The sequence below is a fragment of the Billgrantia antri genome (genome assembly GCF_019430905.1).
In the GTDB taxonomy this organism is placed as follows: Bacteria; Pseudomonadota; Gammaproteobacteria; order Pseudomonadales; family Halomonadaceae; genus Halomonas; species Halomonas antri.
Window position 1 is genome coordinate 286,859 of the sequence record NZ_JAHYCA010000005.1, and the last position, 98,709, is coordinate 385,567.

At 64.5% G+C, this 98,709-nt stretch carries 87 protein-coding genes, 1 pseudogene and 2 riboswitches (1 of these 90 running past the window's edge); of the genes and pseudogenes, 38 read left to right on the plus strand and 50 right to left on the minus strand.

Annotation, left to right across the window (positions count from 1 at the left end; all coding sequences use genetic code 11):
• Positions 1-25: the 5' end (the start) of an NUDIX hydrolase gene (locus KPL81_RS14915; protein ID WP_209477309.1), read on the minus strand. It extends 533 nt beyond the left edge of the window; only the first 25 of its 558 coding nucleotides appear in the window; its start codon is at positions 23-25; its stop codon lies off the left edge, out of view.
• A gap of 70 nt (positions 26-95) precedes the next feature.
• On the opposite strand from KPL81_RS14915, the gene KPL81_RS14920 reads away from it, so the two are divergent.
• The 4 genes from KPL81_RS14920 to KPL81_RS20855 are packed head-to-tail and all read left to right on the plus strand — an operon-like array spanning position 96 to position 3,656.
• The gene (locus tag KPL81_RS14920; RefSeq protein ID WP_219792846.1) at positions 96-740 is read left to right on the plus strand and encodes a CoA pyrophosphatase; all 645 of its coding nucleotides are present in this window, start codon (positions 96-98) and stop codon (positions 738-740) included.
• 29 nt (positions 741-769) lie between these two features.
• Positions 770-1,429: a 2OG-Fe(II) oxygenase gene (locus tag KPL81_RS14925; protein WP_209477306.1), complete on the plus strand. Its 660-nt coding sequence runs from the start codon at positions 770-772 to the stop codon at positions 1,427-1,429.
• On the plus strand, positions 1,429-3,030 hold the full coding sequence (locus KPL81_RS14930; protein ID WP_219792847.1) for a PAS domain-containing sensor histidine kinase: 1,602 nt from the start codon (positions 1,429-1,431) through the stop codon (positions 3,028-3,030). The genes KPL81_RS14925 and KPL81_RS14930 overlap by 1 nt, the downstream gene beginning before the upstream one ends.
• Positions 3,027-3,656 carry a response regulator transcription factor gene (locus KPL81_RS20855; RefSeq protein ID WP_219792848.1) on the plus strand — a complete coding sequence of 210 codons (630 nt, stop codon included), beginning with the start codon at positions 3,027-3,029 and terminating at the stop codon, positions 3,654-3,656. The genes KPL81_RS14930 and KPL81_RS20855 overlap by 4 nt, the downstream gene beginning before the upstream one ends.
• Before the next feature lie 70 nt (positions 3,657-3,726).
• On the opposite strand, the gene KPL81_RS14940 is transcribed toward KPL81_RS20855, so the two are convergent.
• The 5 genes from KPL81_RS14940 to KPL81_RS14960 form a co-directional block, all read right to left on the minus strand.
• Entirely contained in the window at positions 3,727-4,062 is a 336-nt protein-coding gene (locus tag KPL81_RS14940; protein ID WP_209477288.1) for a copper-binding protein, read from the minus strand.
• 13 nt (positions 4,063-4,075) lie between these two features.
• The gene (locus tag KPL81_RS14945) at positions 4,076-7,222 is read right to left on the minus strand and encodes an efflux RND transporter permease subunit (RefSeq protein ID WP_219792849.1); all 3,147 of its coding nucleotides are present in this window, start codon (positions 7,220-7,222) and stop codon (positions 4,076-4,078) included.
• 11 nt (positions 7,223-7,233) lie between these two features.
• Positions 7,234-8,697, minus strand: a complete 1,464-nt coding sequence (locus KPL81_RS14950; protein ID WP_219792850.1) for an efflux RND transporter periplasmic adaptor subunit — start codon at positions 8,695-8,697, stop codon at positions 7,234-7,236.
• Positions 8,694-9,902, minus strand: a complete 1,209-nt coding sequence (locus tag KPL81_RS14955) for a TolC family protein (RefSeq protein ID WP_219792851.1) — start codon at positions 9,900-9,902, stop codon at positions 8,694-8,696. Before KPL81_RS14955 ends, KPL81_RS14950 begins: the two co-directional genes overlap by 4 nt.
• Before the next feature lie 178 nt (positions 9,903-10,080).
• Complete coding sequence (locus KPL81_RS14960) at positions 10,081-10,488, minus strand: hypothetical protein (protein ID WP_219792852.1); 408 nt, start codon at positions 10,486-10,488, stop codon at positions 10,081-10,083.
• Between the two features lie 214 nt (positions 10,489-10,702).
• Here KPL81_RS14960 and KPL81_RS14965 point away from each other — a divergent pair, with 214 nt between their 5' ends.
• Positions 10,703-11,383 (plus strand): heavy metal response regulator transcription factor, encoded by a 681-nt coding sequence (locus KPL81_RS14965; RefSeq protein ID WP_219792853.1) that lies wholly within the window; start codon positions 10,703-10,705, stop codon positions 11,381-11,383.
• Complete coding sequence (locus KPL81_RS14970; protein ID WP_219792854.1) at positions 11,380-12,783, plus strand: heavy metal sensor histidine kinase; 1,404 nt, start codon at positions 11,380-11,382, stop codon at positions 12,781-12,783. Before KPL81_RS14965 ends, KPL81_RS14970 begins: the two co-directional genes overlap by 4 nt.
• Before the next feature lie 38 nt (positions 12,784-12,821).
• On the opposite strand, the gene KPL81_RS14975 is transcribed toward KPL81_RS14970, so the two are convergent.
• A complete protein-coding gene (locus KPL81_RS14975) occupies positions 12,822-13,316 on the minus strand; it encodes a hypothetical protein (RefSeq protein WP_219792855.1) in 495 nt (164 codons plus the stop codon).
• A 717-nt stretch (positions 13,317-14,033) separates the two neighbouring features.
• On the opposite strand from KPL81_RS14975, the gene KPL81_RS14980 reads away from it, so the two are divergent.
• The 5 genes from KPL81_RS14980 to KPL81_RS15000 all read left to right on the plus strand — a co-directional run bounded on the left by KPL81_RS14980 (position 14,034) and on the right by KPL81_RS15000 (position 19,452).
• Complete coding sequence (locus KPL81_RS14980; RefSeq protein WP_219792856.1) at positions 14,034-14,492, plus strand: ATPase; 459 nt, start codon at positions 14,034-14,036, stop codon at positions 14,490-14,492.
• A 112-nt stretch (positions 14,493-14,604) separates the two neighbouring features.
• Positions 14,605-15,561, plus strand: a complete 957-nt coding sequence (locus tag KPL81_RS14985; RefSeq protein WP_219792857.1) for an HlyD family secretion protein — start codon at positions 14,605-14,607, stop codon at positions 15,559-15,561.
• Complete coding sequence (locus KPL81_RS14990) at positions 15,531-17,261, plus strand: ATP-binding cassette domain-containing protein (RefSeq protein WP_209477269.1); 1,731 nt, start codon at positions 15,531-15,533, stop codon at positions 17,259-17,261. Before KPL81_RS14985 ends, KPL81_RS14990 begins: the two co-directional genes overlap by 31 nt.
• Positions 17,258-18,355 (plus strand): ABC transporter permease, encoded by a 1,098-nt coding sequence (locus KPL81_RS14995; protein ID WP_219792858.1) that lies wholly within the window; start codon positions 17,258-17,260, stop codon positions 18,353-18,355. The genes KPL81_RS14990 and KPL81_RS14995 overlap by 4 nt, the downstream gene beginning before the upstream one ends.
• Positions 18,355-19,452, plus strand: coding sequence for an ABC transporter permease (locus KPL81_RS15000; RefSeq protein WP_219792859.1), 1,098 nt, complete (start codon positions 18,355-18,357; stop codon positions 19,450-19,452). Before KPL81_RS14995 ends, KPL81_RS15000 begins: the two co-directional genes overlap by 1 nt.
• A 268-nt stretch (positions 19,453-19,720) precedes the next feature.
• Here the strand turns inward: KPL81_RS15000 and KPL81_RS15005 are convergent, their stop codons facing one another.
• The 10 genes from KPL81_RS15005 to lgt all read right to left on the minus strand — a co-directional run bounded on the left by KPL81_RS15005 (position 19,721) and on the right by lgt (position 28,943).
• Positions 19,721-20,089: a cation transporter gene (locus KPL81_RS15005; RefSeq protein ID WP_219792860.1), complete on the minus strand. Its 369-nt coding sequence runs from the start codon at positions 20,087-20,089 to the stop codon at positions 19,721-19,723.
• A 74-nt stretch (positions 20,090-20,163) separates the two neighbouring features.
• A complete protein-coding gene (locus tag KPL81_RS15010) occupies positions 20,164-20,826 on the minus strand; it encodes a methyltransferase family protein (protein ID WP_219792861.1) in 663 nt (220 codons plus the stop codon).
• Positions 20,823-21,047: a DUF2933 domain-containing protein gene (locus KPL81_RS15015; RefSeq protein WP_219792862.1), complete on the minus strand. Its 225-nt coding sequence runs from the start codon at positions 21,045-21,047 to the stop codon at positions 20,823-20,825. The genes KPL81_RS15010 and KPL81_RS15015 overlap by 4 nt, the downstream gene beginning before the upstream one ends.
• Before the next feature lie 647 nt (positions 21,048-21,694).
• Positions 21,695-22,465, minus strand: coding sequence for a copper resistance protein B (locus KPL81_RS15020; protein ID WP_219792863.1), 771 nt, complete (start codon positions 22,463-22,465; stop codon positions 21,695-21,697).
• Between the two features lie 9 nt (positions 22,466-22,474).
• Positions 22,475-24,310 (minus strand): copper resistance system multicopper oxidase, encoded by a 1,836-nt coding sequence (locus KPL81_RS15025; protein ID WP_219792864.1) that lies wholly within the window; start codon positions 24,308-24,310, stop codon positions 22,475-22,477.
• A gap of 67 nt (positions 24,311-24,377) precedes the next feature.
• Positions 24,378-25,712, minus strand: a complete 1,335-nt coding sequence (locus tag KPL81_RS15030) for an ATP-binding protein (protein ID WP_219792865.1) — start codon at positions 25,710-25,712, stop codon at positions 24,378-24,380.
• Positions 25,693-26,358: a response regulator transcription factor gene (locus KPL81_RS15035; RefSeq protein WP_219792866.1), complete on the minus strand. Its 666-nt coding sequence runs from the start codon at positions 26,356-26,358 to the stop codon at positions 25,693-25,695. Before KPL81_RS15035 ends, KPL81_RS15030 begins: the two co-directional genes overlap by 20 nt.
• A gap of 6 nt (positions 26,359-26,364) precedes the next feature.
• A complete protein-coding gene (locus KPL81_RS15040; RefSeq protein ID WP_219792867.1) occupies positions 26,365-26,859 on the minus strand; it encodes a cupredoxin domain-containing protein in 495 nt (164 codons plus the stop codon).
• Positions 26,860-26,938: 79 nt separating this feature from the next.
• Complete coding sequence (locus KPL81_RS15045; RefSeq protein ID WP_240549296.1) at positions 26,939-28,018, minus strand: L,D-transpeptidase family protein; 1,080 nt, start codon at positions 28,016-28,018, stop codon at positions 26,939-26,941.
• A gap of 58 nt (positions 28,019-28,076) precedes the next feature.
• Positions 28,077-28,943 carry a prolipoprotein diacylglyceryl transferase gene (lgt, locus tag KPL81_RS15050; RefSeq protein ID WP_219792868.1) on the minus strand — a complete coding sequence of 289 codons (867 nt, stop codon included), beginning with the start codon at positions 28,941-28,943 and terminating at the stop codon, positions 28,077-28,079.
• 695 nt (positions 28,944-29,638) lie between these two features.
• Between lgt and KPL81_RS15055 the strand changes: the two genes are divergently transcribed.
• The 7 genes from KPL81_RS15055 (at position 29,639) to KPL81_RS15085 (ending at position 34,700) form a co-directional block, all read left to right on the plus strand.
• Positions 29,639-30,037, plus strand: coding sequence for a hypothetical protein (locus tag KPL81_RS15055; RefSeq protein ID WP_219792869.1), 399 nt, complete (start codon positions 29,639-29,641; stop codon positions 30,035-30,037).
• A gap of 157 nt (positions 30,038-30,194) precedes the next feature.
• Positions 30,195-31,022, plus strand: coding sequence for a Spy/CpxP family protein refolding chaperone (locus tag KPL81_RS15060; RefSeq protein ID WP_240549297.1), 828 nt, complete (start codon positions 30,195-30,197; stop codon positions 31,020-31,022).
• A 74-nt stretch (positions 31,023-31,096) separates the two neighbouring features.
• Entirely contained in the window at positions 31,097-33,376 is a 2,280-nt protein-coding gene (locus KPL81_RS15065; RefSeq protein ID WP_219792870.1) for a heavy metal translocating P-type ATPase, read from the plus strand.
• Positions 33,373-33,636, plus strand: a complete 264-nt coding sequence (locus KPL81_RS15070; protein ID WP_219792871.1) for a DUF2933 domain-containing protein — start codon at positions 33,373-33,375, stop codon at positions 33,634-33,636. Before KPL81_RS15065 ends, KPL81_RS15070 begins: the two co-directional genes overlap by 4 nt.
• Before the next feature lie 78 nt (positions 33,637-33,714).
• A complete protein-coding gene (locus tag KPL81_RS15075; protein WP_219792872.1) occupies positions 33,715-34,035 on the plus strand; it encodes a hypothetical protein in 321 nt (106 codons plus the stop codon).
• Positions 34,036-34,107: 72 nt separating this feature from the next.
• Positions 34,108-34,260: a hypothetical protein gene (locus tag KPL81_RS15080; protein ID WP_219792873.1), complete on the plus strand. Its 153-nt coding sequence runs from the start codon at positions 34,108-34,110 to the stop codon at positions 34,258-34,260.
• A complete protein-coding gene (locus KPL81_RS15085; RefSeq protein WP_219792874.1) occupies positions 34,257-34,700 on the plus strand; it encodes a DUF411 domain-containing protein in 444 nt (147 codons plus the stop codon). Before KPL81_RS15080 ends, KPL81_RS15085 begins: the two co-directional genes overlap by 4 nt.
• A 37-nt stretch (positions 34,701-34,737) precedes the next feature.
• On the opposite strand, the gene KPL81_RS15090 is transcribed toward KPL81_RS15085, so the two are convergent.
• The 5 genes from KPL81_RS15090 to KPL81_RS15110 form a co-directional block, all read right to left on the minus strand.
• Positions 34,738-35,091, minus strand: coding sequence for a DUF488 domain-containing protein (locus KPL81_RS15090; RefSeq protein WP_219792875.1), 354 nt, complete (start codon positions 35,089-35,091; stop codon positions 34,738-34,740).
• Positions 35,092-35,368: 277 nt separating this feature from the next.
• Positions 35,369-35,827 carry a hypothetical protein gene (locus tag KPL81_RS15095; RefSeq protein ID WP_219792876.1) on the minus strand — a complete coding sequence of 153 codons (459 nt, stop codon included), beginning with the start codon at positions 35,825-35,827 and terminating at the stop codon, positions 35,369-35,371.
• Positions 35,828-35,876: 49 nt separating this feature from the next.
• On the minus strand, positions 35,877-36,299 hold the full coding sequence (locus tag KPL81_RS15100; protein WP_219792877.1) for a protein tyrosine phosphatase family protein: 423 nt from the start codon (positions 36,297-36,299) through the stop codon (positions 35,877-35,879).
• Between the two features lie 31 nt (positions 36,300-36,330).
• Positions 36,331-37,230, minus strand: coding sequence for an MBL fold metallo-hydrolase (locus KPL81_RS15105; protein WP_219792878.1), 900 nt, complete (start codon positions 37,228-37,230; stop codon positions 36,331-36,333).
• Between the two features lie 87 nt (positions 37,231-37,317).
• On the minus strand, positions 37,318-38,181 hold the full coding sequence (locus tag KPL81_RS15110) for an MOSC domain-containing protein (RefSeq protein ID WP_219792879.1): 864 nt from the start codon (positions 38,179-38,181) through the stop codon (positions 37,318-37,320).
• 147 nt (positions 38,182-38,328) lie between these two features.
• Between KPL81_RS15110 and KPL81_RS15115 the strand changes: the two genes are divergently transcribed.
• The 3 genes from KPL81_RS15115 (at position 38,329) to KPL81_RS15125 (ending at position 40,468) form a co-directional block, all read left to right on the plus strand.
• Positions 38,329-38,709 carry a Rieske (2Fe-2S) protein gene (locus KPL81_RS15115; protein WP_219792880.1) on the plus strand — a complete coding sequence of 127 codons (381 nt, stop codon included), beginning with the start codon at positions 38,329-38,331 and terminating at the stop codon, positions 38,707-38,709.
• Positions 38,710-38,824: 115 nt separating this feature from the next.
• Positions 38,825-39,706, plus strand: a complete 882-nt coding sequence (locus KPL81_RS15120; RefSeq protein WP_219792881.1) for a DMT family transporter — start codon at positions 38,825-38,827, stop codon at positions 39,704-39,706.
• Between the two features lie 177 nt (positions 39,707-39,883).
• Positions 39,884-40,468 (plus strand): hypothetical protein, encoded by a 585-nt coding sequence (locus KPL81_RS15125; protein ID WP_219792882.1) that lies wholly within the window; start codon positions 39,884-39,886, stop codon positions 40,466-40,468.
• Positions 40,469-40,537: 69 nt separating this feature from the next.
• Here KPL81_RS15125 and KPL81_RS15130 read toward each other — a convergent pair whose 3' ends face one another.
• From KPL81_RS15130 to KPL81_RS15155, 6 genes are all read right to left on the minus strand, one after another.
• Complete coding sequence (locus KPL81_RS15130; RefSeq protein WP_219792883.1) at positions 40,538-41,311, minus strand: enoyl-CoA hydratase-related protein; 774 nt, start codon at positions 41,309-41,311, stop codon at positions 40,538-40,540.
• A 102-nt stretch (positions 41,312-41,413) separates the two neighbouring features.
• Complete coding sequence (locus KPL81_RS15135) at positions 41,414-42,262, minus strand: 3-hydroxybutyryl-CoA dehydrogenase (RefSeq protein WP_219792884.1); 849 nt, start codon at positions 42,260-42,262, stop codon at positions 41,414-41,416.
• A gap of 14 nt (positions 42,263-42,276) precedes the next feature.
• Entirely contained in the window at positions 42,277-43,908 is a 1,632-nt protein-coding gene (locus tag KPL81_RS15140; RefSeq protein ID WP_219792885.1) for an acyl-CoA synthetase, read from the minus strand.
• Positions 43,909-43,991: 83 nt separating this feature from the next.
• On the minus strand, positions 43,992-45,770 hold the full coding sequence (locus KPL81_RS15145) for an acyl-CoA dehydrogenase (RefSeq protein ID WP_219792886.1): 1,779 nt from the start codon (positions 45,768-45,770) through the stop codon (positions 43,992-43,994).
• A gap of 157 nt (positions 45,771-45,927) precedes the next feature.
• Positions 45,928-47,352, minus strand: a complete 1,425-nt coding sequence (locus tag KPL81_RS15150) for an MFS transporter (protein ID WP_219792887.1) — start codon at positions 47,350-47,352, stop codon at positions 45,928-45,930.
• A gap of 231 nt (positions 47,353-47,583) precedes the next feature.
• Positions 47,584-48,225, minus strand: coding sequence for a class I SAM-dependent methyltransferase (locus tag KPL81_RS15155; RefSeq protein WP_219792888.1), 642 nt, complete (start codon positions 48,223-48,225; stop codon positions 47,584-47,586).
• A gap of 67 nt (positions 48,226-48,292) precedes the next feature.
• Between KPL81_RS15155 and KPL81_RS15160 the strand changes: the two genes are divergently transcribed.
• The 6 genes from KPL81_RS15160 to KPL81_RS15185 all read left to right on the plus strand — a co-directional run bounded on the left by KPL81_RS15160 (position 48,293) and on the right by KPL81_RS15185 (position 54,570).
• A complete protein-coding gene (locus KPL81_RS15160) occupies positions 48,293-48,685 on the plus strand; it encodes a VOC family protein (protein WP_209477207.1) in 393 nt (130 codons plus the stop codon).
• A gap of 67 nt (positions 48,686-48,752) precedes the next feature.
• Complete coding sequence (locus tag KPL81_RS15165; protein ID WP_219792889.1) at positions 48,753-49,127, plus strand: DUF4870 family protein; 375 nt, start codon at positions 48,753-48,755, stop codon at positions 49,125-49,127.
• A gap of 4 nt (positions 49,128-49,131) precedes the next feature.
• Positions 49,132-50,061 carry a lysophospholipid acyltransferase family protein gene (locus KPL81_RS15170; RefSeq protein ID WP_219792890.1) on the plus strand — a complete coding sequence of 310 codons (930 nt, stop codon included), beginning with the start codon at positions 49,132-49,134 and terminating at the stop codon, positions 50,059-50,061.
• Positions 50,062-50,116: 55 nt separating this feature from the next.
• A riboswitch (TPP riboswitch) is annotated at positions 50,117-50,250 on the plus strand.
• Between the two features lie 75 nt (positions 50,251-50,325).
• Positions 50,326-50,994 (plus strand): thiaminase II, encoded by a 669-nt coding sequence (tenA, locus tag KPL81_RS15175; RefSeq protein ID WP_219792891.1) that lies wholly within the window; start codon positions 50,326-50,328, stop codon positions 50,992-50,994.
• Between the two features lie 90 nt (positions 50,995-51,084).
• Positions 51,085-51,203: riboswitch (TPP riboswitch) on the plus strand.
• An 87-nt stretch (positions 51,204-51,290) separates the two neighbouring features.
• On the plus strand, positions 51,291-53,180 hold the full coding sequence (gene thiC, locus KPL81_RS15180; protein WP_219792892.1) for a phosphomethylpyrimidine synthase ThiC: 1,890 nt from the start codon (positions 51,291-51,293) through the stop codon (positions 53,178-53,180).
• 136 nt (positions 53,181-53,316) lie between these two features.
• Positions 53,317-54,570, plus strand: a complete 1,254-nt coding sequence (locus KPL81_RS15185) for a PDDEXK family nuclease (protein WP_219792893.1) — start codon at positions 53,317-53,319, stop codon at positions 54,568-54,570.
• Between the two features lie 65 nt (positions 54,571-54,635).
• On the opposite strand, the gene KPL81_RS15190 is transcribed toward KPL81_RS15185, so the two are convergent.
• Positions 54,636-55,139 (minus strand): porin family protein, encoded by a 504-nt coding sequence (locus tag KPL81_RS15190; RefSeq protein WP_219792894.1) that lies wholly within the window; start codon positions 55,137-55,139, stop codon positions 54,636-54,638.
• A 95-nt stretch (positions 55,140-55,234) separates the two neighbouring features.
• Entirely contained in the window at positions 55,235-56,164 is a 930-nt protein-coding gene (locus tag KPL81_RS15195) for an EamA family transporter (protein ID WP_240549299.1), read from the minus strand.
• Positions 56,165-56,326: 162 nt separating this feature from the next.
• Here KPL81_RS15195 and KPL81_RS15200 point away from each other — a divergent pair, with 162 nt between their 5' ends.
• Together KPL81_RS15200 and pta are read left to right on the plus strand one after the other, a co-directional pair.
• Positions 56,327-57,502 carry an acetate/propionate family kinase gene (locus KPL81_RS15200; RefSeq protein WP_219792896.1) on the plus strand — a complete coding sequence of 392 codons (1,176 nt, stop codon included), beginning with the start codon at positions 56,327-56,329 and terminating at the stop codon, positions 57,500-57,502.
• Positions 57,499-59,673: a phosphate acetyltransferase gene (pta, locus tag KPL81_RS15205; RefSeq protein ID WP_219792897.1), complete on the plus strand. Its 2,175-nt coding sequence runs from the start codon at positions 57,499-57,501 to the stop codon at positions 59,671-59,673. Before KPL81_RS15200 ends, pta begins: the two co-directional genes overlap by 4 nt.
• On the opposite strand, the gene thiO is transcribed toward pta, so the two are convergent.
• Complete coding sequence (gene thiO / locus KPL81_RS15210) at positions 59,599-60,783, minus strand: glycine oxidase ThiO (protein WP_219792898.1); 1,185 nt, start codon at positions 60,781-60,783, stop codon at positions 59,599-59,601. The two genes, pta and thiO, sit on opposite strands and share 75 nt — an antisense overlap.
• 307 nt (positions 60,784-61,090) lie before the next feature.
• Between thiO and KPL81_RS15215 the strand changes: the two genes are divergently transcribed.
• Entirely contained in the window at positions 61,091-61,693 is a 603-nt protein-coding gene (locus KPL81_RS15215; protein ID WP_219792899.1) for a class I SAM-dependent methyltransferase, read from the plus strand.
• Between the two features lie 167 nt (positions 61,694-61,860).
• Entirely contained in the window at positions 61,861-62,985 is a 1,125-nt protein-coding gene (locus KPL81_RS15220; RefSeq protein ID WP_219792900.1) for a pyridoxal-phosphate-dependent aminotransferase family protein, read from the plus strand.
• A 76-nt stretch (positions 62,986-63,061) separates the two neighbouring features.
• Here the strand turns inward: KPL81_RS15220 and KPL81_RS15225 are convergent, their stop codons facing one another.
• The 3 genes from KPL81_RS15225 to KPL81_RS15235 form a co-directional block, all read right to left on the minus strand.
• Entirely contained in the window at positions 63,062-63,757 is a 696-nt protein-coding gene (locus tag KPL81_RS15225) for a CBS domain-containing protein (protein WP_209477182.1), read from the minus strand.
• Between the two features lie 155 nt (positions 63,758-63,912).
• Positions 63,913-65,421 (minus strand): hypothetical protein, encoded by a 1,509-nt coding sequence (locus KPL81_RS15230; protein ID WP_219792901.1) that lies wholly within the window; start codon positions 65,419-65,421, stop codon positions 63,913-63,915.
• Positions 65,422-65,544: 123 nt separating this feature from the next.
• On the minus strand, positions 65,545-67,893 hold the full coding sequence (locus tag KPL81_RS15235; RefSeq protein WP_219792902.1) for a mechanosensitive ion channel family protein: 2,349 nt from the start codon (positions 67,891-67,893) through the stop codon (positions 65,545-65,547).
• Positions 67,894-68,023: 130 nt separating this feature from the next.
• On the opposite strand from KPL81_RS15235, the gene KPL81_RS15240 reads away from it, so the two are divergent.
• Together KPL81_RS15240 and KPL81_RS15245 are read left to right on the plus strand one after the other, a co-directional pair.
• Entirely contained in the window at positions 68,024-69,043 is a 1,020-nt protein-coding gene (locus KPL81_RS15240; protein WP_219792903.1) for an amidoligase family protein, read from the plus strand.
• Positions 69,040-69,735 carry a gamma-glutamyl-gamma-aminobutyrate hydrolase family protein gene (locus KPL81_RS15245; RefSeq protein ID WP_219792904.1) on the plus strand — a complete coding sequence of 232 codons (696 nt, stop codon included), beginning with the start codon at positions 69,040-69,042 and terminating at the stop codon, positions 69,733-69,735. The genes KPL81_RS15240 and KPL81_RS15245 overlap by 4 nt, the downstream gene beginning before the upstream one ends.
• 43 nt (positions 69,736-69,778) lie before the next feature.
• Here the strand turns inward: KPL81_RS15245 and KPL81_RS15250 are convergent, their stop codons facing one another.
• On the minus strand, positions 69,779-70,210 hold the full coding sequence (locus tag KPL81_RS15250; RefSeq protein WP_209477174.1) for an OsmC family protein: 432 nt from the start codon (positions 70,208-70,210) through the stop codon (positions 69,779-69,781).
• A gap of 151 nt (positions 70,211-70,361) precedes the next feature.
• Between KPL81_RS15250 and KPL81_RS15255 the strand changes: the two genes are divergently transcribed.
• Positions 70,362-71,252, plus strand: coding sequence for an aldo/keto reductase (locus KPL81_RS15255; RefSeq protein ID WP_219792905.1), 891 nt, complete (start codon positions 70,362-70,364; stop codon positions 71,250-71,252).
• Here the strand turns inward: KPL81_RS15255 and KPL81_RS15260 are convergent.
• Positions 71,249-71,812, minus strand: a complete 564-nt coding sequence (locus KPL81_RS15260; RefSeq protein ID WP_219792906.1) for a DUF1415 domain-containing protein — start codon at positions 71,810-71,812, stop codon at positions 71,249-71,251. The genes KPL81_RS15255 and KPL81_RS15260 overlap by 4 nt on opposite strands.
• A 78-nt stretch (positions 71,813-71,890) precedes the next feature.
• Positions 71,891-72,592, minus strand: a complete 702-nt coding sequence (nfi, locus tag KPL81_RS15265) for a deoxyribonuclease V (protein WP_219792907.1) — start codon at positions 72,590-72,592, stop codon at positions 71,891-71,893.
• A gap of 81 nt (positions 72,593-72,673) precedes the next feature.
• Between nfi and KPL81_RS15270 the strand changes: the two genes are divergently transcribed.
• Positions 72,674-73,951, plus strand: a complete 1,278-nt coding sequence (locus tag KPL81_RS15270) for an exonuclease SbcCD subunit D (RefSeq protein ID WP_219792908.1) — start codon at positions 72,674-72,676, stop codon at positions 73,949-73,951.
• On the plus strand, positions 73,948-77,253 hold the full coding sequence (locus KPL81_RS15275; protein WP_219792909.1) for an AAA family ATPase: 3,306 nt from the start codon (positions 73,948-73,950) through the stop codon (positions 77,251-77,253). The genes KPL81_RS15270 and KPL81_RS15275 overlap by 4 nt, the downstream gene beginning before the upstream one ends.
• A gap of 37 nt (positions 77,254-77,290) precedes the next feature.
• Here the strand turns inward: KPL81_RS15275 and KPL81_RS15280 are convergent, their stop codons facing one another.
• Together KPL81_RS15280 and katG are read right to left on the minus strand one after the other, a co-directional pair.
• Complete coding sequence (locus KPL81_RS15280) at positions 77,291-79,801, minus strand: EAL domain-containing protein (RefSeq protein WP_219792910.1); 2,511 nt, start codon at positions 79,799-79,801, stop codon at positions 77,291-77,293.
• Between the two features lie 130 nt (positions 79,802-79,931).
• The gene (gene katG, locus KPL81_RS15285; RefSeq protein ID WP_219792911.1) at positions 79,932-82,157 is read right to left on the minus strand and encodes a catalase/peroxidase HPI; all 2,226 of its coding nucleotides are present in this window, start codon (positions 82,155-82,157) and stop codon (positions 79,932-79,934) included.
• A 219-nt stretch (positions 82,158-82,376) separates the two neighbouring features.
• Here katG and argE point away from each other — a divergent pair, with 219 nt between their 5' ends.
• The gene (gene argE / locus KPL81_RS15290) at positions 82,377-83,531 is read left to right on the plus strand and encodes an acetylornithine deacetylase (protein WP_219792912.1); all 1,155 of its coding nucleotides are present in this window, start codon (positions 82,377-82,379) and stop codon (positions 83,529-83,531) included.
• On the opposite strand, the gene KPL81_RS15295 is transcribed toward argE, so the two are convergent.
• The 11 genes and pseudogenes from KPL81_RS15295 to KPL81_RS15345 form a co-directional block, all read right to left on the minus strand.
• Positions 83,528-84,418: an SMP-30/gluconolactonase/LRE family protein gene (locus KPL81_RS15295; RefSeq protein ID WP_219792913.1), complete on the minus strand. Its 891-nt coding sequence runs from the start codon at positions 84,416-84,418 to the stop codon at positions 83,528-83,530. The two genes, argE and KPL81_RS15295, sit on opposite strands and share 4 nt — an antisense overlap.
• A 34-nt stretch (positions 84,419-84,452) precedes the next feature.
• On the minus strand, positions 84,453-86,252 hold the full coding sequence (locus KPL81_RS15300; RefSeq protein ID WP_219792935.1) for an IlvD/Edd family dehydratase: 1,800 nt from the start codon (positions 86,250-86,252) through the stop codon (positions 84,453-84,455).
• A gap of 89 nt (positions 86,253-86,341) precedes the next feature.
• Positions 86,342-87,946, minus strand: a pseudogene (locus tag KPL81_RS15305) (sugar porter family MFS transporter).
• Positions 87,828-89,159: a maltoporin gene (gene lamB / locus KPL81_RS15310; RefSeq protein WP_240549300.1), complete on the minus strand. Its 1,332-nt coding sequence runs from the start codon at positions 89,157-89,159 to the stop codon at positions 87,828-87,830. The pseudogene KPL81_RS15305 and the gene lamB overlap by 119 nt, the downstream one beginning before the upstream one ends.
• A gap of 105 nt (positions 89,160-89,264) precedes the next feature.
• Entirely contained in the window at positions 89,265-90,137 is an 873-nt protein-coding gene (locus tag KPL81_RS15315; protein ID WP_219792914.1) for an aldose 1-epimerase, read from the minus strand.
• Positions 90,138-90,158: 21 nt separating this feature from the next.
• Positions 90,159-91,199, minus strand: a complete 1,041-nt coding sequence (locus KPL81_RS15320; protein WP_219792915.1) for an ABC transporter ATP-binding protein — start codon at positions 91,197-91,199, stop codon at positions 90,159-90,161.
• 50 nt (positions 91,200-91,249) lie between these two features.
• Entirely contained in the window at positions 91,250-92,866 is a 1,617-nt protein-coding gene (locus KPL81_RS15325; protein WP_219792916.1) for a glycoside hydrolase family 43 protein, read from the minus strand.
• Positions 92,867-92,871: 5 nt separating this feature from the next.
• Positions 92,872-93,699 (minus strand): carbohydrate ABC transporter permease, encoded by an 828-nt coding sequence (locus KPL81_RS15330; protein WP_219792917.1) that lies wholly within the window; start codon positions 93,697-93,699, stop codon positions 92,872-92,874.
• Complete coding sequence (locus KPL81_RS15335) at positions 93,696-94,628, minus strand: carbohydrate ABC transporter permease (protein ID WP_209477146.1); 933 nt, start codon at positions 94,626-94,628, stop codon at positions 93,696-93,698. The genes KPL81_RS15330 and KPL81_RS15335 overlap by 4 nt, the downstream gene beginning before the upstream one ends.
• Before the next feature lie 78 nt (positions 94,629-94,706).
• The gene (locus tag KPL81_RS15340) at positions 94,707-95,999 is read right to left on the minus strand and encodes an ABC transporter substrate-binding protein (RefSeq protein WP_219792918.1); all 1,293 of its coding nucleotides are present in this window, start codon (positions 95,997-95,999) and stop codon (positions 94,707-94,709) included.
• 64 nt (positions 96,000-96,063) lie between these two features.
• Entirely contained in the window at positions 96,064-96,834 is a 771-nt protein-coding gene (locus tag KPL81_RS15345; protein ID WP_219792919.1) for an SDR family NAD(P)-dependent oxidoreductase, read from the minus strand.
• 342 nt (positions 96,835-97,176) lie between these two features.
• Here KPL81_RS15345 and KPL81_RS15350 point away from each other — a divergent pair, with 342 nt between their 5' ends.
• A complete protein-coding gene (locus KPL81_RS15350) occupies positions 97,177-98,382 on the plus strand; it encodes an ROK family protein (protein WP_219792920.1) in 1,206 nt (401 codons plus the stop codon).
• The last annotated feature ends 327 nt before the right edge of the window (positions 98,383-98,709 follow it).

Here is a 98,709-nt window from a genome sequence, read left to right on the forward strand (position 1 = left end):
GGCCGCAGTGGCTGCAGAAGTTCATGGGTCTCCCTGGCAGGCTTGACGTCGGCGAAGGCCCCCGGGTAGAAGGAAGCAAAGCCGATGGAAACCCCATGTTAGAGAATCTTCGCCAGCGCCTGCAAGCGCACGCTCCGCGCCGCCTGCGCCTCGACATGCCCCAGGCCGCGGTGTTGTTGCCGATCGTCGACCGCCCCGAGCCGACGCTGCTGTTCACCCGCCGGGCGGGCCATCTCACAACTCATAGCGGCCAGGTAGCGTTCCCCGGCGGCAAACGCGAGGAGGAGGACCGCGACCTGCTGTTCACCGCCCTGCGTGAGTCCGAAGAGGAGATCGCCCTGCCGCCGGAGCGGGTCGAGCTGCTCGGCCGCCTGTCGGACGTGATCTCGCTGCACGGCATCCTGGTCACGCCCTATGTGGGCCTGATTCCGCCCGACCTGCCGCTCGTGCCCGATCCCACCGAGCTGGATGCCATCTTCGAGGTGCCGCTCGAGCTCTTCCTCGAGGATCGCCGCCACCACACCGACGTGATTCCGGTGAACGGCCGCCCTCACTACGTGCCCAGCTACCATACCCAGGGTCAGGTGATCTGGGGCCTCTCGGCAATGATGCTGGTGGAGCTGCTGGCCGAAGGATTCGAGCGCCCTATCAGCCTGTTCGATGAGCCACCACACGGTCGGCTATGCTATTTTCCCGAACGCCTGCTGCGCAGCTCGAAAACCGAGACGCGCCTTTCCTGAGAGCCTGCCCCGGAGGTCCTGCCTCGTCCATGTCGCTGCTCACCCGACCGGCCTTTGCGGCCAGCGCCCTGCCTCAGTTGGTCGACGCCCTGGTGGAACAGGGCTGGTACATCGGCGAAGGCTTTCTCGACCCGGAGCTGTGCCACGACCTGTACCGGGAGCTTTCGGAGATGGCCGATCACGATATCCTGGCCGCCGCCGGCATCGGTCGCGGCGACGAGCACCAGCTGCGCCGCGACATCCGCGGCGATGCCATCCGCTGGCTCGACCGTGAAAGCCTGGCCCAGCGCCGCTATCTCGAAGCCATGGGCGAGCTGCAGAACGAGCTGAACCAGGCGCTGTACCTGGGGCTATTCGAATACGAGGCCCACTTCGCCCACTACCCGCCCGGAGCCTTCTACAAGAAGCATCTGGACAGCTTTCGCGGTCGCGCCAACCGGGTCGTCTCCACGGTGGGTTACCTCAATCCCGACTGGCCGACGGATGGCGGCGGCGAGATGGCGATCTTTGCCACCGACGATCCTGAGCGGGAAGTGGCCCGGGTGCGTCCCGAAGCCGGCAACTTCGCCTGCTTTCTCTCCGAAAACGTGCCCCACGAGGTGCTGCCGACCCGCCTGCCACGGGCCAGCATCGCCGGCTGGTTCCGGCGCAACGCCTCGCTGGGCGGCCGGGTGGATCCGGCGCGCTGATGGCAAGCGAGATCGAGGCGCTGCGCGCACGCCTGGCCGAGCTCGAGGCCCGCAATGCCGCGCTTGAGCTAAGAGAAAAAGAGTTTGAAACGAGGATCGCCGAGCTCGACGAGGAGAAGCGCCACTATCAGTGGCTGGCCGAGAGTACAACCGACCTGATCTCGCGCCATGCCCGCGACGGCACCTTTCTCTATGCCTCCCAGGCCGCCCGCGAACTGCTCGGCTACGAACCGGAGGAACTGATCGGCGTCTCGGCCTACGACCTGTTCCACCCGTCCGATCTTGCCGACCTGCTCAACAAGTCTCCGCGGGTCTACTACCACGACGGCTTCTACCAGCAGACCTACCGCTTCCGCGCCAAGAGCGGCCGCTACGTGTGGTTCGAAACCACCAGCCGCACGCGCCGCGACCCGGCCAGCGGCGAGCTGATCGACGTGCTCTGTGTGTCGCGCGACGTGGGTCGACGCATTCATGCCGAGGCCAACCGCGAGCGCCTGGCCAGAGTGGTGGAATCGACCACCGACTACGTGCTGTTCTGCGATGGCGACGAGCGGCTGTTCTACTCCAACGAGGCGGCCAGAAGGCTGCTGGGCCTGCCGCGCGAAGGGCTCGATGCTGGGCTCGAGCGGGCCTATACGCCGGCGTCACTGACCATTCTGCGCGAGATCGTGTTGCCCGCCGTGGCCCGCTACGGCTCCTGGAGCGGCGAGCTGGAGATGCCAGGGCCCCGGGGGGCGGTACCGGTGCTCAGCGTGGTACTGGCCCACCGCGGCCCGGGGGCCGAACCCGACCACCTTTCGCTGCTCAACCGCGACATCGGCCTGCGCAAGGCCGCCGAGGCCCAGGCCCGGCGCCACCAGGAGCAGATCGCCCACGCCAACCGCCTGGCGACGACCGGTGAGCTGGCCTCCAATATCGCTCATGAACTCAACCAGCCGCTGGGTGCCATCGGCAACTATGCCAGCGGGGCGCTGATGCAGCTCGCGGCCGACCCGGAACGCCCCGCCAGAGACCTGACCCTACCGCTCACACGCATCGACGAGCAGGTGCAGCGGCTCGGAGAGCGCCTGCGCCACATTCGCGCCTTCGTGCGCAAGGGGCAGACCCGGCCGCGCCCGGTCGTGCTGCTCGACGCGGTCGACGCCGCCTGCCGCCTGTGCGAATGGCAGTACCAGCAGGCAGGCATTGGTCTCGAGCACGAGCTGCCGGAAGCATTGCCGCGCGTTTTGGCCGATCCCATTGCCTTGGAGCAGGTGCTGGTCAATTTATTGCTCAACGCGCTGGAGGCGAGCCGCGAGCACCCCGGAGCGGCACGGGTGGCGGTTCGCGCTCACCAGAGCGGGCCCCGCGAAGTGACCTTCAGCGTCAACGACCAGGGGCCTGGCGTCAGCGAGGCTGAGGCTCAGGCGATCTTCGCTCCCTTCCACTCAAGCCGCCCCGAGGGACTGGGCATGGGGCTCGCCATCAGCCGCTCGTTGATGGAAGCCATGGGCGGCAGCCTGGAACTGGCCAACGGTTCCGAGGGCGCCACCTTTGCGGGTACACTGCCAACCGAACCGCCACCGGCCCATCGCCGCGTACCGCCCCGGAGCCAGCCGTGACCAAGCCTACCCCTCCTTGTATCGCCGTGGTCGACGACGACGAGGCACTGCGCGACTCGCTGGCCTGGCTGCTCGACTCCGTGGGTCTGGCTACCCGCGCCTTCGCCGATGGCGAGGCGTTCCTCGCCGCCAATCCGGACGCCTTCGACGCCGTGCTGCTGGACGTACGCATGCCGGGGCTCTCCGGCCTGCAGGTGCAGCAACGGCTCAACGAGCACGGCACCACCGTGCCGGTGATCTTCATGACCGGCCACGGCGACGTGCCCATGGCCGTCGCCGCGCTCAAATCCGGCGCCTTCGATTTCATCGAGAAGCCGTTCAATCACCAGCAACTGATCGACGCCGTACAGCAAGCACTGGCCGAGCATCAGCACCAGCGGGCGATACGCGAGCGGCTCGATGCCCTGCGCGAGCGTTATGACGCTCTGCGTCCCAAGGAACGTGAAATAGTGGTACTCGTCGCCGAGGGCCTGACCAGCCGGGAAATCGCAGCGCGGCTCGACGTCAGTGCCAAGACCGTTGAAGTCTATCGGCTGCGAGCGATGAAGGAATTGGGTGCCGGTAGTCTCGCCGAGCTGGTGCGCCTCTGTGTGGCGCTGGGTCTGGTCGGGTCGTTGCCTGAATGAGCCGCACCGCTCTCCCCGGAGAGCGGTGCGGCTTTCTTGCTGACGCTACCGAGGCATGCGCAGCGACGACTCAGTCGACGGCCTCGAGCGAGACGATCTCGTAAGCGGTCTCGCCAACCTGGCGCAGCACGAAGCGTACCCGATCCTCCACCTTGACCTGCCCGGCCAGCACTGGGTCCGCCAAGGCGATCGCCATGGTCATGGCCGGCCAGCGCAGCTCGGCAATAGGCTCATGAGCCAACGTGACGCTGGCGCCATCATCGGCCACCGACTGTACCGTACCGACGCCCTCCGCTGTGCGCATCACCTGCTGCCCATTCATCGCCATGTCGCCATGCCCATGTTCATCGCTCGCGACGGCCAGCCCGGCCAGGAGCAGGCTCGTTGCGACGGTCGTATACCGCATGAAGTTTTTCATCTTAGTGGCTTCCTTCAAGAGTCATGTCAGTGCGCTCGGCTTTGTGTGGAACGGTTTCGGGAAACCGCCTGCGTTGCCAGAGCCAATAGAGAACGGGAATGAGCAGCAGCGATACCAGTGGAGCGGAGATCATGCCGCCAACGACAGGGGTAGCAATCCGCTGCATGGCCTCGGAGCCGGGGCCGGAATCCAGCAGCAGCGGGCTCAGACCCAGCACGACTGTCAGTGACGTCATGGCCTTGGGGCGCACGCGCATGACGGCACCTTCGATAATTGCTTCGCGTAGCTCACCACGAGAGCGAGGCTGGCGCTGCTCCACCGCCCCTTTGACATACATCAGCATCACCACGGCGAACTCCGCCGCCAGCCCGATCAGCAGGATGAAGCCTGCCGCTACGGCCACCGAGACGTCGTAGGCCAGCCAGTGCAGCAGCCACACGCCACCGACGGCGGCGAAAGGCAGCGATCCCATCAGCATGAAAGTCTCGGCGGCATTGCGGAAACACAGGTAGAGCAGCAGGAAGATCAGCACGATGGTCACCGGAACCACCCACTGAAGCCGCTCCTTGGCTCGCTCCATGTACTCGTACTGCCCTGACCAGGTCACCGAATACCCCGCCGGCAACGTGACCTGTTCCATCACTTTCTGGCGCGCCTCGTCCACGTAGCTGCCGATATCGCGCCCGCGGATGTCGACCACCACCCAGCCATTGAGTCGGGCGTTCTCCGTTCGAATCATGGCGGGTCCGTCGACGATATCGACCTGCGCCAGCGCCTGAAGCGGCAGGTAGGCCCCGGTCGAGGTGATCACCGGCAGGTCGCGCAAGCGCTCGAGAGAGTCGCGCCAGTCCTGGGGGTAGCGCAAATTGATGGGATAGCGCTCGAGGCCCTCGACGGTTTCGCTGACGTTCATCCCCCCGACTGCGGTCTGGATGATGGCCTGCAAGTCACTGACATTGACGCCATGGCGTGCGGCGGCACGTCGGTCGATATCCACTTCGACGTAACGCCCGCCCGCAGTGCGATCAGCATAAGCCGATGCCGTACCCGGCACATTCTGCAGCACCCGTTCAATCTCGCGACCGATGCGTTCGATCTCCCCCAGATCGGAGCCGGCCACCTTGATGCCTACCGGCGAGCGAATGCCGGTCGAGAGCATGTCGATGCGTGTCTTGATCGGCGGTACCCAGACGTTCGCTACCCCCGGAAAGCTGACCGTCTCGTCCAGCTCGCGGATGATGTCGTCCTTGGTCATCCCCTCGCGCCACTGGTCACGAGGCTTGAAACGGATAACGGTCTCCAGCATGCCGATCGGCGCCGGGTCGGTCGCGGTGTCGGCGCGCCCCGCCTTGCCGAAGACGCGTTCGACCTCCGGCACCGACATGATCAGGCGGTTCGTCTGCTGCACGAATTCACGCACTTTTCCGATAGAGACACCGGGCTCCAGCGACGGCATGTACATGAGATCGCCTTCGTCCAGTTGAGGCATGAACTCGCTGCCCAGCTTACCGGCCGGATAGATCACGCTGGCGGCCAGAAGTATGGCGGCCACGACGGTTGCCCAGGGGTAGCGCAACAGCGCATCCAGCCCCGGTCGGTAGATGGCAATCAACATGCGGCTGAGCGGATGCGCGGCTTCGGGGCGAATCCGCCCACGCACCAGGTAGCCCATCAGCACCGGCACCAGGGTGATACCCAGCCCGGCCGCTGCCGCCATGGCATAGGTACCGGTAAAGGCGAGCGGGGAAAACATGCGCCCTTCCTGGCCTTGCAAGGTGAAAAGGGGCAGGAAGCTGGCCACGATGATCAGCAGCGCGAAGAAGATCGGCCGGCCCGTCTCCTTGGCCGCCTCGGCCACGGTGTGCCAGCGGTCCTCGCCCGGCGGCGCCTTTTCCAGCCGCTTGTGCAGGTTCTCCACCATGACGATGGCGGCATCCACCATGGCACCGATCGTCACGGCGATGCCCCCGAGCGACATGATATTGGCGTTGATGCCCTTGGCCTGCATGATCATCAATGCCGCCAGGATGCCAATCGGCAAGGCCACGATGGCCACCAGGGCCGAGCGAAAGTGCAGCAGGAAGACGACACAGACCAGCGCGATGATCGCAAATTCCTGCAGCAGCTTGACCGTCAGGTTGTCCACGGACTCCTGGATCAGTACCGAACGATCGTAGGTCTCCACGATCTCGACGCCTTGCGGCAGGCTCGCGCGCAGCTCATCAAGGCGCGCCTTCACGCGCTCGATGGTGGCCAGCGCATTCTCGCCATGGCGCATGACGACCAAGGCACCCACGACTTCTCCCTCGCCATTCAGCTCAGCGATGCCGCGCCGGGCCGCGGGGCCGACGCGGATCTCGGCCACGTCTTCGAGCAACACCGGCGTGCCGTCGTTGCCCAGGCCGACGGGCACCAGACTGAGTTCCTCGATGCCGGTCAGATACCCCCGCGAACGGACCATATACTCCGCTTCGCTCATCTCGATCACGGAACCGCCCGCTTCACGGTTCGCCCCCGAGATGGCGGAGCGAATCCCCGCCAGGGTCAAACCGTAGGCTCGCGCCCGATTGGGGTCCAACACCACCTGGTACTGCCTGACCATTCCGCCCAGCGTGGCGACCTCGGAGACCCCGGCCACGGATTGCAGCTCGTACTTGAGGAACCAATCCTGCAGCGAGCGCAGGTCCGCCAGGTCGAGCTCTCCGCTGCGGTCGACCAGGGCGTACTGGTAGACCCAGCCAACTCCCGTCGCATCGGGCCCCAGGGCAGGCTGTGCGCCCTCCGGCATGCTGGGTGCCACCTGGCTCAGGTACTCCAGCACGCGGGAGCGGGCCCAGTAGGGGTCGGTGCCGTCCTCGAACAGCACGTAGACATAGGAGTCGCCGAACATGGAGAAACCACGGACGTCCCTCGCCTTGGGCACGGCCAGCATCGCCGTCGACAGCGGGTAGGTCACCTGATCCTCAATCACCTGGGGTGCCTGGCCTGGATAGCTGGTCTTGACGATCACCTGGACGTCGGACAGGTCCGGGATCGCATCCAAGGGCATCTGTCGGCCCATGAAAACTCCCCAGACAACGAAGATGGCAGTCGCCAAGAGCACCAGCAGACGATTCTGCAACGACCACTCGATGATCCTTTCGATCATGTTGCGACTCCTCAGTGGTCGTGAGCCAGGGGTTCGATGGCGGTGATCTCATAGACGAATTCCTCTCGCTCACGCATGCGGAAGCGCATCGCCATATCGTCGCGCAGCCCATCGAGTTCGAGGTCGTCGGCCGCGGCAAAGTCCATGCTCATGGCGGGCCAGCCGAGCTGCGGAATCGGCGCGTGGTCGACATGCAGCTGGCGGGACTCGGCATCGATGGCGAGCAGGCGGCCGGAGGCCCAGACCTCCTCGCCGGTGCCCTCCTCCGCCGCTTCGTTCATGCGGCCGAGCTCGGCGCTGGCTGCCGCCTCGGAGTCGAGTAGGAAGTGGCCGGAGAGTACGACACGCTCTCCCTCCTTGAGGCCTTCGATGATCTCGAGGTCGCCGTTGGCACGACGTCCAACCTGCACTTCGCGGGCCTGGAAGCGCCCTTCGCCCAGCGCCTGGATGACGCGATCCTGCCTGCCGGTGCGAATCACGGCCTCGGCGGGCAGGTACAGCACTCCCTGCAGCGGGCGTGGCGCCAGGTAGACATCCGCGTACATGCCCGGCTTCAGCCGCTCTCCAGGGTTGTCGAAGGCAAGGCGCACCTGCACGGTTCGGGTCGGGCTGCTCAGGCTCGGATAGATGTAGTCGACCCTGCCCGTCAAGAGCTCACCGGGGCGAAAGGGCAGTTGCACCTGGGCGGCATCGCCGCGCGCTACGGCATCCACTTGGTGCTCGAACAGATCGGCGATGACCCACACACGCGAGAGATCGGCTATGGTCATGACCTCGGTACCCGGCGTGACAAACATACCCTCGCGTACGTTGAGGGCCTCCACGACACCGCCCTGGTCGGCCCACACCGACACCAACCGGCGCGGCTCGCCCGCTCGCTCGATCTCGGTTATCTCGGCGGCGCCGACGCCCAACGCTCTCAGGCGCTCACGCGCCGGCGCGGCGTTACCGCCTCGTCGCACGATGTGCAACAGCTCTTCCTGGGCATTGACGAGTTCCGGAGAGTAGACACGGAACAGCAGTTGGCCCGCCTCGACCCGCTCGCCCGTGGTACGTACGCTGAGGTCCTCGATCCAGCCCTGGGTGCGCAGGTGCACGTGACTCAGGCTCGACTCGTCGTAGTCGACGAAGCCCACCGTCTCGATCTGCCGAACCAGGTCACCGCGCGCTACCGAGCCGATGCGCACGTTCATGTTCTGCTGTACCGCTGGGCTGATGCTAACCGTACCGGGGGTCGCCGCGTCAGCGCCGCCCGCGTAGATCGCTATGAAGTCCATGCCCATTTCGTCCTTACGCGGCTCGGGAGACGTGACCGAAGGGTTATGAGGATGGCGATAATAGAGGATTTCGCGCCCTTCGCTGGACGCTTCAGCCGCGGCAATGCCATGCGTCGACGAATCCTGCCAGTAGTTCATGGCAGCGGCTCCCGCTGCCGCCCCCATACCAAGCAGGGCGATGACCGCCAATGTCTTCATGCGTTTTCTCCTAACACATAGAGCAGATCCACCTGCTCAAGGCGACGCTGCGTGCCGATGCGCACTGCCTCAATGCGCGTTTCCAACTCAGTGAGGCGAGCGCGCACGAGCGAATTGAAATCTGTCGTACGGTTGCGATATCCATGTTCGGCGGCTTCGGCGTTCTCACGGGCCTGCGGGAGGAGATGCTCCGCATAACGACGCTCACGTTCGTTCAGTTGCTGCCACCTGGCTTGAGTCTCCCCCAGTTGGCGCTGCAGCTCGCGGGCCTGCTCATCCCAGGCATACTGTGCGGCCTCACGTCGATGCACGCTGGCCGATAGATCACGATCCTGGCGCTGGCGTGTAAAGAGCGGGAGGTCGACCATGACCATCGCCGACATGCGATCCGGCATGCCCATGCCCCGCTCCGTTGGCGTACCGTAGGTCAGCTCGAGCGTCCACTGCGGCTTGTAGCCTTGACGCGCCAGCTCGACGTCATGGATGCCAGCATCGATAACGGCCTGTTCGGCACTCAGCAGTGGATGTGCCAGCAACGTTCCTGTCGGTTCGGCCAGCTCGGGCAGGTCGAGGGGCAAGGGGCGCGAGACGGCTTCCTGGCCAACCCAGCGGGCAAGCTGAGCCAGGGCCGCCGATTCCAGCGCCTGGACACTTAATACGCGGTCATGCAGTCGGCTCAGCTCCAGCTCGGCGCGCAGCAGGTCCTGCTGGTCGGCGAAACCCGAAGCGAACTCGCGTTCGGTGATGTCATGCAAGTCCTCGAACAAGGGTTGGCTCTTCTCCAGCACGTCGAGGATGGCGCGCTGTTCGAAGAGCATCAGATACGCACGCCGCACGGCACGTACGGCAACCCGTTCCGCATTGCTGCTACGCGCCGCTTCTGCCTGGGCCATGGCCGATTCGCGCTCACTGGCCAGTCGGCGGCTGTCGCCTCGGGGAAACATCTGTCTTACTCCAACGCGAAGTTGGGTCATGGTGTCGTCTTCGAGAGAAAAACCATCCCGGGCCACGTCCATGACTTCCATGATCAGCGACGGGTCGGGGAGCTGGCTGGCTGAGATGGCTGCCTCGCGGCGAGCCTCAGCCAACTCCTGATAGCGCAGCGCGGCAGGATCATTGCTACGGGCAAGTCGCTCCGCTTCACTGAGCGACAATACCGGCCCCGACAACGCCGGGGGAGGCAACAAAAACGCTGTGCTCAGCATCACTGCGAGCACCATTGGTAATCGAATTCCCATGAGCCACCCCGCGCTCGCCAGAGCGCTGCTGCAAGAACAACGCTCCATTATGTTTTGCCAAGCGTTAATCAAATTACTCGACATTGTTTACCCAACTGACCGACTCGCGCCGGCCAGTCATATTTTTCAATGTTCTGTCACCAGATTATTGAAAAGCGACATGCAAGCTATAGCGATGAACGTCCCAGCTATCCCCGCCGGGAGCTGAACTCCCTGACACGACCAAACGATACTGGCCAGCCGACAAAGCTTCTTTAATTTCAAAGTCGCTTCCGGAAGATGTCACCTCCTTCACCGTGTTACCCTGAGCATCGACCAACTTGGCTTTCATCGGCAGTATGGAATGCGTACCCGGAAAGTGGCTGCTTGCGATCCTGACCGTTGCTGGCTGATCCAGATTTATCTGATAATCATGAGATTGCCCAGAGTTAATGATCGTACTGGCTGTACTACCCTCCTGGAGAACATTCCCATTTGCCGCACCAAAATTGGCAAAGGCTGGCACTGAGAACATGCTGATAACGGCAGCGGCAAGAGCAATTTTCTTAAACATGACGCACCTCACTTTTAATGGAAAACTTTGCTAGAACTACTTTCCAGCCAACAGGACTATTACCACAAACTGCAGGCGTGATAGAGTAACGACCCTGCCTACTCACCTCCCTTGTTGCTTATTCATGTGGGCATAGTACGTAGCCGTAGAGGACAGGAAGCTGACTCGAAAATGACATTTTTGTCATTTTCGACCGGAGCAGGACGGAGGCTTTATGAAGATATTGATCGTAGAGGATGAGCCAAAAACCGGTGACTATCTGGCGCAGGGGCTGCGAGAAGCCGGTTTTGTCGTCGATCTGGCGCGTGATGGCCTGGATGGACTGCACCTGGCCCAGAACGAAGACTATGACCTATTGCTTCTCGACGTGATGCTGCCGGGACTGGACGGCTGGAGCATTCTGCAGATGGTGCGCCGATCCGGACAGGACGTACCTGTGCTCTTTCTGACGGCCCGGGACGACGTCGACGACCGGGTGCGCGGGCTCGAGCTTGGGGCCGACGACTATCTGATCAAACCGTTCGCCTTCTCGGAGCTGCTGGCACGGATCCGCTCATTGCTTCGGCGCGGCAAGGCACGCGAGCCGGAAGTGTTCCGCGCCGCCGACCTTGAGCTCGATCTGCTGCGACGGCGAGTCACACGAGCCGGCGAGCGTATCGAGCTCACCGCCAAGGAATTCGCTCTCCTCGAGCTCTTGATTCGCCGCCAAGGAGAAGTCCTGCCTCGCTCACTGATCGCCTCACAGGTGTGGGACATGAACTTCGACAGCGATACCAACGTCATCGACGTTGCCGTCAGGCGGCTGCGCGCCAAGGTCGATGGCCCCTATCCCGACAAGCTGATCCGGACCGTACGCGGCATGGGATACGTACTGGAGTCAGGGAATAGCCAATGACTCTCTTTCCGCTCTCCCTGACGACTCGACTCGCCACACTCTTCTCGCTGCTGGTAGCAGGCCTGCTGCTGCTGCTTGGGCTCTCGCTCGAGCACCTGATTCGGGGCCACTTCGACGATATCGATCAGATGGAATTGACAGCAAAGCTGAATATGATCGACAACCTGCTCGACCGGGTCGATAGCCCCGACGCACTGGATGCGCTGCCCCGGTATCTCGATGACGTGCTGACGAGCCATGCCACGCTGTCGGTCTCCATCCACGATGAAGAAGGGCAAGTACTATACGCTTACCAGCCGGAATTTCTCGCGCCCGTGAAGAATGGTGACGTTAGCTCACCTAGCGCCCGCTGGAGCGTGGCGGGCTATGAATTCATTGGACATGAAGTCCAATTACACCTCCCCCTACCCGTACCTGCTCCCGTACACGTCCTGCTGGGGCTGGATATCACGCACCATGCGCACTTTCTCGAAGACATCCGTCGGTATCTCTGGACAGGCATTGCGCTGGCCGCCCTGCTGACAGCCTTGTTCGGCTGGCTAGTCGCCCGCCAAGGCCTGGCTCCACTCAAGCGGATCACTGCCACCGCCAGCCGGCTTTCCGCCGAACGCCTGGGTGAACGGCTCGATCTGCAAGCCACGCCTCCGGAAATGCTCAAGCTGGCCAACGCGTTCAACGGTATGCTGAACAGGCTCGAGGCCGACTTTCAACGGCTCAGCGAGTTCTCGGCGGACATCGCCCATGAGCTACGCACCCCGGTGTCGAACCTGCTCACCGAGACTCAGGTCGTGCTGTCCCGGCCACGCAGCGCAGAGGAATATCGGGATATCCTGCATTCCAACCTGGAGGAGCTGGAGCGTCTGGCCCGAATGATTGCCGACATGCTGTTCCTGGCCAAGGCCGACCACGGGCTTCTGCCCAATCCTGCCGAGTCGGTTCACCTGCAGCAGGAGGTGGCCGCCCTGCTGGAATTCTACGAAGCCCTTGCCGAAGAGAAGCAGGTCGAGATGCAGGCCACCGGTTCAGCTACCGTTACCGGCGACCGCCTGATGCTACGCCGGGCTGTCGCCAACCTGCTTTCCAATGCGCTCCGCCACACCCCCGCCGGTGGCAACATTGCAATCGAGATCGAACCGCGTGCCGATGTGGCCCTACTCACGGTACGCAACACTGGCGACACCATCCCCCCCGACCAGCTCCCACGGCTGTTCGAGCGCTTCCATCGCGCCGACAACATCCGCAGCCACCATGGTGAGGGTGCTGGGCTGGGGCTCGCCATCACTCGCTCGATCATCCAGGCTCATGGTGGAGACGTCGCGGTCAGTTCGCAGAATGGCACCTCGACCTTCTGCCTCTCCCTACCGCTTTTCGGAAGACAAGGTACTACGTCAGAGGAATGATTCGGTAACTCCCCTACCCAGTCATCCGGATCGCCCTACTAACCGGCACATTGTAGATAGCGCTCTCCAAGCATCTGTCGGCGTGCCAACCACAGGATCAGTGGCGGCAGGAGCAGCCATTGCAACAGAGGAGCCAACCCGGTCCCTAGTAGCGGCAGCGTGGGCATTCCCTCAGCATATTGCCAACGCTGCTGAAGCTCGGTGGCATACCACTCCAAACCTACCGTAATCGCGATACCCACAGCGACGAAGCCCAAAGTAGTCCGCGCATCGGGGCGAAGCAGCCAGTGTCGATGTCGGCGGATCCCCGCCACGACCCCAAAAGCCACCAAGGTAATGAGCATATCGCCCAGAGTCGCCCGGGTGCAGAAGAGAACAGCATCCCAATGCGCCATCTCCGACATGGTGACGTAGAACGGTACTTGCAGGAATTCCCAAGGATAGTTCAACAGAAACGCAAACAACGCCACATTGAACTCCGGGAGCGCCACTAGCCGGTTCGACTTGCCGCTGAGTTGTCGTTCTCCCACCATAACCAGGCTCCAGAACAGATAGGGGGCGGCACTTGATGACGACTTTTGCTAGTGTTCCACGCCGCTCGTAGCCAAGCAACAAGCGTCATACTTGTCGGTCGCACCCTCATTATTTGATATCGATCAAACGGCATATGCTCACAGTGAGCTATGTTGAATTTATCTCTCGGCGTCAGGTACCCATACGCCATGCACCCTAACCGCCTAATCTTGGAAGCACCCCGCACCCACACAAGGCGAGCAGGAACCCTGCTGATCGTATTATTGGCGGTATTGCTCGGCAACTCAGCACTTGCCGATGGCGACGGGCTCGGAGCGTTGGCCGCCGATCACGCGGTGATGGAAGCCGTCTCCATGGCTACCGAGGCGTGGCGCGGTGGAGAGCCGTCTTGCCACCATGGCCATGATAAACTCACCCTGTCTCAAGGAATGGCGCGTAACGATCGCCAACAAGTCGAAAACGGCAATGCAATCTCCGTCGCCACCGTAGAGACTTTCCCCCTCATTCTAGGGCTTGACCTCAACATACCGCGACATCCCCCAAGCCTGCCTAGTGTGGCCCTCTATCTTCTCACCCAGCGTATCCGCCTTTAATCAACCCGCAAGCGAAAGGCATGCCCGATATTGAGCGAGCCTGCCTGCCAACTCGCCTGCTTCGGATTCTGCCTGGCCTTTGGGCCAGATTTAGAAGCGCCTTCCATACAGAGAGAACGAATCATGTACGTTTCAACCTTCCAAGACGTGGTGGAGTGGACACGCGCACTGCACGAACACCTGGCCCGGTGCCTAAAGCACTGCTCGACGAAGCAGGATGAAGAACGTGCCAAGTGGCTGCTGACCTATCTGGCGGACCACGAGGCGGTACTGGAAAAGGTCGTCGCCGCCTTCGAGAAGCAGGCCGATCCGAAGGCGTTGAATACCTGGCTCTATGACTACATTTCCTACCAGCCCATTAAGCCGCACCAGTCGTGCAGTGCACCCTATGCGGAAATGAGCTTCGATGAGATCTGTCAGGAAGTTTTCGACTTACACAATCAAGTCATTGATTTCTATCGCTATCTCGAGGGGCGCGCCGAGATTCCCGAGACACGCGAGTTGATCGGTAAGTTGCTGCAGTTGGAGCAGCATGAAGCGATGCGCCTTTTTCACCAGACCAACCGCTCCAGAGATCTCTAAAAGGTGCCATGAACTTGTCATTCCGTCAGCGGGACTGGCCACCGGAGCGTTCTCCAGCCGACACCTCACCCGAGATGAAGGAGGATGAGGTGTAGAGACAATGGGAGCGGCAATGCGACACTCGCTGTGGACGATCGTAGCAGTCATGCTGCTGGCCGTTGGGGGGTATCTAGGCTTCCTGGCGCTGCGGCCGGCGGAGCTCCCGCCCGGCCTGCTCTACGGCAGCGGCCGTATCGAAGCCACCGAGATTCGCCTGGCCGCCGAGATCCCCGGACGCGTAGTGGTGAGCCATCTGGCCGAGGGTCGGGCCGTCACCAGGGACGATGTGCTGTTGCGCCTGGACGATCGCCTCCTTCGTCTGCAACAGGCCGAACTCGAGGCGCGCCGGGTCGCCGGGGAACAAACGGTGGTGCGGTTCGAGCGCCTGCTCGACACGGCGCGTCATCATCTCGGCAATGCCGAGACCGAGCTGGAACGCGCGCGAACCCTGCGTCGCACCGGCACGATCCCCGCGCAGCAACTGGAGCGCAGCGAGGATCGCCGGCGCGAGGCGGCCGGCGAAGTCGAGGTGCTGACGGTACAGCTTGCGGAGGCAGCCGCCAACCTGCAGGCGCTCGAGCAACAGCAGGCGCAGCTCGCGTTCCAGCTCGACAAGACCGTGCTGCGCAGCCCCATCGACGCCACCGTGCTGGTCAAGGCAGTGGAGGTTGGTGAGGTAGTGGTGCCCGGGCAGCCGCTGGGCATCCTGGTCGATCTGGACCGGCCCCGGCTGAAGCTCTACGTCGCCGAACAGGCGCTGGGACGGATCCGCCTCCGCGCCCCGGCCCGGATACGGGTCAACGCCTTCCCGGACCGCCACTTCGAGGCCGAGGTCAGCGCGGTCGACGACCGCGCCCAGTTCACCCCCCGCGATGTCCATCTTCCCGACGAGCGGGCGCGCACCGTCTTCGGGGTGACCCTGCGGCTCGCCAACCCCGACGGCACTCTCAAGCCGGGCATGCCGGCAGATGCCTGGATCCGCTGGCAGGACGAGGCGCCGTGGCCCGACACCCTGGTCGTGCCACCATGACCGCGGCGATCCGCACGACCGGGCTGGGGCGACGCTTCGCCAGTCGGCAGGTGCTCACGGGGGTCGAGCTGGACGTCCGGCAGGGCGAAATCTTCGGGCTGCTGGGCCCGGACGGCGCCGGCAAGACCACGCTCATGCAACTGCTGGCGGCGATCCTGGATCCCAGCGAGGGGCAAGCGGAGGTACTCGGCTTCGACACGGTGCGCCAGGCGGCCGAGGTGAATGCCCGGGTTGGCTACATGTCACAGGAGTTCACGCTCTACGACCGGCTCAGCGTCCTCGAGAACCTGCAGTTCGCCGCCCGTATCCGCGACGTCGCCCCCGACGGTTTCCGTCGTCGCAGCCGGGAGCTGCTCGCCATGGCCGGGCTGCAGGACGTTCTCGACCGCCCGGCCGGCAAGCTCTCCGGCGGCATGCGCAAGAAGCTGTCGCTGTGCGCCAACCTGATCCATGCCCCGCCCCTGCTGCTACTCGACGAGCTCAGCCTCGGCGTCGACCCGGTATCGCGCCGCGATCTGTGGCGACTGCTGCGGCGCTACCGGGACGATGGCAGTACCGTCGTCGTGAGCACCCCCTACATGGACGAAGCGGAATACTGCGATCGACTCGCCTTTCTCGACCAGGGCTGGGTGCTGGCGGTGGACAGCCCGGCGCAGTTGCGTGCCCGGGTCCAGGGGCGGATCTACGACGTGCGGACCGCCATGAGCGCCGCCGTGCAGGCCATCCTGCGCGACGTCCCCGAGGTGCTGAACCTGCAGTGGTTGGCGGACAGGTTGCGCATCCAGCTGCATGCCGGTGCCGACCTGCCGCCGGCCATCCTGGCGCGGCTACGCGGGCTCGCCACCCTGGCTTCCGCCGCGCCGGGGCTGGAAGAGGCCTTCATCGCACTGAGCACAGCACAGGCGCCGGCTGCGCCGCCGCCGGTGACACCGGCCGTCACGGAGACGCAGGGTGGCGAGGTACGAGCGGAGCGGCTCAGCGTGCGGTTCGGCGACTTCACCGCCGTCGACCGGGTCTCGGTCAGTGTGTCGCCGGGCGAGGTGATCGGCTGGCTGGGCCCCAACGGCGCCGGCAAGACCACCCTGATCCGGGTCTTCTGCGGTCTGCTGATGCCCAGCGACGGCGAGGCCTTCGTCGCCGGCCTCTCGGTGACCGCCCAGGCACAGGCCCTGCGCGGCCGCATCGGCTACATGTCGCAGCGCTTCTCGCTCTACCCGGATCTCACCGTGGCCGAGAACCTGCGCTTCTTCGCCGGGGCCTACGGCCTTGGCGGCATGCGCCGACGCCAGGCGATCGAATGGGCCAGCGGCATGACGGCCCTGACCGGGATGGAGACGCGCCGCGTCAGCGAGCTGTCGGCGGCGGTACGCCAGCGCCTGGCGCTGGCCTGCAGCATCCTGCACGGCCCGGCGGTGCTGTTTCTGGACGAGCCCACCTCCGGCGTCGATCCGCTCAACCGCCAGCGCTTCTGGCAGCTGATCCAGACCCTGGCCAGCGGCGGCATGACGGTGTTCGTTACCACCCACTATCTGGAAGAGGCGAGCTATTGCCACCGCCTGGGGTTGATGCACCAGGGGCGTCTGGTCGCCCTTGGCACCCTCGAGCAGCTGCGTCAGGCGCTGCGGCTGCCGGCCGACGCCGGCATGGAAGCGGTCTTCCTCGGCCATCTCGAGCGCACGCAGCGGGAGCTGGCGTCATGAACCCCAAGCGCATCGCCGCCGTGGCGACCAAGGAGGCGAAAGAGGTGCTGCGCGACCCGATCACCGTCGGCGTCGCGCTGATCATGCCGCTGGTCATGCTGCTGCTGTTCGGCTATGCGATCACGCTCGATGTCGACGATATCCCGATGGGGGTACTGGATCAGGACCGTACGCCCACCAGCCGACAGCTCAGCGAGGCGTTCACGGCGAGCGAGACCTTCCGGTTGGAGCGCGAATTGAGTGACCCGCAGGCAATGGAACGTGCCCTGCAGCACGGCGAGATCCGCTTGGCGCTGGTGATTCCCCCGGGCTTCGAACGCGCCCTCGCCCGCCACGAGCCGAGCCCGGTCCAACTGCTGGTGGACGGCATCTATTCAGCCACGGCGACGCTGGTCGGCGGTCATGCACTGGCCATCACCGGCAGCTTTGGCCATGCAGCGCCATCGTCGGCCCTGCACCTGGAAACCCGCGTCTGGTACAACCCCTCGCTCAGCAGCGTGCACACCGTGGTGCCCGGCCTCTATGCGGTGATCCTGATGGCCTTCCCGCCTCTGCTCACCGCGCTCGCCCTGGTGCGGGAGAAGGAGTCCGGCACCATTGCGCAGATCTATGCCTCGCCTCTCTCCTCCGTCGAGTTTCTCGCCGGCAAGCTGATGCCCTACGCGATCATCGCCTTCGTGCAGATGGCGATGGTGATCGGCGTCGGCTTTCTCTGGTTCGGCGTGCCGTTCCGGGGCAGCGTCGCGTTCCTGCTGGCGATATCGCTGCTATACGTGCTCTGTACCCTGGGGATCGGCCTGCTGGTGTCGGCCGTGACCCATACCCAACTGGTCGCCCTGCTGGCCGTGCTGATCGTGACCCTGATGCCCTCCTTGCTGTTCTCGGGCATGCTGTTTCCGATCTTCACCATGCCCTATGTGGTACAGCTCTACACCCTGGCCTTTCCGGGACGCTATTTCGTCGACATCTCCCGTGGCGTGGTACTCAAGGGGGTCGGACTCGAGGTCCTGTGGCCGAGCATCGCCATTGTCGCCGTCTACACACTGCTGGTCTTCGCCTTGGCGGTCTGGCGGCTGAAGAAGAAGGTGGCCTGATGCGACTGCGCAGCCTGTTGCACAAGGAGCTGATCCAGTTCTTCCGCGATCCCGTGGTGCTGTTCCTGATCTTCTGGCTTTACACCATCGAAGTGGTGATCTGCGCCTACGCCCTGGGCATGGAGATGCGCGACCTGCCGCTGGCAGTGGTCGATGCCGACGGGAGCCCGGCCAGCCGCCGCCTGGTCGATGACTTCATCGCAGGCGGCAACTTCCGCCTGGCGGCGCACCTGCGTGATGTTGCGGCGGCCAAACCGTACCTGGAGCGGGGCAAAGCACAGGCGGTACTGATCATCCCCGTCGATTTCGAGCGCGAACTCTACCGCGGCGGTGGTCAGGCTCTGCAGTTCCTGGTCGATGGCAGCAACGCCAATACGGCGGCCGTTGCCCGGGGATATGCGCTGCAGACGGTAGAGGCCTTCCGGATGCGCCAGGGCACACTCGACGAGCGACCGCGCGCGACGGTAACCGCGCAGCTGCGCACCTGGTACAACCCGGACCAGACCAACGTCAACTTCACGGTGCTGGCGATGATCGCCCTGGCGGGGTTGATGACCGGTGTCGTCCATCCCGCCGCCTCCATCGTTCGCGAGAAGGAGGTTGGCACCATCGAGCAGCTCATGGTCACCCCCATTCGCCGTGGCGAACTGTTCATCGCCAAGACCGTGCCCACCCTGCTGATCGGCCTGGTCGCCGTACTCCCCAGCCTGGCGCTGGTCGGCTGGTTCGGCGTGCCGGTCAGAGGCAGCCTGCCGCTGTTCCTCGCCCTGACCGCGCTGTTTCTGTTCAGCGCCATCGCGCTCGGCGTCCTGGTGGCGGCCGTCTCCCGGACCCTGCAGCAGGCGCTGCTGCTCGCCTTCTTCGGGCTGTTCCCGCTGATGTTCCTGTCCGGCACCGTGGTCCCGGTGGAGAACATGCCGCCACTGCTTCAGCGGCTGTCGCTGGCCAGCCCCCTGCGCCACTATCTGGAGATCACCCTGGGTATCTTCCTCAAGGGTGTGGGCATGGAAATCCTGTGGCCGCATGCACTCGCTCTCGTGGCGATAGGCATGCCATTGTACCTGGGTGCCTGGCTGATTTTTCGGCGCCTGTCATGACGCCCCCACCAGTCACTTCAAGCGCTGCAAGCCCTACGACGCAGCGGCAACAAACCGAGGTCTGGGTGTGGCTGCGGTTCTCGCTGTACCGTTGGCATTCTCGCTGTTGCTGATGGCGTGGTTTGGCTCATCTACCAACACAGAGCGTTCAAGAGAAGGGCCCTGCACGGATTGTCGCTTGTCGCTTCCGTTCTGTTCGTGCTGATTGCCGTCGCCGCCTTTCTCTCCCTCATCGGCTACGGGATCCGCCGGGGGCAACTCTGCCTTGCTATTTTTTCTTCCCACTGCCGGGCGGGGATTGATGGCAGCTCCAGGGCTCATGATTGGCATTATCCTTCACATTCTGGTCGACGAAGCGGTAATGCTCTTCCTTGAAGCGCGTCCACCAGTCATGGCTGATCTCGACAGCATGTTTCATTAGGATATCCTCGACGCAATCGAGGCAAACTCTCGATGCGTCATAGGCCAAATCAAGCCTCCACTTTTTCTCGTCAAAAGATACGCCGTCTAGCCCATAGAGCTGATCGATGTCGGCGACAGCCGCTCGGATCGCCACCTCATCGTTGGGTTCCAGCTTAAGGTGACGGGTCACCAGGTTGATCTCGGATACCCCTAGGCGATGATCTTTATTACTCATGACAAATTCACCTCTTCTGCTTAGTTTTCTTCGCACTCAGACTTGACCGGTCTGTCGTGATGGTAAGTGTGCAATCACTCTCTTCGTAAATGGGTAGTGAGTTTGGGAGACAGCCGGGGAATGAACCTTGGAGTGCGCTCCATATAAGCTCGATATACCTCACCAAATTCCATCAGCGCCATGAGTTCTTCACGACGAGCGAGACGCACATAGACCACGACCAGTATCGGAAACATGACGACAGTCACTAATGTGGGCCACTGCAATAGGAAGCCGAGCATGATCAGGATAAAAGCGGCATATTGAGGATGGCGACAGCGCGCATACCAGCCGGTCATGGCGAGTTCGCCACGCTGCTGGGCTTGATGAAGCACACGCCAGGCAGACGCCAGAATGAGGAATCCCGCCACGATGATGAGATTACTGGCGATATGTAGGAGGTTAAAATGGGGATCTCCCTCTACACTCAGCAGTGTTTGCAGCAAGTGACCGCTTTCATGGGAGAAGGGATCGAGATCAGGGAAGCGCCTGGCCAGCCAGCCGGCCAGGAAGTAGATGGTTAGTGGAAAGCCGTACATTTCCACAAACAGTGCTACCACGAAGGCCGAGAAGGCGCCCAGGCTTCGCCAGTCCGCCTCGCTGCGGGGCTTGATGAAGCTGAAAGCGAAGAAGACGAAGACCACCGAGTTCAGGATGACTAGTATCCACAGCCCATAAGCGCTTTCTCCGGCATTCATGTCTCGTCCCCTCCCTTGCCGTGCCGGCCATGCCCTCCATGCATGAATAGGTGCATCATCGGACAGGCCAGCAGGATGAGAAACGGCAGAAACTGCACGAAGTGGACCCTGTGCTCGGCCCATAGCAGATACACCACGAAGGCGAGAAAGAGTCCCAGCGGCAGCCAGAAGCGTTTGGGTGGCTTACCGCCACAATCGGCAGAGTGTTTGTCTTGTTCCATGGTTCACCTCGCATGGTGAAGTACAGCCAACTCAATGGACCGCGCGTGTATTGGCAACGTTGAGAACAAGTGTCTTCAGATACGCAGCCGAGCGGTGGCGAGATAAACGGGGGGAGTAGAGTGCGATGGGAGGCCGGCCAGAATCGGCCCGCCCCCTACCGGAACCAGAAGGAGTGAGATGGCAAATAGGCCGTAGACAAGACCCACGGAAGTAGGCAGGTTGCGAAGGTCATCTACCGGCAACTTGCCGAGATTGGTCGTGATACCGGGCGAGTGATCGTCGCAGCTCTCCGGATGCTGAGACGGAGACTCATCTGCCTCGGCAAGAATTGCCTGACTTATCGCCTCGCCCACTTGCACCTGGGGCGAGCAGGTATAAGCCACTGCCACCGACCATGCCAACAGCCAGAGTAGTAGAATCCCCGGCAAGCGGGTAAACAGCGATCTGCGCAATCCGTACAGGTTCATCAGGATGTGCCTTGGCCAGTGTGGCCCAGCGACACGCCGAAAACGGCGTGTCGATAGACCCAGTATGGCGATGGAGCATGCGGACTGCGTTGTTGCAGATCAAGCACCGGCGTGTTCTGAACAAGTCCGAGTCACGCTGACACGGCTCGGGTGCAGCAGGGACTACTGCACCGGCCATCTCAGAAAAGCAGCCGAACGCCAGCGACGAGGCCGGTGTCTTCGGTCGGCTCGCCATGGGCACGTGCCATGTCGGCGGTCTCGCCGTAGCTTTTCTCCCAATAGGCGCCGACATAGGGGGCAAGCTTGCGGGTGATTTCGTAGCGAAGCCGCAGGCCGGCATTCAACGTATTCACGCCGCTACCCATATGAAACTCCTCCACTGCGCTGCCTGCTGCCACCAGCTCCGCACGGGGCTGCAGGTACCAGCGCTGGGTAAGACGCACGTCGTGCTCGGCTTCCACCTGAACCCAGGCGTCACCGTCTTCGCTGACATTGAGGTCGAGACTGGTCTCGATCCGATAGGGCGCCGTTCCCTGCAGGCCAATGACCCCATAGAAACGCTCGGGATGGTCGTTCGTACCGACGTTGCCCTGGTAACCGATGCCACCCTGGAGCTCCCAGAAATCCGCGATCAGGTGGCTGTAGCGCAGGTCGAGGGCCTCGAACTCGGCCCCCGCGCCGTCACCCTGGACATTTTCACCTTCGCTCTTGAGATAGAAGCGACTGATATCGCCGCCGTACCAGGCCTCGAAATCCCACACCAGGGCTTCGTCTTCCTTGTCGGGAAAGACGTATTCGAGCCGATCGAAGACCGCCGTCCCGACATGATGCTTCGCCATCGGAGAGGGCCAGTCGTGCGGAGCGTCGTAGCCTTCCTTGGCATGAGCCCCGACGGTTGCCAGCAGGGCAAGGGTGACGCCGGCGACAGGCAGTGTCTTTCTGGTTTTCATGCGAACTCCTTACGAGACCCTGACGACCCGGAACATACCGGCGTCCATGTGGTAAAGCAGATGGCAATGGAAGGCCCAGCTGCCCTCGGCGTCGGCGGTAATCAGTGCCGAGACCCGCTCACCCGGCTTGACGTTGATGGTGTGCTTGCGAGGTATGAGCTCCCCCGCCCCGTTTTCCAGTTCCATCCACATGCCGTGCAAATGGATGGGGTGCTCCATCATGGTGTCGTTGACCAGAATCAGACGCAGCCGCTCGTCCTTGCGGAATTGTATGGGGCCGTCGATCTGGCTGAATGTCTTGCCGTCGAACGACCACATGTAGCGCTCCATGTTGCCGGTCAGGTGGATCTCCATCTCGCGCTCTGGCTCACGGCGGTCCGGCCAGGGGCGGAACGCCTTGAGGTCGCGATACACCAGGATGCGTCGCTCCTCCGGGTCGATACCGATCCCTGCCTGGTCATACTGCGAGCCGGGCTGGGCAGCCCCCGCCAGCAGCAAGCCGCCCTCGGAGGTGCCAGGCGACGTGCCGTGCTGCATGCCGGAATGGTCCATGCCCGTCATGTTCGAATGGTCCATGCCCGCCATGTTCGAGTGGTCCATGCCCGCCATGTTCGAATGGTCCATGCCCGCCATGTTCGAATGGTCCATACCCGCCATGTTCGAGTGGTCCATGCCTGCCATGTCGCCGTGATCCATGCCATGCGCGCCCATCGCCTCCATACCCCGGTCGGCGATCCTGCGCCGTTCGGGAATACCGGCCTCCATCCCCAGGCGCGGCGCCAGGGTCGCGCGGGCGAAGCCGCTGCGGTCCATGGATTCGGCAAACAGCGTATACGCTGTGTCCGCCTCGGGAGTGACGATGACATCGTAGGTCTCGGCGACGGCGATGCGGAACTCATCGACAGGCACCGGCTGCACGGGCTGGCCGTCGGCAGCCACCACCGTCATCTTCAGCCCCGGGATGCGCACGTCGAAGTAGGTCATCGCCGAGCCGTTGATGAACCTCAGCCGCAGCCGCTCGCCCGGCTTGAACAGTGCCGTCCAGTTCTGCTCCGGCGCCTGGCCGTTGACCAGGTAGGTGTAGGTGCTGCCGGTGACATCGGCGATGTCGCGCGAGCTCATGCGCATGCGTGCCCACATCGCGCGCGTGCGGGCCGTCTCGCGAAAGCCGTTCTCGCGCACCTCGGCGAGGAAGTCCGCGATGGTCCGTTCCTGCAGGTTGTAGTAGCCCTCGGCGGTCTTCAGGTTGCGAAAGACCGAGCCCGGCTCCTCATAGGTCCAGTCGGTCAGCAGCACCACATGCTCACGGTCGAAGCGGAACGGCTCGCGCTCGGCGGCGTCGATGATGATCGGCCCCGCGTGGCCCAACTGCTCCTGCAGGCCGGAGTGGCTGTGGTACCAGTAGGTACCGTTCTGCACCACGGGGAAGCGATAAGTGAAGGTCTCCCCAGGGGCGATGCCGGCGAAGCTGATCCCCGGTGCCCCGTCGACCGCAGGAGGCAGGATCAGACCATGCCAGTGGATGGAAGTCGGCTCGTCCAGCAGGTTGGTGACGCGCAGCGTCGCATCCTGTCCCTCCCGCAGCCGGATCAAAGGGCCGGGACTCGTCCCATTGATGGTGATCGGGCGCGCGTTGCGCCCGTTGATCGCCAGCGTTTCTCGACGAATGGCAAGGGCGATGTCGTTGCCTTCCACTGCCCCCTGGGGGTAAGCATTGCTCTGCCCCCAAGGGTCGGCCCAGGCCGGTGCCAGCCCCATGGCCGCCGCGCCAAAGCCCAGGGCGGCCCCGCCCTTGAGCAATTGTCGTCGGGAAAGGGAGAGATCGGTGATGTTCTTGGTTGCCATGCATGGCTCCTGTCAGGGGAACTCCAGGCGCCATGATGCGGTGAATAGCTGAAAGCAGGCTGAACGGTTAGCCCGCTTCGTTCAGCGGAAGCATGACCTCGACTCGTAGCCCTCCCTCGGGAGAAGGCTCGAAATTCACCTGGCTGGCATAGCGTTCGATAATTTGCCGCAGGATGGCAAGGCCCAGCCCGTGGCCGGGCTTGCCCTCGTCGAGCCGAGTGCCACGCCGCCCCAGTCGGCCCAAATCACTTGATTCGACACCGGAACCGTCGTCCTCGACCAGGATAGACAGCAAGGCGTTTGAGTCTCGCCTCACTCGGCAACGGACCTCGTGGCTGGCCCACTTGGCGGCGTTGTCCAGAAGAATGCCCAACATCTCGATGAAATCCTGACGTTCTACGTTGACGTTGGTGGGTACCGAGGCCTCGATTTCGAGCTGGAAATGCCGATGAGGGTAGAGGTTCATGAACATCTCGACGAGTTGCTCGGCTTCAAGCCGGATATTCGCATGCTGCCCTGCATTGGGGCCGGCAATGCGCGAGCGCTTCAGCTCGGTGTCGAGCTGCGCATGCATGTCTTCCAACCGCTGATGCATCTTCTCCCTGCGCTCCGAGTCGATGGGACGGGAGCCGCGTAGCGTCTGCATGACCGCGGTCAGCGGCGTCTTGAGTGCATGAGAAAGATTGGCCAGGGATTCTCGCGAACGCTGGAGCCGTCGTGCGTGTTCATCCATGAGACGATTGAGTTGCTCCACCAGGCCATCGAGTTCGGAAGGCGTGTCGAGATGCAGCCTGTCACGCGCCCCGGCACGCAGTTCGTCGAGCTGACTACGCAGCCTCGAGAGCGGGCGCAGCGCACGATTGACCGCCATCATGTTGAGGCCGATGAGCAGGACCAGCAGCAGACCGGCAATGCCACCCACCCACCAGTGAAGCGCTTCCAGTCCATCCTCGACCTGGCCGAAGTCCTCGCCGATCAGCAGCACGCCCGAGCGGCCGTCGAATTCGAAGCGCGCACGGTACAGCAGCAGATGGCGCCCTCCCCAGGCCACCACGTCCAGGGTGTCGTCCTCGCCTTCGAGAAAAGGCACGAGCGCTTCGAGCCAGCGTGGGTGCGAGGTGCTGATCTCGCCGTCCAGCTCCAGCACGTAGAGGTGATGGAAGACCTGGAAGGCAGGGCTCTCCGCGCGCCACAGCGGCGTCGAGAGCTGTCCTTGGCGAAACTGGAGCAGCGTATGCTCCGCCTCCTGGCGCAGCCGCTCGCCGAGAAAGCTCCGCGCCAGATCGTGCAGCAGAATGCCGTGCATCAGCCAGGTCAAGCCCACCACGATGAAGGCCACGCCCCCGAGCCAGGTCAGCAGGCGGAAGCGCAGGCTGCGCCGGTCAACGCGACGCAAGGACATAGCCCTGGCCACGCCGAGTCTGGATGGCGTTCTTGCCCAACCGACGCCGAAGCTTGGCGATGTAGACCTCCACCAGATTCGGAGCGGGAGCATCCTGCTCCAGGGAGTAGAGCTGATCGAGCAGTTGCGCCTTGGACAAGACGCGGCCGGGATGGTGCATCAGGTAGCGAAGTAGACGGAACTCCGTTGCGGTGAGGCTCTGCCAAGCATCGCCATCGACACTGACCTGCCGTGTGTTCTCGTCGAGCTGTATGCCGTTGACGCTGAGGATGGGGCTCAGGCGACCGGTCTGCCGCCTCAAGAGCGCATGCAATCGGGCCAACAGTTCGGCTTCATGAAAAGGCTTGGTCAGGTAATCATCGGCCCCGCGACGCAGGCCATCGACCTTGTCTTCCCAGGTGTCCCGCGCCGTGAGGGCGAGAATCGGCAGGCGGCGCCCTTCACCACGCCAGCGCGCGATCAGGTCGAGCCCGGAGCCGTCCGGCAGGCCCAGGTCGAGAATCGCCAGGGCGTAGTCCTCGGTCGCCATCAACGACTCGGCGGCGCGAACCGACGCCGCCGAGTCGACACGGTAGCCGTTGTCTTCCAGAGTTTCCGACAAGCTCTCCGCCAGCAGGTCGTCATCTTCAAGAAGTAACAGCTTCATGCACTGTCATCCCTCGAGGTCGATCTGCCCCACCATGCCGGCTTCGTAGTGCCCGGGGATGTTGCAGGCATACTCCAGCTGACTGGCCCCCTCGGGCGCCGTCCAGACGAGCGTGGCGGTCTCGCCGGGAGCGATGGTCACGGCAGGCATGTTGCCGCCGTGCTCGCCCTCGGCCATGTCGTGGCCGCCATGATCGCCATGCCCGTGACCGTGGCTACCCATTTCCTGCATCATGCGACGGTGCTCCTCCTGAGCCGCCCGGTCGCCAATGACGAACTCGTGCGCGAGGGCCCCGCTGTTATGGATCTCGAACTTCACCGTTTCGCCCGGTGCGATAGTCAATGCTTCGGGACCGAATATCATCTCTTCCGCCTCGACCTGGATGACGCGATCCACCTTCGCCTCGTTGGCCGGTTGCGTACCGTTGGCCTGATGACCGGGAGCTGCCAGGGCGTTGGCCGACCAGAGGGTGACCAGGGCTGCAAAAAGCGACTTGTACATGGTTATGTCTCGATTCGCCTAAGGGAAGCACAATGCTAACGCATCACTCTGAATGCAAGCTGAAACGAAGGATGTCTGGCTAGACCGCCAGCTCCTCCCATAGCAGGCTCTCCTGTTCCTCGGACTTCTCCTCGGGTTCGGGTTCGGGCGCCGGTGTGAGCGCGACGACCTTGCCGCTGGGGTTCTCGAGCAGTTCGCGCAGCAGCTCGTAGTTCAACGGCGTGCCGGCCTCGTCGTCGCTGCCTTCGAGCATGGCCAGGGTCTCCATGAACGCGGCCATGCCGGCTTCCTGTTCCTCCAGCGGCTCGTAGACCTGAACATAGGGCATGTTCCCGTCCCAGCCGGCCTTGATCGGCTGATTGATCAGATTAACCTGGGTACCGACGGGGACGCGGTCGAAGATCGACGCGACATCCTCGGGGAACATGCGGATGCAGCCACGGCTGGCGCGCATACCGATGCCATCGGGCTTGTTGGTGCCGTGGATCAGGTAACCGTCAATATCGAGCATGATGGCGTGGCGCCCCAGCGGGTTGTCGGGCCCCGGCGGCACCACGGCAGGTGCCTCCTCGCCACGCTCGGCGGCTTCCTGGCGCACCGACTGGGGCGGATACCAGGCCGGATCCTTGAGATTCATGGTGGTCTTGGTCTTGCCCAGCGGAGTGTCGAAGCCCTCGCGCCCGATGCCGATCGGGTAGGTCTCCACCCGCGGCGTCTCGCCCTCGCCTGTCGGCGGATAGTAGTACAGCCGCAGCTCGGCGACGTTGATCACGATCCCCTCGCGCTCCACCGGCGGCAGGATGAAGCGCCCCGGGATCACCACCTCGGTGCCCTCGCCCGGCATCCAGACGCTGACGTCGGGATTGGCGCGGCGTATTTCCTGGTAGCCCACGTTGTGTTCGCGGGCGATATCGAGCAGCGTCTCCTCGGCTTTCGCCTCGACGATGTAGTCCTCGCCGACCACATCACCTTGCTCGGGAAGGGGATAGTGCCCTTTTGGCCACTCGGCCTCGGTCTGTTCGTCCTCGGCTGCCTCCTCCCCTTCAGCCCAGGCCGTGCCGGCCAATAGTGCAGTGGCCAGCAGGCCGGCGAACAGCAGCATTCCTGTCAGGCGCCGTAAAGGTCGGCAGTTCTCTCGAACCGTGCCGTCATCTCTCATAGCGATTGCCTCTTGCCTTTCCGCCCTGGAGCGGAGCTTGTCAACGATGGTTCCCATACTACCGCTCCTCATATGATTCGACAGCCTGGGGCCCTGCTCCATTTTTGGCGCCGTGCGTGCTTTCCCCATGTTGTGCTGGCACCCTGGCGGCCTCGATTCCCTGCCGCCGCGACCACAGCACGAGCGCCATGCCAGCCGCCATCATCGGCAACGTCAGCAGCATGCCCATGGTCACCCAACCGAAGGCGATGAAACCGATGTGCTCATCGGGCAGGCGCACGAACTCCACCGCGAAGCGGAAGATGCCGTAGAGCAGCAGGAACAAGCCCGAGACCAGGCCGCGTCGCCGTGGTCGGCTCGAGATCCACCACAGCACGGCGAACAGCACCACGCCCTCGAGAGCAAACTCGTAGAGTGCCGAAGGATGGCGCGGTTCCGGTCCCATGTGGGGAAACGGCATGGCCCAGGGCAGGTCGCTGACGCGCCCCGGCAGTTCGTGATTGATGAAGTTGCCGATACGCCCGGCCCCAAGGCCGATCGGCACCATGGGGGCGATGAAGTCCGTCAGTTGGAAGAAGGCGAGTCGCTTCCTGCGGGCGTACAGTAGCGCTGCCGACAGCACCCCGATCAGCCCACCGTGGAAACTCATTCCTCCCTCCCAGATGCTGAACAGCCACAGCGGGTTGGCCAGGAAGCGCTCCATGCCGTAGAACAGCACGTAGCCCAGCCGCCCGCCGGCCACAACGCCGATGGCGGCATAGAACAGCAGGTCGCCAATGTCGTCATGAGTCAGCCCCAGACGATACGCTCGGCGGCGCCCCAGCCACCAGGCGCTGACGAAGCCCACCACGTACATCAGGCCATACCAGTGAACTTGCATGGGCCCGATGGAGATGGCCACGGGGTCGATGTCGGGATAGTTCATAAAAGAATCCTCGTCGCCTAGTGCGTCAAGGTCGGATGTCGACCTGGTCGCACCTTTGCGTATTCGGCCAAGGATACCCGTAATACTCCGGGATCCTCGCAGCGTGACTGCGCCATCGCTTATGCAAGCGAGGGTAAAACCAGGGGCTTTCGATCACACGCGAGGAGGGCGTTCCGGGCGGTCGCGGGGAGTATGAAGGGGCGCTTCATCGATGGCCCAACGGGGCTCGAGCGAGCGTGGTCCAGTGGGATAGAGGGTCAGCGCGCTGTTGCAGACAGGGCAAGGAGCGGTACAGGCAATCTTCTCTTCCGAATGCGCCTGGCTAGCGTCGTTTTCGGGATGCGAGGCTTGGTCGAGCATCGAGTAGGCTTCCCCCCGACAATCGTCGTTTGCGCTCCAGGTACCCGAAGCAACCTGCGGTAGCGCCAATGCGATACCGAGCAGGAGGCAGAACAACCAGGAGACGGAACGGGAAAGCATGTGGAGTCGGGCAGCCAGCAGGAGGATTGGCGTCTAGTCTTCCATGGTCGCTACGCAGCCGCAAGACTGTCCTTGGACTCCCATGAAGAATGCTAGAAAACAACGACCTGTAGCGCCGAATGGACCGACGAGGGGCGCTTTGGTTGATGCAGGTCAATGTCAGCCCAGCGGGAACGGCTATTCTGAACTTGCCCATCACGTCGGAGCGACATGCCATGCATCAGCAGGCAGCCTTGGTCTCACATCGCTCGTTCACCCGCTCCGGGTGGCGTGGAGGCTGGCTTGCCGTTCCCTTGGCATTGATGCTGATGTTGGTGTCAGCCTTTTCGGCCCATGCACACCCCACCTCATCTTCCCCTACCCACACGGCCATCGAGAGTATCACCGCGAGCCTGCAGGTGCCTGCCCCCCACTGTGAGCATGGTCACGGCTGGGAGCATACCAGTGCGGCGATGCTGCGTGCAGAGCGGCAGGACGTCAGCAACGTTGCGGTGTCCCTGCCCACCTTCGCGATGGCGTCTCCCCGGGTCGAGAACACCATCGGTTCCGCCGGTGGAGCCCCAACCCTTGCCTCTATTCCCATCTTCCTGCTTACCCAACGACTGCGCCCCTGACGCAGCCAGATGCGTTTTTGCTAATCAAGCAGTTCGGGCATATCTCCGTTTACGAGTGTCGCTTGGCAGGCATGTTTGGAGGTAGACATGCCGCATGGAAGTCCCTTTTCCGAAGCGGAAATTGAGCCAGGGCTCTTGCGCCCTGAAGGAGTCGGTTATGAAAGTCAGCAACTTCGTTTACACCCTCGGATTCGTTCTGGCGGCTGGAGCCTCAGGCAACGTCCTGGCCCAAGGGAACATGAATGCCCCCTCCGGCCCGGCAGGCGACATGGGCCCCGGCATGATGGGCGACGGCATGGGCCCCGGCATGATGGGCGACGGCACGGGCCCCGGCATGATGGGCGGCGGCATGGGCCCCGGCATGATGAGCGGCGGCATGGGCCCCGGCATGATGGGCGGCGGCATGGGCCCCGGCATGATGAGCGGCGGCATGGGCCCCGGCATGATGGGCGGCGGCATGGGCCCCGGCATGATGAGAGGCGGCATGGGCCCCGGCATGATGGGCGGCGGCATGGGCCCCGGCATGATGAGCGGCGGCATGGGCCCCGGCATGATGGGCGGCGGCATGGGCCCCGGCATGATGGGCGGTGGCATGGGCGGCATGATGGGCGGTGGCATGGGCGGCATGATGCCCTGCCCCATGATGAGCGGTGGTGGCAAGAACATGCTGTCCATGCTCGACCAGGAGCAGCGCAGCGAATATCGCGAGCTGATGCAGGAGCATCGCCCCGCCCAATTCGAGCGCATGGGACAACTGATGAACCTGCGCGATGACTTGATGACCGCCCTGCACACCGAGCGCCCCGATCCCGAGGAGGTCCAGACCCTGCATGGCCAGATGGCGGAACTTCATGGCGAGATGATGGCCGAGATGGTGCGCATGCGTAACGCCATGCATGACCTGATGACCGAAGAGCAGCGCGAGAAGTTGCAGCAAGCCACCCCCGAGGCCATCGATCCGGAAGACCACGACGCCCATCATTGACTGCCAGTCATTTTTCCTCTCGCAGCGGGCGGCCTTCGGAAGCCGCCCCTACCATCCGCGACAGAGGGCCTGCGATGAGCACCACTGCGAAGTCCAAGATCACCCTGACCGTGCCCGGCATGGGCAGTGATCACTGCGCCGGCATCGTGCGCACGACCCTCCAGCGCCTGAACGGCGTGGAGACGATCGAGACCAATATCGCCAGCCATCGGGTCAGCGTCGATGTCGCAGCGAACGGCCCCGACGGTGACGCCTTGAAGCGGGCCGTGGAGGGTGCCGGCTACGACGTCGCCGCGGTGAGCAGGCAGGCCGAGGAAGATGGCGAGGCCGTTGCCGCCATCGAGGAAGGCTACCTCCGCCAGGCGCGAAAGCGGCTGTGGATCGCCGGCGTGCCCACCACGCTGATCATGCTCCTGATGATGCCGCACATGTTCTGGCAGCCGATCCCCGGCTACCTGGCCATCGTCGCCCTGCTCGCCTTCCCGGTCGTCTTTCTCCATGGCGGTGCGGCCACCCATCGCTCGAGCTGGCGCTCGCTGAAGAACGGCACTTTCAACATGGACGTGCTGATCTCCATGGGCAGCCTGCCGCCCTACCTGATCGGCCTGGTCGGCTTCGTCTACCCGATGACCTCGTTCATCGAGATGGCGGCGACCATCATGACCTTCCACCTGCTGGGGCGCTATCTCGAGGCGCTGGCCAAGGGACGCGCCTCGCAGGCCATCCGCCGCCTGCTGACCCTCGGCGCCAAGACGGCCCGGGTGGAGCGGGACGGAGAAGAAGTGGAGGTGCCGGTGAAGGAGCTCGAACCTGGCGACATCATGATCGTTCGCCCGGGCGACAAGATTCCCACCGATGGCGAGGTGATCGATGGCGAGAGCCATCTCGACGAGTCCATCGCCACCGGCGAGTCGATACCGGTCTACAAGGGCCCCGGCGACAGCGTGATCGGCGCCACCATCAACAAGGAGGGGCGGCTGCGAGTAAGGGCCACCCGGGTCGGTGGCGACACCTTCCTCTCCCAGGTGGTGCGCCTGATCGATCAGGCTCAGGGCTCGCGGGTACCCATCCAGGAGTTCGCCGACCGCATGACCGGGCGCTTCGTGCCGGCAGTGCTGCTGATCTCGCTGGCGAGCCTGGCCGCCTGGCTGTTGTTCCCCGATGTCCTGCGCCCGATCCTCGACTGGGGCGCCGGCTTCCTGCCCTGGGTCAACCCGGACGCCGACACACCGGTGCTGGCGCTCATCGCCGCCATCGCCGTACTGGTTATCGCCTGCCCCTGTGCCCTGGGGCTGGCCACGCCGACGGCGCTGATGGTGGGCTCCGGCATCGGCGCCGAGCGCGGCATCCTGATCCGTTCCGGCGAGGCGATCCAGACCTTCAAGGACATCAAGGTCATGGTGCTCGACAAGACCGGAACCATCACCCGGGGCGAGCCGAAGCTGACCGAGGTGGTCGCCGCCGAGGGGGTCGAGGAAGCGCAACTGCTGGTGCTGGCGGCCAGCGTGGAGAATGCCTCGGAGCATCCCATCGCCCGCGCCATCGTCGACGGGTCAGTCGCGCGCGGTATCAAACCCGGCGAAGTCACCGAGTTCCGTTCCACCGGCGCCCGCGGTGTCTCCGGCAGGGTCGATGGCAAGCAGGTGCTGATCGGCAACCGCCGGCTGCTCGAGGAGCAGGGCATCGAGGGACTGGAGGCGCTGGACGAGGCGATGCGCCGGCTCGAAGCCAAGGGGCGCACCGCCGTCATCGTCGCCGCCGATGGCCGGGCCACGGGCATCGTGGCGGTGGCCGACACCCTCAAGGAGGAGTCGATCGAGGCCATTCGCGGCATGCATGCGCTAGGCCTGCACGTGGTGATGATCACCGGCGACAACGAGCGCGCCGCCAGGGCCGTGGCCGACGAGGTCGGCATCGACGAGGTCCAGGCCGGCGTGCTGCCGGAGGGCAAGGTCGAGGCCATCCGTGCCCTGCAGAGGAAGCACGGCAACCATGTGGCCATGGTGGGCGACGGCATCAACGACGCCGCGGCGCTCAAGCAGGCCAATGTCGGCATCGCCATCGGCGCGGGGGCCGACGTAGCCATCGAGGCCGCCGACGTGACGCTGGTACGCGGCGAGCTCAGCGGTGTGGTAGAGGCCATGCATCTTTCACGCGCCACCTTCGGCAAGATCGTGCAGAACCTGCTCTGGGCCAGCGGCTACAACGTGGCAGCCATCCCCATGGCCGCCGCCGGCCTGCTCCACCCCATGATCGGCGTGATCGCCATGACCGCCAGCTCGCTGTCGGTGATCGGCAATTCGCTGCTGCTCAAGCGCCGTTACGCGCGCATCCACAAGGGAGACACGCCATGAACCGTCTTCGCTCCACTCCTCCCCTGCAGGAGGATCACGACCACGATGGGCCACGCTCGGCGGAAGGGCCGCGGGGCACTCGCTCGCGGGGGCTCCACGCCTGGATGATGCCGCTTTGCCTGGTGCTGATGGGGAGCGCCTTCCTGCTGCTCCTGTGGCGCGGCGAGACCGCCGGCGGCGCCTGGCTGTTGCTGCCGATGCTGCTGTGCCTGGGCATGCACCTGCTGATGCATCGCCACGGCCACCACCGGGACGAATGATCCGGCACCTTGCGCTGGATCATTGAAGGAGGCCACAGGATCGGTTTCAATGAGCAGGCACCATTGCGAGGACTATCCATGACGGATGTCGCCAGGCCGACCCACATCAGACGCACTCCGGGAGCACGCTTCCTGGCGCTTCTGCTCGCCCTGCTGCTGGCGCTGAGCAGCCTGTCGACTCACGCGGCCATGGAGTCGCATCAAGCCGACTGCGGCGTCGCCTCATCCGTGCAGCAGCTCGACGACGACACCGCGGACGACACACGCTGCTCGGCCTGCACCATGGTGCCCCACCTCGGCAGCCTGAGTGCCGTCGAGCCCCCCTTCCCGGCCATCGCCCCGGCCTTGGCCATGGCCGACCACCGAATGCCGCCACCGCGGCGGCCTCCGCGAGCCTGAGAACGTAAACGGGCGCCCTCCAGGCGCAGCCCGCGCACTACCAAACGTAAAGCGTTCTCAAGGAGACTCGCCATGACAACCGACTGCCTGGCCCTGATGGGCCATATGAGCTGGCTGGGTTGGCTAATGCCACTGGCCGTACTCACTCTGCTGGGCCTCGGCATTGCCGCCCTGCTCAAGTATCTCTTTACCTCGACCAAGCACTCTACCGGAGCACGCTCATGAACCGTCGCGCCACTTCCCTGCTGCTCACCGCCAGCCTGCTGATCGGTACCGCCTCGGCCGTTCACGCCGCCCTGCCCGAGGAGGCCACCCTGTACAAGAACCCGCAGTGCGGCTGCTGCGACGAGTATGCGCGCCAGCTCGAGGAGCGCGGGGTCACGGTCACCATCGTCGACGATGAAGACATGGGCAAGATCAAGCAGGAGGCCGGCCTGCCCTACGGCCTGGGCTCCTGCCACACCATCCTGATGGGAGACTACGCCATCGAAGGACATGTGCCTTTCGAGGCCTTAGAGCGTTTGTTCCAGGAGCTTCCGGAGATCGACGGCATCGGCCTTGCCGGCATGCCCATCGGCACCCCCGGCATGCCCGGGCCAAAGCGGGATGACTGGCACGTCTACCAGTTCACCGATCAGGAACCCTCACTGTTCATGACGCTGTGATCGGCTCACCCGCACCGGCAAAACCGGTGCGGGTGTCTCATTGCCGAAGCATTCGTAGATACTGCTTGAGCACCACAGCGTTGTTGTACCGCTCGTCCTTCGAGCTGAACACCAGGGTTATGTTGCCCTTCCGTGCACGCTCCGCCAGCTCGCGCAGAGTGTCACGCTGCGACTTGAGTTCCGCCAGGTAGCGGCGGCGAAACTCTCCCCAGCCAAGCTTGCCATCGTGATATGCCTTGCGCAGCTCATCGCTTGGCGCCGCCTCCTTCGGCCAGGCATCGATCCTGGCATCTTCCTTCGAGACACCCCGGGGCCAGAGGCGATCGACAAGCACACGATAGCCATCACGGGAGGAAGGCGCTTCATAGGCTCGTTTGAGCGTGATGCTCATCGTGGCACTCCCTTTACCATTGGGCATGGTGAATCGATATGAGAAGCGTAGCGAAGCCAGTCGAGGCATCCAGCTAGCCGGCGGCGGTAGCCACTGCGCCACCGGCTTACAAGTCATGTAGTCAATTTCCTACAAAACAGAAGGAAAATGGATGACATTCTCACCGCTGAAATAGCGCTACCTTGAACGTACTCACGCCGGTTCTTGCACAGCAGTCGTGAGTCCCTTGCTTCTGCCCGCCTTCCGGCGGGCTTCTTTTTTGTCCACTTGTGTTCGCTCAATGGAGCGTCGCCAACACACGCTGTACTTTCTCGTCGTGGCTGAGCCCTTCGGTTTCATCCGTCAGGACGAAATCGCCGCGCAACGCCTTGAGCGCATAGCGTTCCTGATCGATCTCGGTCGAGGTGCGCACCCCCTGCTTGCGAAACAGCACGATGGGCGGGCACCACCCCTGCAGGGCATGCTGCAGAAGAAAGCCCGAGATGGCCGCCGGAAACAACAGCCAGCGCTTATCGACAAAGGCTCCCATCGCTACTCCCGCCAGCCCCAGCGTGGCGGCATTGGCCTCGAGGGTACGTTCGATGTCCCACTCGGCATCTAGCTCACGTAGCCGGCTGCCTATCTCGTGAGGATGCTCGGCGAAATAATAGATGCTGTCTTCCATGCGGAGCCGAATGCGCTCATTCGCTTCTGCTGCGGTATTCTGCTCCACGCGTGAAGTAGTAGTTGGCAACATGCTAATTCCTCCTTTTACGTGTGCCTCGAATCCTTTCCTGTCCTTGCCGTTATGCTTGCCGCCGCGCCAAATCTTCGCGCAAGGGGCTCAGGTCGTAGCCTGCCGCTTCGGCTGAAGCATGCAATTCCGAAAGCGACCAGTGAGGCGCCTTGGACAGTGCCCACAAATGGGCCACACGCATACCCGTACGGCAGAAGCCCACTATCGGGGACGGAGCCTGGTCAAGCGCACGGGAAAAGGCATCAATATCCTGCTGAGAATAGTCGCGCGGCTTTACGGGGATCTCCTTCCAGTTCATGCCAAGCGCTTCCGCCTTGGTCTTGAGACGCTGTGGATCCGGCTGGGCATCATCCTCGCCACGTGGCCGATTGGAGATGACGGTTCTGTAGCCTCGCTCGGCAAGCTTCTCGAGATCCTCCTCGGTTGGCTGAGCCATCACGCTGAGCCGCTCATCCAGTGACTTGACGTCCATATCAGGCCTCCTATGCCAGGGTAGCGTATGTCTATTCCCAGGCGGCTCCTGGGAGCGCATCGAGGGGTATCTTGAGATAGCGACGGCCATTGGCCTCGGGTTCGGGGAGGCGCCCACCCAAGATGTTTACCTGCAGCGATTGCAGGATCAGCTTCGGCATGGGTAGTTGGGCATCCCGCTCATTGCGCAGCGAGACGAAAGCCTCCTCGGTTTGCCCCTCGGCCACGTGGGTATTCGATGCCTTCTGTTCACGCACCGTGCTTTCCCACTCCGGCTCGCGCCCGTCGGGCATGTAGTCATGACCGGTGAACAGCCGCGTATGGTCCGGCAGGGCGAAGATGTCCTGGATGGACTGCCAGAGCTTGCGGGCGTTGCCCCCCGGAAAGTCAGCCCGGGCCGTGCCCGAGTCAGGTTGGAAGAGCGTATCGTGTATGAAGGCGGTATCGCCGATGACGTAAGTTACCGACGCCATGGTGTGGCCCGGCGAGTACATGACACGCCCTTCCAGTTCGCCAATACGGAAGGTGTCGCCTTCCGTAAATAGCCGGTCCCACTGCCTCCCATCGGCAGGGAACCCCGACCAGTGGTATAGCTCGCTCCATAGCGCCTGAACCTTCGTAACGTATGAGCCGATCGCGGTCGGCGCCCCGGTTTTGGCTTTGAGATACTGTGCTGCCGAGAAATGATCGGCATGCGGGTGGGTATCGAGTATCCATTCCACCTCGAGCCCGTGTTGTTCCACATACTCCAACAGGGCATCGGCATTTCTGGTGGCAGTCGCGCCCGATTTCTCTTCGAAGTCGAGTACCGGGTCGATGATGGCGCAGCGTCCTGTCGCCGTGTCGGTTACCACGTACTGGATGCTGAACGTGCGTGGATCGAAGAAGCCCGCCACGCTTGGCCTTCCTGGCGATTCTTGGTGTGTCTGCATGCTTCCTCCTGAACCAATGCAATTATGGTTATTACGTTAGTTCAGGAGGAGAGAGAAGAAAGCGGTGGAAAAAAACCTCTACAAGTTTTAACACTCAGCGACCAGCGATGTCGGGATCGCTTCGAGCCAATCCCCCACGGCGATACACTGCCCCGCACCCTCCAGCAACGTGGCGTTCTGGCCGAAATACGCCCCGGGCCGCAATGGCTGGGTCTTCATCTGGATCAGGGTCTGGAGCGGCTCACCGGGGACATCGATAATGCCGTTAGCCTGGTCGATGGTAGTGATCTTGCAGCGCTGGCAAGGCTTGCGCAGCCCGAAGCGATAGTGCCCCTTCGTGGCGATGACTTCGCGCCAGCCATCTTCGGCAAATGAGGAAGCACCCTCGACGACGATATTGGGCCGGAAGCGGTTCATGGGCAGAGGCACGAGTCCCTTCTGCTGCAATTCGTGATTGAGGGCATCGAGAGAGGCTCGCGAGGCGATAAGGTAGGGAAAACCATCGGCAAATGCGGTATGCGCCTCCTCGCCTTGAAGGTAGCGGGCCGCGACGGGGCGTTGATGGCCGTCATCGAAGCGCACCAGGCGCAGCGCGCTGCCGCGCAAATCGCCCAGCACGGCGGTGAGCCAACGGCTTGCCTCCTCACCTTCATCCAGGGCCTGGCAGGCATCGTCCCACACATATGCGGTCAGCCGGGGTCCGTCGTGGCGCGCCAAAGCGATCGCCAACGGCTGCGCCTCGGGATGCTCGAGCACCAGCCAGTCGCCCTCGAGTCGGACCGTGATCCGTGCCATGCCCGGTATCTGCCGCTGGGTGACGAAGCGCCCCACCTGATCGACCACCATCCAGTGACGGTCGTAGGCCAGGCCACGCACACCCAGGGTCGCTCGTTCCAGCGAAATCCCACTCAGCGACTTGACCGGATAGACATTGAGTTCGGCAATTTTCACGCTCAGCTCCTCTGTAGTATGTCCATTTAAATCGCCGTCAAGGCGCATGCAGCCGAGCCGGCACTCAACACCACACTCCCGCTCAACGCTGACAGGCGGACCGTGTTTGGCGACAATGGCAGTCCGCAGTCAGACAGGAATATCGGCATGACTCAGGCATGGCAGCAGTATCGTAGCGCACCGGCGCTTGGCACGCGCCTGGTAAGGCTCGAGGAGGTTGCCCACGGCGGCACGCACAGCCTGACCCTGAAGGGGGAGAAAGGCAGCTTCCCGCTGCTGTTGGTTCGCCTTGACGATGCACTGCTCGGTTACGTCAATGCCTGCCCCCACCAGTATCTACCCCTCGACCAGCGCGGCAAGAGGGTGCTCAGCCAGGATGGAGAGCAGCTTCGCTGCACCAATCACGACGCCACCTTCTCGGCCCGCAGCGGCGAGGGTACCGGTGGCCTGGGCCTCGGCTGCGCGCTCGACCCGGTGCCGGTTAGCGTGGATGGCGAGGGCTGGGTCGTCGTGGGAGGCGGTCCTTAGCAACGCACCTGCTGATATATGCCATCAAGAATCTTGATGGAAAACAGCCTGTTCATAGTACTGCGACATGGCTTAGGCTTCTTTTGCTTAGCCCACCGTCTGCCAAGGATGTCGCATGTCACCGGCCGATTCCCTTCGCCTGATCCTGCTCTCGACGCTATGGGGCATGTCGTTCATCTTCATGCGCGTAGCGGTGCCCGAGTTCGGCCCGGTGCCGCTGATCCTGGTACGCATGGGCATCGGCGCGCTGCTGCTGCTTCCCCTGCTGCTCAGCCTGCGCTACCTCAAGCTGGTGTGGGAGAACAAGGGCGGCCTGCTGCTGCTGGGGCTGGCCAATCACGTACTGCCCTTCAGCCTGCTGGCGCTGGCCACGGTGCGACTCGAGGCGGGCTTCACATCGTTGATCAATGCCACCACGCCCATCTTTACTGCGCTACTCGGGGCACTGTTCTTCACCACGCCGGTACAGCGCCAGCAGTATCTCGGCCTGGCGCTGGCCTTCTTCGGGGTCTACGTGCTCTCGGCCAACCGGCTGGACTTCGCCCTGGGTGGCGACGGCTGGTTCATCCTGGCCGCCGTGGGTGCCACCTTCTGCTACGGCGTGGCGACCAACTACTCCAAGACCTATCTGTCGCACCTGCCGGTGCGGGTACTGGCGGCGGGTAGCACCGCCATGTCGGCGCTGATCCTACTGATCCCCGGCCTGTGGATGTGGCCCAGCGAACCGATCAGCGGCCTGGCCTGGGCCAATGGCCTGGGGCTGGCCATCTTCAGCACCACGCTGGCCTTCCTGCTCTACTTCAGCCTGATCTCGAGCGCCGGCGCCACCGCCACCTCCACGGTGACTTTCCTGGTGCCGGTCAGCGCCCTGCTATGGGGCTACCTGCTGCTGGGCGAGCGGCTCAGCCTGCAGGTCATGGTGGGCATGGCCATCACCCTGGCGGGTACCGCCATCGCCACCGGAATGCTGCGCTGGCGGCGGCGCGAGGTAGCATGAGACCGGCCTGAGCCACGCTTCGCAGAGTGAAATCAACCTCTTCGGGGCCGACGCTCTTGCTATGCTCCCATAGCGAACCGCACCCTTGGCGCGGTCGTTCATGTGAGGACAAGGGCGATGATAACAAGAGACAAGAGCGCCGTTCTGCCAAGCCTGATACTTGGAGGAAGCGTGGCCGTGGCGATTGCAGCACTAACCCAAGGATCAGCAGTATCAGCAGCAGAGCCGATCGATCAAATCGACAGGGCAGCATTGGTCGGCGCAATACGCGTGGCCACACAACGCTTCGAGGACATAAATGTCGCCTTGGCGGAGGGCTACGTGCCGGACCCGTCCGGCAGGTGCGTAAGCGCGGCAACAGAAGGGCTGGCCGCCGAACTGGGAGGCATGGGCTTGCATTACATGCGCCCCGACCTGCTCGGCATTACGGCAATCGAACCACGTGTCGATGGCAACGGCCTGCATACCGACTTCCATGAGCCGGCCATCCTGCTCTATGAGCCACAGGAAGACGGAACCATGAAGCTCGTGGGAGTCGAGAACCTGGTGTTTCAGAAGGCCTGGCACGCCGCCGGCAACAGCGAGCCCCCCGTGTTTGCCGGCCGCACATGGGACGCCATGGCCGACGACCCCACCACGCCGATCGACGAAGCCCACGGCTTCGAGCCGCACTACGATCAGCATGTCTGGTTCAATGATGACGGCAACGTTCACCTCGAGTCGTTCAATCCACGGGTTAGCTGCACGCATCACCATACCTGAGAGCTCTGCAAACCAAGGACGGCGGCGAGATATCTCGCCGCCATCCTTGTTAGAACTGCTCGAGCATCCTCAGAAGTTCGGCTTGCGCTTCTCGACGAAGGCGCCCATGCCCTCCGTCTGCTCCTCGCCGGCGAAGCAGAACGCGAACAGAGCAGTCTCCAGCGCCAGGGCGCTGTCGAGGTCCTGATCCATTCCGTCGTGCACGGCCTGCTTGGCGGCACGTACCGCCAGCGGGCCATTGCCGGAAAGCTGCTTGACCAACTCATCAGCGTAGGCCTCGAGTTCGGCCTGAGGCATCACGCGGTTGACCAGGCCAATACGCAGGGCCTCGTGGGCATCGATCTTGCGCCCGGTGGTAACCAGGTCGATCGCCATGGCCGGTCCGACCCGGCGCGGCAGGCGCTGGGTGCCGCCGAAGCCGGGAATCACCCCGAGCAGGACCTCGGGCTGGCCGAAGATAGCGTTGTCGCTGGCGACGGCCCAGTCGCAGGCCAGCGCCAGTTCGCAGCCGCCGCCAAGACAAAACCCGTTGACCAGGGCGACCACCGGCACCGGGAGGGTTTCCAGTCGCTTGATGGTGCGCAGGGCCTGGCTGGCGAAGGCGCGGGCCTCTTCCGGCGTCTTCTCGCGCATCTCGGTGATGTCGGCGCCGGCGACGAAGGATTTCTCGCCCGCCCCGGTGATCATTACCGCGCGCAGGTCGTTGCGCTGTTCGAGCTCGGTGAGCACCGCTTCCAGCTCGGTGAGTACGGCACTGTTGAGGGCGTTCAGCGCCTTGGGGCGGTTGATGGTCAGGCGCACGACGCCGCCGTTGTCGACCACCTCGATCAGCTTCTCGCTCATGTGGGGCTCCTTGCTTGTTGTCTGGACGATACCGACCAACCCTAGCTAACGCTTGGTTGGTCGGCAATCCTTACTTGGTCGAGCGCAGTAGTGAATCGTCGCTTACTGGTAGACGTGGAAGCCGCGTCCTGCTTTCCGCCCCAGATAGCCGGCTGCCACCATCCGCCGGAGCAGCGGACAAGGGCGATACTTCGGGTCGCCGAAGCCCTCCTGCAGCACTTCCATGATCGCCAGGCAGACGTCCAGGCCGATCAGGTCGGCAAGCGCCAGCGGTCCCATGGGATGGGCGGCACCGAGCTGCATCGACTGGTCGATGTCCTCGGCGCTGGCCGCCCCCTCCTGCAGCAGGAAGGCGGCCTCGTTGATCATCGGCACCAGCAGGCGGTTGACGGCGAAGCCGGGTGAATCGGCGATGGCCACCGGGGTCTTGCCCAGCGCCCTGGCCAGCTCCTCGATGCGCACCACGGTAGCATCACTGGTCTGCTCGGCGCGGATCACCTCGACCAGCTTCAACACCGGAACCGGGTTGAAGAAGTGCATGCCGACGACGCGCTCCGGGCGCTCGCACACCGCAGCGAGCCGGGTCAGCGACAGCGACGAGGTATTGGAGGCGAGTATCGCCTCGTGAGTCAGGCGACTCAGGTCACGGAACAGCTTCTCCTTCAGTGCCGGCTGCTCGGGGGCAGCCTCGACGATCACCTCGCAGCCGCGCAATGCCTCCAGCGAGGTGGTCAGCTCCAGGCGCGCCATGGCCTCGCCCTTCTCGGCCTCGCCGAGCTTCTCCTTGGCCACGAGCTTGCTCAGCCCCTTGTCGATGGCGGCCTGGGCGCGGCCGAGCTGCTCATCGGCCACGTCGTAGAGCTGCACGGGGAAACCGCTCGCGACCAGGACCTGGGCGATGCCCTGCCCCATGGTGCCGGCACCGACCACGCCGATAGCCTGTTGTGTCATGGTGTTGCTCCCCTTCAATGCTTGCGCGCTTCTTCGCGCAGGACGAATTTCTGGATCTTGCCGGTGGAGGTCTTGGGCAACTCGGTGAAGATCACCGTCTTGGGCACCTTGAAGCGTGCCAGATGCTGGCGGCAGTGCTCGATGATGTCGGCTTCGGAGACCTCGCCGTAGCCCACCTTGAGCTTGACGAAGGCGCAGGGCGTTTCGCCCCACTTCTCGTCAGGCTTGGCCACCACCGCGGCCTCCTCCACCGCCGGGTGCGAGTAGATGGCATCCTCCACCTCGATGGTGGAGATGTTCTCGCCGCCTGAGATGATGATGTCCTTGGAGCGGTCCTTGATCTCGATGTAGCCGTCCGGGTGCCATACGGCGAGGTCACCGGTGTGGTACCAGCCGCCCTCCAGCGCCTGCTCGGTGGCCGCCTCGTTCTTGAGATAGCCCTTCATCACGTTGTTGCCGCGCATGAGGATCTCGCCGATGGTCTCGCCATCCTTGGGCACCGGCTCGAGGGTATTGGGATCGGCCACGCAAAGCGCTTCGAGCATGTGGTAGCGCACGCCCTGGCGCGCCTTGATCCTGGCCCGCTGCTCCAGCGGCAGCTCGTCCCACGCCTCGCGCCAGGCGCATACTGTCACCGGCCCATAGACCTCGGTGAGACCGTAGACATGAGTCACCTCGATGCCGAGTTTCTCGACCCCGGCGATCACCGAGGCCGGTGGCGCGGCACCGGCGGTGGTGACCTTCACCGGGTGATCGAACTCGCGCTTCTGCTCCGGCGGCAGGTTGACCAGGCCGTTGAGCACGATGGGCGCACCGCTGAAGTGGGTCACCTTTTCATCGGCGATCAGGTCCATGATCCGCTTGGGGTCGACCTTGCGCAGGCACACGCTGGTGCCGGCGTTGGCGGCGATGGTCCAGGGGAAGCACCAGCCGTTGCAGTGGAACATCGGCAGGGTCCAGAGATAGACAGGATGGTGCGGCATGGCCCACTCGAGGATATTGCTCACCGCGTTGAGGTAGGCGCCACGGTGATGGTAGACCACCCCCTTGGGCTTGCCGGTCGTGCCCGAGGTATAGTTGAGCGAGATCGCCTGCCATTCATCCTCGGGGAGCCGGTAGGCGTAGTCCGGATCGCCCTCGGCCAGCAGGGCTTCGTACTCCAGTCCACCGATCCGGCGCTTCTCGCCCTCGTACAGCACGTCGTCGACGTCGATCACCAGCGGCTTGATCGCCAGCCGCGAAACGGCATCCTCGATCACCCCGGCGAATTCCGGGTCGACCAGCACGGCCTGGGCTTCGCCGTGCTCGAGCATGTAGGCGATGGCCTCGGCATCGAGACGGATGTTGAGCGTGTTGAGTACGCAGCCGGCCAGCGGCACGCCGAAATGCGCCTCGAACATGGCCGGTACATTGGGCAACATCGCGGCCACCGTCTCGCCGGGCTTGATGCCGCGCTTCTCGAGCGCCGAGGCGAGCCGGCGACAGCGCGTCCAGGTCTCGCTCCAGCTGCGGCGGATGTCGCCGTGGACCACCGCCGGGTAGTCGGGATAGATAGACGCGCTACGCTCGATGAAAGTGAGCGGCGATAGCGGGACGAAGTTGGCCTGCGTCTTGGGCAGGTCCTGTTCGAAGATGCTGTCGTTCATGGTGGGCTCCGAGTGTGGTGTCGTTATTGTGTGCTAATTCCAGGTGACAGCGGCCGGTGAGTCGGCCGGTCGCTGTCTTTGCTTCAGGAAGTGACGTTGAAGGCGGACAGACTGGCCATCCCGGCCTCGATCACGCTGCGATTGGCGCGGCCGAGCGGCAGCCACTGGCGCAGGGCGAAATCGGCAGCCGCCAGCTTGGCTGGGTAGAACGGATCATCGCTGCCACCCGCCAAGGCGGCGCTGGCCTTGAGCGCGGCACGCCCCATCTGCCAGGCGCACAGCACATGGCCGGCCAGGCTGAGGAAGGGCGTGGCGTAGGCCTGGATGGCGTCCGCTCCTCGCTCGGGATCACCACCCTGTTCCAGGACGATGGCCATGGCGGCACGCAGGTCGGCGGCACCGGCAGCCAGGCTGTCGCCCGATGCAGCCAGCTCGCCGCTCTTGCGCAGTTCTCCGGCGGTGGCCTCGATCTCGTCTAGCAGCCCGCTCAGTGCCGTCCCACCGTCGCGGGAGAGCTTGCGCCCGGCCAGGTCGAGCGCCTGGATGCCGTTGGTACCTTCGTAGATCGGCGCGATACGAGCATCGCGCAGCAGTTGGGCGGCACCGGTCTCTTCGATATAGCCCATGCCGCCATGCACCTGCACGCCCAGCGAAGCGATGTCCACGGCCTGGTCGGTGGAGAACGCCTTGACCACCGGGATCAGCACGTCAACCTGCGCCTGGGCAGCCTCGCGCTCGGCGGCATCGGTCGCATGGCGGGCCACGTCGAGCTGGGCGGCACAGTAAAGCGCCAGCGCCCGCAACGCGTCGGTACGAGCGCGCATGGAAAGCAGCATGCGGCGTACGTCGAGGTGCTCGCTGATGGTGGCCTCGCTGCCACGCGCCCTGCCTTGCACGCGGTCGAGGGCATAGGTGAAGGCGTGCTGGCAGGCGCGTTCGGCCACGCCGATGCCCTGCACGCCGACCTTGTGGCGGGCCTCGTTCATCATGGTGAACATGTGATTGAGGCCGCGCCCCTCCACGCCCACCAGGTAGCCGATGGCGCCGTCGCCCTCGCCGAAGCTGAGGGTGCAGGTGGGTGAGCCGTGGATGCCCAATTTGTGCTCGATGGAGGCACAGGTAACGTCGTTGCGCTCGCCCAGCGAGCCATCCTCGTTGACGAGGAACTTCGGCACCAGGAACAGCGAGATCCCCTTGTTGCCCTCGGGAGCATCGGGCTTGCGCGCCAGTACCAGGTGGATGATGTTCTCGCTGGCGTCGTGCTCGCCCCAGGTGATGAAGATCTTCTGGCCAAACAGGCGGTAGTGGTCTCCTTCGGGAACGGCGCGGGTACGCACCTTGGAGAGATCGGAGCCGGCCTGGGGCTCGGTGAGATTCATGGTGCCGGTCCAGCTGCCTTCGACCAGCCTGGGCAGGTAGGTTTCCTTGAGCGCATCGCTGCCGTGGTGCGCCAGCGCCTCGATGGCCCCGGCGGTGAGCATCGGGCACAGCCCCAGCGCCATGTTGGCGCCGTGCAGCATCTCCTGCACGCTGCTCGCCACCACTTCGGGAAGCCCCTGCCCGCCCAATGCTTGGGACACCCCGATGCCGTTCCAGCCGCCTTCGACATAGGCCTGATAGGCCTCGGCAAAACCGTCCGGCAGGGTCACGCCACCGTCTTCTCGGCGTACGCAGCCCTGACGGTCACCGCTGGCGTTGAGCGGCGCCCACACCTCCCCGGCCAGCTTGGCGGCTTCCTCCAGCACCGCCTCGACGAGGTCGGGGCTCGCCTCGTCGAAGCCAGGAAGCGCGAGCGAGCGATACTCGAGCAGCTCCTCGAGCACGAAGCGAAGATCACGAACGGGGGCGGCAAAAGGAAACATGGCACTACCTCAGGAAAATGATAACGACGATAGTAGATTCACTATTTTTCGTTAACCATTATCCCTAGGTCGCACCACAACGCAAAGCGCCCGATGCAGAACATCGGGCGCTTGCGAGAGACGCCATCAGCGTGCAATCAGCCTGGGAGAAACCCCATCAGCGGCGGGAGTCGTCGGCGAGCGGCGCCGGCTCCTGCACCTCTTCCTGCTCGCGCCGAGGCTCTTCCTCTTCTTCCCCATGGTAGAAGACGATATGCGGCTCATCAGGCGGCGGCGGACCGACTACGGGTTCGGCCACTTCCACATCGGGCACCAGATCGGAGAGATCCTCCATGTGCTCGTGCTCGATGGCGCCCTGGACCAGTTCCTCGGTCACGGTAAGCTCGGCGCCCGCCGATGACATCGGCGTGCTGGGCGCGAAGGGCGCCACCGGCACCGGTGCCGGACGCACGCTGCGCCGCCAGGCGAAGAAGCCCACCAGGAACAGACCCAGTCCACCGAAGGCCCAGAACAGCCCGGCGTCGCCAATCCACGCCATGGCCGGCGAGATCAGCGGAGGGCTCACCGTCGAACCAATGGCATTGATCAACAGCAGCCCCTGACTCATGCGCACCAGGGCACCGGCAGGGGCACGGTCGGCAGCGTGGCTGACCGCCACCGGATAAAGCGCGAAGACACCGCCGCCCAGCAGGAACAGCAGCGCGGCCAGCATCCAGGTGTTCAGCGGCAGCAGCAGCATGCCGGCGGAGATCAGGGTACAGAAGGCCCCGATCATGATCAGTACGATCTGGCGATCGTGGCGGTCGGACCAGCGCCCGATGGGGTACTGCAGCAGCATGGCACCGAGTACCACCACCGCCATCATTTGTCCGACTTGCGCCACTGTAAGACCGATGCGCTGGAGGTAGAGCGGCAGCAGCGTGTAGACGGCGGCCACCGCCAAACCAGAGCCGAAACTGCCCATCACCCCGGTGGGCGTGAGCGTGATCAGGCGCATCGGCGACAGCGGCTCGGCATGCTCGATCAACGGTGAGACCCGCGGAATCATCGCCATCGGCAACACCGACAGCGATGCCAGCATGCCGATCACCATGAACGGCGCGGCCTCGCCCATGGCATCGGTGACACCAAGCAGCAGTTGGCCGAGGACGCCGGCGGCATACAGCGAAATCATGTAGAGCGCCAGCAGACGCCCACGCACCTTCTGGTCGCCGGAGGTGAGCAGCCAGCTCTCGATGACCAGGTAGACACCCACGGTGGCCCAACCGCCAACCAGGCGCAGGGCGAACCAGGCCCAGGGTTCGAAGAACAAGGCCTGCAGCAGCACCGTGACCGCCACCAGCGAAGCGAAACTTCCATAGGCGCGAATGTGGCCGATGCGCAGCAGCAACCGGTCGTTGAACATGGCACCCAGCGCCAGGCCGATGAAATAGGCGGACGAGACCCAACCGATCACTACCGGTGACTCACCGGCCGCATCCAGGCGCAGGGTAATCAGGGTGGCCAGGAAGCCGTTACCGATGCCCAGAATGAAGAGACCCAGCAAGGGAGCCAGGGCCATGGCCAGCAGTTGGCGAGACATGCACGCGCCTCTCGACAGCAAATGAATAAAGGAAGAAAGATGACAGAAAATGGCGTGGAACGCTGCCCACAGCCTCAGCGCGGCAGAGAGAAAACGCTCCATGCGCGATCGGGGCGGCGCGAATCATACGCCTGACAGCGCCGCTGTCAAATGCTTATTCCGAGCCGCTGTAACGAATCAGAAAAAAACGCCATAGCAGTCGCCAAAAACAGCAAAGCCTGCCAAAAACTCTTAGGCTCTAAGCTTCTGAAGGAGCGCTACATCCGCGGCGGGAAACTCGACGCGCATGCCGAGCCGCTGCGCCAGCCATTCGAAGCTCGCCTCGCTGAAGAAGCACACGTGGGTAGGATCGAGAATGTAGTGCCAGCTGGCGAAGGCCGTCTCGTCGATCACGCGCTTGGTCATCAACCCGAGCCAGCCCCCTTCGGGCAGCATGGCCACCAGACGCTCGAGTTCACGCCCGGGCTCGAACAGATGTTCCACCACCTCGGTGGCGGTAATGAAGTCGTAGCGACGCTCGAGCACGGCGGGTTGCGGCGCGTAGAAGGGGTCGTAGATCGCCATCGGGTGGCCCGCCTCTTCGAACATCAGCGACAGCGTCGGACCGGGGCCGGCACCGAAGTCGAGCCCGCGGGCGCCCGGTGCCAAGCGGCTGCGCAGGGGCTCGAGCAGCCGCGCCAGGAAGCGACGATAGCCGGGGTCGTCTGGGTGGTTCTCGTGTTGATCATAGACCGCTTTCTCCTGCTCGGGCGAAAGGCGCTGCTCCGGCGGCACGAACGCCAGCCCGCAGTTGCCACAGCGGTAATAATCGCGCCTCGCGTCGCGATGAAAACGTCGCGAATCCACGGATGTGCATAGCGGGCAGGTCGGCATCGTCGTATCCTTTTGGGCCTGGCGAACCATAGCTTACAGAAACCGCATTACAACGAGGAGGCCGGCAATGCTGTCAGGTCTGGACCACCTGGTCATCACCGTGACCGACATTTCCCGTGCCGTGGACTTCTATTCCCGTGTGCTCGGGCTCGAGGTGCGCTATCGCGATCGCGAGCGAGTCGACCTGATGCTCGGCGACATCGCCCTGCGCCTGCACTGGACGGCCACCGATATCGAGCCGCGCGCCGCCACTCCGACGCCGGGCAGTCTCGATCTGTGCCTGCGTAGCCTGTTGCCCTTGGACGAGGTCCAGCGGCACCTGGCGGCGCTGGAGGTCGACGTGGAGCTTGGCCCGGTCACCCGCCAGGGCGCCAACGGACTCATCGAGTCGCTCTACCTGCGCGATCCCGACGGCAACCTGCTGGAGATCAGCCGCCCGCTGAAGGAACCGCTCGAATAATCACCTCCCTGGCAATGTCGCCCACGGCCGGTATCATTGTCGCAAACCAAGATCGACTGGATGCCTCATGAACGATAGTCCCGAGAGCCGCAGCGTCATCGATTCGGGTGGTGCGCCCGATACCACCCTGCCCATTGTCGTCTATGCCCTGTTCCTGGCAGGCATCGTCACTGGCGGCCTTACCATGCTGATCGGCGTGGTGATCGCCTATGTCTATCGCGGCCAAGGCCCCCATTGGTTCGACGAGCACTACCGCTACCAGATTCGCACCTTCTGGCTCGCGGTGCTCTATTTCGCGATTTCCGGTCTGCTGATGCTGATACTGATCGGCTTCGTAACCTGGTTGGTGGTGATCGTCTGGCTGGTGTTTCGCTGCGTCAAGGGCATCAAGCGCCTGCAGGAGCACCGCGCTCCCGATAACGTGGATGCCTGGTTGATCTGAGTCCATGAGCGAGCCGCAGTCATCCACCGCCACACTGCAGGGCCGCGCCATCGCCACGCTGTGGCGCACCCTGGCCCGCCGTCGTCCCGCCATGCTCTGGCGGCTGGCCCGCACCGCTGGCCCGCTGGTCCACCGTTTCAGCCATCGCGAGCGCGAGGTCACTGAAACCAACCTCGCCGAGGTCTATCCCGACTGCAGTGACACCGAGCGCAAGCGCCTGGCCAAGGAGAGTCTGACCCACTCCACCGCCACCATGCTCGAACTCGGCTTCGCCTGGATGGGCGAACCGCAGCGGGTCGAACGTGCCATCCTGGAGGTCCATGGCCGCGAGCTGCTTGACGATGCGCGTGCCGAAGGGCGCGGCGTCATCGTCTTGGCCCCACACTTCGGCAACTGGGAGGTACTCAACTTCTGGCTCTCCAGTCACTTCCCCTTTACCGCCATGTACGAGCCCCCCAAGATCGCCGAACTCGACCCGGTGATCCGTCAGGGGCGTGAGCGCATGGGCGCCAGCCTGGTACCGACCAACCCGCGCGGCGTCGCCGCACTGCTCAAGGCGCTCAAGCGCAGTGAGGCCGTCGGTATCCTGCCGGACCAGGAGCCCGACTGGGGCAGCGGCGTATTCGCCCCCTTCTATCACCGCCTGGCCTACACCGCGACCCTGCTGCCCAAGCTGGTCGCACGCACCGATGCCAGGGTGGTCACCGGTGTGGCTCGACGCCTTCCCGGCCGGGGCTTCGCCATCCACTTCCTCGCCGCCGACGAGCGAGTCTACGCTGACGACGAGACGCAGTCGGCCACCGGCGTCAACGCCTGCGTGGAAGCCGCAATCACCCTGGATCCGGCCCAATACCAGTGGGAGTACAAGCGTTACCGCAAAGTGATCGAGGAGCAGCTGGGCGTGCCGCATCACAAGCGTTACCGCCTCTATTGAAAACGCATTTCGCTGCGGTGACTGGCAAGACGGCATCATCCTGCTAGACTGGCCACAACGCTTGACGGGGTGCCGGTGGAACCGGCTGAGATCGCCATACGACATGTCTGCTGCAGATGCGTCGTCACGGCGGGGCCCGTTGAACCTGATCCGGCTCGTACCGGCGTAGGAATCAAGCGGTGGCCAGGCACCAGCACTCCCTTATCTGCCCTGCCCACTCTCCTTCCGCCCACGCTCCGGATCCGCTTTACCACCGGAGGCAAGATGGGCTACCGCTTCACCGACCTGACCGACGCCTGCCACGACGACTGGCGCGCCTACGTCGAGCACGACTTCGTGCGCGACCTGGGTAACGGAACCCTGGAAGAAGACGCCTTCCGCCACTACTTGCAGCAGGACTACCTGTTTCTGATCCACTTCGCACGCGCCTACGCGCTGGCCGCCTACAAGAGCCGCACACTGGCCGACCTGCGCCAGGCCCATGAGGGGCTCAAGGCCATCCTCGACGTGGAGCTCGGCCTTCATGTCGGTTTTTGCCGCGAGTGGGACATCTCCGAAGCGCAGCTGGCCGCGCTGCCTGAGGCGCGGGCCACCATGGCCTATACCCGATACGTGCTGGATACCGGCAACCGCGGCGACCTGCTCGATCTTCATGTTGCGCTGGCCCCCTGCCTGGTGGGTTACGGCGAGATCGCCAACTGGCTCAACGCCCAGGACACGACCGTACGCGGCAACACCAACCCCTATGACGCCTGGATCGCCATGTACGAGGGAGAGGAGTTCCAGGGCGCCATGCGTGCCGAGCTCGAATGGCTCGATGCACGCCTGGCCGACGCCACTCCGGCGCGCTTCGGTGAGCTCGTCGAGGTGTTCCGCGACGCCACCCGGCTCGAGATCGATTTCTGGCAGATGGGGCTGGATCGGGCACTTTGATCGCCCCCTGGCCCATCGCCATCCACCCGCTGGTTCTGGTCAGCCCAGTGGGTCCCAGTAGGCTGGTGATCGCGCGATCACCCGACCACCAAACGCTTGACGGGGTGCCGTTGAAGACGGCTGAGATCATGCGGCGCACGCGTCCGAGCATGGATCCCGTTGAACCTGAACTGGCTAGGACCAGCGTAGGGATCAAGCGACATGCAGGCTCGGCAAGACCGGACACCCTGCCCCTGTCACTTCCCACCTGTCCTCCCTGACACCCTGAAACGCGATACCCCTAGGGAGAACAAACGATGAGCAAGACCGCCCATTTTCTCGCCGAGACCGCCAAGGTCGACGAGGCCGCCGTCCAGCCGCTGCCCGGCTCACGCAAGATCTACGTCGAGGGCTCGCGTCCCGACATCCGCGTGCCCTTCCGCGAGATCTCGCTGTCGCCGACCAAGACCTCCGGTGCCGACGAAGAAAACCCGCCGCTGCTGGTCTACGATACCTCCGGCCCCTATACCGACCCACGTGCCGATATCGACCTGCGCCGCGGCCTTCCCGAGCTGCGCCGCGCCTGGATCGAGGAACGCGATGATACGGAGTTCCTCGACGGCCCGACCAGCGAGTACGGCCAGCGCCGTGCCAGCGACCCCATGCTCGCCCCACTGCGCTTCGACCTGACCCGCACACCGCGCCGTGCGAAGGAAGGCAAGAACGTCACCCAGTTGCACTACGCGCGCCAGGGCATCGTCACGCCGGAGATGGAGTTCATCGCCATCCGTGAAAATCAGCGCAGGCAAGCCTTGGGCACAGCGGAGGTCGAGCGCATCCTCGGCCACCAGCATGCCGGCCAGGGCTTCGGCGCCAAGCTGCCCGAAGAGATCACGCCCGAGTTCGTACGCGCCGAAGTGGCCGCCGGTCGTGCCATCATCCCCTGCAACATCAACCACCCCGAGTCCGAGCCGATGATCATCGGCCGTAACTTCCTGGTGAAGATCAACGGCAATCTGGGCAACTCGGCGGTAACCTCCTCCATCGAGGAGGAGGTCGACAAGATGACCTGGGGCATCCGCTGGGGCGCCGACACGATCATGGATCTCTCCACGGGGCAGAACATCCACGAAACCCGCGAGTGGATCATCCGCAACGCCCCGGTACCGATCGGTACGGTACCGATCTACCAGGCCCTGGAGAAGGTCAACGGCGTGGCCGAGAACCTCACCTGGGAGGTGTTCCGCGACACCCTGATTGAGCAGGCCGAACAGGGCGTGGACTACTTCACCATCCACGCCGGCGTGCTGCTGCGCTACGTGCCGCTGACCGCCAAGCGCGTTACCGGCATCGTCTCGCGCGGTGGCTCGATCATGGCCAAATGGTGCCTGTTCCACCATCAGGAGAGCTTCCTCTACACCCACTTCGAGGAGATCTGCGAGATCTGCAAGCGCTACGACGTCGCCTTCTCGCTGGGTGACGGCCTGCGCCCCGGCTCGGTGGCCGATGCCAATGACGAGGCGCAGATGGCCGAGCTCAAGACCCTGGGCGAGCTGACCCGCATCGCCTGGAAGCACGACGTACAGGTGATGATCGAGGGCCCCGGCCATGTGCCCATGCACCTGGTCAAGGAGAACATGGACAAGCAGCTCGAGTACTGCGACGAGGCCCCTTTCTACACCCTCGGCCCGCTGGTCACCGACATCGCCCCGGGCTACGACCACATCACCTCCGGCATCGGCGCGGCGATGATCGGCTGGTACGGCTGCGCCATGCTGTGCTACGTCACGCCCAAGGAGCACCTCGGCCTGCCCAACAAGGACGACGTCAAGACCGGCATCATTACCTACAAGATTGCCGCCCACGCCGCCGACCTGGCCAAGGGCCACCCGGCCGCCCAGCGCCGCGACAACGCGCTGTCCAAGGCGCGCTTCGAGTTCCGCTGGGAAGATCAGTTCAACCTCGGCCTCGACCCGGATACCGCCCGCGAGTACCACGACGAGACCCTGCCCAAGGACTCGGCCAAGGTGGCCCACTTCTGCTCCATGTGCGGGCCTAAGTTCTGCTCCATGAAGATCACCCAGGAGGTGCGCGACTACGCCGCCGAGCACGGCCTGGACGGCGATGCCGAGGCGGTGATGCAGGGCATGGAGGAGCAGGCGGAGAAATTCCGCCAACAAGGCGCCGAACTCTACAAGGAGGTGTAAGCACCGCGATACCGTCCCAGGACCATCACGCCGGCCATGGGCCGGCGTGTTTTTTTGTCGCCACAGGCGACAGCATGGAACGCTGGGATGTAGCCTGTAGGAATCTGCAAGGACCAAGTGCGGAGGGAGCAAGCCCATGCCACACCTGCACGTCGCGCTGGTGACCGAGCGCCCAGAGGTCAGCCTGATACCGATTCTGCAGCTTCGCCCACAGCGAGTCGTGTTGGTGCCCTGCCAATCCCCCCCTCAGGCAACCGAGCGACTGGCGATCCTGCTGCGTCACGAGCTGCCCGCCGAGACCGTGATCGAGACACATCCTCGTCTACCCGCCGACGAACCCGACCGCTGCGCCCGCTATGCCGGCGAACTGGCCGAGACCCTCTATCAACGGCAGCTCGATACCCCCGGCCTCTCGGTGACCCTGGACGCAGGTGGCTGCAGTACGCTTGTCGCCTTGCTGTTCCAACAGGCCATGCGGCGTTGCTCCGCCGATTGGCTGTATGTGGACGTTCCCACCGGGGCGCTATATAGCATGGCCTACGAAACCAAGGCCTCCACCCCCGATGTCACGGCCATCGAACCGGTGCTGGACGTGGACCGCTATCTATTGGCCAACGGGCGCAAGCGAGCCCGGTCACTCTCCGATAGCGAGGCGTGGCGCCAGGCCTGCCTGCAGCGCAAGTCCCTGACGCGCTATCTTGCGCATCATGCCGATCGACTGGCCGTCCTGCTCGGTGAGCTGCACGATATGGTGCATGGCGAGGGCGGGGTGTTGGCGAATCCAGACCCGCATGCGCCACCTCGGCTTAGACCCGGAGCGAATAATCAGCGCTTGCATGCCACCCCTCGCTTCCCGGCCACCGATGCCTTGACCGCACTGAACGAAGCCGGCCTGCTCGAATGGGACAATCAAGCTCCCTGCCAGCTCTCCGTTACTTCGCTGGAAGGCGCTGATTACCTTGGCGGCGGCTGGCTGACGGAATACGTGTGGCTCTGCGCTCATGAAGCGCGGCTCTCCAAGGTTTGCAGCGGCGCTCATCTTCTCGACATGAACGTCGATCGCAACGACAGGCCGGTGATACCCAATTGCCTGGCGGTAGAGCGCAATCAGCTACTATTCGTCGAAAGCCTCATCGCCCGCCCTGGCGCCGAGACCTGCCTGGAACAGGGCTTGAAGCGACTACACGAAATGCTAAACCACTCGGCGGGGCTCACCGCCACGCGGGTGCTTCTGGCTTGTGGGGAATTCGACAAGGCCAGACAGCGGCTTACCGAGCTGCAGCGCTTGCAGGGCCTGCAGGTCGAGGTCGTGGAAAATGCAGACCTCAAACACCTGCCCAGGCTACTGGCGAGCTGGAAGGAGAATGGCGAGTGGCCCGGCGCTGATTGAGCCGCTCACGAAATGGCCCCCATGGCATCTCATGGGGGCCAAGTTGTCGCCATATCGAGGCCGCCTCAGAAGCGATAGCGAACCCCGACGCTGGCGGCATCGAAGGTGTAGGCAGACTCATCCAGGTAGCGCATGTAGTCGGCGCCAACGGCCAGGTTGGGCGCCACATCAAATTCGGCGCCACCGCCGTACGAGAAACCGCTCTCGCTGTCGACATCGAAATCCACCTCGGTGACGCCCGCCAGGCCGTAGAGGCGGAACTCCTGTGACACCGGCAGGATGCCCTTGGCGTAGGCACCGACGAGATACTCCAGATCGACCGCACCGTCGGAGCCGCCGGTGCCGAGGTGAGCCTCGGCGGCGAGATAGTCGTTGAACTTCATCCCGCCATTGACGCGCAGCCCCACAGAATCCGCCGAAGAGCCCCGGTCGGGATCGAGCTCCCAGAATATGGCATCGGCGCCAGCATAGGTTTGAGGGTACATCGGCATCTGATACTGCTGGGCCTGGGCCGTGGCAGCGAAGGCAACGGCCAGCACCGCAGCGCTGGAAACGGCAAGCGCTTTCATATCGCACCTCCATTAAGAAACAGCGTTTCCATACACCGGCTTTCAGTCTGGTACAGAGTCTCGGAGCGTGCAAGACGAATCAACGCGCGGCAGGCTCAGCGCGGCGACAGGCTCAACACCACGATGCCCCCGAGCACGATCGCTCCGCCGACCAGTTGCGTGGCAGAGAGCATCTGCCCCAGCACCAGATAGCCCAGCAGCAACGAAGCCACCGGCTCTACGTTCATCACCGGCGCGTTGCGTGCCATTTCCAGTCGCGGCACGCTGATGAACAGCACCGAGAAGGCCACGCTGTAAAGCAGCGCCAGCGCCACCAGCGCTCCCCAGCCTGTGCTGCTGTCAGGCAGCGCCATGCCGCCCGGTACCAGCTGCAGGGTGCCGGCCACGATCATCACGACGAAGACCGTGAGCATGGTCAACAGGCTGCGCAGGGTGCTGCCCACCTCGCCCAAATGGTGTTCCGTGATCCATAGGGCGCAGGAAAAGGCCGCTGCCGCCCCTAGCCCGAAAGCCACGCCGGGCAACCAATCAGGCCCGAGCGCTTCAGGCGAAGCCAGCCAGGCGGGCACGTCCAGCACCACCACCAGCCCGACCAGGATCGCCGCCATGATGAGCGCAGCACGCAGCGTCGGGCGCGGGCCTCCCAGCGCCCAGGTCAACAGTGCCAGTTGTATGGGAAAGGTATTCATCAACAGCAGCGCCACGACGACCGGGATCCGCGCCACCGCCGAATAGAGACACAGGCTCTGAATGGCCACCATCAGCCCCGCCAGCAGTTGCCAGCGGCCCGCGCCGCCCGGGAAGGCGAAGCGTTTGCGCTGCAGGAGGAACAGCACTGCCAGCACACTGAGCGCCACGGTAGAACGCACCAGTACGGCGAGCAACAGTCCGGTGCCCTCATCGAAGGCCAGGCGGGCCGCAACATGATTGCCGGCGAACAGAGTGGCGACTGAGGCCAGCAGCAGAACGGCGAGATGGCGCGGCAGCAGCGCAGCGGCACCAAGCGTCGCGGTGTCGGTCGTCATGATGATATCCAGCGGTAGCGACGCCCTCAGCATGCCAGCATTTTCGATAGACGGCTAACAAACTTCCTGCTTGATCTGGAGCAGGGCAGGTGGCGACGCCGAGATGATAGACTAAAGTCTTAAGTCTATCCTGCCACTACACTCATCTCCCGCGGAGTCTCGATGAACGCTTCGGTCCTGGTCATCAATTGTGGTTCGTCATCGATCAAATATGCCTTGGTGCCGTCCACACCGGAGCAGCCGCGCCTGGCAGGGCTGGCGGAGCGACTGGGCGGCAGCGACGCCCGGCTCAGAGGCATCGACAGCCGCGGAGATTCCTTCTCCCAGGCACTCGGGGATGCCGACCACACCCGGGCATTGGAAGCCATTCTCCATCGCCTGGAGGGACAGCGGCCGCTCGCGGTGGGGCATCGTATCGTGCACGGCGGCGAGCACTTTACCCGCGCCGCCCTGATCGACGACGACGTGGTCGCCGCCATCGAGCGGACGGCGGCGCTGGCCCCGCTGCACAATCCCGCCAACCTGGCAGGCGTCAAGGCCACGCGCCGGCTGTTCCCCGGTCTGCCCCAGGTGGCGGTGTTCGATACCGCCTTTCACCAGACGCTGCCACCACGGGCCTACCGCTACGCCCTGCCAGAGGCGCTTTACCACGATCATGGCATCCGCCGCTACGGCTTCCACGGCACCAGTCACGCCTATGTCAGTCAACGTGCCGACACGTTGAGCGGGCTGGAGGGCGGCTGGCTAACCGCTCACCTGGGCAACGGGTGCTCGACCTGCGCCATCTGGCAAGGCCAGAGCCTCGACACCAGCATGGGACTGACCCCGCTGGAGGGCGTGGCAATGGGTACCCGCAGCGGCGACGTCGATCCCGGCCTGCATGCGCACCTGGCGCGGCAGTTGGGCTGGCCGCTCGAGCGCATCGACGAGGTGCTCAACCGTGAAAGCGGCCTGCTGGGCCTCTCGGGCCTGACCAACGACATGCGCGAGCTGGAGGCGGCCGAGGCGCATGGACATCCCGGCGCGGCACTGGCCATCGAGGTGTTCTGCTACCGCATCGCCAAGTCGCTGGCGGCCCTCTCCTGCGCCCTGCCCCGCCTCGACGGTCTGGTGTTCACCGGCGGCATCGGCGAGAACTCGGCCCGCGTTCGTGAACGGGTGATTTTGCTGCTGCCGCACTTCGGCCTGCAGCTCAATCGCACCGTGAACAGCGAGACGATCCGCGGACGCGAAGGCCGCATCGACGCCGGTGGCCGCCAGCTGTGGGTCATTCCCACCGACGAAGAGGGACAGATCGCCATCGAAACCCGCCAGCAACTGCAAGAGGCCAGCGCATGACGCCGCACGACGCACGCCCGACAACCCAGGTCCTGCTGATGGTGCCGACCGGCGTCGGCGTCGGCCTGACCTCGGCCAGCCTCGGCCTGATGCAGGCCCTCGATACCATCGGCCTCAAGACCGGCTTCTTCAAGCCGTTCCGCCAGGACGAGCTCAACGGCCCCGGCCCCGACCGCTCCACCGCTCTGGTCGGCAGCACCCTCAGACTGCGCCCACCGGCCCCCATCCCCCAACCCGACATGGAGCGGCTGTTACGCCAGGATCGCCTCGACGTGCTGATGGAGCAGGTCATCGAGCTGTTCGACGAAGCAGCAAGCAGCCACGACGGAGGCGCACCGGACCTGATCGTGGTGGAGGGCGTGGTGCCTACCGCCCATGGCACCTACGCAACCCAGCTCAACGCCCAGCTGGCGCATGCCCTCAATGCACGGATCGTTCTGGTCGGCAGCGGCGATGCCGCGGCTCCCGAGGCCTTGGCCGAACAGCTCGACCTGCATGCCCGTGCCTTCGGCGGCGTCGGTTCGGCACGCACCCTGGGCTGCATTCTGATGCGCATGCAGAACCTGCCCGGTGCCGAGGAACCGGCGCTCGCGCCTGGGACCAGCAGCGTCATCCTCGACGATGCCTTTCTCACCGAGCTGCGCCGTCACTCGCCGGCGCTGGCCACCGACCGCTTTCATCTGATCGGCGTGGTGCCTTACAACCCGGCCCTGACCGCGCCGCGGGTGGTCGACGTGGCCAGGGCGCTCGGTGCGCGCTTTCTCAACGAGGGCGAAGCCGCCCACCGCAGGGTGCTCTCCACCAGCCTGTGCGCCCGCAGCGCCGCCAATGCACTGCATGTCTTCCGCCCGGGGAGCCTGATAGTCACCTCCGGCGACCGCGACGACATCGTGCTGGCCTCGGCGCTTGCCACCATGAACGGCGTGCCCATGGCCGGCGTGCTGCTGACCAACGGCTTCATGCCCAACGACAACATGATCGAGATGTGCCGTCCGGCGCTGAAGACCGGCATGCCTGTACTGGCGGTGGATACCGACAGCTTTACCACGGCCAAGAACCTGGGCCGGATGGGTAACGACATTCCCATGGACGACCTGGAGCGTGCCGAACAGGTAACGCGTTTCGTTGCCGGTCACCTGGACTTGCAGTGGCTCAAAGACCATCTCAGTCGCGGCTTTACCCGGCGGCTGTCGCCCTCGGCGTTTCGCCACCAGTTGGTCAAGCTGGCCCAGCGCGCCAACCGACGCATTATCCTGCCCGAGGGCAGCGAGCCGCGTACCGTGGAGGCCGCAGCCATCTGTCAGCGTCGCGGCATCGCCGATTGTGTGCTGCTGGCCCGCCGTGAGGAGGTCGAGGAGGTGGCGCGCAACCGTGGTATCGAGCTGCCGGAGGGGCTCGAGATCCTCGATCCCGAGCGGATCCGCCACCGCTACGTGGCGCCGATGGTGGAACGCCGCCGCGGCAAGGTGAATGAGCTGACGGCCGAGGACCAACTGCAAGACAACGTGGTGCTGGGCACCATGATGCTGCAACTCGACGAGGTCGACGGGCTGGTGTCGGGCGCCATCCATACCACCGCCAACACCGTGCGTCCCGCCTTCCAGCTGATCAAGACGGCACCCGGCTATCGCCAGGTATCGTCGATCTTCTTCATGCTGCTGCCGGAACAGGTGGTAGTCTATGGCGACTGCGCGGTGAATCCCGACCCGGATGCCGAAGCGCTGGCCGAGATCGCCATCCAGAGCGCTCGTTCCGCCCAGGCCTTCGGGATAGAGCCGCGGGTGGCCATGATCAGCTATTCCACCGGCGAATCGGGCAGCGGCGCCGACGTCGACAAGGTGCGCCAGGCCACACGGCTGGCCCGCGAGATGGCACCGGACCTGCTGATCGACGGCCCGCTGCAGTACGACGCCGCGGCGATCGAGAGCGTGGGGCGACAGAAGGCACCCGACTCCCCGGTGGCCGGGCGCGCCACGGTGTTCGTCTTCCCCGACCTCAACACCGGCAACACCACTTACAAGGCGGTACAGCGCAGCGCCCGGGTGGTCAGCGTGGGCCCGATGCTGCAGGGCCTCAACAAGCCGGTCAACGACCTCTCACGCGGGGCGCTGGTCGACGATATCGTCTACACCATCGCCCTGACGGCGATCCAGGCTGCCCAGCGCAGCTGAACGTACCCGGCGACGGTCGGGTCGATATGGCGTGGGATCGATGGCCGGCTCCCGCGCCAGCAACAGGTCGACCAGCAGTCGGGTTGCCGCGGGCGCCAATACCAGGCCGTTACGGTAGTGCCCGGCATTGAGGTAGAGCCCCTCGATGCCGGGTACGGCACCGATAAAGGGGATGCCGTCCGGCGCACCCGGGCGCAGCCCGGCCCAGTGGTGTTCGACCTCACACTCGGCCAGTCTCGGCAGCATGGCGACGGCACTCTGCCACAAGGACTCGCGCGCCTCCGCGGTCGTGCGCTTGTCGAAATCGGTCTGTTCCAACGTGGAACCGACCAGCACGCGCCCGTCGCCGCGTGGGATCAGGTAGCGCCCGTCGGCCAGCACCACCCGCTCGAGCAGCTGGCGGCCACCGGGCATCGGCGGCGTGGAGAAGAGCATCATCTGACCCTTGACCGGTCGCACCGGCAGCGCCACGCCATGCTCGGCCAGCAGCACACCGCTCCAGGCACCGCCGCAGAGGATCACACGCCCGGCAGCGAGACGCCCTTGCGCAGTCTCCACACCACAGGCGCGTCCCCGCTCGACGACGAGGCGCTCCACTGCGGTATTCTCCACCAGGGTCACGCTGGGCAACGCCTCCAGCCGGGCACGCAGAGCCCGGCACAGCCGCGGATTGCGCACGCTGCCCAGGGTCGGCATCCACAGGCCTCCGCTCACCCCTTCGCAGAGCCAGGGCTCACGCGCATAGATGAAGGAGGCATCCACCTTCTCCAGCGGCCAACCCTGGCGTTGTGCCCAGGCGGAAGCTAGCTCGGCGTCGTCCACCCGCAGGTAGAGCAGCCCCTTCTGGCGGTATTCGATGTCGATACCGGTAGTCTCGAGCAGCCTTTCGGCCAGTTCGGCGTAGCGGTGCGTGGCACCCTGGGCAAGCTGGGAAACGGGCTCGCTGTAGCGCCACGGGTAGAGTGGCGAGACGATGCCCCCGCCCGCCCAGGAAGCCTCCTGGCCGCAGCGGCCCCGCTCCACCAGGGTCACGCCGTGGCCGGCCTGGGCCAGTTGGCAGGCGGTCAGCATGCCGATGACCCCGCCGCCGATGATCATAAAGTCGTTCACGCAATGCTCCGATTCATGCCCGCGATGAGGGGCGTCCAGCTTCGAGCACGACTGCGCCCCGTCGAGGCGGCACAGGCGTGGGGTGTTGCAGGAAACCTCGGTAGCGCTGCCTTTCAATCGCTCGCTACGCCGATCCAGACACCTCTATGGTAACCAAAAGCTGCGTAGAGATCAGAGTGATGCGCTGCACCGGCCGAGCATCCATCGACTCGGCGACTCGCTCGCGCAGAGTAGGGTGACCTTTCACGCTGGCGCCGGCTGGCCTAGAGTGGAGGAATGTTCAGCAAAATCTGAAGGAGGAATGCCCATGGCGGTTCAAGAGCGACCCTCGGTCGTGGCAGGCCCCGAGCGACGGGCTCAACTGTCGCTATTCGCCCGTAACTTCTTCAAGCATCCCCGCATGCTGGGCTCGATCATCCCCAGTTCCTCTTTCCTGATTCGCCGCCTGCTGGAGCCAGTCGATTGGCAGCGAGCAAGAGTCATCGTCGAATACGGGCCCGGCGTGGGCACCATCACCCAGGAGATCCTCAACCGCTTGCACCCAGACGCCACCCTGGTGGTCATCGAGACCAACGGCGACTTCGTCGATTACCTCAACCGCACGATGTTCGACCCTCGGCTCAAGGTGATCGCCGGCTCGGCCGAGACGATCGAAGCCGAGCTGGAACGGCTGGGCCTGCCTGCGGCCGATTATGTGGTGGCGGGCCTTCCGTTCAGCACCATGCCGGCCGACTGCCGGGAGCGCATTCTCGCTGGCAGCCAGGCAGCACTGGCCCCTGGAGGCTGCATGCTCATCTATCAGTTCTCGCCCAAGGTCTCTTCCGATCTGCATCAGACCTTCTCGCGTGTAGAGAGCGCCTTCGAACCCATCAACATCCCGCCGGCCAGGGTCTACTTCTGCCACAAGTGAGTCGCCTCGGGTGCCGCCGCAGGCCATCGGGCCCAAGCCTGCGGCCGCCCTAGCTTCCCGGCCCTTCCTTCCCCTTGTCGCAGCGCTCCTGCGCTGGTTCGTTGCCGCTAAACGGCATATCCTCTTGGGCTACGTTTCATTAGCCAAGCACCTCAAGGGAGAACCCCATGCCCGGCCTGTTGCCCGATGTCGACCCCGATGGCCTGCTCGAGTACTCGGTGGTCTATACCGACCGTTCGCTCAACCACATGTCCCAGCGCTTCCAAGGGGTCATGCGAGATATCTCGGCGACGCTCAAGCGAGTCTATCGGGCACACAGCACCGTCATCGTGCCCGGTAGCGGCACCTTCGGCATGGAGGCCGCAGCCCGCCAGTTCGCCACCAACCAGCACTGTCTGGTGATTCGCAACGGCCAGTTCAGCTATCGCTGGTCGCAGATTCTCGAGATGGGCGCCATCGCCGCCTCGACCACGGTGCTCAAGGCCCACCGCCTGGCACCGCAGGATCCTCAATCGCCTTTTGCTCCGGCCCCCATCGAGGACGTCGAGCGCACCATCCGCGAGGAACGCCCCGGGGTGGTGTTCGCCCCGCACGTCGAAACCTCGGCCGGCCTGCTGCTGCCGGACGACTACCTGCGCCGTGTCGCAACCGCGGTCCACGAGGTTGGCGGCCTGTTCGTACTCGACTGTATCGCCTCGGGCACGCTGTGGGTGGACATGGCCGGGCTCGGCGTAGATGTGCTGCTCAGCGCGCCGCAGAAGGGCTGGAGCGGCCTGCCTTGCTGCGGCATGGTGATGCTCTCCGAGCGGGCGCGGGAGCGCATCGAGCAGACCGTCAGCACCAGCTTCGCCTGCGACCTGCGCAAGTGGCTCTCGATCATGGAAACCTACGAGAACGGCGGGCACGCCTATCACGCCACCATGCCCACCGACGGTCTGGCCCGGCTGCGCGACATCATGCACGAGACCGCGGAATACGGCTTCGACAAGGTGTGCGAGGAGCAGTGGGTGCTGGGCCGCGGTGCGCGTGAACTGCTGACGCGCTTCGGCTACCGCAGCGTGGCCGCGCCCGGCTTCGAGGCACCGGGCGTGGTGGTCTGCTACACCAACGATGCCGACATCGTGGCCAAGTTCGCCGACGCCGGCCTCCAGGTCGCTGGCGGCGTGCCGCTGATGTGCGACGAAGGCGACGATTATCGCGCCTTCCGTATCGGCCTGTTCGGGCTCGACAAGCTGCACGATGTCGAACGCAGCCTGGCTAACCTGGAAACGGCGCTCGTGCGGATAGGTTGATTTCGCAGCGCCCCCGAACGCAGGCGGGACGGCTACCTGGCCGCCCCGCCTGATTCATCCTTGCTTGTCTTTCGTGTCAGAAGTGCCCCACGCCGCGAGGTATCATGCCCAGGTTGTTCTCCACGGTCTTTACCCCGGGGGTATTCTCGGCAGCAACCTGGACGGCCATTTTTTCTTCCTGACTCTCGACCAGACCCCAGATCTGCACCACACCCTCGGTAACGATGACGTTGATACGATCGACCCAGACCCCGGTGTTTTCGTCCACCTCCTTGAGAATGGCATCGCGAATCTGACGGTCGTCGCTGGTGACCGGTGTCTCCGCATCGGGCGCCGTGGCCGAGAAGCCTCGCAGCAAATTGGCGCGACTGACGATACCCACCAGCTTGCCGTCGCGGACGACCGGCACCCGCTTGATGTGGTGCTTCTCCAGCAGCTTGGCCACGCGATGCAGCGGCTCGTCCTCGCCAATGGTGATGAGATCGCGGGTCATGATCTCGTGCGCCTTGCGCGCGTGGGTCTTGACGTACTCGCTGGCACTGTTGCCCCCCGTGAAGAAGGTCTTCAGCCACCACGACTTGGGCGCCTCGCTACCGTTCTCTACCCGCCGCATCAGGTCGCCCTCGCTGACGATGCCGAGAACCTTGTCCTCGGCATCCACAACGGGTACGGCACTGATGTTGTTCTCGAGCAGGAGGCGCGCAATTTCCCGAACGTCAGCGTCGGGCGGTACGGTTATCACGTTGGGAGTCATGACATCGACAGCTTGCATGGCAGCACCTCCGTAAGAGAGCGATCTGGGTTGCAGCCGACCTAACTTGAAATCTAGTTCGACTTGGCGGGCGTCACAATTCGCCGCTTCACTCGACCCTACCAAACCCAATCCGCAGCCGACTTGACCTGGAACAACATCGACATTAGAACGCGTTAAAGAACAGGCGCCTCTTCTCCCTCCGCCTTCCCCTGTACGAGCCTTCCCCCTTCCTGGTGCACCTTGACCACGTCGACGATCCGCGAACGGCTCATGACGATCTTCCAGCGCTGCAGGATCGGCTCGGCATTGGCCACCTCTTCACGTATCACCAGATTGAACAGGTGACGCTTCTCGACCGACTCACGTGAGACCTGGCCGTCCTTGAGCTGGTAGACGCGATGACTGCCCTTGTCCATCAGCCGGGTCAATTGCGACAGGTCGAGCGAAACCGTCTCACGGGTCTTCTCGTAACCGCTGAGAAAGCGGGTGGGCGACATCCGCGAACTGGAACGGTAGTGCAGCACCACCTCCTCGCGCTGAGCCACGTTGCGCTTGCGCACCCGCTGGATCTGCTCATCGAGCTTGCCGAAACGCTTGTAGTCGAACCACTCCAGCTGGCGCCCGACCAGGGCGTTGCTGGTGGCGTCGAAATACTGCCGCCGCCACTTGGGCCGCCCCTTGCGCAGCCAGCGCCATAGAGTGTTGCGCAAGTCATCCTTGAACACCTCGCGTATGGCGTAGAGCACCGCCATAGCGAGGACGAACAGAGCGGTGATGTTTCCCACGGTGTCGCGGGCCTGGAGCAGGCCCAGCGAAACGAAAATCATCACCACACCGGTCGCGAGCCCCTTGACCGCCTTCTGTTCTGCACCGCCCAGTTCCTGGGTCTGTTGCTTGAGCGTGACCGGGTACTCGATGAGTCGTCTTAGCAGGCGCATCTTGTTGGACATGCGCGTCGGGTCGCGCACCACGCGGCTGGCGTTGTACTCCGCCCGCTCACGATGTGCGCTCTCGACCTCGCAGATTGCCAGCAGCCGCTCACGAATGGTGCGGTAGTCACGCCCTCGCGGCAGGTGCGCTACCAGCGCCAGCAGGCGCTGCTCGGTAAACCAGGAGAGGTAGTTGTCGATGTTGGCATAATATTTCAACAGCCCCTCGTCGCTCGGCTGGTTGCGGCGCAGGCGGCGCAGGATGCCCTGGGCCAGCTCGCACAGCTCCTCGAGGCGCTCCTCCAGACCGCTACCCACGCTGCGCGCTTGCGCCTCACCGGCGCCATCTCCCTTCGACTCACCGGCCTGCGGCTCGGCCCGCTCGTTGCTTTCGGCGCGGCGCTCCGCCTGCTGCACGCCTCGCGCGGTGTCGAGCAGCGACTGGGTGGCACGCTCGAGCGCCACCACATACTGGTAGGCATAGAGACTCAGGCTCAGTCGATAACGCCCTGTGCTGAGGCGATCACGGCCGGCCAGACGACTCAGTACCAGCGGCAGGTGGTGCTTGTCGCTGTAGTAGGTCCGCTTGACGTGAATCGCACTGTAGTAGAAGGCGTCTTCGGAGATGACATGCTCGTTGAGGCCGAGCTCCCCCGGTACGAACAGGAAGACGTCCAGCCGATGCGACGTCTCCTCCTGCAGGACACGGGAAACCTTGAGATGGAAGCTATCCTTGCGTTCGACGGTGATCACGTCGGCGCGGCTCCTTGTACCGGAGGCCACTGACAGGCCGTATGTTGTTCATGGTACGGGGAAAACCGGCCCGCTTTCCATCTCGGGCCATATCACTGACGGGCAACGCGCCCGCGCGATCCCTCAGGAAGCGTCCGGCGAGGCACGCTGCGGGTGGGTCGCACCTGCAGGGTCGGCGATGCCGGCCTCGCCCGGCGCCCGCCCCTTGGCATCGCGCGGCGGCGCCGTGCCGCCACTGGCTGCCGGCGCCTCGCTCATGGTATCGCCAGGCTGTCCCTCCATGCTCACGCTGAGGCGCGGCAGGCTAAGATCGAGCCCCTGGGCCTCCATGCGCTGCTTGAGCAGCAGGTTGAAGGCGCGGGCCACGTCCCACTGCATCACCGGCGCGGTGCGAAAGCGCATGCGCAGCACCGCGGCGCCCTCGTCGAAGCGGTCGACCCCCTGCATCTCCAGCGGCGACCAAATGTAGTGTCGCATCATCGGATCCTGCCGCAGCTCCTGCGCGGTCTCCTGCATCAGGCTGATGGCATCGTCGATCTTCATGGTGTGCGGAATGCGAATGCGCATCAGCGCGATGCCGAAGTGACGCGACATGTTGTGGATCGACTGAATGGCGCTGAAGGTGATGATGTGCAGAATGCCGTCGAGATCGCGCAGCCGCACCGTCCTCAAGGTCAGCCCCTCAACGGTGCCCATGTGGCCGTTGATCTGGACGAAGTCATCCACCGCCAGCGAGTCCTCGACGATGATGAAGATACCGGTGATCAGATCCTGCACCAGGGTCTGGGCGCCGAAGCCCACGGCCAGGCCGATGACGCCGGCACCAGCCAGCAACGGCGTAACGTTCACCCCTAGGTTGGCCAACCCGACGATGGCGGCGATCAACACGATGGTGGCGAAGATCACGTTGCGGATCATCGGCGTGATGGTCTGGGCCCGCGCCTGGTTGACCCGCCTCCCCCGCGAGCGGGCGGAGGAGGTCAGCGCGCGCTGGATCGCAGTGTCGGCGAATATCCACGTTAGCCAGGCCAGCAGCACCGTGAAGCCCAGTGCCATTAGAGCCTGGCCGATGCGCACGCCGGCCACCCCTTCGCCTCCCAGGCCGAACAGCGAGCCGCCCCATACCTGCAGCGACAGCTCGGCAAAGACGATCCAGGCCACCACATGGGACAGCGCATATCCGAAGCGTTCGAGGCGCCGGCGATACTCGCTGATTCGGCGCCGCCGGCTGTACCGCTCATTGTGACGCTGGATCAGGCCGGTAACCACCAGGGTCAGTACCAGCAGCGCCGCCGAGATGATCGAGCGTGCCAATGCGGCCCCCACATCCCCGACGGTAATAAAGATCGCCAGCAGCGAGACCACCACGATCAGCAACGCCGGAACGTGCCAGAGTTCGCCGACGATGCGTGCCAGTTCGACGCCGGTTCCACCTTCACGGCGCACGTGCCAGGAACGGTTGCGGATCAGGTGCTTGATCGGACGCTTGAACTTGAAAATGAAGCGGATGCTAAGCAACGCCGCCAGCATGTTGGCGATCACCGAGCCCAGCGCCGCTGGCTCCTGTCCCACGACCAGGGAGAGCCGCTCTGCATTGAGCGCATCACCGAGCGCAACCAGCGCACCGATCATGAACAGCAGGCGCAATCCCCGTCGCTGCAGTATCAGAACCGCAGGAAAACGATGTCCACGGGTGAAGACCGACACCACGCATTCCACGACTACCGACAGGGTCCGACCGCATAGTGCCAGGTAGGCGAAGATGAGTGTCAGGGTACGCCCTGGGCTGGGTGACAACACCTGGACCAGCCCCATCACCAAGACGAAAGCAAGCGTCCAGGGCAACATGCGCCGCAGGAAGTGCAGCGCCAGCAACCAGCCTCTCGGTTCCCGCGGCAGATCGAGAGGCAACCCCCGCCGCTCGAACAGCAGCCTGCCCAAGGCGATCAGCGCGACCAGCACACCGGTCCAGATACTCAGCAGCACGGCGCTGTGAACGGCGAAGCGTGCGATCTCGCCGGTGCCGGTCTCCACCACCAGCTCCCTGAGTCCCGCCCAGCCCTGCTCCAGTTGGCGCTGCCAGTCATCGATAGGCGACTCGCCGGACTCGGCCTGATCCCCCAGCTCGGTGAAGGTCTCGGCCAAGGCGCCGAGCAAGCCCTGGCGCTGGAGGGAATCCTCAGGGGTGCTCTCGGCGTGAGCCTGACGTATCCCGCGCAGCTCATCGAGCAGGGCGTCACGGCGCTGTTCATCCTCCAGCGTAGCGATCACTTCATCGAGCGATCGCTGGAAGGTCTCGGCATCATGGCTCGGACCCTGGCTCTGTGCCTCTTGTCCCAGCCCGCCGAGCGGCAGTTGGGCGTGCATGGGACTTGCCCAGGCCAGCGACAACAGCATGACCAGCAGCAGCCCGAGGCGAATCGCCACCCGCCGGGGCAGGTAGTCACCGCGTTGGGGATAAAATCCTGGCATCGATCCACACTCCCTCGTTCCATTGTCCATGTGCCTGGGACAGTAGTCGACCGGCAGCGCTCCCGTGCGGACTTGTCGCCGCACTGTGCTAGGCTGGCGTTCAGACTCTCGAGTCGCACAGGATGCCTTCATGCAGCCGCAATCACCACCCGAGCCTCTGAATGTCCAGGGTAGGACCCGACGGGTTGGCACTGAAATCGAGTTTGCCGGTCTTCCTCCTCAGCAGACAGGTGAGCTGGTACGCGACCTCTTCGGTGGCGAACTGAAGCTGGTCAGCCCCCATCGGCTGCGCGTCGAGGCCACCCGCTGGGGTGACTTCGTCATCGAACTCGATACCCAGTATGCCCACCCCGATGCCAGGCTGCTGGAGGCCTTGCCACGTCACGACACCGAGTGGGAACGCCAGCGCCACCAGATGCGCCTGGAATTTCACAACAAGACCCGCGAGCTTATCGGCGACGTCGTTACCGGCCTGGTGCCGACCGAGATCGTCTGTCCGCCGGTACCGTGGGACGAACTGGGCGAGCTCGACGCGCTGTTCGCCGCGCTCAATGCCCACGGCGCCAAGGGCACCGATGCCAGCCTGCTGTACGGTTTTGGCCTGCACCTCAATCCCGAGGCAGCCAGCCTGGAGCCGGAATCCATCCTGCGCCACTTCCGCGCCTTCCTGCTCACGGCGGCCTGGTTGCGCAAGGAGATCGACATCGACATCACGCGAGAGGTATTACCTCACGCCAATCCCTTCCCCAAGCACTATGCGCTGAAGGTGCTCGATCCCGACTACGCCCCCGACCTGGACACACTGATCGCCGACTACATCAGCTTCAATCCGACGCGCAACCGCGAACTCGATCTCTATCCCTTGTTCGCCCACCTACGTCCGGATTACCCGGATGAGCTGTTTCGCAACAACCTGATCAAGCCACGTCCCACGTACCACTACCGACTGCCTAACGCCCAGCTCTCCCAGCGGGGGTGGGGGGCCGTGGTGGAGTGGAATCGCTGGGTGGCGGTGGAACGCCTCGCCGCCGACCACAAGGAACTCAACGCGCGCGCCAGCCGTTACGTCAACCTGCACACGCAGTCGCTCATGGCCCGCCTGGCCGGCAGGCTGCGGAACTGGATCAAGGAGGTCCGCTCTCCCTCATGACGCGCCCGCTCATCGGTATCACCACGTCGGATGACAAGAGTCGCATCGCCTGGTGGTTCGACTGGTTCGCAGTATGGCGACACGGCGGTCGACCGCTTCGCCTTTCACCTTCCCGTCCGCAGCCCGCGGCCCTCGATGGGCTGATCATCGGCGGCGGCGACGACATCCAGGCGCACCTCTATGGTGGCGAGATGCAACTCGACGTACGTCTCGATCCCCAGCGCGACGAACTCGAGCTCGAACTGATGGAACGGTTCATCCCACAGGGAAAACCGGTACTGGGCATCTGCCGCGGCGCCCAGATGCTCAACGTCCACCTCGGCGGCACGCTGGACCCCGACATCTACACCACCCACGAGGGCCTCAAGCGACGGCGCACCGTACTGCCGCGCAAGACAGTGGATATCATGCCCGACACCCAGTTGCACCGTATCCTCAAGGTGAGCTGGTGTCGCATCAACAGCCTGCACCACCAGGCCGTGCAGGAGGCGGGACGCGGTATCGAAATCGTCGCCCGCGATCGCGACGGCCTGGTCCAGGGCATCGAATCGCGTGAGCACGATTTCCTGATCGGGGTGCAATGGCATCCGGAGTGGCTGGTCTTCAACCTACCCCAGCAGCGATTAGTACGTGCCCTGGTCGATGCGGCACGGCAGACCATACATTCAACCCAAGCCACGGATTCAACTTGAAGCGGCCACCCGAGGGCGGCCGCCAGGCAAGCCGAGCGGTCGCTCAATTTTCCAGCGCGGCGTCCAGCGTGATCTCTGCCTTGAACAGCTTGGATACCGGGCAGCCCTCTTTGGCCTTGCCAGCGGCTTCCTGAAAGGCGGCATCGTCGGTGCCTGGGCTGCGCACCCGGGTGGTGAGATGGATCTTGGTGATGCTGAAGCCACCGGAGTCCTGCTCAAGGCTAACGGCTGCCTCGGTCGATATACGCTCCGGGGTCAAGCCGGCTTCGCCCATGATCATCGACAGCGCCATGGAGTAACAGCTGGCATGCGCCGCACCGATCAACTCCTCGGGGTTGGAGCCGGACTCGCCCTCGAAGCGCTTGGCGAAGCTGTAGGGGACATCCTTGATCACGCCGCTCTCGGTCGAGACCTGACCCTTGCCCTCTTTCAGGCTACCCTCCCAGACAGCGCTACCGGTTTTCTTGATGCTCATGTGGGTCGACTCCTTGCGATAAGAGAACTGGCCAAAGGATTGGTCGGCAACGTGGATTAACGCTGCCCCCCTCACCATAGCGCATCGACTTGTCTTCGCCATCTCTTTGTCGAATAATTTTGAAAATATTTTCCAAAAAAGGCGCCAATCCATGCTCGACGCATCCACTCCCCACATCCTGCTACCCGCCAACGCGCATGAGTCTGCGCAGCAGCTGCCGGCCATCGGCCAGGGCACCTGGTACATGGGCGAAGGACTGGCCCCCCGTCGCGACGAGGTGCGGGCCTTGCAGCACGGCCTGGAGCTGGGTCTGACGCTGATCGATACCGCCGAGATGTACGCCGACGGCGGTGCCGAGGAGGTGGTCGGCGAGGCGCTGGCCGACCGTCGCGACCAAGCCTTCCTGGTATCCAAGGTCTATCCATGGAATGCCGGCCGCGACAGCGCCATCGCCGCCTGCGAGCGCAGCCTGAAGCGGCTCGGCACAGATTATCTCGACCTCTACCTACTCCACTGGCCCGGTAATATCCCGCTGGAAGAAACCTTGGAGGTCTTCGAGCGGCTACGCGAACAAGGCAAGATTCGCCGCTACGGCGTTTCCAACTTCGATGTCGATGAGCTCGACGCGCTGACAGCATTGCCCGGTGGCGCTGCCTGTGCCGTCAATCAGGTGCTCTACCATCTGGGCTCACGCGGCATCGAGCACTCCCTGCGCCCGCTGATGCAGCGTCTCGGCATGCCGCTGATGGCCTACTGCCCGCTGGCCCAGGCCGGAAAGCTGCGCCGTGACCTGTTCGGTCATCCGGTGGTACGTGAAGTGGCCGATGGGCTCGGTATCACCCCCGCCCAGCTGCTGCTGGCCTGGGCGATTCGCCCCATCGAGGGACGGCGCAACGCTATCGCCATTCCCAAGGCGGTACAGCCTCAGCACGTCGAGCAGAATGCCGGTGCACTCGAGGTCGAACTCGATGACGCCACCCTGGCCCGCCTCGACGAGGCGTTTCCCGCCCCGAGCAAGAAGGTAGCGCTGGATATCGTCTAGCGCTTGTCGACGGAAGCGCGCAGGCTCGCCAGTTCATCGACCAACTGCTCGGTGCCGAGCCGGCGCATCGCCTCAACGTTGCGCTCGGGAATCGCCTCGGGGTCGGGATAATGCGCCAAGGCACGCTCCAGCCCCGCTTCACGCAGCAGGTGCAGCATCGGCCAGGGCGATCGGTTGGTGAAGTTGGCCGGATCGTCTATAGCCGCGCCTTCGAAGCAGTAGTCGGGATGAAAGCTGGCTAGCTGATAGACTCCCTCGTAGCCCTGCTCGACCAGCAGCGCCTCGGCCACGGCGAGGAAATCGAGGTAGTCGTCGAAATCCTCCAGCCCCGGGCGCAGCACCATGAGGGTCGTCTCGATCCCGGGTGTCGCGTCGAGCCGCCGGCATTCGTCGATAAGTGCTTCGAGGGCGAATTCCCAGGCGCCAGCCTCGAGCTCCACGAAGCGGACGGTATCGTTCACCAGTTCACGGCGAGCGAAGGGACAGACATTGCGGGCGACGACGAAGCGCTCGACCCAGGCACGGGTCGCGGCGCAGGCGGGCGTCAGGGATTCAGGCATCGTGAGGCTCGATAGATAGTGAACGGCCAGTATACCCGAGCCGGCCCCGGGCAAGGCGTCAAACCGACCGCCGCGACCTCAATCCGCCGGGCGCGGCATGGGCCCACGGCGTGAGGCGAGCCGGTCGGCCAGCCGGGTCGGCTCCGGCAGCTTGGTACGCCCCAGGCACCTCACCACCCAGTCGAGCGATGTCGCCAGCGAGATGCGATGTCCCAGCGAAACGTAGACGGGCTTGACGCCTGCCCGCGTACGCAGCACCGCGCCGATCGTCTCGCCGCGATGGCGCAGTGGTGTCCACTCGCCGCGAGGCTCGGGCACTTCATCGTGTACGCCGCATAGCCGCGACTTGGCCACACCGATGGTCGGCAGGTCGAGCCACAGCCCCAGGTGCGAGGCCACTCCGAGACGTCGCGGGTGAGCGATACCCTGACCGTCGACCATCACCAGCTCGGGCCGCGTCGTGAGCATGCCGAAGGCCGCCAGCGCCGCCGGGATCTCACGAAAGGAGAGCAGCCCGGGTATGTAGGGCATGCGGGTCGGCTCGCGGTGCACCACCTGCTCCACTATATCCAACCCGATGAGGGGATCACCGGGCCAGGCCAGTACCACCGCCGCCGCCCGGGTGACCTCGCCGCCCTGCTCGAAACCGATGTCGATGCCGGCGATATGGCGCACCGGTGCCAGCCGATCCTCCCGCTCGATACTCCCGGCCATGCGCCTCTGCAGCGCAATGGCCTGCTCGGGGGTAAGGTTCCAGTCGTGCAAGTTGGCGTCAGGCATCCATGGCCTCCTGTTTCGTCCTTGGGTCTCGCGTAGACTATCGCCTCAGGATAGCCGAAAGCCACCGCCGCAAGGGATACGATGAGACTCCTTCACACCGCCGACTGGCACCTGGGCCAGACCTTCCACGGCCAGGAGCGCCACGCCGAGCACCGCGCCTTCCTCGACTGGCTGCTCGACACCCTCGTCGCCCGTGACGCCGACGCGCTGCTCGTCGCCGGTGACGTCTTCGACGTGGTCAATCCCTCGCTGCGTGCCCAGGAACTGCTCTACGACTTCATCGTCACCGCCCATGAGCGCCTGCCGATGCTGGACATCGTGCTGATCGCCGGCAACCACGACAGCGGCAACCGCATCGAGCTGCCGGCGCCGCTGATGCACCGGCTGCGCACCCACGCCCTGGGCCGGGTGAGCTGGCTCGACGATGGCACACTCGATGCCGAGCGCCTGCTGGTGCCGCTCACTGATACAACCGGTGAAACCCGCGCCTGGTGCCTGGCGCTGCCCTTTCTGCGCCCCGCCGAGGTCACCGGCCGTGTTCAAGGACAGGCCTTCGGTGTCGCAGCGGAATACGACGCCTCCCCTGATCGCAACGACTACGTCACTGGAATCTCCCGGGTTCACGAGCAGCTGATCGAGGCGGCTCGCGAGCGCCGCCGACCCGGTCAGGCATTGATAGCCATGAGCCACGCTCACCTGCATGGCGCCGCCGTTTCCGAGGCCAGCGAGCGACCCATCGTGATCGGCGGCGAGGAGTCGATCTCCGCCAGTCTGTTTCCCGCCGATATCGCCTATGTGGCGCTGGGCCACCTGCACCGCGCCCAGCAGGTTGGCGAGTCGCGCATCCGCTACAGCGGCAGCCCCCTGCCGCTGGACTTCAGCGAAGTGGCCTATCCCCACCAGATCGTGGAAACAGTACTGGAAGGCGAAACCCTCGCCAGCGTGGAAGCGATTCCCGTGCCGCGCCCGGTGGCCATGCATCGCATCGGCCCCGGCGAGCTGGACATGGTGCTGGCCGAGCTGGACGCCCTGCCCCATGATCCCGACCTGCCACGCGACCGCTGGCCCTGGCTGGAAGTGCGCGTGGCATTGAGCGCTCCGGTGCCCGACCTGCGCGCCCAGGTGGAAACCGCACTGGAAGGCAAGGCGCTGCGGCTGCTGCGCCTGGAGCGCCGCCTGCCCCGGCTCGAGGGCGAAGAAACACCGGAGCGGGTCGACCTGGAACAGTTGGGCCCGAGAAAGCTGTTCGAACGTACCTGGCAAGCGCGCTGGGGCGAGACGCCCGAGGCCGATGTGCTGGCCGATTTCGACCGGCTGCTGCAGGACGTGCTCGATGCCCAGGGGGAGGAGACGGCATGAAGATCCTTGCCCTGCGCCTGGCCAACCTGGCTTCCCTGCCCGGCCTGCTGGAGCTCGATTTCACCGTTCCCCCGCTCAGCGATGCCGGCCTGTTCGCCATCACCGGCCCCACCGGGGCCGGCAAAAGCACACTGCTCGATGCCCTGTGCCTGGCGCTCTACGGCAACACGCCACGGCTACGCCAGGCCCCCGGCCGTGACGCCCCGCTACCCGACGTCGAAGGAGAGACGGTGAGTACCGCCGACCCGCGCACCCTGCTGCGCCGCGGCACGGCGAGCGGCCATGCCGAGGTCGATTTCCTCGGTCGCGACGGCCGCCGCTATCGTGCCCGCTGGGCCGTGCGTCGCGCCCGCGAGAAGGCGGGTGGCCGCCTGCAGGCGGTGGAACAGTCGCTCACCGACCTGGACGACGAGCGCCTGCTCACCGCCCAGAAGCGCGAATTCGACCGCCTGCTGCCGGAACGCCTGGGGCTCACCTTCGACCAGTTCACCCGCGCCGTGCTGCTGGCCCAGAGCGAGTTCGCCGCCTTTCTCAAGGCCGACGACAACGAGCGTAGCGACCTGCTGGAGCGCCTGACCGGCACCGCCGAATACTCGCGAATCTCCATCGCCGCCTACCGCCGTGCCAGCGAAGCCAGGAAGCGCGTCGATGCTCTGCAAGCCCGGCTCGCCGACGACCTGCCCGCCGAGCCCGAGGCGCGCGCCGAGCTGGAACAGGCCGCCAAGCAAGCCGAGACCGAACTGGCCGCCCTGCAGCGACAGAACCAGAGCCTGGAGGCTCGCCGGCAGTGGCACGCCATCGATGACCGGCTGCGCCAGGCCTACGCCGAGGGGCTACGGCAGCAGCGTGACACCGAAGCACATTGGCACTCGCTTGACGACGCTCGGGCCGACCGCGAATGCCGCCGCCTGCTCGCGCCCCAGCGCCACCGCCTGCTGCGTCAGACCGCGCTGCCCCATGAGATCGCCGCGCTGGAGGACGCCCACCGTCAGACCCTCCAGGCCCTCGAGCAGGCCAAGGCCACCCAAGAGGCTGCCGAACAGACGCGGGACCAGGCCGCGCAGCAATTGAGTGCAGCCACCCATGAGCGCCAGCAGGCCGAACCCGCCCTGCGCCAGGCCCGTGAGCATACCCAGTCACTGGCGACTCTCGACCAACAGCTGGGCGAACTCGAGGCGCAGCATCGCGACTGCACCCTGCAGACCGAACGACTGGCCGAGCAGCGCCGGCAAGCCGACGCCAGGCATCTCGAACACAAGCGTAAACGCGACGAGTGGCAGGCTGCGCTGCGCCAATTGATGGGCAGCCATGAACGGCTCGACGCCGCACGCCAGGCGACCCAGCAGGCCCACGACCGTGCCGCCCGCCGCAGCCTGGCCTTGGGAGAGCTGGAAAGCCGTTGGCAGGAGGCCCAGCGCGCCGAGCAGGCCCAGCGCCAGCTGGGCAAACGCCTGGCCCTGGATGAAAAGCGTCAGGTCGAGTTGGCTACCCAGGGCAAGGCCGCGCGGGAGCGGCTCGACGAGTGGGAGCGCCACTACGCCACGCTACGCGATTTCATCGAACGCAGCCGCGCCGCCCGCAGCGAGAGTGTGGCACGCCTGCGTGAGACACTCCTTGAAGGCGAGCCCTGCCCGGTATGCGGTGGGCTGGACCACCCCTTCCGCCAACAGCCCCCAGCCACACCCGAGGCGGCGCAGCTCGCTGCCCAGCAGGCGCAGGAGGAGGAGCAACTGGCTGAGGCCAAACAGGCCTTCGAGCAGGCCCAGCGGGAACGCAACGACCTCGAGGGCGAGTACCGCGCCGTCATGGCGGCGCTGGCCCGCTGTCGCCAGGAGCTACAGCAGGCCGATGGTCGCCTGGCTCAGGCGCAGCAAACCTTGGCCGAGCATCCGCTCCACGCCGAACTCAACGCCATCGACACCGCCGAGCGCGACGCCTGGCTGGCGTACCAACGCCACGAGTGCGATGGCGAGCGCGAGCATGGCGAACGCACGCTCCAGGCACTGGCCCGCGCCGAAGCCGAGCTGGCTCCGCTCGAGGATGCCCTGAGCCAGGGCGAGCTCGAGCTGGCCCAGCTCGAGGCCAGGCGGGCCGCGCTCGAAGCGGAGCTGAACAAGCAAGCCGAACGGCTGCCTCCCCTGCGCCAGCAGCGCAGCAAGGTGGCTACTACCCTCCAGACCCTGCTCGGCGACCACCCTTCCGACGATGCCTGGCAGCAACAGTTGGAGGCGCGCCAGGAGTCGGCCCGTCAGCAGCGCGAACAGGCCATCGAGGGTTGCCATGGTGCCGAGCGGGAGCAGGCACGCCTGTCCCAGCAGGCAAGCCACGAGGCCCAGCGCATCGAGCAGCTCGTCCAGGAGGACGCTTCGCTGGAGCGTGAGCTGGCAGACTGGCGCCAGGCTCATCCGCAGCTGGACGACGCTACCCTGGCCCGGCTGCTAGCGCAGCCCCAGGCTGAAGCCGAGCGCGAGGAGCGCGAGCTTGCCGACGCCGACGAAGCCCGCCAGCGCACCGAGGCGAGTCTCGCCGAGCGGCGCCATGCGCTGGTCGAGCACCGCCGCGCCCTGGCGCTGAGCGACGCAAACGATAGCGACGAGGCGCTACTGAGTGAAGCCACCGAGGCGAGGATCAGCAGCCGTCATGAAGCGCTTGCCGCCGAGCGTGAGGCCCTGGCGCCGCAGTTGGAACAAGCCCAGCAGGCGCGTGATGACGCCGTTCATGCCCTGCGCTACGACGACCGCCGCCGCGCGCGCCAGCAGGAAGGCCAGGCCGAGCTGGAAGCGGCCCGCAGCGAGCATGTGCGCTGGGGGCGTATCAGCGAGCTGATCGGCTCTGCCGACGGCAAGACATTTCGCCGTATCGCCCAGGCCTACAATCTCGACCAGTTACTGGAGCACGCCAACGCCCACCTCAGCGGCCTCAGCCGGCGCTATCGACTGATACGCGGCGGCAGCGAACTCGGCCTGCTGGTGGTGGACCACGACATGGGCGACGAGCGCCGCTCGGTGCACTCGCTCTCCGGCGGCGAGACCTTCCTCGTCTCGCTGGCGCTGGCCCTGGGGCTCGCCTCCATGGCCTCGGGCGAGCTCACCATCGAATCGCTGTTCATCGACGAAGGCTTCGGCAGCCTCGACCCGCAGTCGCTGGCACTGGCCATGGAGGCTCTCGATGGCCTGCAGGCGCTGGGCCGCCGCGTCGGCGTGATCTCCCACGTGCAGGAGATGCACGAGCGCATTCCCGTACAGATCCAGGTGGAACCGCTGGGCAACGGCACGAGTCGAGCCAGGTTGATCAGCACCTAAGGCGTGAGAACTCGTTCGATGACACATCGGTGGTGGACTACCGAGCGATGGGTGGCGTCTCGCCGGCTAGTGGCTCCAGTATCGGTGGGAAATCGGCAGCGGGCATCGGCCGGCCGAACAGATAACCCTGGTAAAGAAAGCATCCCAAACCGGCAAGCACGGCACGCTGCATCTCCGTCTCGACACCTTCGGCAATGACGGCAAGCTCGAGGCTTCGGCCCAAGGCCACGATGGCGGCGGCGATGGGAGTAGACTGGGTGTCATGGCTCAGCCCACGGACGAAGGCAATATCGATCTTAAGCGTATCCAGCGGTAGCGACTTGAGGTAGAACAGCGAGGAGTAACCGGTGCCGAAATCGTCCAGAGCGAAGCTGACACCGATACGACGCAACAACCCCATCTTTTCGATGGTGCCTTCCGGGTCCTTGAGCAGCAGGGATTCGGTCAACTCGAGTGTCAGGCGGCCCGGTGCCACGTCATGCCGATAGATGGCAGAGAGTACCTGGTCGACGAAATCCGGCTGCTGAAACTGCCGCACGCTGACGTTGAGGGATAGCTTGAGATCACAGCAGTCAGGCCGCTGGCGCCACTCCCCAAGCAGGCGACACCCTTCCTGTAGCACCCAGTATCCGAGTGGCAGGATCAAGCCGCTCTCTTCGGCCAGAGGGATGAACTCGCTGGGTGAAATGAACCCGCGCACCGGGTGCTGCCAGCGAACCAGTGCTTCAGCGCCAATGATGCACTGGAGGGCATCCACCTGGGGTTGGAGATACAGGCTCAGCTCACCTTTGTCGATGGCGTGGCGAAGCTCACGCTCGAGGGTCAGCCTCATCTCCCGTTCCTGCTCCAGCTCCGGGCGGAATAGCTGGGGGGTCCCATCACGCTGCCGTTTGGCCTCGAGGAGAGCCAGGCCGGCACGCTTGAACAGGTGAGCCGGCATGGTGCCATGGTGTAGGTCGAAAACCAGCATGCCGACGCTGAGACGGCAAAGATAGGTGTGACCATGCAGCTGGTACTCGGTGGTGAGAGACACGAGCACACGCTCGGTAAGCGCGCGAGCCTCACCTTCGGCAGCTGTCTCTTGAGCAGCGCTCAACTGCGCAAGGAGGGCGAATTCGTTGCCGTCCAGGCGCGCCACATAAATGTCCTCAGCCGCCCAGCGACGCAAGCGTGTCGCAAGCTGGCGCAGCAATTCATCGCCGATGTCCTGACCCAGGCTATCGTTGAGTATCTTGAAACGATCGATATCGAACAATGCCAGCAGCGATAGTGTCGCTTCACCGTTCTGGTACTGCTTATCCTTGGTCAAGCGTTCCTGAAGCGCTCGTCGGTTAGGAAGTTCGGTCAGGGTATCGTGATAGGCCAGATAGCGAATTCGCTGCTGCGCCATATGCTCGGCCGAGCGATCGGAGAGCAACGCAACATAGTCTCGCTCCTCGCTGTCGGCATAGGTCACACGGCTGACGCTGAGCCATGCCGGAAAGCGCTTGCCCCCGCAGTGCTGAGCCTCGATCAATCCGCTCCATTCTCCTTTTTTCTCCAGCGTCCTGAGCAGAGGCCCTTTGAATGCCTCGCTATTGGGGGCGAAGACGAGCTTCCACGCCGACTGCCCCACGGCCCGTTCGATGTCCCAGCCAAGCATTTTCTCGAGCGCGGCGTTACTCAGCCGAATGCGAGCCTGTTCGTCCAGCACCGCGACGCCGTCATGCAGCGCAGACAGCACCTCCAGAAGACGGCGTCGCATCATGTGCTCGTGCTGCTCGCTGACGTGAAGCCGCCGCTGGGCTTGCGCTGCCACGACCGTCAGTAGGGCGACCAGAACCACACAGCTGCCAATGAGATAGATCAACCAATGCGATTCCGCCGTTGGCGGCAGCGGAGCCGCACCTGGGTGGGGAACGAACCAGGCAGCCCGCATGGCCACGTAGTGCATGCTGCAGATGGCGAGTGAGACGAACATGGCACTGATGAAGGCACAGGTCTTGGCGCGTCGCATGCCCCACTCCTGACGGCATAGGCGATAGGCATAGGCGCTAGCGACGCCGAGACCCACGGCCACGAATAGCGACAGGAGGAACAGCCAGAATTCATGATAGAGCGACGCCGGCATATGCATGGCAGCCATACCGGTGTAATGCATCATGCCGATTCCCAGCCCCAAGCCGGTGCCGGCCAGCAGCAGTTCTGTATGACTCGGCTCCTCACGTGCAAGCAGCGCCACGGCTACCAGGCTTCCCCCCACGGCCGGCACGATGGATAACAGCGTCAGGATCGGATCATGGTGTACGGCAAAATCGAGCTTATAGGCATGCATACCGGTAAAGTGCATGCTCCACACGCCCAGCCCCATGATGCCTGCCCCGGCGAAGAGCCAAAGCCGACGCCATCTCGCCTGCTGGGCTTTACTGACCAGCTTGATGAGATCCAGGCCGGCATAGGAAGCAGCCAGCGCAATCGCCCAGGAGACCAGCACCAGAGGGAGGTGATGTTCCCCCTGCACGGCTTCCAGAGAGCGCGGATCGAGGAGAAGGTTAGCCAGTATCGTCATGTACTGTTCTTCGGCATGGCAGCCGCCTTCTTGAGGGTGGCTCGGCAATATACGTTGAATAAATGTTAATGGCAGCCGAAAAAAGCGCCCCGTTGCCGGGGCGCCTTTGTCTCCTAACTAACGTGGCGTATCACGCCAGGTCGAAGCGGTCGGCGTTCATCACCTTGTTCCAGGCGGCGACGAAGTCATTGACGAACTTCTCCTTGGCGTCGTCTTGGGCGTAGACCTCGGCGATGGCGCGCAGCTGCGAGTTGGAGCCGAACACCAGATCGACCCGGGTGCCGGTCCACTTCACTTCGCCAGTCTTGCGGTCGCGACCCTCGAACACGTCGGCCTCCGCCGAAGCCGGCTGCCACTGCGTGCTCATGTCGACCAGATTGACGAAGAAGTCGTTGGTCAGGGTGCCGGGGCGATCGGTGAACACGCCGTGGCGCGCATTGCCGTAGTTGGCCTCGAGTACGCGCAGCCCGCCCACCAGCACGCTCATCTCCGGCGCGCTCAGGCCCAGCAGCTGCGCCTTGTCGACCAGCATCTCCTCGTCGGAGACGGTGAAACGCGTGCGGCGATAGTTGCGGAAGCCATCGGCCTCGGGGCGCAGCCACTCGAACGACTCGGCGTCGGTCTGCTCTTCAGTGGCATCGGTGCGGCCCGGAACGAACGGCACCTCCATGGCATGACCGGCGTCCCTGGCGGCCTTCTCGATGGCAGCGGCACCGCCCAGCACGACCAGGTCGGCAAGCGATACCTTCTTGTTGCCCGATTGGGTGGCGTTGAAGTCGTTCTGAATACTCTCCAGCGTCTTCAGTACCTTGGCTAACTGCTCGGGCTGGTTGGCCTCCCAGTCCTTCTGCGGCGCCAGGCGGATGCGCGCGCCGTTGGCTCCGCCGCGCATGTCGGAGCCGCGGAAGGTGGCAGCCGACGACCAGGCGGTGTAAACCAGCTCGGCGACGCTGAGACCCGAGCCGAGAATCCTGCTCTTTAGGGCGGCGATGTCCTGATCATCGATCAGCGCATGGTCCACGGCCGGCACCGGATCCTGCCAGATCAGCTCTTCCGCCGGCACTTCCGGGCCCAGGTAGCGCGCCTTGGGCCCCATGTCGCGATGGGTCAGCTTGAACCAGGCGCGGGCGAAGGCATCGGCGAACTCGTCCGGGTTATTGTGGAAGTGCTGGGAGATCCTGCGATACTCCGGGTCCTCGCGCATGGCCATGTCGGCGGTGGACATCATGATGCCGACGCGCTTGTTCGCATCCTCGGCGTCCGGCGCCATGTCCTTCTCGGCCAGGTTCCTGGGCACCCACTGCTTGGCACCCGCCGGGCTGGTGGTCAGCTCCCACTCGTAGCCGAACAGCACGTCGAAATAGCTCATGTCCCACTTCGTCGGTGTCGGCGTCCAGGCCCCTTCCAGACCGCTGGTGATGGTGTCGCGGCCCTTGCCGCTCTTGTAGCCGCTCTTCCAGCCGAAGCCCATCTCCTCCATCGGAGCGGCCTCGGGCTCGGGACCCACGTTGACCGGGTCGCCGGCGCCGTGGGTCTTGCCGAAGGTGTGGCCGCCGGCGGTCAGTGCCACGGTCTCGTAGTCGTTCATCGCCATGCGGGCGAAGGTTTCGCGGATGTCCCGGGCCGAGGCCAGCGGATCCGGGTTGCCGTCCGGCCCTTCCGGATTGACGTAGATGAGGCCCATCTGTACCGCGGCCAGCGGGTTCTCGAGATCACGCTCGCCCGAGTAGCGACTCTTGGCATGCCCGCTGTCGGCCAGCCACTCGTCCTCGGCGCCCCAGTAGATGTCCTCTTCCGGCTGGTAGACGTCCTCACGCCCGCCGGCGAAGCCGAAGGTCTTGAAGCCCATGGATTCCAGGGCGACGTTGCCCGCCAGGATGTAGAGGTCGGCCCAGGAGAGCTTGTTGCCGTACTTGCGCTTGATCGGCCACAACAGGCGGCGTGCCTTGTCCAGGTTGCCGTTGTCGGGCCAGCTGTTGAGCGGCGCGAAGCGCTGGGTGCCGGTACCGGCGCCGCCACGACCGTCGCCCACCCGATAGCTCCCGGCGCTGTGCCAGGCCATGCGAATGAAGAGCGGGCCGTAATGGCCGTAGTCCGCCGGCCACCATTCCTGGGAGTCGGTCATCAGCGCTTCGAGGTCTTGCTTGACGGCAGAAAGGTCGAGGGACTTGAACGCCTCGGCGTAGTCGAAGGCCTCACCCAATGGGTTGGACTTCGGCGCATGCTGGTGAAGAATGCCCAGGTTCAGCTGGTTGGGCCACCAGTCCTGATTGGAGTTTCCGGTATCTCCGCGCTTGGTACGTGACCCATGCATGACGGGGCATTTGCCGGCTCTGCTGTCGACTTTCTGATCCATGACGCTCTCCCTTCGGTGACGTGCTGTCGTGCAATGTGGCTGTAGCGTGACAATAGGTATATCAGTGGAACCGAAAGAGAGAGACTTGATTTTTCACACCGCGACAATAGTAAATTTAAATAATATCATAGAATTCGATTGATCCAGGCTTTCGACATGCCAAGCCTGAGGCCGACACAGGCGTGTTAGGCTAAGCACAGTAAATGTCAGGAGCGCCCTATGACCGCCGCCGAAATGCTTGAACGCCTGGTGGGCTTTGCCACCGTTTCCCGCGATTCCAACCTCGAACTGATCGCCTTCGTCGAGGGCTACCTCGACGAGCACGGGGTCGAGCATTGGCGGGTGGAGAGCGACGACGGCAAGAAAGCCAACCTGCTGGCGCGCATCGGGCCGGAGGTGGAAGGTGGCGTGGTGCTCTCGGGGCATACCGACGTGGTGCCGGTGGACGGCCAGCCGTGGTCAACCGATCCGTTCACCCTGGTGGATAAAGGCGACAACAAGCTCTACGGTCGCGGCACCTGCGACATGAAGGGCTTCATCGCCTGCGCCCTGGCCGAGCTGCCCGAGTGGCTGAAGCGCGGCCTGGACAAACCGATCTACCTGGCGCTCTCCTACGACGAGGAAGTGGGCTGCATCGGTGCGCCGCGCATGATTGAGCGGTTGATGGCCGACCACCCGCGCCCCGCGGCAGTGATCGTCGGCGAACCGACGATGATGCAGCCGGTAGTGGCCCACAAGGGCGCCACCAACCTGCGCACCACGGTGACCGGCCGCGCTTCGCACTCCAGCCAGGTCGACCAGGGGGTTTCGGCGATCCATGTGGCCGCACGGCTGGTGACGAAGATCGAGGACGTGATGAGCGAGCTGCGCGCCGAGGGCCGCGTCGACGAGGCCTTCAACGTCGCCCACTCCAGCCTGCACGTGGGCAAGATCGCCGGCGGTACCGCAATCAACATCATGGCGCGGGAATGCACCTTCGAATGGGAGATCCGCCATCTACCCAGCGACCGCTTCGATGAGCTGATCGGCCGCGTCAACGCCTATGCCGAGGAGCTCGAGGCCGAGATGCAGCGACGCGCGCCCGAGACGGGCATCGTTACCGAAGCGCTCAACGTCACCGTGCCGGCGCTGGCCGACGACAACAATGCCCAAGTGCTCGACCTGTGTCGCGAGCTGCTCGGCGAGCAACCCAGCGGCGCGGTGGCCTACGCCACCGAGGCCGGCCAGTTCCAGCGCGTGGGGCTGCCCACCGTGATCTGCGGCCCCGGCAGCATCCGCCAGGCGCACCAGCCCGACGAGTACATCGAGATCGATCAGCTCGCGGCGGGCACTCGCTTCATGCAGGCGCTGGGGCGGCGGCTGGCAAACTGCTAGGCTTGGCAGAAGCCGGGCTCGGCGAGCCCCTCCCCCCCCGTTCTCATCTGCAGCAGGCTGCCGGCCTGCGGCCAGCGCGCCTTACCCTCGGCGTCCAGGTGCTGGGTCGCGGTGGTGATGTAGAGCGTGCGCAGATCGGGCCCGCCGAAGGCCACCATGGTCGGGTGCGGGCACGGCACCTCATGCTCCGCCACAGGCTCACCCTCGGGCGAGAAGCGCACGATACGCCCGCCGTCGTAGAGGGCGCTCCAGTAGCAACCCTCGCTGTCCACCGCCGCGCCGTCGGGCACGCCAGGCAGGCCCAGCCTTTCCAGGTCGACCCAGGTTTCTCCCTCGCCCAGCGTGCCGCTGTCGAGGTCGAAGGGGTAGCGCAGGATGCGTCGCGTCAGCGAGTCCGTGTGGTAGAGCCATCGCCGGTCGGGGCTGAAGGCCAGGCCGTTGGAGATGCCGATGCCCGTCAGCCGCGGCGTCAGCTCACCCCGGTCGAGACAGTAGAGCGCCGCGCTGGGGCTCGATTCGTCGGCGTCGATGGTGCCCGCCCACAGCCGCCCGGTGGCGTCGCAGCGGCCGTCGTTGAAGCGGTTGCCGTACCCCGCCTGCTCCCATTCAGGATTGTCGGCCAACCGCTCGGGCTCGCCGCTTTCGGGCAGACGCAGGATACCCGACGCGGTAGCGGCCACCAGGCCCGCGGCGTCGATCGCCACGCAGCCCACCTTCTCGCCCAGCTCGATGCGTGCCGGAGCACCACCCTCCTGCGGACGCCAGGTGTAGACATGACCGTTGTTGATATCGGCCCAATACAGCGTCTGGCGTGCCACCGACCACACCGGGCTCTCGCCCAGGCTCATGTCGAGCTCGACCGCCACTTCAATGCTGCCCTCTGGCATGTTTCCTCTCTCGTATTCCACGGCTTCCATGACCTCAGTGATTGTCGCGCGGCGGACTCTGGCGTGCCACGTCGCGGTATTTCGTAGCCCCTTCCAGCGTCATGCCTCGATCTAGCGGTTCCACCAAGGTGCGCTGGATCTCCTGCCATGGGGTCTGGTGGCCGGGGTAGCGATAGCCTCCCTGCTGCTCGAGCCGCTCACGGCGCGCCTCGATCTCGTCCTCCTCGATCAGCAGGCGCACTTCGCCGCGATTGAGGTCGACGCGCAGCCGATCGCCGTTCTCGAGCAGCGCCAGGCCGCCGCCGGTGGCCGCCTCGGGCGCGGCATTCAGGATCGACGGAGAACCTGAGGTGCCCGACTGGCGCCCGTCGCCCAAGCACGGCAGCGACTCGATGCCGCGCTTGATCAGCGCCTCGGGTGGTTGCATGTTGACCACCTCGGCGCCACCGGGGTGACCCACCGGGCCAGCCCCGCGCATCACCAGGATAGTGGTCTCGTCGATTCCGAGCGCTGGGTCGTCGATGCGCGCGTGGTAGTCCTCCGAGCCGTCGAATACCACCACCTTGCCCTCGAAGGCATTGGGGTCGTCGGGGTTGGAGAGAAAGCGTGTGCGAAAGTCGGCTGAGATCACGCTGGTCTTCATCAATGCCGAGTCGAACAGGTTGCCCTTGAGGTTGAGGAAGCCGGCCTGCTCGACCAGCGGGTTGTCATAGCGGCGAATCACCTCGAGATCCTGAGTCTCGCAGCCGGCGCAGTTGTCGGCCAGCGTGCGGCCGTTGACGGTGAGGACGTCACCGTGGAGCTTGCCGGCGCCGAGCAGCTCATGAACCACCGCCGGCACGCCGCCGGCGCGGTGAAACTCCTCGGAGAGATAGGCCCCGGCGGGCATCACGTTGGCCAGCAGCGGAACGGCGTGGCCCAGCGCCTGCCAGTCGTCGTTGCTCAGCTCGATGCCGGAGTGGCGCGCGATGGCGTTGATATGGATCGGCGCGTTGGAGGAGCCGCCCAGTGCCGAGCACACCACAATGGCGTTCTCGAACGCCTCGCGGGTAAGGATGTCGCTGGGACGCAGGTCGGCCCACACCATGTCGACGATGCGCGACCCGGTGTCGTAGGCCACCATCGCGCGCTCCTTGTAGGGCGCGGGAATCATCGCCGAGCCGGGCAGGCTCATGCCCAGCGCCTCGGCCATGGAGTTCATGGTCGAGGCGGTGCCCATGGTGTTGCAGTGCCCCACTGAGGGTGCCGAGTCGGTAGCCCGGGCGAGGAACTCGGCGTAGTCGATGTCGCCCGCGGCGAGCCGCTTGCGCAGCTCCCAGATGATGGTGCCGGAGCCTACCCGGTCGGCGCCGCGCCAGCCGTTGAGCATCGGCCCGCCGGAGAGCACGATGGCGGGAATGTTGACCGTGGCGGCGGCCATCAGGCTCGCCGGGGTGGTCTTGTCGCAGCCGGTGGTGAGCACTACGCCGTCGAGCGGGTAACCGTGCAGCACTTCGACCAGGCCCAGGTAGGCCAGGTTGCGGTCGAGCGCGGCGGTGGGCCGCCGCGCGTTCTCGTGGATCGGGTGCAGCGGGAACTCGAACGGCACCCCGCCGGCGGCACGAATGCCGTACTTGACCCGTTTCACCAGCTCGATGTGGTGGCGGTTGCATGGCGTCAGGTCGGAGCCCGACTGGCAGATGCCGATGATCGGCTTGCCGCTGGCGAGCTCCTCCAGGGTGATGCCGTAGTTCATGTAGCGCTCGATGCACAGCGCCGTGGTGCCCGGGTGCTCGGGGTTGTCGAACCACCAGCGCGAGCGCAGCTGGTCGGGCGTGATCTTGCGGTCGGTCATGTCGCGATCCTCTTGCGAGTCGGCGGTCTCGGTCTCGATCTGATTGTCGGTTGTCGTATGACAGTCATACACGACGAATACCGGTGACGTCATTCATAGGCCATCTCCTCGAGCTCCTTGCCCCGGGTCTCATTGACCAGGCGCAGCACGAAGAGCACCGACACCATCGCGCACAGGGCGTAGAAGCCGTATGCTCCGGCCAAACCGATGGAGGCCAGCATGATGGGGAAGGTCATGGTAATGCCGAAGTTGGCCAGCCACTGGAACAACCCGGCGATGGCGAGGCCCGAACCGCGCATCTGGTTGGGAAACATTTCGCCGAGCATGACCCACATCACCGGGCCCCAGGAGACGTTGAAGAAAAATACATAGGCGTTGGCCGACAGTAGCGCAAACACACCCATGTCATCGCCGAGGCGCAGGCTGCCTTCCATCAGGCTCGCCGTGGAGAAGGCATAAGCCATGCAGGCCAGGGTCAGGGCCATGCCCACCGAGCCGGCCCACAGCAGCGGCTTGCGTCCGATCCTGTCGATCAGGGCGATGGCGAACAGGCAGGCGCCGATGCTGACCGCTCCCGAGATGACATTGATCAGCAGCGCATCGCCCTCGGAGAAGCCCACCGACTGCCATAGCACGGCTCCGTAGTAGAACACCACGTTGATGCCTACCAGTTGCTGGAACACGGCCAACCCGATACCCACCTAGACGATGCCGTGGACCCTGCCGGTGGCACGGTCGAGCACGTCGAGCAGCCGCGGCTTGTGGTGACGGGCCAGGGTGGCATCGATCTCCGCCAGCTTGGCGCTCACCTCGCCCTCGGGCATCACCAGCCCCAGCACGCGGCGCGCCTCACCCTGCCTGCCGCTGCTGATCAGGTAGCGCGGGCTCTCGGGAATGAACAGCAACGCCAGCAGGAACACCGCTGCCGGAAGTAGCTCGATCCAGAACATCCAGCGCCAGGTGGCGAAGCCCAGCCACAGCTGGGCCATCGCCGAGCCCGACACATATGCCAGCACATAGTTACTGAGGAAGGCCACGAACAGCCCGGAGATGATCGCCACCTGCTGGATGGTGGCGAGCCGACCACGATAGGCGGCAGGCGCCACCTCGCTGATGTAGGCCGGGGTCATTACGCTGGCCGCCCCTACCGCCATGCCACCCAGCACCCGATAGATCACGAACTCCAGCGAGCCGTCGGCAATACCAGAGCCCCAGGCGCTGACGAGGAAGAAGACCGCGGCCACGATCAGCAGCGTGCGGCGACCGAAGCGGTCCGCCAGGCGCCCGGCGAAGAAGGCACCCACGGCACAGCCGAGCAGCATTGAGGCAACATTGAAGCCGGTTCCCACACTGTCAGAACCGAACGCGGCCTGCAGGCCGTCGACGGTGCCGTTGATCACGCCACTGTCGAAGCCGAACAGGAAGCCGCCGATGGCGGCAATACAGCAGATCATGAAGATATAGGCCGAACGACTCATTACCTTGCGCTCCTGCATGACGAATACTCCGGAAAAGGGGCGCCCTTGCGGGCGCCAAGGCGAGGAAGCCCCGCGAAGAAGCATGTCGGGGTTCGGCTTACCACCACACGTCCATCTGCAGGCCGAAGGTGAGGCCATCGTTGTCGTCGATGTCGATGGCGTCACCCGCCGCCCCCGCATTGATGGAGCGGCTGGTGCGATCGGCCTGGAAGGCATCCCCGCTCCAGTCCGCATAGGTGACGAAGGCGCGGATCACCGGCCGCGCGAAACCGCCCACGCCCGCCGACCACTGCTGGGCCAGGGTCAGTTTGGTCAAGCGGCGGCTGTCGTCGCCGTTCTCGGGATCGATATAGTCATGGCCGAGCTCAAGGGCGGTGCTCAGATTGTTCGTCCAGTAGTAGGTCGGACGCACCCCGGCCGAGATCCAGGTCGCCCCCGAGTCATCATCAAAGCGCTTGTCCTCGTAGATGGCGGCATAAAGCAGGTCGAGCTTGTCAGGCGTGAGCCACACATTGCCGTGATTGATCACGCGCCACATCTCACCGCCGGGCACATCCGCAGTGACCCCGGCATTCATGCGTCCTTGGCCGCTGCCGGCATTGATGATGCCGTCGGAGGCGTACTGCAGCGCCAGCTTGTTGGAGCCGCCGAACCAGTTGCTCTGTTCGTGCTGGAGGGTGAACATGTGGCCCCTTTCGGCCTCGCTGTCGCCGTAGTAGGCCTCCTGGGCATCGCTCAGTTGAGCGCGTCCGTAGTTGTAGCCCAGCACCAGCGTGCCATCGGGGTTGACGGGGATATCGGACCAGCGAATATCGAGGGTGTCGTTGGAGATTCGATTGTCGGCGTCGGGGTATTCGGTATCGTCGCTACCCGTCGCGCGCATCCACGCCAGGTGCAGCTTGCCGGTGCCCACGTCGATGTTCTCGATACCACCGCCTGGGCCGGTGGAGTCCCAGTAGAAGAAGTCGTTGATGTGCACGTCGTGGCGGCGGTAGAAGCGCTTGCCCGCCCACAGGCTGGCGCCGGGCAAGGCATCGACCACATTGTTGCCCTGCACGTACAACTGTCGAAGGGATACGTCGGTATCCTCGGAATCGTTCACCTGATTCGAGAAATAGCCCACCATGCTGTTGAAATAGAACGACTTGTCCCCTTCCTCATAGAGCGTGGCCCCCAGGCCCAGCTCGGCATAGGTCTCGCACTCGTTGCCCAGCCGGTACTTGGCCCCCGCGCCATTGGCCCGAAAGCAGGCCTGGTCGCCGCCGCCTGCGGTATTGCCGATACCCGAACGGGCATAGCCGGTGAAATCGATCTGCGAGAGTAGATCCTGGGCCTGGACCGTGCCGAAGGCGAGGCAACCGAGCCCGATCAGCCCCAAGCGGGCCAGGGCATGTGCTGAATGACGCGGCGTTTTCATTGTTCTATGCATTTTTCGCTCCTGTGAATGATGGCGTTGCTTGTTGTTGGTAATATCTCTGAACTAAGTGATCGTGGCGTGACGCGTGGGTAGCTCCTTGGTATCAACGGGGTGGATTTAGCTGACGAGACAGCGGAAACGGCAGCGCATCGAGAAGCACTCCCCTCTATCCAGCTCGACCAGGCCTTGGCGCTGCGGATCGCCACGGTGGGCATCGACGTCGTGGGTCACCGGCTCGAAGCAGAAGAAATCCGCCTGCTCGCCCGGCGAAAAAATCAGGTAGCGCGAGGTATCGGCACGCACTTCCAGCGTCAGGCTACGCTCGGGCCAGCTCAGCACGGCCCGACCGTTCCAGCCGGTAAAGAGGTTGTCGATCCTGTCACAAGGCAGCCCTCTGCCTCGCGAGAAGTTCCACTGCCCGGACGCCTCGAGCCGGCGCCATACGGTGGGTAGCTGTTCGGCATCGACCTCCCACACCCCTTCGGCGGCAGCACCGAGACGCACCCCGGCGCTGCGCGGAAACCAGGGATGCAGGCCCAGGCCATAGGGTGCCGGCGCTTCTCCCAGATGAGTCACGGCGAGGGCCACCTCGAGCGTGTCGTCCGCCAGGCGATAACTCAGCTCGGCGCGGTAGTCGAACGGCGGCTGGTGCGAGGAATACAGACCGAGTCTCAGCCGCGTGTCGCCCTGCTCTTCCACCCGCCATGCCTGCTGCCAGCCGTCGCCGTGGATCGGCAGGGGCTCGCCGGGCAGATTGGCCGCCAGTCGATAATCCTGCCCACGCCAGCCGAAACCTCCCCCGCCGATGCGATTCGACCACGGCACCAGTGGGTACATAGCCAGCCGGTTGGGGTCGCGTTCAGTGTCGCCGCCCGGACGCATCAGCGGCTCGGGGCCACGCTCCCCGAGCCTGTCGAAGCGCACCACGGCACCGCCGACCGTCGGATTGACCACCAGCCGCAAAATTCCATTGTCGAGAGTGACCGTCATGACTCCTCGCTCACATGCGGCTCAGGCGATACTGGCCTGGAATCGTGCCAATGCCTCATCCGGCAGGCGCTGGCCATCGGCATCGAAGCCATGCAGCAGCTCGTGGCGCGGCGTCAGATGGAGCACATCGCCGCTGCGCACCGCCGCATCGCCGGGCAGGCGCACGGTCAGCGGGCCGGTGGCGTCGCTGTCGACGTAGGCGAAGGCGTCGGCGCCGAGCATCTCGACCACCCTCACCCGGGCCTGCCACTCCCCCGCCTCTCGACTCACTTCTAGATGCTCCGGGCGAATGCCGAGCGTGGTGGCGCCATAGGCCTTGGCCACCTCGCCTTCGATGAGGTTCATCTTGGGTGAGCCGATGAAGCCGGCCACGAACAGCGTCTCGGGCCGCTGATAGAGGTTCATCGGCGTGCCGACCTGCTCGATCTGGCCGGCGTTCATCACCACGATGCAGTCGGCCAGGGTCATCGCCTCGACCTGGTCGTGGGTGACGTAGACCATGGTGGCGTCGAGCCGCTGGTGCAGCTCGGCCAGCTCCACGCGCATGCGGTTGCGCAGCGCCGCGTCGAGGTTGGAGAGCGGTTCGTCGAACAGGAACACGCCGGGATTGCGTACGATGGCGCGCCCGATGGCCACGCGCTGGCGCTGGCCGCCGGAGAGCTCGGCCGGCTTGCGCTCGAGCAGCTCCTCGAGGTTGAGCAGGCGCGCCGCCTCGGCCACCTTGGCTTTGCGCTCCTCGACGGGCACCTTGGCCAGGCGCATGCCGAAGTCGATATTGCGGGCCACCGTCATGTGCGGATAGAGCGCATAGGACTGGAACACCATGGCGATGTTGCGCTCGCTGGGTTCGGCGGTGGTGACGTCGCGCCCGCCGATGGAAATCGCGCCGCGGGTCACCGTCTCGAGCCCGGCGATCATGCGCAACAGGGTCGACTTGCCGCAGCCGGAGGGGCCCACCAGCACGGTGAAGGAGCCGTCCTCGATGCACAGGTTGAGGTTGGGGATCACCGTGGTCTTGCCACGGAAGGTCTTCTCGATGTCGACCAGGGTTACGTCAGCCATAGCATGTCTCTTCTTGGCGCATGTTGTGTGTCTTGTGCGCAGAAATTGAATCAGCGTTCGTTGCGGCGGTAGCGGAACCCGGCGAAGTCCGCCGGCATGGCGCGTCCGCTGATGTCATGGGCCGCCATACCCAGGAAGTTGCCGGTGAAGTAGCCATGGGCACGACCGCTGCCCTCGTCCGATAGCAAGCCGGCGTCCAGCGCCGGGCCGATCGAACGCCACTCGCCGCCGCCCTGGGCGAAGCGGAACTGCAGCTCGCGCTCGCGGATGTCGAGGCCGAGGCGCACCGGCAGGCCGGGCTCGAGCACCACGCCGGGCTCGGCGATGTCGAGCTGCCCGCTTGGCCACTCGTCGTGGCAGCTCATCACGCTGAGCACCCTGTCGCCCTCGTCGTTCAGGCTCACTGCTAGATAGTGGAACTTGAAGCGGTTGTAGTAGGCGATCAGCCCGGCGAACTGCTGGATGTCGTCCGGCTCGAACTCGAGCTCGGTCTCGGCGCTGCAGTGCCAGCTGTCCTGGCGCCTGGCCACCAGCGCCTGCTCGAACCAGGAGCCCACCGACTCGCGGCCGAACAGGCGCAGGTAGCCGGGCCGGGCGTCGAGCGAGAACAGCCGCTCGGACTCGGGGCTGCGCAGCCACTGGAACGCCGCCGGCAGCGGGCCGGGCTTGAATTCATAGGTTTCCTCGGCCGCCGGTCTACGCTGCTCCATGCCGGCCTTAGCACCGGAGATGGTCAGTTCCAGCGCCGGGGTATTGCCGCCATGGGCCAGACGCAGCCAGCCGTCCGAGCCCCATTCGACCCGCTGGATGGCCGTCTCGCGCCCCAGCGGCGAGCGGCGCGTGCCGGGCAGCGGCCGCCCGCACAGGTGCACCATAAAGGTCTCGCCTTCCGGCGTATCGACCAGATCGGCATGGCCGGCACGCTGCAGCGGGTTGTCCGGCTCCTGGCGGCTGGTCAGCACCGGGTTGTCCGGGTGCACCTCATAGGGGCCGGCGATCTCGCGCGAGCGGGCCATGGTCACGGCGTGGTCGTAGCCGGTGCCGCCCTCGGCCACCAGCAGGTGGTACCAGCCGTCGCGGCGATAAAGATGCGGCCCCTCGGTAAGCTTCATCTCAGTGCCGGCGAAGATGTTGCGGATCGGGCCGACCAACTGCCTGCGCTCGACGTCGTACTCCTGCAGCAGGATTCCGCCGAAGCGGTCGCCGCCCTCGCGCCGGCGATAGTCCCACTTGAGATTGACCAACCACTTGCGGCCGTCGTCGTCGTGGAACAGCGAGGGATCGAAGCCGCTGGAGTTGAGATACACCGGATCGCTCCACGGCCCCTCGATGCTGGGTGCGGTGACCAGGTAGTTGTGGCCGTCCTTGAAGTTGCCCTCGTAGCGCTTCATGTCGGTGTAGATCAGCCAGAACAGGCCGTCGGCATAGGAAAGGCACGGTGCCCAGATGCCGCAGGAGTCGGGATTGCCGCGCATGTCGAGCTGGGCGGCGCGGGCCAGCGGCCGGCTGAGCAGCCGCCAGTTGGCCAGGTCCCGCGAATGGTGGATCTGCACCCCGGGGTACCACTCGAAGGTGGAGGTGGCGATGTAGTAGTCCTCGCCCACTCGGCAGATCGAGGGGTCGGGGTTGAAGCCGGGGAGAATCGGGTTGCGGAGGGTATCGGTCATCGGTGTCATCCCTTGACGGAGCCGCCGGTCAGTCCGGCCACGATGTATTTCTGCGCGGCGAGGAAGAAGATCACCGCCGGCGTGATGGTCAGCGTCACGAACGCCAGGATCATGTTCCACTGGGTCAGGTATTCGCCCTGGAACTGCATCATGCCGAGCGGCCAGGTGTAGATGGAGCGGTCGTTGAGCACCACCAGCGGCAGCAGGAAGTTGTTCCAGCTCTGCACGAAGACGAATACCCCCACGGTGGCCAGGATCGGCGTCGACAGCGGCAGGGTGAACGACCAGAAGAAGCGCAGGTAGCTGCAGCCGTCGACGTAGGCGGCCTCGAACAGCTCTCGAGGCAGCTGATCGAAGAACGCCTTGAATAGCAGGATCGCCAACGACAGGCCGAAGGCCGTCTGCGGTAGGATGACCGCCCAGTAGGTATCCAGCAGGCCCAGATCGCGCACCTTGATGAACAGCGGCAGGATTGCCGCGGCGAAGGGAAACATCAGCCCCAGCAGCAGGTAGGAGAGGATCATCTTCGAGCCGAAGAAGCGGATCTGCGAGAACACGTAGGCCGCCGCCGCACCCACCACCAGGGTCAGCAATACCGTCATCGACGAGATCAATAACGAGTTGCCCAGGTAGCGCCAGAAAGCGCCGTCGAGGAAGATCGCAACGTAGTTCTCCGCGTTCCAGGTATCCGGCAGGCCCAGCGGATTGGTGCGCAGCTCGGCGTTGCTCTTGAAGCCACCGAAGAAGGAAGCCAGCAGCGGTCCAATGACCAGGCTGGCCACCAGGATCAACACGATCACGCGCAGCGTATTGCGGAAGGTCACGCTGTTCATGGACGCTCCTCCTTCGCCGTGGCCCGCTGGTAGAACAGTGCGATGCCGATGGCGAGCACGAACAGCACCACGGCGGCAGCGCTACCGAAGCCGATGTTGAGCCGCGACAGACCGAAGGTATAGAGATAGGTGACGATGGTATGGGTCGAGTTCGAGGGCCCACCGTTGGTCATCGGAATGATGATATCGAAGATCTGCAGCGAGCCGATGATGGCAAAGAAACCGCTCACCACGATGGCGTGCTTGATCATCGGGATCTGCACGAACAGCGCCACCTGGCGCGGCTTGGCCCCTTCGAGCTTGGCCGCCTCGATCAGATCCTTGGGCACGCTCTGCAGCGCAGCGATGTAGATCATCATGTGGAAGCCGAAGTACTTCCACACGATCACCGTCATGATTGCCGGGAAGGCCCACTGGCGGTCGGCCAGCACGTAGACCGACTCCTGCCCCAAGGCCTGGAACATGAAGGCGGTGATGCCGTAGTCGCCGTCGAAGACGAAGCTCCAGATCAACCCTGCTGCCACTTCGGCAAGGATATAAGGCAGGAAGAACACTAGCCGGAACAGCGTATTGGTCGGCGTCTTGCGATACACCAGCAGCGCCAGGCCCAGGGCCAGCGGCATCTGGATGATCAGCGAGACGAGAATCAGCTTGGCGGTATTCCACAACGCAGTATGGAACACCGAATGGTCGAGCAGGCGCGCGTAATTCTGGGTGCCGACGAAATCGCTCGGCGAGCCGTAGCCGTTCCACGAGAAGGCGCTGTAGTAGGCCGCATCGGCCAGCGGCAGGATCACGAATAGCGAGAACAGGATCAGCGCCGGCGGCAGCAGGATCAGCACGGCGGTGAACTTGCCGCTGGCCAGTCCCTGCCGCAAGCGGTCGGCGTTGCTTCTCCTGTGCACGGCGGGTCGGGTCATGGTAGTCATGGCAGATACCGTTCAAGGGGATATGGCCCGGCACGGCGAGAGTGCGGCGCCGGGCGTCGCATGATTCAGCGAACCGGTTCAGCGGAACTGCCAGGCCTCTTCGACCCGGGCGGCCGCCTCCTCGGGCGTGGTCGCGCCCTGGGCCAGGTCGCCGCTGATATCGTTGACCGTGGCACCGACCGAGGTGCCCAGCGCCTGGTCGAGGAAGACCTGGTGGAAGTTGGACTCGCTGAGGATCTCTGCCACCTTGCGTGCGTAGGGCGTGTCGAGCGCCTCCTCGGAACCATGGGCTACCGGCACGAAAATGCCCAAACGGGCGGCTTCACGCTGGTTCTCCTCATTGAGCAGGAAGCGCAGGAAGTCGACCGCCTCGTCGGAGGCGTCGCGGGTCACGGCGAAACCGTTCATGCCGCCGAAGCTGTCATCGTTGCCGGCGCCCCCCTCCACCCGGGGAAAGCGGATGAACTCGAGGTCCTCATCGGGCACGCCCTCGCCGCTCATGGAGCGCTCCTTGGAGGGGATGTAGTCCCAGTCGCCCATCAGGTGCAGGGCCGCTTCGCCGTCGCCGAACATGGCGCTGGCACGCTCGTAGGTGGTCGCCATGAAGCCCGACTGGAACGGTTCCAGTTCGACGAACGACTGCAACAGCTCGCCGGCACGCACGAAGGGCTCACCATCGAAGCCGCCGTTCTCGCCCTGCTTGGCCGCCTCGATCCCTTCACCGCCGGCCAGCCGCGTGGCCAGATAGCCCCAGTAGAAATGCATCGGCCAGCCATCCTGGCCGCCCACCACCGCCGGCGTGATGCCGCTTTCGCGCAGGGTCGTCACTGCCCGCTGCAGATCTTCCCAGGTCTCGATGGCCTCGATATCGACCCCGGCCTGCTCGGTCAGCGCGGTGTTGGCCCAGAAGCCCACCACGGTAGCGTAGAGCGGTGCACCATAGATGCGCTCGTCCAGCGTGAAGGCTCGCACGGCCGACTCGGGGTAGAGATCCTGCCAACCGTCCTGCATCTCGTCGGTGAGATCGCGCACGAAGCCGGCCTCGACCTGGTCGCGCAGCCCTTCGCCACCCCAGCTGTAGAAGATGTCGGGACGCTGGTCGGACTGCAGCAAGGTCGGCAGGCGCGTCTTGTAGGCTTCGTTGGCGATGTATTCGAAGACCACGTCGACCTCTGGATTCTGCGCTTCGTATTCGGTGACGACGTCTTCGTAGTACTGCTTCTCGACGTCGCTGATCTCGACCCTGAGCACCCGCACAGTGGTGTCGGCCGCCGCAGCGAACGCGGCGAGACCGGCTGCAATGGCTACCGACGCAGCCAGGGTCCGTTTGGCATGTTCCGCCTTGGGCAGATGCGGTGGAAGAATGTGCATGGCGAGCTCCTTGTTGTGTTGTAAGCGAATGAATGCACTGTGTTTAACGAATGGCTTTGGCGGCTCAGCCCCAGCCCCCGTCGACGGCGAGCTCCTGGCCGGTGATCGCCGCGCTCTCGGTGCTGGCCAGGAACAGCACGGCCGGCGCGATGTGGCGTGGCTCGAGCCGTAGCTTCAAGCACTGATGGGCCTGGATCGACGCCTCCTCCTCGGGGCCGATCCACTTCTGCAACTGGCGCTCGGTCATGACCGAGCCGGGCACCAGCGTATTGACGCGAACGTTGTAGCGGCCAAGATCGCGCGCCAGGCTGCGGGTCAGGCCATGTACCGCCGCCTTGGCGGTGACGTAGCTCGACAGTTCGGGAATGGCCATCTGTACGCTGATCGAGCCGAAGTTGATGATCGCGCCGCCGCCGGCCTCGATCATCTGGTGCGCCGCCGCCTGGGCGGCGAAGAACATCGGCCGCAGGTTGAGCGACATGCGCTCGTCCCAGTAGGCGACGTCGACCTCCTGCCAAGTATGGCGATCGTCGTTGGCGGCGTTGTTGACCAGTGTATGGATCGGCCCCAGCTCGCGTCCCACATCGGCGATCACACCCTGCAGAGCCTCGACATCGCGTATGTCGCAGCGGCGGTAGCGCGGCGATCGTCCCGTTTCCGCCTCCAGTGTCTCCACCAAGGCCTGGCTGGCGGCATCGTCGATGTCGACGAAAGCGACTCGCGCTCCCTGCCGATGAAAGGCTCGGGTCAGCTCGGCGCCGATGCCGCTACCGCCGCCGGTAATGAAGACCACCCGCTGCTCGAGGCTGGGGTAGCGTGCCGCGTCGTTGCTCATGCTTTCTCCACTTAGTTTTTTCTATTTACTAACTAGAGACTGAACAAGCCTCCCAAACACGGCAATGATACGTTGGTATTATTTGTTCTTTTAACCAGCCAAATCAGATGCATCCACCTCCAGTCGAAAAAGACCTGCGGCCCTGCGGCAGCATGGCCGGGAGGAAGCGATTCGTTTAGTCTTGGAACCAACTATTACCACCGCTTCGAGCCGACAAGGGGAGAGTAGCCCTCGCGCGTCTCGGCGTGGAGTGGCATCATCGGAGCGCGATCACAGGCGTCCGGCTTCATTCGTTTCTTCCGTTACGCTCCTGGCGTAGGGACTGCAAGGCCTCGTTCATCTATGTCAACCAGCTACCAGCAGCAGCACAAGGCGGGCGACCTCCACTTCCTCAAGCGGCTCAATCGCAGCGCCATTCTCGAACTGGTACGCCGCACTCCCGGACTCACCCGGGCTGACATCGCCACCCAGGCCCAGCTCACCAAAGCCACCGTCGGCGCCGGCGTGCAGTCGCTGCTGAACCAGGGCTGGCTGCGCGAGGGCGAGCTGTTGAAGAGCAGCGGCGGCCGCCCGGGTCGCGCCCTGCATCTCAACGACGACAACCATGTGCTGTTCGGTGCCGAAGTGGGCGTGCACGGCTTGCGCCTGATCGCCTGCACCCTCTCCGGCCAGGTGCTCGAATCGCACCACGAGCACCTCGTGCCGACCACCCCGGAGGTTACCGCCGAGCTGCTCGCGGAACTGCTGCGCGGGCTGATGCACACGGCATCGGTGAAGGGCCGCCACAGCCTGGGCCTGGGGGTCGCCCTGCCAGGCCCCATCGCGCCAGGCAAAGCCGTACTACGCCTGGCACCCAACCTGGGCTGGCGCGACATTCGCTTTCTCGACCTGCTGCGCCCTCACCTGCCCCGCCTGGAAGGCACCTGGGTGATGGACAACGAAGCCAAGTCGGCCGCCTTCGGCGAGCTCTATTTCCGCACCGGCAATATTCCCGAATCGCTGATGTACGTCAGCGCCGGCACCGGGATTGGCAGTGGCATGGTCGAGGGCAGCCACCTTCCCCTGGTGACTCGCGGCGTTCAGGGTCTGGCCGGCGAAATCGGTCATACCGTGCTGCAGCCCGGCGGTCTCTACTGCCACTGCGGCAACCGCGGCTGCGCCGAGACCCTGGTCAGCGGCTGGTCGATCCGCGCGGCACTGGGCATCGCCGAGGAGGAGGATCTCATCGAGGCCCTGTTGCCACGCCTGAACGAGCCCGACGTGCAGGTTACGCTGCGCCGGGCCGGCGAGGCGCTGGGCATCCTGCTGCTCAACCTTCACCATACCCAGAACCCCTCCGAGATCGTGCTGGGCGGCTCGCTGACCCGGCTGGGCGAAGCACTGCTGTCGCCCGCTCTCGACTACTTCAAGGCCAATCAGAACCGGCTGTTGGGAACGACCCAGCAGGTCCCGTTGCGAGTGATCGAGGACTCCACCTTCATCGCCGCCCGCGGCGCCGCAGCCCAGGTGCTGGCCAGCATCATCCATGGCCCCAGCGACCTCAGCTGACCCGCTGCTCCCGCTGCTCCCGCTGGCAGCGCGGCCGACCAAAGTCGTAGTCGAGACATAAGTTCAGAGATTGAACTTACTCTTTCTCTCCCGCAGGATAAAGATGGGCGTCGTGGAATGCGCCCGTCGGTACGAGTCATTCATCGACAATCCCCGCAGGAGCCCAACATGTCCCTGGAAGGCAAGATGCTGATCGGCCGCGAAGCCGTCAGCGGCAGTTCCCAGCCCATCAACGCCGTCAATCCCGCCACCGGCGAGACCCTCGCGTCCACCTATGGCGGCGGCACGACCGCCGAGGTCGAGCGCGCCTGCGAACTCGCCGAGAAG

Coding starts and splice junctions, on each gene's coding strand:
- KPL81_RS15080 (WP_219792873.1), top strand. CDS start 34,108: ATGACAACCGACTGCCTGGCCCTGATGGGCCATATGAGCTGGCTGGGT.
- KPL81_RS15260 (WP_219792906.1), bottom strand. CDS start 71,812: ATGCCTGAATCCCTGACGCCCGCCTGCGCCGCGACCCGTGCCTGGGTC.
- KPL81_RS15095 (WP_219792876.1), bottom strand. CDS start 35,827: ATGTTGCCAACTACTACTTCACGCGTGGAGCAGAATACCGCAGCAGAA.
- KPL81_RS15245 (WP_219792904.1), top strand. CDS start 69,040: ATGACGCGCCCGCTCATCGGTATCACCACGTCGGATGACAAGAGTCGC.
- KPL81_RS15295 (WP_219792913.1), bottom strand. CDS start 84,418: ATGCCAGAGGGCAGCATTGAAGTGGCGGTCGAGCTCGACATGAGCCTG.
- KPL81_RS14930 (WP_219792847.1), top strand. CDS start 1,429: ATGGCAAGCGAGATCGAGGCGCTGCGCGCACGCCTGGCCGAGCTCGAG.
- KPL81_RS15100 (WP_219792877.1), bottom strand. CDS start 36,299: ATGGACGTCAAGTCACTGGATGAGCGGCTCAGCGTGATGGCTCAGCCA.
- KPL81_RS15345 (WP_219792919.1), bottom strand. CDS start 96,834: ATGAGCAACGACGCGGCACGCTACCCCAGCCTCGAGCAGCGGGTGGTC.
- KPL81_RS15055 (WP_219792869.1), top strand. CDS start 29,639: ATGCATCAGCAGGCAGCCTTGGTCTCACATCGCTCGTTCACCCGCTCC.
- KPL81_RS15090 (WP_219792875.1), bottom strand. CDS start 35,091: ATGAGCATCACGCTCAAACGAGCCTATGAAGCGCCTTCCTCCCGTGAT.
- KPL81_RS14925 (WP_209477306.1), top strand. CDS start 770: ATGTCGCTGCTCACCCGACCGGCCTTTGCGGCCAGCGCCCTGCCTCAG.
- KPL81_RS15075 (WP_219792872.1), top strand. CDS start 33,715: ATGACGGATGTCGCCAGGCCGACCCACATCAGACGCACTCCGGGAGCA.
- KPL81_RS15190 (WP_219792894.1), bottom strand. CDS start 55,139: ATGAAAGCGCTTGCCGTTTCCAGCGCTGCGGTGCTGGCCGTTGCCTTC.
- KPL81_RS15140 (WP_219792885.1), bottom strand. CDS start 43,908: ATGAACGACAGCATCTTCGAACAGGACCTGCCCAAGACGCAGGCCAAC.
- KPL81_RS15300 (WP_219792935.1), bottom strand. CDS start 86,252: ATGACCGACCGCAAGATCACGCCCGACCAGCTGCGCTCGCGCTGGTGG.
- KPL81_RS15070 (WP_219792871.1), top strand. CDS start 33,373: ATGAACCGTCTTCGCTCCACTCCTCCCCTGCAGGAGGATCACGACCAC.
- KPL81_RS15270 (WP_219792908.1), top strand. CDS start 72,674: ATGAGACTCCTTCACACCGCCGACTGGCACCTGGGCCAGACCTTCCAC.
- KPL81_RS15130 (WP_219792883.1), bottom strand. CDS start 41,311: ATGAGCGAGAAGCTGATCGAGGTGGTCGACAACGGCGGCGTCGTGCGC.
- KPL81_RS14995 (WP_219792858.1), top strand. CDS start 17,258: ATGAACCCCAAGCGCATCGCCGCCGTGGCGACCAAGGAGGCGAAAGAG.
- KPL81_RS15185 (WP_219792893.1), top strand. CDS start 53,317: ATGCCACACCTGCACGTCGCGCTGGTGACCGAGCGCCCAGAGGTCAGC.
- KPL81_RS14985 (WP_219792857.1), top strand. CDS start 14,605: ATGCGACACTCGCTGTGGACGATCGTAGCAGTCATGCTGCTGGCCGTT.
- KPL81_RS15065 (WP_219792870.1), top strand. CDS start 31,097: ATGAGCACCACTGCGAAGTCCAAGATCACCCTGACCGTGCCCGGCATG.
- KPL81_RS15240 (WP_219792903.1), top strand. CDS start 68,024: ATGCAGCCGCAATCACCACCCGAGCCTCTGAATGTCCAGGGTAGGACC.
- KPL81_RS15030 (WP_219792865.1), bottom strand. CDS start 25,712: ATGTCCTTGCGTCGCGTTGACCGGCGCAGCCTGCGCTTCCGCCTGCTG.
- KPL81_RS15115 (WP_219792880.1), top strand. CDS start 38,329: ATGACTCAGGCATGGCAGCAGTATCGTAGCGCACCGGCGCTTGGCACG.
- KPL81_RS14960 (WP_219792852.1), bottom strand. CDS start 10,488: ATGTTTAAGAAAATTGCTCTTGCCGCTGCCGTTATCAGCATGTTCTCA.
- KPL81_RS15105 (WP_219792878.1), bottom strand. CDS start 37,230: ATGCAGACACACCAAGAATCGCCAGGAAGGCCAAGCGTGGCGGGCTTC.
- KPL81_RS15045 (WP_240549296.1), bottom strand. CDS start 28,018: ATGAGAGATGACGGCACGGTTCGAGAGAACTGCCGACCTTTACGGCGC.
- KPL81_RS15060 (WP_240549297.1), top strand. CDS start 30,195: ATGAAAGTCAGCAACTTCGTTTACACCCTCGGATTCGTTCTGGCGGCT.
- KPL81_RS15085 (WP_219792874.1), top strand. CDS start 34,257: ATGAACCGTCGCGCCACTTCCCTGCTGCTCACCGCCAGCCTGCTGATC.
- KPL81_RS14955 (WP_219792851.1), bottom strand. CDS start 9,902: ATGCTGAGCACAGCGTTTTTGTTGCCTCCCCCGGCGTTGTCGGGGCCG.
- KPL81_RS15170 (WP_219792890.1), top strand. CDS start 49,132: ATGAGCGAGCCGCAGTCATCCACCGCCACACTGCAGGGCCGCGCCATC.
- KPL81_RS15035 (WP_219792866.1), bottom strand. CDS start 26,358: ATGAAGCTGTTACTTCTTGAAGATGACGACCTGCTGGCGGAGAGCTTG.
- KPL81_RS15145 (WP_219792886.1), bottom strand. CDS start 45,770: ATGTTTCCTTTTGCCGCCCCCGTTCGTGATCTTCGCTTCGTGCTCGAG.
- tenA (WP_219792891.1), top strand. CDS start 50,326: ATGGGCTACCGCTTCACCGACCTGACCGACGCCTGCCACGACGACTGG.
- KPL81_RS15235 (WP_219792902.1), bottom strand. CDS start 67,893: ATGCCAGGATTTTATCCCCAACGCGGTGACTACCTGCCCCGGCGGGTG.
- KPL81_RS14965 (WP_219792853.1), top strand. CDS start 10,703: ATGAAGATATTGATCGTAGAGGATGAGCCAAAAACCGGTGACTATCTG.
- nfi (WP_219792907.1), bottom strand. CDS start 72,592: ATGCCTGACGCCAACTTGCACGACTGGAACCTTACCCCCGAGCAGGCC.
- KPL81_RS14970 (WP_219792854.1), top strand. CDS start 11,380: ATGACTCTCTTTCCGCTCTCCCTGACGACTCGACTCGCCACACTCTTC.
- argE (WP_219792912.1), top strand. CDS start 82,377: ATGACCGCCGCCGAAATGCTTGAACGCCTGGTGGGCTTTGCCACCGTT.
- KPL81_RS15275 (WP_219792909.1), top strand. CDS start 73,948: ATGAAGATCCTTGCCCTGCGCCTGGCCAACCTGGCTTCCCTGCCCGGC.
- KPL81_RS15135 (WP_219792884.1), bottom strand. CDS start 42,262: ATGACACAACAGGCTATCGGCGTGGTCGGTGCCGGCACCATGGGGCAG.
- KPL81_RS15040 (WP_219792867.1), bottom strand. CDS start 26,859: ATGTACAAGTCGCTTTTTGCAGCCCTGGTCACCCTCTGGTCGGCCAAC.
- KPL81_RS15255 (WP_219792905.1), top strand. CDS start 70,362: ATGCTCGACGCATCCACTCCCCACATCCTGCTACCCGCCAACGCGCAT.
- KPL81_RS15340 (WP_219792918.1), bottom strand. CDS start 95,999: ATGCACATTCTTCCACCGCATCTGCCCAAGGCGGAACATGCCAAACGG.
- KPL81_RS15165 (WP_219792889.1), top strand. CDS start 48,753: ATGAACGATAGTCCCGAGAGCCGCAGCGTCATCGATTCGGGTGGTGCG.
- KPL81_RS15020 (WP_219792863.1), bottom strand. CDS start 22,465: ATGAAAACCAGAAAGACACTGCCTGTCGCCGGCGTCACCCTTGCCCTG.
- KPL81_RS14940 (WP_209477288.1), bottom strand. CDS start 4,062: ATGCGGTATACGACCGTCGCAACGAGCCTGCTCCTGGCCGGGCTGGCC.
- KPL81_RS14975 (WP_219792855.1), bottom strand. CDS start 13,316: ATGGTGGGAGAACGACAACTCAGCGGCAAGTCGAACCGGCTAGTGGCG.
- KPL81_RS15320 (WP_219792915.1), bottom strand. CDS start 91,199: ATGGCTGACGTAACCCTGGTCGACATCGAGAAGACCTTCCGTGGCAAG.
- KPL81_RS14950 (WP_219792850.1), bottom strand. CDS start 8,697: ATGAAGACATTGGCGGTCATCGCCCTGCTTGGTATGGGGGCGGCAGCG.
- thiC (WP_219792892.1), top strand. CDS start 51,291: ATGAGCAAGACCGCCCATTTTCTCGCCGAGACCGCCAAGGTCGACGAG.
- KPL81_RS15150 (WP_219792887.1), bottom strand. CDS start 47,352: ATGTCTCGCCAACTGCTGGCCATGGCCCTGGCTCCCTTGCTGGGTCTC.
- KPL81_RS15325 (WP_219792916.1), bottom strand. CDS start 92,866: ATGACCGATACCCTCCGCAACCCGATTCTCCCCGGCTTCAACCCCGAC.
- KPL81_RS15025 (WP_219792864.1), bottom strand. CDS start 24,310: ATGGCAACCAAGAACATCACCGATCTCTCCCTTTCCCGACGACAATTG.
- KPL81_RS15120 (WP_219792881.1), top strand. CDS start 38,825: ATGTCACCGGCCGATTCCCTTCGCCTGATCCTGCTCTCGACGCTATGG.
- KPL81_RS15215 (WP_219792899.1), top strand. CDS start 61,091: ATGGCGGTTCAAGAGCGACCCTCGGTCGTGGCAGGCCCCGAGCGACGG.
- lgt (WP_219792868.1), bottom strand. CDS start 28,943: ATGAACTATCCCGACATCGACCCCGTGGCCATCTCCATCGGGCCCATG.
- pta (WP_219792897.1), top strand. CDS start 57,499: ATGACGCCGCACGACGCACGCCCGACAACCCAGGTCCTGCTGATGGTG.
- KPL81_RS15280 (WP_219792910.1), bottom strand. CDS start 79,801: ATGACGATACTGGCTAACCTTCTCCTCGATCCGCGCTCTCTGGAAGCC.
- KPL81_RS15220 (WP_219792900.1), top strand. CDS start 61,861: ATGCCCGGCCTGTTGCCCGATGTCGACCCCGATGGCCTGCTCGAGTAC.
- KPL81_RS15335 (WP_209477146.1), bottom strand. CDS start 94,628: ATGACTACCATGACCCGACCCGCCGTGCACAGGAGAAGCAACGCCGAC.
- KPL81_RS15155 (WP_219792888.1), bottom strand. CDS start 48,225: ATGCCGACCTGCCCGCTATGCACATCCGTGGATTCGCGACGTTTTCAT.
- KPL81_RS14920 (WP_219792846.1), top strand. CDS start 96: ATGTTAGAGAATCTTCGCCAGCGCCTGCAAGCGCACGCTCCGCGCCGC.
- KPL81_RS15010 (WP_219792861.1), bottom strand. CDS start 20,826: ATGAATGCCGGAGAAAGCGCTTATGGGCTGTGGATACTAGTCATCCTG.
- KPL81_RS15160 (WP_209477207.1), top strand. CDS start 48,293: ATGCTGTCAGGTCTGGACCACCTGGTCATCACCGTGACCGACATTTCC.
- KPL81_RS15250 (WP_209477174.1), bottom strand. CDS start 70,210: ATGAGCATCAAGAAAACCGGTAGCGCTGTCTGGGAGGGTAGCCTGAAA.
- KPL81_RS15200 (WP_219792896.1), top strand. CDS start 56,327: ATGAACGCTTCGGTCCTGGTCATCAATTGTGGTTCGTCATCGATCAAA.
- KPL81_RS15350 (WP_219792920.1), top strand. CDS start 97,177: ATGTCAACCAGCTACCAGCAGCAGCACAAGGCGGGCGACCTCCACTTC.
- KPL81_RS15195 (WP_240549299.1), bottom strand. CDS start 56,164: ATGACGACCGACACCGCGACGCTTGGTGCCGCTGCGCTGCTGCCGCGC.
- KPL81_RS15000 (WP_219792859.1), top strand. CDS start 18,355: ATGCGACTGCGCAGCCTGTTGCACAAGGAGCTGATCCAGTTCTTCCGC.
- KPL81_RS15330 (WP_219792917.1), bottom strand. CDS start 93,699: ATGAACAGCGTGACCTTCCGCAATACGCTGCGCGTGATCGTGTTGATC.
- KPL81_RS15315 (WP_219792914.1), bottom strand. CDS start 90,137: ATGACGGTCACTCTCGACAATGGAATTTTGCGGCTGGTGGTCAATCCG.
- katG (WP_219792911.1), bottom strand. CDS start 82,157: ATGGATCAGAAAGTCGACAGCAGAGCCGGCAAATGCCCCGTCATGCAT.
- KPL81_RS15005 (WP_219792860.1), bottom strand. CDS start 20,089: ATGAGTAATAAAGATCATCGCCTAGGGGTATCCGAGATCAACCTGGTG.
- KPL81_RS15015 (WP_219792862.1), bottom strand. CDS start 21,047: ATGGAACAAGACAAACACTCTGCCGATTGTGGCGGTAAGCCACCCAAA.
- KPL81_RS14945 (WP_219792849.1), bottom strand. CDS start 7,222: ATGATCGAAAGGATCATCGAGTGGTCGTTGCAGAATCGTCTGCTGGTG.
- KPL81_RS14980 (WP_219792856.1), top strand. CDS start 14,034: ATGTACGTTTCAACCTTCCAAGACGTGGTGGAGTGGACACGCGCACTG.
- KPL81_RS15225 (WP_209477182.1), bottom strand. CDS start 63,757: ATGCAAGCTGTCGATGTCATGACTCCCAACGTGATAACCGTACCGCCC.
- lamB (WP_240549300.1), bottom strand. CDS start 89,159: ATGCATAGAACAATGAAAACGCCGCGTCATTCAGCACATGCCCTGGCC.